The sequence below is a fragment of the uncultured Streptomyces sp. genome, assembly GCF_947488945.1.
Classification (GTDB): Bacteria; Actinomycetota; Actinomycetes; order Streptomycetales; family Streptomycetaceae; genus Streptomyces.
This window is the reverse complement of sequence record NZ_CANLBS010000004.1, coordinates 115,344-228,117: the sequence shown is the minus strand read 5'-3', so window position 1 is coordinate 228,117 and position 112,774 is coordinate 115,344. Positions and strand designations below refer to the sequence as shown.

The following is a 112,774-nucleotide window of genomic DNA, read 5'->3' as shown; positions in this document are numbered from 1 at the left end:
GACCCGCGCGGGCGCGGAGCCCGAGCGGATCGAGTCGGGCCCCGGCCCGCAGGGGCTGTCCGGGATGCAGTTCGAGGCGGCCGAGGTGATGCGCGCCCTGCGGGCGGGCGAGACGGAGTCGCCGCTGGTGCCGCTGGAGGGGTCGCTGGCGGTGATGCGGACGCTCGACGCGGTCCGTGACCGCGTCGGCGTCCGCTACCCGGCCGACGACCTCTTCCCGGCACAGGTGCGCTGACGGACCGTCAGGCACTCTGTTTTCAGGCCGGCTTGAGCCCCGGGTCGCCCGCCTCCGTCACGAAGGAACCCGCCGTCGTGACGGGGGCGCCGGGGGTGGTGACCGCGGACACCGTGCGGTAGTCGGCGCGCGCCGCGGTGTCCGTGAGGGTCACCAGGGCGTAGCCGCGCCGGCCGTTGTAGAACTTCATGTGCGGGTTGGCGGCGGTCTGGTTGGCCCAGTTGGCGGGCTTGTCCGCGCCGTCCTTGCCGCTGGTGATCGAGGTGGCGACGATCTCCGTGCCGACGGTGCGCGAGGACGGGTCGTCGAAGTCCTGCTTGAGGTCGAAGCCGTAGCCGACGTGGACGTCGCCGGTGAGCACCATCAGGTTGTCGACGCCGGCCGCCGCGGCGCCGTCGAGCAGGCGCTTGCGGGAGGCGGGGTAGCCGTCCCACGAGTCCATCGACAGCTTGTACGCGTCGGTCGGCACGTCCTTGCGCTGCGCGAAGGTGACCTGCTGGGGCACGACGTTCCACCGGGCCCGGGAGGACCGCCAGCCGTCGATCAGCCAGCGCTCCTGGGTGGCTCCGGTGAGGGTGCGGGCCGGGTCCTCGGACTCCGGTCCGGGGACCTGCCACCCGTCCCCGTACGCCTGGTCGCTGCGGTACTGGCGGGTGTCGAGCACGTCGAACTGGGCGAGCCGGCCGAAGCGGAGCCGCCGGTAGAGCCGCATGTCGGGGCCGGTGGGGCGCTGCGGGGTGCGCAGCGGCTGGTTCTCCCAGTACGCGCGGTAGGCGGCGGCGCGGCGGAGCAGGAACTCCTCCGGCGGGACGCTGTTCTCGGGGGTGTCGTCGGCGTAGTTGTTCTCGGTCTCGTGGTCGTCCCAGGTGACGACGAAGGGGTGCGCCTGGTGGGCGGCCCGCAGGTCGGGGTCCGACTTGTAGAGGGCGTACCGCAGCCGGTAGTCCTCCAGGGTCAGCGTCTCCTTGGCGAAGTGCGCCGGGAGGGTGCGGTCGGTGTAATTCCGAGCCCCGCCGACGGCCGAGACGGCGTACTCGTAGAGGTAGTCGCCGAGGTGGAAGACCACGTCGAGGTCCTCGTCGGCGAGGTGGCGGTAGGCGGTGAAGTAACCGTCGTGGTACGCCTGGCAGGAGACGGCGGCGAGCCGCAGCGCGGCGGTGCGGGCGTCGCGGGCGGGGGCGGTGCGGGTGCGGCCGGCCGGGCTGGTCCAGGCGCCGGTGCGGAAGCGGTAGTGGAAGACCCGGCCGGAGTCGAGGCCCTTCACGTCGACCCGCACGGCGTGCGCGTACTCCGGGTGCGCGGTCACCGTGCCGCGCCGGACGACGTGGCGGAACCGCTCGTCGTGGGCGAGCTCCCAGTGCACGGCCACCCGTGCGTCGGGCAGCCCGCCGCCGCTCTCGTACGGGGAGGGGGCCAGGCGCGTCCAGAGCAGCACGGAGTCCGGCAGCGGGTCGCCGGAGGCGACGCCGAGCGTGAACGGGTCCTCGGTGATCCGCCGCCCGTCCAGCTCGGCGGCGCTCGCCGCCCCGGCGGTCGGCAGGTTGACGGCGAAGGCCAGCGCGGCGGCGGCCCCGGTCGTGGTGAGGAACCGCCGGCGCCCGAGTGCGGCTCCGAAACTCCGGGCGGCGGACCGGAGTTCGGCGGAGTGCCCCGGGTTCCGGCCGGCCGGGTGGTGCGGTGCGGGTGTCATCCGTGTGTCTCCCCTGGCAGGTGGTGTCAGGGGCATTGGAACGGCGGCCGACGACGAGAGATTGTCGAGTGCACGACATCGGTGTGGCGGGGGGATGAGCGGCGGGGGCGGGCGGACGGCCGGTCCCGCCCCCGGAGCGCCGACGGGACCACACCGGCGGGAATGGAGCCGCGCCCCCGCCGGTTGGCTCCGGCATGAGCCACTCCACCGGGACCGAGATCCTGCGCTACACCGCCTTCTCCACCGACCCCTCGGGCGGGAACCCCGCCGGGGTCGTACTCGACGCCTCCGGGATGGACGACGCCGCGATGCTCGCCGTCGCCGCTGAGCTGGGGTACAGCGAGACGGCGTTCGTCACCCGGGCCGCCGGGGAAGTCCCGTACACGGTCCGCTACTTCAGCCCCAAGGCCGAGGTGCCGTTCTGCGGGCACGCGACGGTGGCCACGGCGCTCGCCCTGGCGGAGCGGGACGGTCCGGGCGAGCTGGAGTTCCGTACGCGGGCGGGCACCGTGCCGGTGTCGGTCGCCCGGCGGGACGGCGGGTTGCGGGCCACCCTGACCAGCGTCGAGCCGAGCGTGGCGGAGATCGGGGCGGACGACCTGGCCGAGGCGCTGGCCGCGCTGGACTGGCCGGCCGCCGACCTCGACCCGGCGCTGCCGCCGAGGATCGCCTACGCGGGCGCCCGCCACCTGGTGCTGGCGGCCGGGAGCCGGGAGCGGCTGGCCGCTCTGGACTACGACTTCGCCCGGCTGGAAGCCCTGATGCACCGGCTCGACCTGACCACGCTGCAACTGGTGTGGCGGGAGTCGGCCGACGTCTTCCACGCCCGCGACCCGTTCCCGGTGGGCGGGGTGGTCGAGGACCCGGCGACCGGCGCGGCGGCCGCCGCCTTCGGCGCGTACGCCAGGGAGTCGGGGCTGGTGCCCGAGGACGCCGTGCTGACCCTGCACCAGGGCGCGGACATGGGCCGTCCGGGGACGCTCACCGTCGAACTGCGGGCGGGCGACCCGAGGGTGCGGGTCAGCGGCACGGGCACGCGGATCGGGTGAACCGGACGGCCCGGCGGCGCGTCAGCCCGCGTCGGGCGTCCGGGGCGGGTCCACGTGCGCGAACCAGCGGTCGGCCTCCTCGGGTTCGAGGGGCCGCTCCAGGACGAGTTCGCCGCGCATGCCGGGCAGCAGCCGCCCGGCCGGCCAGGTGCGCTCGTAGGGGGGCGGGTCGAGGACCAGCAGGCGTACGCCGTCGACGACGGGGATGTCCTGCGGGGTCCCCTCGTTCCCCAGCCAACTGCCGTCGGGCGCGACCAGGTTGAATGCGCCCACGGTGGGGACCTCGCCCTGTTTGTCCCGGCAGACCGCGGCCTCCTGCGGGGACGGGACGCGCCCGTCGAGGTGGCCGCCGCCGACCAGCGCGTCCGCGAGCAGGGTGTGCAGTTGGAAGGTGTCGCCGAGTCCGGACATCCGCAGGGCGTAGCCGGTGCGGCTCGGCCGGTGGAGCACGACGAGCGGCTCGTCGTCGAGCACCCGGAGCGCGTGGGTGAGGAAGGGGAACGCGTGCCCCGACTCCGCTTCGAGCCGGCCGACGCGCTCCAGCAGCTCGCCCTTGTCCGGCAGGGCGGCCCGGACGCCGGGGTCGTTGAGCAGGGCCACGCAGGCGCGTTCCCAGTCCGGCAGGGTCCACCACCCGAGGGCCGCCTCCTCGCCGGCGACCGCGACGCTCTCCCCGTCCGGGCCGTCGCCGTCCGGGGCGGGGAACGCGGCGGCGAAGTCCCCGCCGCCGGCCGCCCGCTTCGCGGCGAACTCCTCGGCCGCCGCCAGCGCCTCCCGCAGCCCGGCGAAGACCCCGGGGGCGCACCGAGCGGCGTCCGCGCCGCGCTCGACACAGCCTCCGACGAGCACGGCGACCACGGCGCGCGGACCGGGCGGGACGTCGGGGAGCACCGCGGCCAGCCGCGGGGCGCCCTCGACCAGCTCGGTCTCGGCGGCCTGCCCGAAAGTCTCCTGGAGGCGGTCGAACGCCTTCCGGGACCGTCTGGCGTCCCGGCCGAGGACCGCGGCCTCGAAATCGGCCACCGCCGCGTCGAACCGGTTCTTACCGAACATCATTGCGCCAGCCTACCGAGGCACGGCGGGCGGGCCGGGCGGCGACGGCGACACCCGGCCGGGTCGCGGCCGATCCGGGGTGAACATGAGATGATCCCCGCCCGGCCGGGCGGAGTCCTCCGGGCGAACTGCCGGAGCGTACGATCCCGGACACCTCATCCGAGCACGGGAGTTCCGCCTTGACCCTCACAGCACCACGCATCGGTGTGTCCATCGTCACGATGGGAGACCGCCCGGAGGCCGTCGAGGCGCTGCTCGCCTCGGTGGCGATGCAGGACGTCCGGCCCAGCCGGCTGGTGATCATCGGCAACGGCACCGCCCTGCCCGATTACACCTCCTTCCCCGGCCTCGCCGACCTGGACGGCGGGGTGACCCTGATCGAGCTCGACGAGAACCTGGGCTGCCCCGGCGGACGCAACGTGGGGCTGGCCCGGCTCGCCGAGCTGGGCGACGTGGACGTGGTGGTGGAGCTGGACGACGACGGCCTGCTCGTGGACGCGGGCGCGCTGCGCACGGTGCGGGACCTGTTCGCCGACGACGACCGGCTCGGGATCGTCGGCTTCCGGATCGCGGACGAGCACGGCGAGACGCAGCGGCGCCACGTCCCCCGGCTGCGGGCCTCCGACCCGATGCGGCGCGGGCAGGTCACCGCGTTCCTCGGCGGCGCGCACGCCTTCTCGCTGCGGATGCTGGCCCAGACCGGCCCGTGGCCCGCCGAGTTCTTCTTCACGCACGAGGAGACGGACCTGTCCTGGCGGGCCCTGGACGCCGGTTGGAAGATCCTCTACGAGCCCGGACTGCTGCTCCAGCATCCGAAGACCTCGCCCGCCAGGCACTCCGTCTACTACCGCATGACCGCCCGCAACCGGGTATGGCTGGCCCGCCGGAACCTCCCGCTCCCCCTGGTGCCCGCCTACCTCGGCGTCTGGGCCCTGCTCACCGCCGTCCGCACCCGGTCGGCGCCCGGCCTGCGCGCCTGGGTGAGCGGCTTCGCCGAAGGTGTCCGCACCCCGTGCGGGCCGCGCTCGCCGATGCGCTGGTCCACCGTCTGGCGGATGACGCTGCTCGGCCGGCCGCCGCTCATCTGACCGGCCGGCCCACGGCCCTCCCGCAGCTCGGCGCCCCCGATCGCCCGGACCCCACGGTCCGGGCGATCGCGCGTTTCCGGGCTTCCGGGCGGTCCCTCACGCATGCCTGCGGCACGGGCCGCGGCGCGCCCATCGCGCCGGGGACCGCTTGACAGGCTTTCACCCTCGACTCCATCATTCCATTAATTGACTCATGGAATCGAGGCGAGGCGTGACGCACACGACCACACCGGACGGCCCCCCGGAGACATGGGCCCTGGAAGCACGCGGCCTGGGCAAGCGCTACCGGCGGGGCCGGGCCCTGGACGACTGCTCCTTCCGCCTCCCGGCCGGGCGCGTCTGCGGCCTGGTCGGGCCCAACGGCGCCGGGAAGAGCACCCTGCTGGGGCTGGTGTCGCGGCAAGTGGCGCCGACCGAGGGCACCCTGCACGTGTTCGGCGTACCGGTGGACGACCCCGCCGTCATGCCGCGGTACGCCTTCCTCGGCCAGGACAAGCCGCTGTTCAAGCGGTTCACGGTGGCGGAGACGCTGCGGATGGGCGCGGAGCTGAATCCGGGGTGGGACGCCCCGGCGGCGGAGCGGATCGTGCGCTCGGGGAACGTGCCGCCGTCCGCGCGGATCGGCACCCTGTCCGGCGGGCAGCGCACCCGGGTGGCGTTCGCGCTGGCCTTCGGGAAGCGGCCGGACCTGCTGCTGCTCGACGAGCCGATGTCCGACCTCGACCCGCTGGCGCGGGACGAGATGAGCACGCTGCTGATGGCGGAGGCGGCGGAGCGCGGCACCACGGTGGTGATGTCCTCGCACATGCTCACCGAGCTGGAGGACATGTGCGACTTCCTACTGGTGCTGGCCGACGGCCAGATCCGGCTCGCCGGTGAAGTCGACGCGCTGGTCCCGGCGCACGCCCTGGTGACGGGGGTGGCCGTGGACGGCGGGCCGCCGGCCTCCCTCGCCCGGCACACGGTGATCGAATGCCGCGTCCAGGGACGGCAGTTCCAGGCCCTGGTGCGGCCGTCCGGTCCGCTGGACGGAGCGTGGCAGTCGGTCGAGCCGGGGCTGGAGGAAGTGCTCCTCGCCCATCTCCGTTCACCCGACGCTCCCGCCCTCCACACCCCCGGGGCCCGGGTCGGCCCCGATCCCGCACCCCGCGCCGGGTCCGGGACGCTCCCCGAGGCCGAAGGGATCCGCACCTCATGACCACCACCCTCACCGACGCGCCCGCGCCCGCCGCCCGCACCGGCAAGCGCGGACTGCTGCACGGGCTGACCTGGCTCGTGGTCCGCCAGCACCGCGCCGCGCTGTACTGCGTCCTCGCGCTGACCGTCCTCGGCGCGGCCGCGGTGCTCCAGCTCCGGCACGAGATGATCGAACTGCTGGACGCGGCCGGCTGGCCCGGCAGGCAGCCGGTGGACCAGGTCAACGCCTCGCGGGTGTACGACTGGCTCACTCTCCTGTTGGGCTCGCTGCCGGTGATTCTCGCCGTCTTCCTCGGCGCCCCGCTGATCGCGGGCGACCAGGAGCAGGGCACCGCGCAGCTCGTCACCACCCAGTCGGTGCCCCGCCGCCGCTGGCTGATCGCCAAGCTGGGCCTCGCCCTCGCGGTGGCGCTGGTCTCCGGCACCGTCCTGTCCGCCCTGTTCACCTGGTGGTGGAAGCCGTACCGGACCGTCTTCGGCGGCGCCTGGCTGGACGGCGCGATCTTCGACAGCACCGGACCCGTGCTGCCCGCACTGTGTCTCTTCCTCACCGCCGCCGGGATCACCGTCGGCGTTCTCACCCGCAGGGTGCTCGCGGCGATGACCGGGACGTTCGTCTTCTCGGTGGTGGCCCTGGGCGCGTGGGACTACGTCCGGCCGATGCTCGCGCCGCACCGCACGTTCACCTACCCGCTCGACGGCCCGCTTCCCGACCGGTTCGCCCAGGCGCAGGAGATGGACCGCTGGATCGCGTCCGCGGACGGCACGCTCTACGGCTGGGGCCTGTGCGCCAAGCCGACCGAGGCCGCGGCCGAGGCGTGCGTCAAGGAGCACGGCATCGTGAACAGCGTCATGGAGTACCTGGACTACGACCAGATGCCGGCGATGCAGTGGACCGGCGCGGGCGTCCTGCTCGCCGGGACCGTGCTGCTGACGGTGTTCGTCGTGTGGCGCGCCTCGCGCCGCCCGCTGTGACGGCGGACGCTCGCGTATACGTAAAATTCGGTAGTCGAGCGGAAGGTGAACGCAGTGGTCATGTTCCGGATCGACCGGCGCAGCGGAGTCGCCACCTACGTCCAGATCGTCCGTCAGGTCGAGCAGGCGCTGCGGATGGGCGTGCTCCGGGAGGGCGACCGGCTGCCGACGGCCGCGCAGGTGGCGGCGGCGACCAAGGTCAACCCGAACACGACACTGAAGGCGTACCGGGAGCTGGAGCGGGCGGGGCTCGCCGAGGTGCGGCAGGGCGCGGGCACCTTCGTCACCCGGTCCCTGGCCCGGCCGGGGGCGGGCCCCGGCTCGCCGCTGCGCCGGTCGCTGGACGCGTGGCTGGAGCAGGCCCGCACCGAGGGGCTGAGCGGCCACGACGTGCAGGCGGTGTTCCGTACGGCCTACGAGGCGGCGTACCCGGAGGCCGGGACGGAGACCGGGGCCGGAACGGAAAACGGGTCCGGCGCGGGCCGGTGACCGGGCCGGGGCCGCTTCCGCGTCACCCTCGGGGCGCCTGCGGGGCGTGTCCCGGATAGTCGGGGTCGTCCTCGGCGGTGGGAAGCGCGCGGTGGCCCTCCGAGTGGTCGTTGACCCAGCCGCACCCGGGGCAGGCGTACCGCCCGTCGAGGCCGGCTATCAGCGTTCCGCACTGCCGGCACTCGGTGTAGGTGACCTCGGGGCCCGTCACCGCTTCGGTGGCGGCGCCCGCGCCGTTCCCGCCGGGCGCGCGCCGGGCGCTCTCACTGTCCATGGGGTCAGGCTACGCGGGGCGCGCACCACTCCACGGGCCGTCTACGGGCTCCCGCCGACGGCGGGAGCCCGTCCCCGTGCGCCCGGAGGGGTCGGTGCCGGACGGAGTCGGCACGTCCCGCCCACCGAGCCGGGTGCTCCCACCCGCGGAGCCGGTGCGTCCGCCACCGGTCCGGGGCGGGGTGAGTCGCCGGGATACGGGTGCGTACTACGCCGGACGCTGTAGTCGCACGTATGCGGACGGCAAATATTCCGCGAAAATGTCAACGTCCCACAGCCTGCGGCCGTTGGGCCGTTCACCTGTCCGTGCGTGGCCGCCCCGGCCCGGTGCACACCTCCCGGCCGCTCGCGGAATCACACGGCTTCCCCGCACGAAGTCCAGGCACCCGACCGGGCGCGCGCCGCACCCGGCCCCGACTACGTCACCAGGTGATCCGATGCCCATTCCGCAGGACCACATCCGAAGAACGCTCGTCGAGTACGCGCAGGCGTACCCCGAGGAGAGCCCCGCGCTCGCCGTCCTGCACGAACTGCTGGACGAGGGGGCCGAGGTGACCAGCCGGAGCGAACTCCGGGCGCACGCCACGGCGGGCGCCATCCTGGTCAACGACAGCGGGCAGGCCCTCTTCGTCCGCCGTCTCGACCTCGACCGGTGGCTCACCCCGGGCGGTCACGTGGAGCCGGGCGACATGACGCTGATGGGCGCGGCGCTGCGCGAGCTCATCGAGGAGACCGGCGTGCGGGTGAGCATGTCCCCGGTGGACCACCGGCCCGTCCACATCGACGTGCACCTCGTCCCGGCCGACGAGACGAGTGGCGAACCGGAGCACCGGCACATCGACTTCCGCTTCCTGTTCCGCACCGGCGGCACGGACCCCTACGGGCCGGCGGCGACCGGGGAGTCCGACGACCGGGCCTGGCGGGCGATCGACGCCCTCCCGGACGAGCGACTGCGGCAGCGGGTGCGCGCCGCCCTCGACTGAGCGCGCGGATGCCCGCCGTACGGGACCGGTGAGGGGTCCGGTACGGCGGGCGGTCGGTGTGCGGAGCGCCGTCGTCGGCCGCGAGGTGCGCGGCGGACGTCGGCGGCCGGGTCAGGGCTGGACCGGCATGGTCCAGCAGTTGGAGGCGACGGCCTTGCCGGACAGCCGGTCGGTCAGCCAGGAGATGGCGTCGCCCTGGTCGGTGAGGAGCGGCACCAGGTGGTTGGTGACGATCTTGTCGCCGAGGTTCGGCAGCACGACCGGCTTGTAGGTGACGTTGGCGCCCTTCTTGCACCAGTCCACGGCGAGTTGGCGCGCCTGCGCGTGCCCGACGATGTCGTCCTGGGTACCGGTCGCCAGCCGCACCGGGGTGGTCGGCTTCAGCCGTCCGATGCGCTGGCCGTCCAGGAAGGTCTGGAGCTTCGGCTCGCGGGCGATGATGTCGGCCAGCGAAGAGCCGTCGTTGGTCCACTTGGTGCTCTTGGTGAAGCCGTAGCCCAGCAGGGCGTCACCGATGCACATGGTGGAGAGGTCGGCCAGCGCCGCCTTCCCCCTGGCGTTGATGTTCGCGTCGAGGATCGGCTTCAGCGACGGGTCGGTCTGCACGAAGCCGTTGATGGACCAGCCGAGGGCGCCGGCCAGCGCGCTGCCGTCGATCCCCTTCATCACCGCGGTGAGGTCGGCGGGGGGCGCGCCCACGTAGCTGCCGACCAGGTTCACGTCGGGGGCGTAGCTCGGCTGGAGTTCGGCCGCGGCGCCGGTGGCCCCGCCGCCCTGGCTGTAGCCGTAGAACCCGACCCGTGAGGAGGCGTCGACGGACGCGCCGGTCACCGAGCGGGCGGCGCGGGCGGCGTCGAGCAGGGCGTGCGCCTCGTCGACCCGGTTGACGTAGGTGTGCAGCCGGTCGGTGGCGCCGAAGCCGACGTAGTCGGTGACCACGACGGCCGCGCCGGAGGCGAGCAGGCGGTAGACCGCGATGTCCTCGTAGCCGACGGACAGGGTTTCGAGGCTCACGGTCAGGGGGTGTTCCAGCGCCAGTGAGGGGGCGCACTGGTCGCCCTGTCCCATGGTGCCGGAGGCCACGGCGACCAGCGGCCGGGGGCCGCCGCCCCGCCAGGCCGCGGAGGGCTCGATGTACGCGCCGGTGACCGCCACCGGGGCCCCGGTGGTGTCGGTGGACTTGTACATCAGGCGGGTGGCGGTGCCGGGCAGCGGCCCGTGGGAGCCGGGCAGGCTCAGTGCGAGCGGGAGGTGCTCGGTGCGGATCAACGCACCGTTGCGCTCGGGGAGTTCGGTGGGCGGGTTGTAGAAGGACGGGATGGTCACGCCGCGCGATACCACCTCGGCGGACGTCCCGTCGGCGGCGACGGCCGGCGCGGCCGCGGCTGCGATCCACAGGGCGGCGACCACGGTGGCGGCCAGCGCGCGGACGCCGGGCGCCCCCGGCCGGCCGGGGGCGGCCCGCACCGCACCGTCCCGGCCCGCGGGGGTTCTGCTCTCGTGACGCCGACGGAGGGTCTTGCTCGGTCGTCCCACGGCTCTCTCCCTCAACTTGGTCCGACTCGACGCCGTCCGGCGCGCACCGGTCCCACCGGCGCGCGCCGGACTGGCTCGACGCGATGTGAGGGGAAGCTAACACCGGACCCTTACCGGGGGTAACTGACCGGTAAGTTACGCTCCGGTAACTCTTCGGCGCGCCATGCCGGAGACCGCTGCCGACCGCACGCCGGTGCGCCCCGGCCGGAAAAGAGTTTCCCGTGTGCTTTCGAAGCGAATAGGCGTGAAAATCCCGCGCCGCACGAGATGTCGGCGCATTCGGCGCATTCACGGTATTCGGTGTACGGCAGAATGCGGCGATGATGGAAAAGGCCGGTCGCGCACGTCACGGCGCCGCAGCCGGGCCCCCGGTGCGGGCCCCCTCCGCACGGCCACCCGCATTCTCGGGCCGCCCCCTGTTTCCCGGAATGCGCGATACCCCGTTCCGGCTGTCGGCCACCTGCCGAACCCGCCTCCGCGTCCGCCGCGACGCGTATCGGCGGGCGGCGCCGTCCCGGGACCCGGCAAGCACTCCGCATCGGGAAAGTGCCTCCGACAGCGACGGGAACAGCCGCCTCGGGGGGTTCCCGCTCTGCTGTGCGGAGGCACTTCCCCTCTCATGGGTCCTCGCATCGGGCACCCGTCTCGCGGAAACGCGCGGTCAGGCGGGGATGCAGAACCCGATCTCGGCCAGGACATCCCTGATGAGTTGCTTCAGGTACTCCGGGGCGGGCGGGTCACCGGGGTCGCCCTTGGGGCCCCGGGGGCCTGCGGGGCCCACGGCTCCCTCGGGGCCGGGGTCGCCCCGGAGGCCCTGCGGCCCCCTGGGGCCGGCCGGGCCTTCCCGGCCGTCGACCCCCGACGGCCCGTGGGCACCGGGTTTCCCGTCCCTGCCGTCCCTGCCCGGCTGACCGTCAAAGCCCTTGGCGCCGACGGGGCCTTCGGGACCGGGCGGGCCACTCGCGCCCTCCGGCCCCACCGGCCCCTCGACGCCTCGTGGCCCTTGCGGGCCGGGCGGGCCCTCCGGCCCCGGCTCCCCCACCGGACCCACGGGCCCGGTGGCACCGGCAGGTCCGGCAGGACCGGGGCAGCCCGTGCGGCCACTCGGACCCCGTGGTCCCGGTGGCCCCTGGGGGCCCGGTGAGCCCTGAGGACCTGCGGGCCCCTGCGGGCCGCACGTCGGATCGACCACTTCGGTGGCGGAAGGCTGTGGGCCCACGGGTACGTTCTGTGTGGGTAATGGCGATTCTGCGAGCGTGGGTGTGGGAGCAGACGCTGAGGTCATACCGCCTCCAGACGTTCATCGCACCCGTGAGGTGCGCCGGGTGGACACCGTCCCGCCGCAGGTGTGCGGCGGGACGGCTCGACGGGAACCGGGAGCGAGTGGCCGCATGTACCGCCGGAGCCCGAACTGCGGCTGAGCCATCGTCTTCCATTCCCGCACGGAATATGCCCTGCATTCCATTTGGGGTAACCGCACGCAAGGGTGATGGAAAAGTAGTATTTAGGGGCACATTTTATTGAACCGGGACAGAACTGAATTCCCGTAATGATTTCCGTCCGCGCCCCTGTCGCACACGTCGGGTCGCCCGAGGTGGCGGCGGGCGTCCGAGGACGGGCACACCGCACGCCGGCAGGAGTGGCCGGTCCCCCGGCGGGCCGGCCTCCGGCTCACACGTGCCGGAGCAGGGCGTGCAGCGCCGGGTTGTCGTTGTTGGCGCGCCAGACCAGGTTCAGCTCGACCGGCTTCGGTCCGGGGAGCGCGAGCGGCTTGTAGACGACCCCGTCGAACCGCATCTGCGCGGCGGCCTCCGGCACCAGGGCGGTGCCCCAGCCCGCGTTGACCATCGCCAGCAGGGAGTGCACCTGACTCAGGTACTGGGTGAAGACCGGAGTGACCTCCGCCGCCCGGAAGATGCTGATGAGCAGCTCGTGGAAGTACCGCGCCTCGACCGGCGAGTACATCAGCACCTCCAGCCCTTCGAAGTCCGACACCCGCAACTCGCCCTCGCGGGAGGCCAGCGGATGCCCGACCGGCAGCGCGGCCAGCAGCCCCTCCCTGGTCGCCGTGCGGGTGACCAGGTCCGGGCCGGTGCCCGCCGGGCGGATCACCCCCAGGTCCAGCGATCCTTCGGTGAGGGCCTCCACCTGGTCGCGGCTGACCATCTCGCGCAGCACCACCTCGGTGCGCGGCATCGTCCGCCGGGCGACCGACAGGAGCGCACCGAGGGCGGAGTAGGCGCCGGCGGCGGTGAACCCGATGGCGAGGGCGCCCGCCTCCCCGGTGGACACCTGCCGGACGGCCAGCGCGGCGTGCTCGGCCTGCCGCAGGATGCGGCGCGCCTCGTTCAGGAACGCGCGGCCGGCGGGGGTCAGCCGCACCGATCGGTTGGTCCGGTCGAGCAGTTGCACCCGCAGATCGCTCTCCAGGAGCTGGATTTGACGGCTCAGCGGTGGCTGGGTCATGCGCAGGCGCTCCGCGGCCCGTGTGAAGTGCAGTTCTTCCGCGACGGCCACAAAACTGGAAAGCTGGGCGAGGGTGAACAACGATGCTCTCCAGGTATCGACGCATGCAAAATTTATGTTGGACTTGGATCAATCGCCGACCCTAGCGTCAGTCGCAGCCACCAGCGAGCCCCACCGGAACAGAGCCCCGCCGCATGCGACAGCGGGGCAGGGGCCCGCCTCCGTACCGGGAGCCGCACCATGCCCCAGCGAACACCGGCCGCATCCGGGGCCCCGGCCCCGTCGGACACGAGCCCCGCGCCGTGACACGCTCCGGCCGCAGGCCCCGCCCCCGCCCGGACCAGAACGACAGCACCCCGCACGCGGCGGACGGGCGCGGCACCGCCCCGCACGGGCGGCCGGCGGCCCCGGCCCGGCCCGGCGCGCCCTCGACCGCATCCGCCTCACACCCCCAGGGACACGACGTGGCCACCTCGACGTACACGACCACCCACCCCGCCCAGCAGGCCGGCGAGGCGACGCTCGACAGGATCTCCTGGCTGCGCGTCTCCACGGTCGCGCTGCCGCTGGCCACCCCCGTCAGCGACGCCAAGGTCCTCACGGGCCGCCAGAAGCCGATGACCGAGGTAGCGTTCCTCTTCGTCGAGCTGGAGACCGAGCAGGGCCACGAGGGCGTCGGTTTCAGCTATTCCAAGCGGGCGGGCGGGCCGGGGCAGTTCGCCCACGCCAAGGAGATCGCCGACAGCCTGCTCGGCGAGGATCCCAGCGACATCGGCAGGATCTGGACGAAGCTGGTGTGGGCCGGGGCCTCCGTCGGGCGGAGCGGTCTGGCCACCCAGGCGATCGCCGCGTTCGACGTGGCGCTGTGGGACCTCAAGGCCAAGCGGGCCGGGCTGCCGCTGGCGAAACTGCTGGGCGCCCACCGCGACTCGGTGCGCTGCTACAACACCTCCGGCGGCTTCCTGCACACCCCCACCGACCAGGTGCTGGACAACGCGAGCGCCTCCCTGTCCAGCGGGATGGGCGGCATCAAGATCAAGGTCGGCCACCCCGACGGCAAGCAGGACCTGCGCCGGCTGGCCGCCGTGCGCGAACACATCGGCGACGACGTGCCGCTGATGGTCGACGCCAACCAGCAGTGGGACCGGCCCACCGCTCAGCGCATGGGCCGCGCGCTGGAGGAGTTCGGCCTGGCGTGGATCGAGGAGCCGCTCGACGCGTACGACGCCCAGGGCCACGCCGCACTCGCCGCCTCCCTGGACACCCCGATCGCCACCGGCGAGATGCTGGCCAGCGTCGCGGAGCACTACGAGCTGATCCGCCACCACGCGGCCGACATCATCCAGCCCGACGCCCCGCGGATCGGCGGCATCACCCAGTTCCTGAAGCTGGCCGCGCTCGCCGAGCACCATCACCTCCCGATCGCCCCGCACTTCGCCATGGAGATCCACCTGCACCTGGCCGCGGCGTACCCGATCGAGCCGTGGGTCGAGCACTTCGACTGGCTGGAGCCGCTGTTCAACGAGCGGACGCACATCGAGAACGGCCGCATGCACGTCCCCTCGCGCCCCGGCCTCGGCGTCACCCTCAGCGACCAGGCCCGCGCATGGACGGCCGGCGACTTCGAGGCAGGCCACCGCCGCTGACCCGGAGCGGCCCGTCCACGCGGCCACCGCCGCTCCCCCGTTCGTCCGCCGTGGCAGGGGGGCGGCGGCACGAACCCGGCGCGGAGACGAGGGGGGCGGGGGGCGGCGGGAAACGTGCGGGAGGCGGGGCGGCCGGGTGGGCGTGCGGGACGACCTCGCGTCATGCTCAGCTTGTATCAGTCCATGCGAAAACAGTGTTGGACCGGCATCACTGACGGGTCGTACGGTCCTGAGCAGTGGCCCGCCGCCGGTCGGCGCGGCACCGAGATCCGCCGGGGCTCCCGGACCCGCGTCCGTCTCCCCCGCATCCCACCAGCCCGCCCACCTCAGGAGCATGACGCAGATGACCTCCTTCTCCCCGGCAGAACTCGGCAGCCGCATCGGTTCGGGACTGCTGTCCTTCCCCGTCACGCACTTCACCGCCGACCTCGCCTTCGACGAGGACGCCTACCGCGCGCACATCGACCACCTGGCCCGTCACGACGTGGGAGGCCTCTTCGCCGCCGGCGGCACCGGCGAGTTCTTCTCCCTCACCCCCGACGAGGTGGAGCGGGTCGTCACCGCCGCCGTGCAGGCCGCCCCCGCGGGCACACCGATCCTCGCCCCGGCCGGGTACGGCACCCGTACCGCGATCGAGCTGGCGCGCGCGGCCGAGCGCGCCGGCGCCCACGGCATCCTGCTCTTCCCGCCCTACCTCACCGAGGCGGGCCAGGAGGGCCTGGCACAGCACGTCGAGGCGGTCTGCCGGGCCACCTCCCTCGGTGTCATCGTCTACAGCCGGGCCAACGCGGTGTACACCGCCGACACCCTCGCCCGGATCGCCGAGAACTGCCCGAACCTCATCGGGTACAAGGACGGCGTCGGCGACATCGACGCCATGACCCGGATCCACACCCGGCTCGGCGAGCGGCTCACCTACATCGGCGGGCTGCCCACGGCCGAGATGTTCGCCCTGCCGTACCTCGAACTCGGCGTCACCACCTACTCGTCCGCCATCTTCAACTTCCTGCCCGAGTTCGCCCTGGAGTTCTACGGGGCGGTGCGCGGGCGCCGGCACGACACCGTCGTCAAGCTGCTCAACGACTTCGTGCTGCCCTACACCTCCATCCGCAACCGGCAGGCCGGCTACGCGGTGAGCATCGTCAAGGCCGGCATGACGGCGGTCGGCCGCACCGCCGGTCCGGTCCGTTCGCCGCTGACGGACCTGACCCCGGCGGAACTGGCCGAGCTGACGGCCCTGATCGAGGGCCTCCCGCACCCGAAGGCGGGCTGAGGCGGGACCGACCGGGCCGCCGGAGGGTCAGGACCCGGCACCGGTGCCGTACGGGTCACCCGCCCGAGCGGCACCGGGCCCGCCGCCGCACGGTCCCCGTACCCCACGCGGCGCCCCACGCGTCACGCAGCGCGGCGCCACCGCATCCCCCGTGCCGCCCCCTCCGGCGTCCCCTGCGCCTGCCTCTTCGGCTCCCTCCGGCGTTCCCCCGCCGTCCCCAACGATCCCGCGACGGCCGGGACCCGGTTGCGTCACGGAATCCTCCCGGCGGCACCGCGCACCCGTCCGGCACGGGATGATGATCACCACACCGACCATCCCTGGGGGGACCATGCGCATCCGCACCACCGCCGCCGCTTTCGTCACGGCGGCCGCCCTGTTCACCACGCTCACCGCCTGCGGCGGCGACAGCGACGGCGGCGGCGCCAAGGAGACCAAGGCCGACCCGGCCGCCTGCAAGACCGCCATGGCCGCCGCCTTCGACAAGACCATGACGTCCGAGGCCACCGGCGAAGAGGAGCAGGGCCTCCCCGAGGCCTGCGACGGCATCGACGACAAGACCGCCGAGAAGCTCGCCCGCGAGGTCACCGCCGAGTGGATGAAGAGCGACAAGGCGGACCAGGACGTCGTGGTGGGCGACTCGGTCGACTGATCCCGCGCGAGGGCTGCCGGGCGGGACGTCTGCCCGGCCGCGCCGGCCGGGCCTCGCATCAGGCACGGCCGAGGCCGCGCGGCCACCCTCCTCCCCGCCCGCTCCCCGCACGGACTCCACCCCGCACTCCACCGGGTCACGTGCACCCACCACCGGCTCCGGGCAGGCTGGGGGCATGAACGCGCAGAGCGACGACGACGTCCCCGGCCGCACCCTCGGGAGAGGCGGGATCCCTGGTCCTGGTGACGGAGCCGGCGACCGCCCCGACTCGACCGGATGGTTCACCACCTCGCTCGGCGCTGCGTTCGTGCGTGGTGCCGTCGAACTGGAGGAGACCGAGCACGGGTTGCTGCCGCACCGGTTGCCCGCGTGGGCGCGAAGGCAGTTCCCGGACGGGCAGTTGGCGATGGTGGAGGCCCAGCCGTCGGGGGTGCGGGTGGTGTTCCGGACCCGGGCCACCGCCGTCGAGCTGGACGTGCTGCCGACCAAGGTGATCTACGAGGGGACTCCGCCGCGCCCGGACGCCCTGTACGACCTGCTGGTCGACGGACGTCTCGCCGGGCAGGCCGCGGCGACCGGCGGCCGGGTGCTGGCCGTCGACATGACGACGGGGTCCACGGTCACCCGTCCCGGACCGGTCGGTGCGGTGGGGTTCGACGGTCTGCCGGACCGCCTGAAGAACGTCGAGATCTGGTTGCCCTACCAGGAGGTCACCGAACTGGTCGCCCTGCGCACCGACGCCCCGGTCGAGCCCGCATCCGACCACGGCCGCAAGGTGTGGGCGCACCACGGGAGTTCGATCAGTCACGGGTCCGACGCCGAGAGCCCCACGACCACGTGGCCGGCGCGGGCCGCGTCCCTCGCGGGGGTGGAGCTGATGAACCTGGGCTTCGGGGGCAGCGCCCTGCTGGACCCGTTCACCGCCCGCACCCTGCGGGACACGCCCGCCGATCTGATCAGCCTCAAGCTCGGCATCAATCTGGTCAACACCGACCTGATGCGGCTCCGCGCGTTCGGCCCGGCGGTGCACGGTTTCCTCGACACCGTCCGCGAGGGGCACCCGACCACACCGCTGCTGGTCGTGTCGCCCGTGCTGTGCCCGATCCACGAGGAGACCCCCGGCCCGTCGGCCCCGGACCTCGACCGGTTCGGGGAGGGGAAGATCAGCTTCGTGGCCGCCGGCGACGCCTCCGACCCCACCCGGCTGACGCTCGGCGTCATCCGCGCGGAACTCGCCAGGATCGTCGGACTGCGGGCGGCCGACGACCCGCACCTGTCCTACCTCGACGGCCGCTCCCTGTACGGCGAGGAGGAGTACGCCGAGATGCCGCTGCCGGACGACATCCACCCGGACGCCGCCGCCCACCGCCGCATGGGAGAGAACTTCGCCGCGCTGGCCTTCGGCTCGGGGGGCCCGTTCGCGGCGGCCCGCTGAGACGGGGCACGGTCCCGGTGCCCCCTCCGCCGCACACGGCAGGCTGAAGAATCCGAGGCCAACTCCCCGTAGTCCGAAGCGTTCTGGCAGCCGGACTCCGTGGTGATCGGCACCGTCGTACGGATGGTGGGCGACCACAGCACTCCGGACGGCCTGCGCGTCGGCGACGGGTACACCATCCGGTCCACGACCGCCGGGGAGGTGGCGGCGCACAACCGGCCGCACGGCCGATCACGCCGCTGACGACCGGTCCGGGCGACCACGCGCGTGCGGGGCGCCGGGCTCGGCCCGGCGCCCCGCACTTCCTGCGGTCCATGCCTACGTCACCGCATGCGGACCGACCGCGTCACTTGCGGAAGTACCCGGTGATGTCGGCGATCAGGTCGAGGCTTCCGGCGTTGTTGTAGAAGCTGACCTTCCCGTTCACCACCGGCACCACCACCAGGTTCGGAACCGTCTGCCCCTTCACCACGTTCAGGTTCGACGCACTGGTCCGCGTCGTCCCGTCCGGATACACCGACACGTAGCTCGTGGCCGACACGTGCGTGGCGGTCACGTTCAGCACCACCGCGGTGACACCGCTGGCCGGAACCCCGTTGACGCCGGCGACCTGAAGGGTCACCACGCCCGCCGGTCCGACCTGCGCCGCCGGAACGCCCAGCCCCTCACGCGTGTCCATCACACGCTTCGGACCCAGGTTGATGTGGGACGCACCCTCGTCGCCGGAGGTGAAGTACCCGGTGATGTCGGCGATCAGGTCGAGGCTTCCGGCGTTGTTGTAGAAGCTGACCTTCCCGTTCACCACGGGTACCACCACCAGGTTCGGAACCGTCTGGCCCTCCACCACGTTCAGGTTCGACGCACTGGTCCGCGTCGTCCCGTCCGGATACACCGACACGTAGCTCGTGGCCGAGACACGGGTGGCGGTCACGTTCAGCACCACCGCGGTGACACCTTCGGCGGGGACGTCGTTGACGCCGGCGACCTGAAGGGTCACCACGCCCGCCGGACCGACCTGCGCCTTCGGCACACCCAGCCCTTGGCGCGTGTCCATCACACGCTTCGGACCGAGGTTGACGTGCGAGGAGCCCTGCCCGTCCGAGGTGAAGTACCCGGTGATGTCGGCGATCAGATCGAGGCTTCCGGCGTTGTTGTAGAAGCTGACCTTCCCGTTCACCACCGGCACCACCACCAGGTTCGGAACCGTCTGGCCCTCCACCACGTTCAGGTTCGACGCACTGGTCCGCGTCGTCCCGTCCGGATACACCGAGACGTAACTGGTCGCCGACACGTGCGTGGCGGTCACGTTCAGCACCACCGCGCCCACCCCGGTGGCGGGAACCCCGTTGGCGCCGGTGACCTGGAGGGTCACCACGCCCGCCGGACCGACCAGGGCCTTCGGCACTCCGAGGCCCGAGCGGGTGTCCATCAGCCGCTGCGGGGTGACGGGGACGAACTTCTTCGGTGCGGGAACGCTGACGTTCTCCGCCGCCGTCGTGGTCGTCTTACCGGACTGGTGGTACGCCTTCACGGTCAGCTTGTGCGCGCCCGGCACGGAGAGCGTGGTGGACGCGGTGCGGGCGTTGCCCGCCACGGTGGTCACCACCTGTCCGTCCGCGAGCAGTTCGAACTTGCTGATGAGCGAACTGGGTGTGGTGGTGGCCCACTTGACCGAGACCGGGCCCGGTGTCTCGTAGCCGGAGTCCACGGCGAAGGCGCCGCCGCCGACCGAGGAGACCGTGAAGCCCTGCACCGGCCCCGCCGCCAGCGTCCGGATGGCCGGGAGCTGGGGGTAGAGCTTGGTGCCCGGGCACTCGGTGTTGAAGCCGTCCCGGTGGCCGGAGATCTGGTTGAAGGTGTACGACTGGCCGGCGACGAACTCCTTGCCGGCGTAGTTCTTCTGGGTCGCGCCCGCGACCAGCGTGGTGGTGCCGGCCGGATTGCCGCCGTACTGCCCGAGCTTGTACGCGGCCATCCGCGCGGTCGACTCCAGCGCGGCACTCGACGCCGCGGTGCTGGTGTAGTCGCCGATGATCGCGACGCTGGTCGACTCGCTGTTGAAGCCGTAGGTGTGCGCGCCCATGACGGGCTGGTCGATGCCGCCCTGGCGGCCCTCGAAGATCTTCCCGCACTTGTCGACCAGGAAGTTGTACCCCAGGTCGCGCCAGCCGTTGGTCTTCACGTGGTAGACGTGCAACGCCCGGACGACCGCGGCCGAGTCGGCGCAGTCGTAGGCGGCGTTGGTGGTGTGGTGGACGAAGACCGCCTTGATGACGCCCTTCTCCAGGTAGATCGGGCCCTCGTCGTTCAACGACTCGTCGGCGCCCCATTCGGCGCGGCTGACGACCGGCGGCTGCGGCACGGTCGACGGCGGGCCCGGGTCCACGGCGGCGTCGGTCGCCGTGCTCGTCGTCGCCGCTCCGGACGCGGTGGTGGAGAAGGCGGCGGTCCGGACGTCCCCGGCCGTGGCCGCGGTGCTCTTCCCGCCGTCGGCGTCCGGGTCGACCATGTCGAGCCGGAGTCCCGCCGGCAGCACGCCGGAGGCGGCGCCGTCGCTCACCCGCACCTCGGCACCGTTCGAACGGCCCACCCAGACCGGCTCGGTGGAGCCGCGCTCCGCCGGGCGGTCCCCGTCGAGCCCCGGCACGTACGGCTCCAGGGTGACCCAGTCGGACCAGGCGCCCGTCTCCGCGCTGCGGGTACGGGCCTCGATGGTGCCCTTGATCTCGGCGTCCGCGTCGGGCCAGGACACGCCGAGCATGTCGAAGGGCTCGGTCGCACGACGCGAGAGCACGGCTTCCCCGTGTCCTTCGGCCGTGAGCGCGAGCTTGTGCACCTCGCTCCTGACCGGCCCGTCCGCCTCGCCCCGGGCGGCGTACGTCCCCGTCCCGTCGGCGGTCGCCCCCGCGCTGCGCGGCTCGGCGGCAGCGGCGCCTCCTGCGGCACTCTGCAGTCCCAGCACCGCCAGAACTCCGAGCGCGGCGGCCACAGCCGTCCCGCGTGCTCGTTTCAGTCTCAAGATCCCCCCTCGATGAACATGGCCTCACAGGCAACCGGAACACCAGTCGCCACATGTACTGACCACAGAAAACCCGGAATGGTTCGTTCCGTTCCCGAAAAGTTCAGACTGTTGTGGCTCGGCGGTGGGACGTTGCCGGCCGAAGAGGGCCGAGACATGCCGACTCCCAGCGGGCGCCCGGCTACGGAGCAGTCGCGGGGACGAACAGGGACGACACGCCGGCAACCCACGCACGAAGAGGGCCAGGAGGGCCGGGAGTCGCAGCCGGAGCACACCCGGTTCGTTCCGGTCCCGGTTCCGCGTCCGTACGTCACCCGGGTCCACGCGTACCTCGCCGCGCTGCCGGGACCGCGACTGCCGCGACTGCCGCCCCTCCCGTCGCCTCTCCTCGCGGCTACTCCTCGCGCGCCCGCCACCCCTTGAAAGCCATCGGCGACGTGGTGGCCCCGTAGGGCATCAGTCCGTCTCCGAAGCGGCGCAACTTCCCATAGGCGGACTTGAGTTCCCCCTCGGTACCGAACGTGCCGAAGCCGACGGCGAGTTCCATCACGTCCTCCACGGTGATGACCCTCAGATCGTGCCCGGCCGCCATGGCCTGACCGCCCTGGCCGTCGATGGCGACCAGCACCTCGTGCCCCTGGTCCCGGTGGTGCACACCGTGGGCGACCACGACCGCCTCACCGAGGTCCTTCGGCTCCCGCAGCGCCTCTTCGAGTGGGCGGCCCCGCACCTCCTCGAACAGCCCTGTAGGGCCCGTCCTCGTTCGGGACTGAGTAGTCGTCCCTCAGCTCCGAGTGGAAGGCGTCGTGCGCAAAGCTCTCAAAGAGCTGGTTGCGCTCGTCGCTGGAGATCAGCTCCACGCGGTTTTCTCCAGCAGCGTGATGATCGCGGCCTTCGAGAACGCCGGGGGTCTCCTCAGAGGGAAGGCACCCCTCTGACCCACAAACATGCAGGTCAGAGGGGGTACAGCCCTCTCAAGAGAGGGGTACGACAGACGAGTCCAGGCTGTACGCCGGGTTCTGTCGCCCGGTCGCCTCGCGGCGGCCGGGGAGACGGCCATCCATCTAGGACCGGCATTGCTGCCGGCCTCCTGCGGTCTACCCGCGAACTCGGGCGGGCCGCCCTCGAACGTTCGCGCAGGGCCGTCTCGCGACGGCCCCTCTTGACCTTGCTCCGGGTGGGGTTTACCTAGCCGCCTGAGTCACCTCAGGCGCTGGTGGTCTCTTACACCACCGTTTCACCCTTACCCGGGACCTGGGTCCCGGGCGGTCTGTTTTCTGTGGCACTGTCCCGCGAGTCACCTCGGGTGGCCGTTAGCCACCACCCTGCCCTGTGGAGCCCGGACGTTCCTCGGGGAGATCCGGAGATCCCCACGCGGCCGTCCGCCCGGCTCGTCTGCCGTGCAGCCATCGTACCCGGCGCCGGGGACCCGTCCGTTGCCGCGCCCCCGTCGGCCTCCGTCGCCCGCGTACCCCGCCCGCCCCCGTCGTCCACCAGCGCGTACGCCGTCGCGGCACGGCCTTGGCCTTGCCGCGCAGCGGCACCGAAGCGTCGGCGCCGGACACTGCGGGGGCCGCCCGCCGGCTGCGTGGACCGACGGCGGAGGAGGGCGCTGCCCGCATCAGCCGCGCCGACCTCGCCACCTTCACGCTCCGGGCCGCACGCGGCACCGGGCGGAGGCGGGCGCAACGCGGTGATCACGCCCCGAGCAGCATCGACCGGACGCCCGGACCGGGTGGCCGGTCGCCGGGGATACGCCCCCGGTGCGACCATGAATCGTCAGGTATGTGCTCCGGCTATGTGCTCCGGCTATGTGCTCCGGCGCAACCGCGGAGAGGAGCAGCCCTCATGGGTGACCCGACGCAGCAGCCCGCATCCGCCGCGGCGGAGCCGCCCGGACCGGCGGACGTGGCGTTCGCGCGCCGTATCCGCAAGGACTTCCAGCGCATCCAGATGGAGCACGAGTTCGCCATCGACGAGGTCCTCACCAAGGTGTCGATCCTGCGCAAGGAGTTCCTGCACCTGCACCGCTACAACCCGATCGAGCACGTCGGCTCCCGGCTCAAGTCCCCCGAGAGCACCCTGCAGAAGGTCGTACGCCTCGGCATCGACCCCACCCCGGAGGCGGTCCGGGCCCACATCCACGACATCGCCGGCGTCCGCATCACGTGCAGCTTCATCGCCGACACGTACCGGGTCCTCGATGCGCTCACCGCGCAGACCGACGTCAAGGTGCTCCGGCTCAAGGACTACATCGCCCACCCGAAACCCAATGGCTACAAGAGCCTGCACGCGTTGATCGAGATTCCGGTGTTCCTCAGCACGGGACCGGTTCCGGTACAGGTCGAAGTGCAGGTCAGGACCATCGCCATGGACTTCTGGGCCAGCCTGGAGCACAAGATCTATTACAAGTACGAGGGCCGTGTGCCCGACGACCTCGTCGCCAGCCTGACCGAGGCCGCGCACCTCGCGGAGCAGCTCGACCGGCGGATGGAGGAGCTGCACACCACGGTGCGCGGTACCGGGTGGGAGCGTACCGGGGGCGACGCTCCGGGGCTCGACGAGGAGACGCTCGTACGGCTGTGGGCGAGCAGCCGGGAGAACGCGGACGGCGGGAGCGGCACCACGAGGCCGGCAACGGACTGAGCCCGGGGCCGGTCCGGCGGTGGCCGCCACAGCCGCCGTCGGGTCGTGCGCGGCGGTGGGCGGCTCCGCCCGGGGGAATTCCGGCCCGCTACGGGCGGGCGTGGCGGCCGGGGACGCGGGGCGCGGGGCGGTGCCTGCCGGGCCCGTAACCTTGGTGTTTCCCGCTGTACGAAGGAGAACCGCTGTGCTCGTGCTGTTGCCGCCCTCCGAAGGCAAGGCCGCCCCGGGGCGCGGGACGCCGCTCAAGCTGGAGTCCCTGTCGCTGCCGGGTCTCGCGGAGGCGCGGGCGACGGTACTGGACGCATTGGTGGAGCTCTGCCTCGGGGACGCGGGGAAGGCGCGTGAGGTGCTGGGGCTCAGCGAGGGCCTGCGGGGCGAGGTCGCCAAGAACGCCGAGCTGAGGACCGCGCCGACCCGGCCGGCCGGTGAGATCTACACCGGCGTGCTCTACGACGCGCTGGACCTGGCGACGCTCGACGCGGCGGCGAAGAGGCGGGCGGCGAAGTCGCTGCTGATCTTCTCCGGTCTCTGGGGTGCGGTGGGGGTGAGTGACCGGATTCCGTCGTACCGGTGCTCGATGGGCGTGAAGCTGCCGGGGCCGGGTGCGCTCGGCGCGTACTGGCGTACGCCGATGGAGTCGGTGCTGCCGGAGGCGGCCGGCGACGGCCTGGTGCTGGACCTGCGTTCCTCGGCCTACGCGGCGGCTTGGAAGCCCACGGGCGAGGTGGCGGGGCGGACGGCGAGCGTGCGGGTGCTGCACGCGCAGACCGTGGACGGGGTGGAGAAGCGCTCGGTGGTCTCCCACTTCAACAAGGCGACCAAGGGCCGGATGGTCCGGGACCTGCTGGTGGCGGGCGCCCGGCCGAAGGGGCCGGCGGAGCTGGTGGAGGTGCTGCGGGACCTCGGCTACACGGTCGAAGCGCGGCAGCCGGCACGGGCGGGGCGGCCGTGGGCGCTCGACGTGGTGGTGACGGAGATCCACTGAACGGCCCGAGCGCCCGCGCCGGGGGTTCGGCGGAGATCGAGAGGGCCGAGCAGAGGCCGCAGAGAAGCGGCGCGTTGCACCCTGCGCAACGCGCGTTGCACAGGACGGCGGCGCCCCGGCAGGATGGGCGCATGACCTCCTCCGCGCCCCTCGCCGCCTCCCACGTCTCCGTCCTGGATCTCGCCCCGGTCGTGCCCGTCGTCGTCCTGGAGGACGCGGCCGACGCGGTACCGCTCGCCCGCGCCCTGGTGGCGGGCGGGCTCCCGGCGATCGAGGTGACTCTGCGGACCGGCGCCGCGCTGGACGCCATCAGGGCGATCGCGGGCAACGTGCCGGAGGCCGTGGTCGGCGCCGGCACCGTGATCTCCACCCGCAACGTGGCGGAGACCGTCGAGGCGGGGGCGCGGTTCCTGGTCAGCCCCGGCTGGACCGACACCCTGCTGGACGCGATGAAGGCGTCCGGCCTGCCGTTCCTGCCGGGCGTCTCCTCCACCTCCGAGGTGGTGGCCCTGCTGGAGCGCGGGGTCAACGAGATGAAGTTCTTCCCGGCCGAGGCGGCCGGGGGCACCGCCTATCTGAAGGCGCTCGCCTCCCCGCTGCCGCAGGCTCGCTTCTGTCCCACCGGCGGCATCTCCCTGGCCTCCGCCCCGTCCTACCTGGCCCTTCCGAACGTCGGCTGCGTGGGCGGCAGTTGGATGGTCCCGGCGGACGCCGTCGCGGCCAAGGACTGGGCGCGCGTGGAGCAGCTCGCGGCCGGAGCGGCCGCGCTGCGCGGCTGACCGCCCCGGGCCCGGAGTCCGCGAACACCCGGTCGGAGGGGCGCCGTTCGGCGATTGCCCGCTCCCCGCACGGGCAGGAGTGGGCGCGCGGACCGGAGCCGGCCGCGCGCACCAGGGATGCCGGCATGGGCAGAGTGGGCGGCGCAGGCCGGAGTACGGCCGCGGACCCGAAAGGACTCACGCGGACCGGAGTTGCCCGTCCGGGCGGAGTTGCCCTCCGGTCGGCCGCGCGCCCGGATCAACCCCGCAGGTGCGAGGTGCCGTTGAGGAGGCGGACGGAGGCGTTGCCGTCCGCGTAGTACGCCACCGTGGACAGCGAGGCCGCCGACAGCTCCATCCGGAACATCGAGTCGGCCGGGGCGCCCAGCGCCAGCCGGACCAGGGTCTTGATCGGGGTGACGTGGGTGACGACGAGGACCGTGCGACCGGCGTGCCGGGCGGCCAGCCGGTCGCGCGCCTCGGCGACCCGCAGGGCGACCTCCACGAAGCTCTCGCCGCCGCCGGTGGGCGCGGCCTCCGGGTCGGACAGCCAGGTCGTCAGATCGGAGGCGTACCGCTCGCGCACCTCGCCGAAGGTCAGCCCTTCCCACGCGCCGAAGTCCGTCTCGCGCAGGCCCTCGTCGATCTCGACGTCCAGTCCGAGGCGGGCCGAAACCGCCGCGGCGGTCTCGCGGCAGCGGCGCAGCGGCGAGCTGACGATGACGTCGACGGTGCGGTCGGCGCCGAAGTGGTCGGCGGCACGGGCGGCCTGCTCGCGTCCGGCCGGGGAGAGTTCGGGGTCGGTGCCGCCGCTGCCGGAGAACCGCTTCTCCGGCGTCAGCACGGTCTCGCCGTGCCGCAGCAGATGGAAGACGGCCGGCTCGCCCATGTCGGGCGCGGCACCCCAGCCCACCTGCGGGGTGACGGTACCTGCCTGCGGGTTGACGGCCCCCACCCGCGGGGCCACGGTCACGGCGGGGGCGGTCCCGGCCTCCGTGTCGGCGGTCGCCGGCTCGGCGGCGTCGGCGCCCGGGGTGCGGGCGGCCGCGAGTGCCGCGCGGACCTTCGCCGCGCCGGCCGCCGCGTCGCCGGGCGGGCCGGTGGGCGCGTCGTAGACCTCGCCCGTCAGGCGGTCCGGGTCGGGCGTGCCCGCGGTCGCGGGACCGGCGGCCCCGCCGGAGTCCGGGCGGAGGGTGTCGAGATCCGCGGTCGAGGACGACGGCTCCCAGGGCCGGCCGCGCTTGCCCGCGTCCATCGCCTCGTTGGCGAGCCGGTCGGCATGCTTGTTCTTCTCGCGCGGGATCCACTCGTAGCTGACGGACGAGGCCGGGAAGATCCGGGCCGCCTCCGCCGCGAGCGGCTTCATGTCGGGGTGCTTGATCTTCCAGCGCCCCGACATCTGCTCCACCACCAGTTTGGAGTCCATCCGTACGCGCACCTCGACGGACGCGTCGTCCACGTCCTCGGGCAGCAGGTCCCGGACGGCCCGGAGGCCGGCGACGAGTCCCTTGTACTCGGCGACGTTGTTCGTGGCGACGCCCAGGTACGCGGCGCGCTCGGCCAGGGTGGTGCCGGTGAGCGGGTCGAGGACGACGGCGCCGTAGCCGGCGGGCCCCGGGTTGCCCCGGGAGCCCCCGTCGGCCTCGACGACGAACCGGTGGGGAGCGGAGGACATCAGATGCCGGAGTCCGAGGTGCGGACGAGGATGCGGTGGCAGTTCTCGCACCGCAGGACCGTGTCGGGCGACGCGGCCTTCACGTCGTTGACCTCCGTGATGTTCAGCTCCAGCCGGCAGCCCTCGCAACGGCGCTGGTAGAGGCGGGCGGCGCCGACCCCGCCCTGCTGGGCGCGGAGCTTGTCGTACAGCTTCAGCAGGTCGGCGGGGATGACCTCGGCGACGACGGAGCGGTCCTTGGTGACCGTCTCCACCTCGGCGTCGATCTCCGTCAGCGCGGCGTCGCGGCGGGCGGTGGCGTCGTCGACCTTGGCCTGCACGGCGGCGACCCGCTCGGTCAGCTCGCCCACGCGCTCCTGGGCGGCCTCGCGGCGCTCCATGATCTCCAGGACGACGTCTTCGAGGTCTCCCTGACGCTTGGCGAGCGAGGTGATCTCGCGCTGGAGGTTCTCCAGGTCCTTGGGCGAGGACACCGCTCCGGAGTCGAGGCGCTGCTGGTCGCGGACGGCGCGCTGGCGCACCTGGTCGACGTCCTGCTCGGCCTTGGTCTGCTCGCGGGTGGTGTCGCCCTCCTCGGTCTGGGAGGCGACCAGCAGGTCGCGGAGCTGGGCGAGGTCGCTGTTGAGGGACTCGATCTCGGCGTGCTCGGGCAGCGAGGCGCGCTTGTGGGCGAGCTGCGAGAGGCGTACGTCGAGGGCCTGGACGTCGAGGAGTCGGATCTGGTCGGCGGGCGCGGCGTTCAGTTGGGGGCTCCAGAAGAATGGTGGGTGGTCCAGGGGTCGGTGACCTGCTTCGAGACGTGGACCCGCAGGTCCCATCCCTCGCGGTCGGAAATCGCGTCGAGCTGGGCCGCCGCCTGCTCGCACCAGGGCCACTCGGTGGCCCAGTGCGCGGCGTCGACGAGGCCGAGCGGCGAGTGCTGCACGGCCTCGGACGCCGGGTGGTGGCGGAGGTCGGCGGTGAGGAAGGCGTCGACGCCCGCGGCGCGCACGGCGTCTAAGAGGCTGTCGCCGGAGCCGCCGCTGACCGCGACCGTACGCACGAGTGCGTCCGGGTCGCCGGCGAGCCGGATGCCCTGCGCGGTGGCGGGCAGCCGGGCGGCGGCGCGGGCGGCGAAGTCCTGAAGGGTCTCGGGGTGGTCGAGCGCGCAGATCCGGCCGAGGCCCCGGCGGCCGGCGGGGTCGGTGGTGTCGGGCACCAGGGGGCCGGTGATCCGCAGGTCGAGCGCACCGGCGAGGGCGTCGGAGACACCCGGGTCGGCGGTGTCGGCGTTGGTGTGCGCGACATGCAGGGCGACGCCCCGCGAGATCAGGGTGTGCACCACCCGGCCCTTGAAGGTGTCGGCGGCGACCGTGGTGGTGCCCCGCAGATACAGCGGGTGGTGGGTGACGATCAGCTGGGCGCCGAGCCGGACCGCCTCGTCGACGATGTCCTGGACCGGGTCGACGGCGAACAGGACGCGGTCGACCTCCGCGCCCGGGTCGCCGCAGACCGTGCCGACCGCGTCCCATGCCTCGGCCCGGTCCGGGGGCCAGAGGGCGTCGAGGGCGGTGATGACTTCAGACAGACGGGGCACGGGGCAAAGGCTACCTGTACCGGGTGCCCCGCCGGTCATGCCGCCGGACGCGCGCACGGAGACCGACGGGCGGTCACCGTGGGTCATGTCCGGCTCGCCGGTCCGGCCCGCCGCGCGGACGCGCCGGACGGGCGGAACCGCAGGTCGGGACCCCGGACACCCCTCCGCACCACAAAAAGACCGCGGCCACCCGTGAATAGGGGCATCACCACCCTTATGTGTGAAGTCGTAGGTGTGGCGTTGTTCGGCAGGAAGTGCGAAAACTAGCTTCGGTTGCCGGAGGTGACGAGTCCATGACTGTCTGTGCCACAGGCGCGACCGACACGGCCGCGACACCGGCTGCCGAGCCGGTTGCCGCGCCCGAGGAACCCGGGGAACCGGACGGGAACCACATCACGCACCACAGCACCACGACCGGTCCACCGGAGCCGGGCCCGGCGGGGCCCGCCCCGAACGACGCCGGCGCGCCCGGCCCCCGTACGGACGGCCCTCGTACGGTGGGCTCCGCTACCGGCGGCTCCCGCACGGACGCCCCCGGCGCGCACGGTGGTCCCCCGACGCGCGGCCCCGATCCGCACGAGCACGGCGCGGCCGACGCGCTCTCCCTGGTGGCCGCGATCGGCGTGGTCGGCGTGACGGGCGGGGCGCACGGGCCGGGTGGTCCGGGCGGTACGTACGGGCCGGGAGCGGCCCAGGTACCGGGCGCGGTCTTCGGACCGGGGGCGGCGGGCGCCGTCTATCTCCCGGGCCCGGCCCGGCGCGCCCAGGCCGCCAGGGCCTCCGGCGCGGCCCGGGAGTCGGCCGCGGCACGCATGTCCCAGGGCCGCAGCGCGGTCGTCGGAACGCCCCCGACGCCGGAACCGGCCCCGCGACAGACCCCGGCCCGGGTTCAGGCCCCGGGCCGGACCACAGCCCAGACCACAGCCCCGGCCACAACGGGTCCCGGCGCCCCCTCGTCCTCCCACTCCCCCGCCGCCCCCTTCGCCGTGTCGGCGGACGGTGCCTACGCGGCCCGGCTGACCCTGCGCGGTACGGACCCGCACGGGCAGGACTGGTACCCGGAGCGCTGGACGCTCGACGGCCCGGAGCCCTACGCCGTGCCGCTCCCCCTGGACCAGCCCGAGGAGCCGGACGCCCAGGTGGTGCCGCTCGCGGACGGGCGGGTCCTGATCCGGCGCGCGGCGGCCGGCCTCCAGACTTTCTCCCTGCTCTACCCGACCGGTCCCGGCACCGGCGAACTCCCGCTCGGCGCGGTCGAGTGCCCCGGCATGACGCTGCTGCCGGCCGCGCCGGGCGGGACGCGCGTCTACGCCCTGGCTCCGGGGGAGCGTTCCACCGGCCTCTGGCTCGTGGCCGGCGGCGCCTTCGGCCCCGAGCACCTCGTGGACGTGCCGGGACGGTGTTCCGGCGGTGTCTGGCTGGACGACGCGGGCCGGATGCTGGCGCTCGACCGGCAGTTCCCGGACGGCGGCGCGGTCAAGACGGTGGCGCTGGACCTCGGCCGCGGCGGCGAGCTGAGCCCGCTGCTGCAGATCGCGCCGGGCAGCGACGACCGCCTGCTGATCGCGGACGCGGACAGCGGCCTGTTCCTCCTGCGGTCCGACGCGCCCGGTCACGACCGGCTGGGCTGGGGGGTGCTCGGCAGTTCGCTGCCGGTCCGCTTCCCGGAGTGCCTGTGTCCGGCGGACGTCCGGGTGACCCCGTTCGCGGTGCAGCCGGGGCAGATGCTGATGCCGGAGAGCTGCGCGGTGGCGCTGCGCCTCGACGGCGCGGCCGGAAGCTGGGTGGGGGTGTGGCGCCCGGCGGGGCGGCGCGTCCACCATGTCGCCGCACCCGAGGGCTGGCTCGCGGGTTCCGGTTTCTGGAACCGCGACGGACTGCTCGGTCTGCCGTACTCCCGGCCGGACGCACCCTGCGGAGTCGCGGTGCTGGAGGCCCCGGCGGACGGCCCCGACGAGGAACCGCCGTACGGGGACGGGGACGGCGGCGGCCCCGCGTACGGACAGAGCGGCGGACCGGGCGGCGTCGACGGTCCGTACGGGGAGGCCGGCCGGCCCGTGATGTGTAGGCCCGTGCCGTTGGGGCAGGCGCCGCTCAGCGGCTCGGCCGTGCCTGGCCAGACTCTCGGCCGGGGCTACGCAGCCGTACCGGACGGGATGCCCAGGGTGACCGTTCCGGTGCGGGTCACGGGCACCTGAACACCGGTAAGCGAACGCGACGGGGTGACTTCCCACATGTCTGAAGCCCGAACCGACACGACCTGGACGCGCCCGCCGGAGGCGCACGCGCCGCGGGCCGGAGCCGGCGGCTCCGGAAAACACCGAGGGGGCGCGTCGGCGGAGAGCGCCTCCGTCCAGCCGCGCGGCCGCCACCGGCGCCCGTCGGCGGAGTCCGTCCAGGCCGCCTGAGGTACGGGCCCCGCCCGGGGCCGCATGGGCCCCGGTCACAGCGAGGCGCGGGCCGCACCGGCGGCAGCCGCGACCGACCGCACGGGGGCCGCTCCGCCACCCGGCGGGGCGGCCCCCGTCGTCCGCGCCCCCGCGCACGACTCTCCCTCGGGCGCACACCCCCGGCCTCCCGTCACCTCCACACGTAACGCCCCGTTCACCCTCGATGGCCCCTACACCGGAATACTGGGTGTGACTGGACGTGTTCACCATGCACGCACCTTGGGGGGTCCCCGGGTGACCGAGGCTGCCCGGAGGGCGAACCCATGCGACGGACGACGCACGAACGGCACGCCGGGGGACTTCCCGGTCCGCAGCGCGGGAAGGGCGGCGGCCTCGTCCCCGTCCTCGCGTTCGCGGGGATCACCGTCGCGGTGATGCAGACCCTGCTCGTCCCCGTGATCAAGGACCTTCCCGGCCTCCTCGACACCGATCCGTCCAACGCCACCTGGGTGATGACCGCGACCCTGCTCGCCGGCGCGGTGGCCACCCCGATCATGGGGCGGCTCGGCGACCTCTACGGCAAGCGCCGGATGCTGCTGGCGAGCCTCGCCGTGATGGTGGTCGGCTCCCTCATATGCGCGGTCACCGACGACCTCACGGTGATGATCGCCGGCCGCGCCCTCCAGGGCTTCGCCATGGGCGCGATCCCGCTCGGCATCGGCATCATGCGCGACGAACTCCCCCCGGAGAAGCTGGGATCGGCGATGGCGCTGATGAGCTCGTCGATCGGCGTGGGCGGCGGACTCGCCCTGCCGGGTGCGGCGTTGATCGCCCAGCACGCCGACTGGCACGCGCTCTTCCTGAGTTCGGCCGCGCTCGGCGTGCTCGCCATGGCGCTCACCGCCCTCGTCGTCCCCGAGCCGCCGCTGCGCGCCCCCGGAGGCTTCGACCTCGTCGGCGCGCTCGGGCTGTCGCTGGGGCTGGTCTGCCTGCTGCTGCCGATCACCAAGGGCAGTGACTGGGGCTGGACTTCGCCGCTGACGCTCGCACTGATCGGCGCCTCGCTCGTCGTCCTGGTGGCCTGGGGGCTGTTCGAACTCCGCAGCCCCGCACCGCTGGTGGACCTGCGCACCAGCGCCCGCCGCGAGGTGCTGCTGACCAACCTGGCCTCCATCATGGTGGGCGTCGCGTTCTACGCCGTCTCGCTGGTGCTGCCGCAGCTCCTCCAGCTCCCCGTCTCCACCGGGTACGGGCTGGGCCAGTCCATGATCGTGGCCGGGCTGTGCGTGGCGCCGCTGGGCCTGACGATGATGTTCGTCGCGCCCGTCTACGCCCGGCTGTCGGCCCGTCGCGGCCCCAAGGTCTCCCTGATGCTCGGCCTGCTGATCATCGCCGTCGGCTACGGCGCCGGGCTCGGGCTGATGAGCGCGCCCTGGCAGACCGTGGTGATCGCGGTGGTGCTCGGCGCCGGCATCGGACTGGCGTACTCCTCGCTGCCGGCCCTCATCATCGGCGCGGTCGACCCGTCCGAGACGGGTGCGGCCAACGGCCTCAACACGCTGATGCGCTCGATCGGCACCTCCGTCTCCAGCGCGGTGATCGGCATGGTGCTGGCCAACACCTCGGTCCGGGCGGGCACGGCCGCCGTGCCGTCGATGGAGGGGTTCCGGATCTCCTTCGGCATCGCCACGGCGGCGGTGCTGGTGGGGCTGGCCCTCGCCGCGTTCCTGCCCTCGCGCAAGCCCGCGGCGCACCCGGTGCTGGTGGCGAGCAGCGAGGGGGACGCGGTGCTCGCCGAGGCCGAGGCGCTGGTGGCCGGGGGTGCGTTCGGCGGCCGGGTGCTGGACTCCGACGGCGTTCCGGTTCCCCGCGCCACCGTGACGGTGGTCGACCGCCGGGGCCGTCAGGCCGGACTCGCGGTGGCCGACCAGGAGGGCCGGTACGTCCTGCCCGAGCGGCCGGGCGCGGGGGACGTCCTGGTGGCGACCGCCGCCGGGTACGCGCCGCACGCCCGGTCCGCGGAGCCGCCCGCCGGGGGCGGGCGGCCCGGCGCGGGGGCCGATCTGGTGCTGCCGGTCAGCGGGCCGGCGCGTCGAACCGTGCCGGAGCCGTCAGCAGGTCCGACACGTCCGACCCCGCCGGAAGCTCCCGCGCGGGCGCGCCGCGGGTGAACAGCCGTGCCGGGCGGGCGCCCTGCACCTGTGCCCGGTCGCCCTCCACGCGGAGCCAGGACCCCTCGCGCAGTCCCAGCACCGGCACGTCGTTCTCCTCCAGGAACTCGTTGATCCGCTCCTCGCGGGTCTCGCCCTTGTGGGTGCTCTCCGGGTCCGGGTCGAGGTAGTGCGGGTTGATCTGGAACGGGACCAGCCCGAGCGCCTCGAAGGACGGCGGCTGCACGATGGGCATGTCGTTGGTGGTGCGCAGGGTGGCGGCGGCCATGTTGGTGCCCGCGCTGGCGCCCATGTAGGGCAGTCCGTCGCGGACCCGCTCGCGCAACGCGTCGCGCAGCCCGGTGCGGTACAGCGCGGCCAGCAGCCGGAAGGAGTTGCCACCGCCGACGAACACGGCGTCGGCCGAGGCGAGTTCGCCGACCGGGTCGGTCCCCTCGTGCACGCCGCGCACGGTGATCCCGGCGGGCTCCAACGCGTCGCGGACCCGTGCGGTGTACGTGTCGTGGTCGGCGAGGGCGTACGGGACGAAGGCGAGGCGGGCGTCCGGGGGCAGGAACGCCTTCACGGTGTCCAGGGCGTGTTCCAGGTAACCGCAGCCGTACTGGGTGGAGTTGGAGAGCAGCAGCAGATTCACGGGGGTCCTCTCGGGGGTTGTGCGGGCCGGCAGTGGGGGCGGGGGCGGTTCAGGCGCGGGGGCGGCGGGGGCGGGGCTTCGGGCGCTGCGGAGGGTGGACCAGGCGCTGTTCGAGGAGCCGGGCGGCGGCGCGCAGGGCGTCCAGCCGGTCCTCGGGGGCGTCCCGGAAGCGTTCGGCGCCGCCGCCGAGGCTGAGGCTTCCGTACGGTTCGCGGCCGAGGAAGACGGGCACCGCGACGGTCGCCACGCCCGCGTCGTATTCGCCGACGGTGTAGGCGTAGCCCTGGGCGCGGACGGCGCGGAACTCCTCCTCCAGCCGGTCCGGGTCGGTGACGGTGCGGTCGGTGAAGCGGGCCATGGGGCGGCCGCGGAAGAGCCGGTGGCGCTGCTCGTCCGGCAGATGGGCGTAGTAGGACTTCGAGGTGGCGCCGGCGTGCGCCGGGTAGAGCTCGCCGACCAGCGGGTAGTACCGCAGCGGTCCGCTCTCGCCCTCCTCGGCGGCGACGCACCGCATGTGGGCGTTGTCGGGCAGGCAGAACAGGACGGTGTCGCCGGTGGTGCGGCGCAGTTCCTCCAGTACCGGCCCGGCCAGCAGTTCCAGCGATCCCGAGCGCTCCCAGAGCCGGCCGAGCCGCAGCACGGCGGGGCCGATGCGGTAGCGGCGGGTGGCGGGGTCGGAGACGAGGAAGCCGCGCCCGGCGAGGGTGGCCAGCAGCCGCTGGGCCACCGAGGTGTCCCAGCCGAACTCCTCGGCCACCTCGGTGACGCCCCAGTCGGGCCGGGTCCGCTCGAACGCGAGCAGCACCAGCAGTGCCCGGTCGACGGTCTGCAGCGCGCCCGCGGGGGTGCGCCGGTCGAGATCGAATTCCGCCATGGTCATCTCACCATTCAGACCTGAATTGCAAATAACGGGAAACAGTTGCGATCAACGCTATCCGATCCCGAATGTTGCCTCAGCACCCCGCCCGGCCTCCACCCTGTCGGATGCCGGGCGGGTGTCTGGATCTGTGAGAAAGGCCCCCATGCTGAAGTACGTGCTGGACATCGTCGATCTTCTGGACGACCCCGGGGTCGGCGGCAAAGCGGTCGTCGAGTACCTCGATCTCGTGGCGGGGGCCGAAGGGTCGTCCGCCACGGTCACCACCGTCGCGGGCGAGCAGGGCTCCACGGACTTCCTGCTGGTGAGGATTGCCGGCAGCCGGGGCCGGTCCGCCGGCGGCGACGCCCGCACCCTCGGCGTCGTCGGGCGGCTCGGCGGCATCGGCGCCCGGCCGGAGGTGACCGGTCTGGTCTCCGACGCCGACGGCGCGGCCTCCGCGATCGCCACCGCCGCCAAGCTGCTCGACATGCGCCGCCGCGGCGACGTGCTGCCGGGCGACGTCCTCGTCGCCACCCACATCTGCCCGAACGCCCCGACCGAGCCGCACGACCCGGTCCCGTTCATGGGGTCGCCGGTGGACATCGCCACGATGAACCGGCACGAGGTGACCGACGAGATGGAGGCGGTGCTCTCCATCGACACCACCAAGGGCAACCGGATCATCAACCACAGGGGCCTCGCGCTCTCGCCCACCGTCAAGGAGGGCTGGGTGCTGCGGGTCAGCGAGCAGCTCGGCGAGCTGCTGGCCGTGGTGACCGGTGAGCCGTTGGTCACCTACCCCGTGACCACGCAGGACATCACGCCGTACGGTAATGGTGCACACCACATCAATTCGATCCTCCAGCCCGCCACCGCGACCTCCGCCCCGGTCGTCGGTCTCGCCGTGACCTCCGCGTCCGCGGTGCCGGGCTGCCAGACGGGCGCGAGTCACGAGACGGACATCGCCTCCGCCGCCCGCTTCGCCGTGGAGGTCGCCAAGGCCTTCGGCGGCGGCACCCTCGACTTCCACGACGCGGTGGAGTTCGACAACCTCGTCAACCGCTACGGGTCGCTGGCTCACCTGCAGACCTTCGGCCGCACCCCCCAGGAGTCCTGATGGCAGCCGCCTCCCCGGCCCACAGAACCGGCAACGGCACGACGGACGCCGACACGTCCAAGCAGATCGGCAGCGACGACTACTCGCTGTCCCGGGTGCCGCGCGACAAGCGGCTCGGATTCTGGACCATGCTGCTGCAGTGGCTGGCCCAGTCCGGCTCCATCTCGCAGTTCACCCTCGGCGCCACCATCGGCGTCGGCATGACCTTCGGCGACGCCTTCCTCGCCTTCACGCTCGGCGCGGTGATCCTGGAGATCGTGATCTTCGCGATCGGCCTGGCCGGCATGCGGGAGGGCCTGGCCACGCCGATGCTGACCCGCTGGGCGGGCTTCGGGCGCAACGGCTCGGCGCTGGTCAGCTTCGTCATCGCGGTCAGCCTGGTCGGCTGGTTCGGCGTGCAGAACACCATCTTCGGCAACAGCGTCTCGGAGCTGGTCGGCGGCCCGTCCTGGCTGTGGTGCGTGTGCGCCGGCGTCGCCATCACGGCCCTGGTCATCTTCGGCTTCCGGTACATGGCCGCCTTCGCCAAGGTCGTCGCGCCGCTGTTCTTCCTGATGGTCGCCTGGTCGGTCGTCACCACGCTGAACGACCACTCGCTGAGCGACCTGATCCACTCGCCGCCGCCGGGAGAAACGATTCCGCTGGCTGTCGCCGCCACCGCCATCGCCGGCGGGTACATGACCGGCGCGATCGTCTCCCCGGAGATGACCCGCTACAACCGCAAGGGCTCGCACGTCTTCCTCCAGAGCGCCTCCTCGATGATCCTCTCCGAGTACATCGTCGGGCTGACCGGCGTCCTGCTGGGCCACCTGGTCAAGTCGAGCGAGGTCTCCCACATCGTGCTCTCCACCTCGGGCGTCTTCGGGGTGATCGTCGTCCTGATGTCCACCGCGAAGATCAACGACTGGAACCTGTACGGCTCCTCGCTCGGCGTCGTCAACTTCTTCCAGGTCGTCTTCGGCAAGCGGCTGCACCGCGGCGTGGTCACCGTCGCGCTCGGCATCGCCGGCACCGTCCTGTCCGCGGTCGGCATCATGACCCACTTCACCGAGTTCCTCACGATCCTCGGCGTCGCCATCCCGCCCATCGGCGGCATCGTGGTGGCCGAGTACTGGATCGTGAAGCGGATGCGGGCCCCGCTGGACGCCACCCGCGAGGCGGAGACCCTGCCGGCCACCTCGCCGACCTGGGTCCCGATGGCCCTGGTGATCTGGGCCGCCGCGTTCTGCGTCGGCAAGTTCTACGACGGCGGCATCCCCGCGCTGAACTCGCTGCTCACCGCCTTCCTGCTGTACTGCGTGATCGGCAAGCTCGGCTGGATCAAGCCGTACGGCACCTCCGCCCTGGACGACGAGGACGGCGCCGCCGTACCCGCCGCCCGTACGACCACCCCCGTGGGAGCGGCATGACCACCACCGACCCCTCCGCGCTCGTACCGGCCTCCGCGCAGGCCCAGGACGAGGTCGTGGACCTCTGCGCCGAGCTGATCCGGTTCGACACCTCCAACCCGACCAGCGACGAACGCGCCGCCGCCGACTGGGTGGTGGGCCGCCTCGCCGAGGCGGGCATCGCCTCCGAGCTGGTCGAGTCCGCCCCGGGCCGGGCCAACGTGATCGCCCGGATCGCGGGCCGCGACCCCGGGCGCGGCGCCCTGCTGGTCCACGGCCACCTCGACGTGGTGCCCGCGGACCCCTCCGAGTGGCGGGTGCCGCCGTTCTCCGGCGAGATCCACGACGGCTACCTCTGGGGCCGCGGCGCGATCGACATGAAGGACACGGTGGCCGTGATGCTGGCCACCGCCCGGCACTTCGCCCGCACGGGCACCGCGCCCTCCCGCGACCTGGTGCTCGCCTTCCTCGCCGACGAGGAGGCGGGCGGGAAGTTCGGAGCCCACTGGCTGGTCGAGCACCGCCCGGAGCTGTTCGCCGGCGTCACCGAGGCGATCGGCGAGGGCGGCGGGTTCTCCTTCGCCCTCGACGACACGCGGCGGCTGTACCCGATCGAGAACGCCCAGCGCGGCATGGCCTGGATGGAGCTCACCGCCACCGGCCGGGCCGGGCACGGCTCCTCGCCCAACGACGACAACGCCGTCACCGACCTCGCCGAGTCGCTGACCCGGATCGGCCGGCAGACCTTCCCGATCCGGCTGATCGAACCGGTCCGCGCCCTGCTGGAGGAGGCTGCCCGGCTCTACGGCGTCGAGTTCGACGAGGACGACGTCGAGGGCAGCCTGAAGAAGCTCGGTCCGGTGTCCGACTTCATGCAGGTGGTGCTGCGCAACTCCGCCAACCCGACGATGTTCTCGGCCGGTTACCAGACCAACGTCATCCCGGGGAAGGCGACCGCGCGGGTCGACGGACGCTTCCTGCCGGGCCACGAGCAGGAGCTGATCGACACGATCGACGCCCTGCTGCTGCCGTCGGTGAGCCGCGAGTGGGTCAACCACGACATCGCGATGGAGACCACGTTCGACGGGCCGCTGGTCGACGCCATGTGCGACGCGGTCCGCGCGGAGGACCCGGACGGGCACCCGGTGCCGTACTGCAACCCCGGCGGCACCGACGCGAAGGCCTTCACCCACCTCGGCATCCGCTGCTTCGGCTTCAAGGGCCTGAAGCTGCCGCACGACCTGGACTACGGACGGCTCTTCCACGGCGTGGACGAACGCGTCCCGCTGGAGGGCCTGCGGTTCGGCGTCCGCGTCATGACCCGGCTCTGGCAGAGCTGCTGACACCGGACGCAGCCCCCTGACTCCGGCGGACGGCGGACCGACCCGAGCCGCCCCGCCGGGGGATGTGTCCTCCCCCCGGACCACATCCCGCCGTACGCCCCCGCCGACCCGCCCGGCGGGGGCGTACGTCACGATGGAGCGCCGTTCCGCACCCCGGCTCCACGGTTCCACCGCGCCGAGCCGTTGTTCCGCACCAGGAGGACCCCGTGCCCGCCGTCCCGCCCGTCCAGCCCGCGCCGTCCGTGCTGGCGTCCTTCGAGGCCGCGAAGGGCTTCATGCCGGTCCACGAAGGGCTCGCGCTGTACGCCGCCGCCGTCGGCGCGGCCTCGCTCGGGCTGCCGCTGCTGGAGGTCGGCACCTACTGCGGCCGGTCCACGATCCTGCTCGCCGACGCGGCCCGCTCGGCCGGGGTGACGGCGCTGACCGTCGACCACCACCGGGGCAGCGAGGAGCAGCAGCCGGGCTGGGAGTACCACGACCCGTCGGTGGTCGACCCGGAGGTCGGCCTGATGGACACCCTGCCGACGTTCCGCCGCACCCTGCGCGCGGCGGGGCTGGAGGAGCACGTGGTGGCGCTGGTCGGCCGGTCCCCGCAGGTCGCCGCGGTCTGGGGCGGCCCGCTCGGCCTGGTCTTCGTCGACGGCGGCCACACCGAGGAGCACGCCACCGGCGACTACGAGGGCTGGGCCCCGCACCTGGCGGACGGCGGGCTGCTGGTGATCCACGACGTGTTCCCGGACCCCGCCGACGGCGGTCGGGCCCCGTACCACGTGTACCTGCGGGCGCTGGAGTCCGGCGCGTTCACCGAGGTCTCGGTCACCGGTTCGCTGCGGGTGCTGCGCCGCACCGGCCGGGGCATCTGACCGTCCCCGCCCGGCGCCCCGCACCGTGCCGTGCCGCAGGCCCGGACCGGCCGCCGGATAGCATCGCCCGCGTGCCGTACGACGACGTTCCCCCCGCACCCGCACCGTCCTCCCCCGGCCGCGCCCCGCGCGTCCCTGCCCGCGTCCCTGCCCGTCTCCGTGTCCCCGGACGGTCCGTCGCCGCCCTCGCGGTCCCGGTCTCCCTCGCCGCCCTGTGCCTGGCCCTCTCCGGCTGCGGCGCCGGGCAGCCCGCCGAGGCCCGGCCGCATCCGGGCGGGACCGGCTCCCCGTCCGCGGGTCCGTCACCGGCCGGGTCGGCCGCCGGGCCGCTCGCCGGCCGGACGGTGGTGATCGATCCGGGCCACAACCCCGGCAACTCCCGGCACACCGGGGAGATCGCCGAACAGGTGAAGATCGGCACCGGCGCCAAGGAGTGCGACACCACCGGCACCGAGACCGACGACGGTTACCCGGAGGCCCGGTTCACCCTCGACGTCGCCCACCGGCTGCGCGCGCTCCTCGAAGAGCGGGGGGCGAAGGTCGTCCTCACCCAGGACGGCGACCGGCCGTTCGGCCCGTGCGTCGACGAACGCGCCCGCATCGGCAACACGGCGCAGGCCGACGCGGTCGTCTCCGTGCACGCGGACGGCTCCGCGGTCGGCAACCGCGGCTTCCACGTGATCCTGCCCGACCGGGTCCGGGGCGGCGGTGCGGACACGACGGAGATCGTGGCGCCCTCGCGCGACCTCGGCACCCGGATCGCCGGGACGTTCGCGCGGGCGACGGGTACCGCGCCCTCCAACTACATCGGCGACGGCACGGGGTTGGACGTCCGGAAGGACCTCGGCGGTCTGAATATGTCAACCGTGCCCAAAGTCTTCGTCGAATGCGGCAATATGCGTGATCCCGAGGACGCCGCCCTGATCACCGCCGCGAGTTGGCGCCAGAAGGCGGCCCGTGGCATCGGCGACGGCATCACGAGTTACCTGAAGGGGTAGTTCCGCGGGGAATCCGGGGAGGTGTCCCCCGGTGCGTCCGGCAGGGTCACCACCCGCCCGGTCGGACGATAGATTCATCCGTACGATGGTGAGCCGCCCGACGCTCTCGACGTGTCCGCCCCTCGGCGGCAGCGACGACCGCCCCGACGAGACGACCGACTAAGGACCTTCACGTGAATATCCGCTCCCTCACTAGAGGCGACGGCGTGGTGATCGGAGCAGCGGTCGTGCTGTTCGTCGCCTCCTTCCTCGACCTCTCCGGTTACGACTGCCCCTCGAACGTCGACTGTTCGGGATTCAACAGCGTCAACGCCTGGGACTCGCTCTCGATCCTGATGAGCGTCTACCTCGCCGGTGTCATCGGAGCGGCGCTGCTGATCGTGAGCCGTTCCCTGCCGGGCCGCAAGGTCGTCGGCCTGGACCTCGGCCAGTTCGGCGTGGCCCTCACGGTGTTCGCGCTGTGGACCGTCTTCTGGACCACCATCGACGCCGGAGACGCCGGCGCCGGTCTGATCCTCGGTCTGCTGGCCGCGCTGGTCCTCGCCGCCGCCGCCGTGGCGGGCCCGCTGGTGCCCGCGCTGAAGGCCCCGCTCTCCTCGCCGCGCCCGGTCCAGGGCGGCCAGACGCCGTTCGGCCCGCAGGCCACCCAGCAGCCGGGCTACGGCTACCCGGGCCAGCAGCAGTACGGCGCCCAGCAGGGCCAGCAGCAGCCGTACGGCGCCCAGCCGCAGGCGGGTCACCAGGACCCGGCGCAGCAGGCCCCGCACGCCCAGCAGTCCCCCCAGCAGGCCGCCCCCGCCGGCGACTTCACGCCGTTCTGGTTCGCCGTTCCGGTGGCCCGTCCGCTGTACGGCGAGGACGGGGCCCCGGCCCCGATCGCCGAACTCGCGCCGGGCACCTGGTACCTCGCGGTGGACCAGCGTGGCCAGCACCTGGTCGCGCAGACGCAGGACGGCCGCCGAGGCGTCCTCCAGGACACCTCCGGCATCCAGCGCGGCTGACACCCCCGCGACAGCACGACGGCCTCCCGCCCGGTTGGGCGGGAGGCCGTCGTGCCGTGCGGCGCTGCGGGGGCGCCGGAACCCGGCACGGGTCATCCGCCGCCGAGCTGGCCCGTCGAGGGGACCTTGTCCTTGACCTCGGCGCCGGCGCTCTTGCCCGCGTCCTTGATGCCGTTGATGACGCTCTCGACGGCGCCGACGTCGCCCGAGCCCGCCTCGCCCTTGCGGAGCTTGGTGCCCAGTTCCTTGAGGGACTCGATGCCCGCCGTCAGCGGGGCGACGGCCTTGGAGAGCATCGGGTCGCCCTTGGCGTTGTTCGCGGCGGCCTTGAGGCGGTTGTAGGCGAACCCACCGGCCAGACCGGCCTTCACCAGGGCGAAGGTGCGTCCGTCGGTGCCCTTCTTGAACGTGCCCGCGCGGTACGGCTTCACGATCCACTGGTACGCGGCGCCCGCCGCCAGTCCCGCGTTGGCCACGAACCGGGTCTTGGCGAGCTTCTGCTTCTGCGCCGACGCGGTCGGTGTCGCGGCCGACGAAGCGCTCGTGGCCACGCTGTTGCTGGTGCTGTCCCCGCAGGCGGTGGCGCTCACGAGCACGGCGCAAGAGAGCATCACGGCGACGAGGAGACGGCGGACTGGTGGGGAACCGGGCACGTGGACCTCCCTGAGAGGGCATCACGGTGCGTGACGTGTGTCGGCACTCGCGTCCCAGGCTCACCCGGCCCCCACGCTCACGCCACCCGGTACGGCCGTCCGGGTTTCACCCCGCGCATCGCGGCAATCCGGTGTGCATGTCCTACAGAAGAGGCACCGGAAGCAGTAGCGCGGGCCGCGTCATAGCGATCGTCGCGGACATCGTCGCCTTCATCATCATTCTGTGGATCCTGATGTACCTCCTCGACGCCAACCGCGGCAACGACTTGGTGCAGTTCGTCCAGGACTCCGCCCGATGGCTGGCAGGCTGGTCGTACGACCTGTTCACGTTCGACGAGGAGTGGGCACGGGTCGTCGCCGGTTACGGACTGGCGGCCGCGGTCTATCTCTTCGTCGGTCACGCCGTGGCCGGCCGGATCCGCCGTACCTGACCGCCCCGGGCACCGGTCGCCCGGAGGTCAGGAACAGCAGTCGGGTTCCAGGCCCCTCGGCAACCGGTCCCCGCCGAAGACCGCGGTGGTCGCCTCGTCCCCCCCGAGCGCGGCCACCGCGAGCAGCAGGGAACCCGCCGTCCAGGTGGTCAACTCCTCGGGCCAGAAGGCCCGTTCCCCCTCGAAGACGTAGCCGGTCCAGTAGAGGCCGCCGTCGGCCCGCAGATGCTGGACGGACTGCAGAATCTCCAGCGCCCGGTCCGACTCCCCCATCATCCAGAGGGCCAAGGCCAGTTCGCAGCTCTCGCCACCGGTCACCCACGGGTTCGGCACCACGCAGCGCACTCCGAGGCCGGGCACCACGAACCTGTCCCAGCCCTCGTCGATCCGCCGCTGCGCGTCCGGGCCCGACACCGCGCCGCCGAGCACCGGGTAGTACCAGTCCATCGAGTAGCGGCTCTTGTCGAGGAAGCGCTCCGGGTGGCGCGCGACCGCGTGGGCCAGCGCCCCGGTCGCCAACTCCCAGTCCGGCTGGGGTTCTTCACGCCGCTCGGCGAGCGCGAGGGCGCAGCGCAGCGCGTGGTGCACGGACGAGGAGCCGGTCAGCAGCGCGTCCGGCACCGGGGTGCCGTCGGCCTCCCGCTTCCAGCCGATCTGTCCGCCGGCCTGCTGGAGCCCGAGCACGAACTCCACGGCGGCGTAGACCGTCGGCCACATCCGGTCGACGAACGCGTCGTCGCCGGTGGCGAGGTAGTGGTGCCAGACGCCGACCGCCACGTAGGCGCAGAAGTTGGACTCGCGGGCGCGGTCGGTGGGGCGCCGGGGGTCGCCGTCGTGGTAGGCGGCGTACCAGGAGCCGTCGGGGTTCTGGTTCCTCGCCAGCCACTCGTAGGCGCGGGCCGCCGCCTCGTGCTCGCCGGCCGCGTCGAGGGCCATGGCGGTCTCGGTGTGGTCCCACGGGTCGAGGTGGTGCCCGCGGAACCACGGGAGCGCCCCGTCCTCGCGCTGGACGGCGAGCAGCGCGGACACCGTCTCGGCTGCCTGCGCGGCGGTGAACACCCCGGGGAGCACGAGGTGTTCGGTCTGCTCGGGAACGCTCACGCCTCTGCCTTCGCCAGGTGCGGCTTGGTCGCGTAGGCCACGAAGCTCTTGCCGACGACCGGGTTGAGGAGCTGCTCGGCGACCCGGGTCGCCAGCGGCTTCTTCATGATGTCCCAGACGAGCAGCTTGTGGTAGGCGCGGACGGGCAGCGCCTTGTCGTTGTCCACCCCGAAGGCGCACTTCAGCCACCAGTAGGGGGAGTGCAGGGCGTGCGCGTGGTGGGTGCCGTACGGCTTCAGTCCGGCCTCGCGGATCCGGCCGAGGAGCTCGTCGGCCCGGTAGATCCGGATGTGCCCGCCCTCGACCTCGTGGTAGGCGTCCGAGAGGGCCCAGCAGACCTTCTCGGGGCCGTAGCGCGGCACGGTGATCGCGATGCGGCCGCCCGGCTTGAGGACGCGGACCATCTCGGCGAGCACGCCCTTGTCGTCGGGGATGTGCTCCATCACCTCGGAGATGATGACGACATCGAACGACTCGTCGGGGAAGGGGAGGTTGAGGGCGTCGCCCTCCATGGCGGTGGCGGTCGCTCCGGCGGGGGCCTCGCCGGCCTCGTCCATCGCGGCGAACCACTTGGCGACCTCGCGGATCTCCTCGCCGTTCCGGTCCAGCGCCACGACCCGGGCGCCGCGCCGGTAGCACTCGAAGGCGTGCCGTCCGGCGCCGCAGCCCAGGTCGAGCACACGGTCGCCGGCGGCGAGCGGGAAGCGGGTGAAGTCGACGGTCAGCACGGGGGCCTGCCTTCGAGGTCGGAGGTACGGGCGTGGGGGGTGGCGGGAGGGGTCACCTGCGGGCTCCGCGGGCGGCGATCGCCCTGCGGTACAGCTCGGCGGTCCCCGCGGCGGCCTTCGCCCAGGTGAAGCGGACGAGGACGCGCTCCCGGCCGGCGGCGCCGAGCCGAGCGCGCAGCTCCGGGTCGTCCAGCAGCCGGACGAGGGCGGTGGCCAGGGCGTCGGAGTCGCCCGGCGGCACGGCCAGGCAGGTCTCGCCGTCCGGCCCCGCGACCTCGGGGATCGCGCCGCCGGTCGTGGCGACCAGCGGCGTGCCGGTGGCCATGGCCTCGGCGGCCGGCAGCGAGAACCCCTCGTAGAGGGAGGGGACGCAGGCGATCTGGGCGCCGCGGACCAGGTCGACGAGTTCGGCGTCGCTGACGCCCTTGACGAACTCGACGGCGTCCGTCAGCCCGAGGCGCTCGATGGCGCGGGCCACCGGCCCGTCCTCGGCGCGCTTGCCGACGACCAGGAGATGGGCGTCCGGGTTGCCCGCCCGGACCTTCGCCAGCGCCTCGACGAGATGGACCAGGCCCTTCAGCGGCACGTCGGCGCTGGAGGTGGTGACGATCCGGCCGGGGATCTCGGCGACGGACGGGTCGGGCGACCAGAGGCCGGTGTCCGCGCCGATGTGCACGACCTCGATGCGGTCCTCGCGCACCCCGAGGTCCTCCACGATCTCCGCGCGGGAGGAGCCGGAGACGGTGAGGACGGACGGCAGCCGGCGGGCCACCCGCTTCTGCATCCGGGTGAAGGCGTACCAGCGGCGCACCGAGGCCCGGCGCCGGCGGGTCGGCGCGGCGGCGAGGTCGAGCCGGCGGTCCACGGTGATCGGGTGGTGGACGGTGGTGACGAGCGGGGCGCCCAGGTCGCCGAGCAGGCCGTAGCCGAGCGTCTGGTTGTCGTGGATGACGTCGAACTCGCCCCGTCGGGCCCGCAGATGGCGGCGGGCGCGCAGGCTGAAGGTGAGCGGTTCGGGGAAGCCGCCGGTCCACATGGTGGCGACCTCGGCGACGTCGATCCAGTCGCGGTACTCGCCGGGCCGGGGGGTGCGGAAGGGGTCGGGCTGGCGGTAGAGGTCGAGGCTGGGCAGCTCGGTGAGCGGCACGCCCTCGTCGAGCACCGGGTAGGGCTGGGCGCCGATGACCTCGACGTGGTGGCCGAGCCGGGCCAGTTCACGGCCGAGGTGGCGGACGTAGACGCCCTGGCCGCCGCAGAACGGGTTGCCCTTGTACGTCAGGAGCGCGATGCGCAACGGCCGGTCACCGTCCGCTCCGGGAGTGCCGTCGCCCGCCCGGGGGCCGCTCTCTATGGCCTCAGCGGTCACACTCGGCCCCCTTCTCACTGCGTCTGCGCCGGAGCGTAACCGCTCGCGTTAATCTAGAACAAGTTTCAGACTCACTCGTTCAACGAGCCTCGAATCTACCGGCAGGTAGCGTCGGTGCGGCGGCCGGATCAGGTGATTCGCGCCACGGCCCGCGTCCTGACGGTCCGTTCAGCACCGGGCCGCCGCCCGGTCCGCGCCGGAACGCACCGGCCGGACCCCGAGGCGCGCCCGGCCGTGCCGGGAGGCGTAGGCCAGGAGGCCACATGACCGCGGGCGGCAGGCCGCCGGCTTCCCCCCTCACCGAGCGCCAGGCGGCCCGGCGGGGGGCGATCCTGCGGGCGGGGGCGCGGCTCGCGGCGCGCGGCGGGTTCGATGCGGTGCAGATGCGGGACGTGGCGGAGGCCGCCGGGGTCGCGCTCGGCACCCTGTACCGCTATTTCCCCTCCAAGTCGCACCTGCTGGCGGCCCTCGCCCGGGATCTGCTGGAGCGGTGGCGCACAGCCCTGCTCGCCCGGCCCTCGGGGCCGGGCCGTCCGCCCGGCGAGCGGGTGGCGGCGACGCTGGCCCGCACCTCCCGGCTGCTGCGCCGGGAGCCGCACCTGGCGGACGCCCTGGTCCGCGCCCTGACCTTCGCGGACCGCGGTGCCGGGAGCGACGGGGACGAGGCGGCCCGGCTGGTCACCGCGATCGTGCTGGACGCGGCCGGGGCGACCCGCCCGTCCGCGGCGCAGCTCTCCGCGGTGCGGGTGGTCACGCACACCTGGCACGCGGCGACGGTGGCCGAGCTGACCGGCCGCGCCACCCCCGCCCGCGCGGCGGCGGACGTCGCCACCGCCTGCGGACTGATCGACCGGGCCTTCCCGGACGGCTGACCCGACGCCGGCCCCAGTCGGGCCCGCCGGGCGTGCCACGGGGGCGGCGCACGGGGGCGGTGCATGGCGGCAGCATGCGGGCGCACGGGGACGGGGTGCGGGGACGGCGTGCGGCGGCGGGGTACGGGGGCGGGCCGGCCCGGTGCGGGCGGCGGGTGCGGGCTCCGGGCGGCGGGGGCCGGCCCCGGTAGAGTGACCGGGTCGCTCTCACGTCCGTACAGGGGAAGCCGGTGCGCAGCCGGTGACACTCCTTCCGCACCGGCCCGGACCGGCCGGAGAGGCGCCGCCCACGCGCGGCGGCGGCCCGGTGCCCCGTGCCGGGCGTGACCGGCCCGTGCCGCCGGAACCCCGGCGGTCCGCCGTCCGTCGAGGCAATACGGGGCGGAGCCCGGCACCCGAGTGCCCGCGCCCGCCCTCGCAGGAGAGGCCCCAGCCCGTCATGACCGTACGCCGCGGCGCCGCCGCGCTCGCGACCCTCGCCGTGGTCCTGGCTTCCGCCGCCCCCGCCGTCGCCGCCTCCCCGAGTCCTTCCCCCTCGCCGTCCGTCACCTATCCGCCCGATCCGGTCGCCGGGCTGTACGGCACCGCGGATCCGTCGGGGGACGGGGTCTGGCGCCAGTCGCTGGCGTTCCTGGCCCAGAAGATCGAGTACGTCACGCCCTCCGAGCTGTCGGTGGCCTGGCTGCGGCACCAGCAGTGCGAGAGCGGCGCCTTCGCCGCCTACCGCGATCCGCGGGTGCCCTGCGACGCCTCGACGGTGACGGACGTGCGGGCGAGCGCCGCCGCCGTCCAGGCTCTGGCCGAGATCGGTGGGCACACCCCGGCGACGGAGAACGGCATCAGCTGGTTGTCCTCCGTGCAGAACGACGACGGCGGCTGGGGCGCGCGCCCCGGCGAGGCGACCGACCCCGCCTCCACCGCCCTGGCGGTGGGCGCGTTCGCGCGCGCCGGGCGGAAGCTGGCCGACGTCACCGCCGACAGCGGGCGCACGCCGTACCAGGCGCTGCGCGCGTTCGCGCTGCCGTGCGGCGGTACGGACGGCGGTGCCTTCACCACGCGCGCCGCGTCCCCCGCCCCGGACCCCGCCGCACCCACCGCTTCCGCCACCTCGGACGCGCCCCCCACCGTCCGCACCCCGGACGCGAAGGCCCCGGACGCGAAGGCCCCGGACGCGAACGTCCAGGGACGGGACGGAAACGGGACGAGCGCCGCCGATCCCTCCGCCACCCCGGAGCCGACGGCCGCCTCCGGCGAGGACGACGCGGCGCGTACGGCGGACGGGGCCGCCACGGCGGCCGCGGTGCTGGGCGCGATGGGCAAGGGCCTGGCGGCGGGCAGCTCCAACTCCGGCTCGGGCACCAGTTGCCAGGACACCGACGAGCCCTCGCCCGAGCGGCTGGCGCAGAACGGCGCGCACTACCTGGCGGGCGTCGTCGGCCGCGCGCACCGCGTCGACGGCCCGGCGGCGGGCGGCACGTCGGACGGGCCCGACTTCGCGGCCACCGCGACCGCGGTGGTCGCCCTCGCGGCCTCCGGCCACAAGAACGAGGCCGCGCCCGCCGTCGACTGGCTGGAGAAGAACGCGCGGAGCTGGTCGGAACGCGGCGGCCCGGCGGCCGTCGCCCAGTTGGTGCTGGTCGCGCACGCCACCGGGGCCCAGGCCCGCGATTTCGGCGGGGTCGACCTGGTGGCACAGCTCAACGCGACCGGTCCCACGCCCGCCGCCACCTTCGCCCCCTCCCCCACACCGACCGGCCCGCAGCCGGCGGCCGGCTCGACGGGAAGCTCCGGCTTCAGCGTCTGGTGGCTCGTGGGGGCGGGGCTCGCCTGCGGCGCCGGCATCGGCTTCATGATCAGCACCCGCCGCAAGGACGGTGCCGGGCGGCACAGCGGGACGGACGGCCGCGCGGGCGGGGACGACGTCCGCAGCTGACCCGGCCGCCGCCAGGGTCACGGGCCCCCGGTCGGGGGCCCGTGCCCCGCAGGCGTACGCGCCCCCCCGCACGGCCCCGGCACGTCACGGCTCCGGCGCGCGCCGTCCCCGCACAGCCCCGGCGGCCCCGGCGGCCCCGGCGGCGCAGCGAAACCCGTAGCGGGGTAGTACGCCCGGCCGTCCGCCGCACAGCACAAATCACCCCTTTCCAGGCTTATTTGTGCGAGACCCAGGTCACAAACAGGGTCCCGGCGGAGTGAAGGGCCCCACAGGCCGTAGGTCCTCCACTAAGCGGCCTCGTAGCGGAAACCGGGCGCATTCGACCCTTCGCCCGCCCTCCTGACCAGCGTGAATTATCTTTTGCCCGTTTCGGGACTTTCGCCCCGTGTGCGAGAGAAGGTCGTACAGGGGGTCTTTGCGTCGGCGGGTTCGAGCCCCTAACCATGGATCTCGTCGCCGAGCACAGCAGGTTCCGAACGTGGGGCCGCAGTGAGAAGCACCGGGTCACGCAGGATCCGATCCGGTCGCGACGTTCCTCATCCCCGACGTTAGGTTTCTCCGTGTCGATCGCCCGCAGCATCTTCGCTCAGCCCCGCACCGCCGGCCGCAAGGCCGCTCTGGTCGGCGCAGCCGCCGTCCTCGGTGGCAGCGGCCTGGTCATGGGGGTCGCCTCCTCGGCGTCCGCCGCCCCGACGGCCGCCTCCGGCGCCCAGGCCACGGCACAGCAGATGATCGGCGACAGCGCGCAGTTCCAGTGCTTCAGCAACATCGTCTCGCACGAGAGTGGCTGGAACCCGCAGGCCACCAACTCCTCCTCCGGCGCCTACGGCCTGGTCCAGGCGCTGCCCGCCTCCAAGATGTCGTCGGCGGGCTCGGACTGGAAGACCAACCCGGCCACCCAGATCAAGTGGGGCCTGGACTACATGAACAGCCGCTACGGCAGCCCGTGTGGCGCGTGGGACTTCTGGCAGGCCAACAGCTGGTACTGAGCCGACGGCTCCGCACCCGCCTGACCACGACGGCCCCCGGCCGGACCCCTTGAGGGGTCCCGCCGGGGGCCGTCGTCATGCGCGCCGCGTCGTGCGCGCCCCGTCACGGGTGCGGCCTCAGCGCGCCGCCGTCCCTGGCGCCGCGTCCAGGGCGCCACCGTCCCCGGGCACCCCGTCCCGGTCGGCGTCCGCCTCCGGTGCGCGGCTCTGACCGGGGACCACCGGCACCACCACCGGCCAGAGCCGCCGGGGGCCCGCCAGCAGGTAGGTCAGACCGAAACCGAGCGACACCACGAGCGCCCCGCCGGCCGCGTCGAGCAGCCAGTGGTTGCCGGTGGCGACGATCGCCGAGAGGGTGAACAGCGGGTGCAGCAGGCCCAGCGCCTTCATCCACGCCTTCGGCGCCAGCATCAGGATGATCAGCCCGCACCACAGCGACCAGCCGAAGTGCAGCGACGGCATCGCCGCGTACTGGTTGGTCACCGTGGTCAGCGTGCCGTAGTCAGGCTGGGCGAAGTCCTGCACCCCATGGACCGTGTCGATGAAGCCGAGGCCGGGCATCAGCCGCGGCGGGGCCAGCGGGTAGAGCCAGAAGCCGACCAGCGCCAGCACGGTGGCGAAGCCGATGGTGGAGCGCGCCCAGCGGTAGTCCGCGGGCCGTCGCACGTAGAGCACGCCGAGGATGGTCAGCGGAATGATGAAGTGGAACGTCGAGTAGTAGTAGTCGAAGAACTCGCGCAGCCAGCCGATCCCGGCGACCGTGTGGTTCACCCAGTGCTCGACGTCGATGTGCAGCCACTGCTCCAGTGAGTGGATCTGCCTGCCGTGCTCCTCGGCGGTGGCGCGGCCGGCCGTCGCGGCCAGCCTGACCTGCGCGTACGCGGAGTACACGACCCGGATCAGCAGCAGTTCCAGCAGCAGGTTGGGGCGGCTGAGGACCCGCCGCCAGAAGGGCAGCAGCGGCACGCGTCTCCAGCGCGCCGCCACCGGCCGGGCGTACTCGGTGGGCACCGGCCGCAGCCAGTGTTCCGAGGAGCGGGAGAGGAACGGCACGACGCAGGCCGCGCAGACCGCCGTGATCAGCAGGGCGTTGTCGCGCACCGCGTGCAGGACCCCGATGTTCGGCAGCAGCATCTTGCCCGGCAGGGTGATCACCAGGACCACCACGGCCGGCCACACCATCCGGTCCGCGGCGCCCCGGCCGACCCGGCCGACCACCGCGAGCAGCACCCAGAGCAGTTGGTGCTGCCAGGTCGTCGGCGACACCGCGACGGCCACGCAGCCGGTCAGGGCAACCGCCAGCAGCAGTTGCCCGTCCTGCGCGTAGCGCACCGCGCGGCGCATCCCGAGGACGGTGACGGCCACCGCCAGGACCAGGAAGAGGGCGATCTCCAGCGGCCCTTCCAGGCCGAGGCGGAGCAGCGCCCCGTGCAGCGACTGGTTGGCCAGTCCGGCGGGCCGCTCGCCGAGCCCCGCCCCGGCGACGTGGTGCACCCAGTACGCCCACGAGTCGCGCGGCAGCGCCGCCCACGCGACGGCGGTGAGGACGGCGAACGCGGCACCGGCGTGGGCGCCGGCGCGACGTCTGCCGGTCAGCCACAGCAGGCCCGCGAAGAGCAGCACCGTCGGTTGCAGGGCCGCGGCGAGACCGACCAGGACGCCGGCCGCGCGTTCGTCCCGTACGGCGAAGCAGGCCACCAGCACCAGAAGCACCGGCAGGATGCTGGTCTGCCCCAGGTAGAGCGCGTTGCGCACCGGCAGCGACACCATGAGCAGCGCGATCGCGAACGGGACGGCCAGCAACGCGGTGCGCCGTCCCACCGGGGCGGGCAGCGCCCGCGCGGCGACGAAGCCGAGCACGGCGACCAGCACCAGCGAACCGAACGTCCAGGCGACCCCGAGCGCCTGCTCCGCCGAGGCGGACAGCGGTTTCAGGACGAGCCCGGCGAACGGCGTCCCGGTGAACCGGTCCGTGTCGTACAGCGAGCCCTTGACGTGCAGCACGCCGTACTCGCCGATCCAGGTGTCCAGGTCGGTGAGCCGCTCACCGGGTGGCTGCCGCAGCACCACCGTCATCTGCCGCACGGCGAGCGCGGCCACGATCATCCAGAGGAGGGCACGGGTGAGCCCGGTCCTCGTCTCCACGTCCGCCGCCGCGCTCCCGCGCACGCTGTGCTCCGCATTTGCCACGCTGCGCCGACCCTCCCACCGATTCGTGCACATCCCCGTCGACTCGGGTTCGTGCGGATGAAGCCTGTCATTGCCCTACGAGGTAGACATCATCAACCCCCGTTTCGCCTGAGCGTCACGCGCGATTGTCCGAAAGAACACATCGACGGCCCGCCGCGCGGGGAGGCGGCACGCGGCCCGTCCCGCGCAGCCGCGACGCGGTCCCGGCCGGACGCATACGGGCGTACGGGGGCGTACGGGAGGGAGCCGCCGGGCCCGGCGGAAGCTCCGTGCCCGCGTCGCGGGTCAGGCGTCCGGGGCTTCGGCCTGCCAGCAGGCGAACAGGGGCACGTCGGTGTCCCCCGCGAGCACGACCAGACCGAAGGGCCGGTCGAAGGCGAGGTGCAGCGGGCGCGTCGCGGTGGGCCGGGCCGATCCGGCACGCGTCGACACGGCGGTGACCGCGGCGGCCTCCACCCCCGCCTCCTCGATCCGCACCACGGTCTCCTGCACCACCTCGGAGACCGCCAGCGGCGTGCGGGAGAGCCCGGAGAAGTCGGCCGCGTCCGACAGCGCGGTACGCACTCCCAGCGCCGGAAGCCCTTCGTGGACCTGGAGCGTGGTCCGTAGCGCGAGCCGCGGCAGCGCCACCGTCAGCAGGTCCGCGTCGAGCGGCGTCCCCGCCCGCTTCGGCGCCCAGCCGGCCGGCAGCACCCGCGCCGCGCCCGCTCCCGGCTCCCCGAGCACGAACCGGACCCGGACCGGGGGGCGCCCGTCCGGCCCCCGGCGGCACCGCAGCTCGACGACCCGGGCGGCCCCGACGCTCCACGCGTCCCGCACGGACACCCGGGCGTGCATCGTGGCCACCGGCCGGCTCGCACCCGAGGCGCCGGCGAACGGCTGGTCACGGGTGTGCGCCGCGTCGAACGGCTTCTCCCAGTCCGCCTTGAGCGCGATCACGTTGACCAGCGCGAGCAGTGTGCCGGGGCCGATCCGCAGGGGCAGCCGCTCGATCAGGCCGCCGGTCCCGGCGTACACCCAGGCGTCGACGGCAGCCGGGTCCAGTGGACCGAAGCCGATGTCCGGCAGCGCCGCCCGGTACTCCTCCCGGACGGCCACCCGGCTCCACACCCCGGTGGCGACGGCCGACGCCCCCGTGCCGGCGAGTTCCCGGGCCGCCTCCGTCACGTCGGGCGCCGCGGCGGGGCCGGACGTACCGAGCAGCGCGCCCAGTTCGTCGGCGGTCCGTCCGCGCGCCCCGGCGGCGACCGCGGCCAGCGCCAGCCAGAGCCCGGCGGGCGAGCAGGCGAAGCCGCCGCTTCCGGGCGCGGTGCCGGGGGCGGTCAGCACCCGCGTCCACCGGTCGGCGAGCGCCCGCACCGCCGCCGCACGCCGCCCGGCCGGCTCCACCGCGTCCGCCACCAAGCCCTCGCCGCCCCGGTCCGTCCCGTCCCTCATCGCCGTCCCCCACGTTCCGTGTGCCGTGCGCTGTGTGCCGTGTGCCGTACAGCGCCGTCTTTCGCCGGACCGTTCCGGGCCCGGAACGGTCCGTGGCCCCTGCACGATATTGCCTTGCACGATCCGGTCGTCGGCACACCACAATGCCCCATGACCTGGACCCTGGCCCCCGAACGCTTCGACTCCCCCGAGGCTTCGCTGCTCCGGCACGACTACTACGCCGAGGTGGCCGGCCGGTACTGGAAGCGCCCCGCGACGGCCGCCGAGATAGCGGACGGACTGCGCGACGACGGTGCCGAGCGGCTCGTCCCGCCGACGGGTCAGTTCGTGGTGGGGCGGTCCGGGGGCCGGGCGGCCGGCTGCGCCGGCCTCCTCCTGGTGCCGGAGGAGCCCGGCACCGCCGAGCTGACCCGGGTCTACGTACGGCCGGAGTACCGCGGCACGGGCGGCGGCGGACTGCTGCTCGCCGCGATGGAGGAGGCGGCCCGCGCCCTCGGCGCGCGCCGGCTGCGGCTCGACACCCGCGACGACCTCGTCGAGGCGCGCGGCCTGTACGCCAAACACGGCTTCCGCGCCGTCCCCGCCTTCAACGCCGGCCCGTACGCCGAACACTGGCTGGCCAAGCACCTCTGACCGGGACGGGCCCCCCGACCGCCCTACGCCGCGTGGTCGCGGGGCGGGTCCGGGGTGTGGGGGTGTTCGCGGCGGGAGCCGCTGACCTCGTCGGTGAGTTCGGCGATCAGCGCGACGAGGTCGGTCGGACGGTCCGGCCCCCACCAGTCGCCGAGCAGGTCGGAGAGCGAGTCCTCGCGCGCCCGGGCCAGCCGGACGACGGCTTCCGCGCCCCGGTCGGTGAGGACCATCTGGAGTCCTTCCCGCCGGGCGAGGCCCCGCTCCTCCACCTGGCGGGCGGCGTCGGTGATCACCCTCAGCGGCAGCGGGACGGTGTCCGCGAGCAGTCCGGGCTCCACCGTGCCGTGGCGCTTCATCCGCAGCAGCAGCCAGCTCGCGGCGGGCAGCAGGTCGTAACCGGCCCGTGCGGTGATGTCCACGTAGACCTCGCGGCGTCCCTCTCGGGTGGCGAGGACGGACAGGGCCCGCGCGCACTCGTCGTAGGAGGACCGTTCGACGGGGTTGGTGGCGAGGGTCTGGCTGCTGTCCGGGGCCGTCACCGCGCCGCGCAGCTTGTCCTCCTTGAGGAACCAGGCGAAGACGAAGGCGATCAGCACGACCGGGACCGCGTAGAGGAACACGTCGGTGATCGACGACGAGTACGCGCCGAGGATCGCGGGTTGGACGTCGGGCGGCAGCCGGTCGATGGCCCGGGGGTCGGCGGCCAGCGCCCCGGCGTCCACGCCGGGCGGCAGGCTCCGTCCGGCCAGCGCGTCCTCCAGCCTGCCGGACAGCAGGTTGGTGAAGATCGTGCCGAAGATGGCGACGCCGAACGACGCGCCGATCGACCGGAAGAACGTGGCCCCCGAGGTGGCGACGCCCAGGTCCTCGTAGGACACGGCGTTCTGCACCACCAGCACCAGGACCTGCATCACGAGTCCGAGCCCGGCTCCGAAGACGAAGAAGTAGGCGCTCATCTCCGCGGTGGAGCTGGTCTCGTCCAGCCGGTGGAGCAGCAACAGACCGGCCGCGGTGAGGGCGGTGCCGACCAGGGGGAAGACCTTCCAGCGCCCGGTGCGGCTGACGATCTGGCCGGAGCCGGTCGAGGTGAGCAGCAGCCCGAGGACCATCGGCAGCATGTGGACGCCGGACATGGTCGGCGAGATGCCGTGCACCACCTGGAGGAAGGTCGGCAGGAAGGTCATCGCCCCGAACATGGCGAAGCCGATCACGAAGCTGATCACCGCGACCAGGGTGAACGTCCGGATGGAGAACAGCTTCAGCGGGAGTACGGGCTCCACCGCGCGCCGCTCGACCGCGACGAACGCGATCAGCAGCACCACGGCGAGCACCGCCAGCCCGATGATCTGCGCGGAGCCCCACGCCCAGGTGGTGCCGCCGAGGGACGCCACCAGCACCAGGCAGGTCGCCACGGAGGCGATGAGAAAGGTGCCGAGATAGTCGATGGTGTGCTTGGCGGAGCGGACCGGGATGTGCAGGACTGCGGCGATGACCGCCAGCGCGACGACGCCGATCGGCAGGTTGATGTAGAACACCCAGCGCCAGGAGAGGTGTTCGGTGAACAGGCCGCCCAACAGCGGCCCGAGGACGCTGGTCACACCGAAGACCGCGCCGAACAGCCCCTGGTACTTGCCGCGTTCGCGCGGCGGCACGAGGTCGCCGACGATCGCCATCGACAGCACCATCAGGCCGCCGCCGCCGAGCCCTTGGAGAGCGCGGAAGCCGATGAGCTGCGGCATGTTCTGCGCGATGCCGCAGAGCGCGGAGCCGATGAGGAAGATGACGATGGCGGTCTGGAAGAGCTTCTTGCGCCCGTACTGGTCGCCGAGCTTCCCCCACAGCGGAGTGGCCGCCGTGGCCGCCAGCATGTAGGCGGTGACCACCCAGGACAGGTGCTCCAGCCCGCCGAGTTCGCTGACGATCGTGGGCAGCGCGGTGGAGACGATGGTCTGGTCGAGGGCCGCCAGCAGCATCCCCAGGAGCAGTGCGCCGATGGCGACCAGGATCGTCCGCGTGGACCGCCCTTCGCCGGGGGTGAGCGGCGGACTGATCTGCTGGGCCATGGACGCCTCCTCGGTGCCTTTACACCCCATCCTGTCCTTTTTGCCGGATTACGGCTCGCTGGGCGGGGCCACCGCGTCGAACCCGCTTGCGAAGGCTGCATAATCACAGGCAATTCAAGGGGAGGGGACCCACGATGACCGACCGGACATGCCCGGAGTGCGACGGCCCGCAGGACGGCCCACCGACCACGGGAGCGAGACCCGGCAGGGCCCCGGCAGCGGGACCGGTGGGCCCGGCGGGACCGGTCGCCCCGGCGGGGACGGGGGCCGAAGGCTGCGCCGCGGGCACGCCGACGGGGACCCGGCGCGCCTGCGACCACGGGGGCGGCGACCCGGCGGGCGCCCCGGAGGCCGCGGAAGCGGCGGCCGTGGGGGCGGCTGCGGCGAACGCGGGGGCGCGAGGCGCGGGCGACACGGACGCGCGGGACCTGGACGACACGGAAGCGCGGGGGGCCAGCGGTACGGGCTTCGGGACCGACACCGACGCGGGGGCCGGGACGGGGGCCGGGGCGGAGACCGCCGTGACACCCGCCGGAGCGCCGGACGGCGAGAGTCTGCGCGCGGCCCGGGACGCCCGCGCGGCGGCCGAGATCGCCGCCGCCGAGGACTTCGACCCCCTGCGGATCAGGCCGTACGTGACCCTGTCCGGCGGGCCGGAGGACTCGGAGGCGGCCGCCGGTCACCCCGCCGCGTCCGGGACGCCCGCAGCGGACAGCCCGGTACCCCGGACGTGGATGGGGGCCCCGCTGCCGCCCGAGGCCCCGACCGCAGTCATCGCCGGAGCCCGCGTTCCACATCCCGTTCCGGTACCGCCCGCGACCGACGCGCCCGACCCGGTGCAGCCCCGGTCACGGAAGCCTTTCGCCGTGCTCGGCGTGGCGGCGGCACTGGTCGCGGTGGTCGGCACCGCCGCCTTCCTGGGTGGCCTGTTCGGCGGGGACGACAGCCAGGACCAGGCCGTGGCGGAGACCACGGCCACTCTCCCGGCGGTGACCGACGAGGAGACCGGCACCCCCACCGCCGATCCCTCCGCCACCCCTTCGGCGCCCGCTTCCGCTTCCCCTTCCGCTTCCGCTTCGGCCTCGGCCAGCAGCGCTTCCCCCTCCCCCTCGACGTCCGCGTCCGCGTCCCCCACGGCGAGCACAGCCCCCAGCGCCTCCCCTTCCACGGCGCCCTCCCCGACCCCGTCCACGGCCACCCCGGACACCTCCACCCCGCCGGCCCTGGCTCCCGCGACCGGCTCCACCCTCCAGCTCGGTGACCAGGGCGGGGAGGTGGCCGAACTGCAGAACCGGCTGCGGGCGGCGGGCTTCTACCGGGGAGCCTCGGACGCCACGTACACGGAGCGCGTGGCGGCCGGCGTCCTCATGTACCAGGCCCGCCGGAACATCCAGGGGGACGCACCCGGCACGTACGGGCCCCACACGCGGCGCGTCCTGGAGGCCGAGACGTCCGGCCGCCACCGGGACTGACCGGGGAGGACATCACGGACATGACCGGCACCGGTGCGGGCGAGAACCCCTCCGACGCCCGCCACGACCTGGGGATTGGCGTTCTGGCTCCGGTTTTTGTACCGTAGAGGAACAAAGTGGCTTCGCCCGCACTCCCTGACCGGCGGGCGAGGCTGCTCTGGTTTTCGCATTCTTCGAGCTGCGTCGTACGCAGCCCCCACCGCAGTCCGCGCTCTGGAGCATGCCGATGTCGGCCACCGTCCTCCCCGCCCGCGCCCTCCTCCTGGACATGGATGGCACCCTCGTGAATTCCGACGCGGTGGTGGAGCGCTGCTGGCGCCGCTGGGCGGTCGCGCAGGGGATCGACCCGGACGAAGCACTCAAGGTGGTGCACGGCCGTCAGGGTTACGCCACGATGGCCGTCCTGCTGCCGGACCGCCCGATGGAGCAGAACTACGCGGACAACCGCGTGATGCTCGCCGAGGAGACCGCCGACACCGACGGTGTCGTGCCGATCGGCGGCGCGGCGGAGTTCATGGCCGCCATCGACGGCCTTCCGCACGCCCTGGTGACGTCCGCCGACGCCGCCCTCGCGCAGGCCCGGATGGGAGCCGCCGAGTTGCGGATGCCCTCGGTGCGCGTCACCGCCGAGAGCGTCGGCGCGAGCAAGCCGGACCCGGAAGGCTTCCTCAAGGGAGCCGCCGAGCTGGGCTTCGACCCGGCCGACTGCATCGTCTTCGAGGACTCCGAGGCCGGCATCGCGGCGGGCCGTGCGGCCGGCATGCGGGTCGTGGGCGTCGGCCCCCGCGCCGAGGCGCTCGGCCCCGACGCCCACGTGGGGGACCTGACCCAGGTCCGCGTGGAGACCGTCGAGGACGGTTCGATCCGCCTGCACATCACCACACTCTGACCTCCTCCCTCCGCAGCGGGACCTTGCACGCGCCACGGCCGTCGTCAGTGGCGTGTGCGAATGTCAGTGGCATGTGCGACTGTCTGGCGCATGTTGAACATCACGGTGCGAACGGACGGCGGGGAGCAGCATGCCCAGCCGTCCGCCGAGGAGTTGACCGACCTGATCCGGCGCATCGGCGGCCGCGGCGGCCACTTCCTCGTGGTCCTGCGCGCGCCCGAGCTGCCCCACATATTCGTCCAGGTCTGGCACGAGGACGGCGGTGCGTACACGCTGGAGCACCGCGACGGCGACACCTACGCCACCACCGAACTCGGTGACGTCTCGGCCGTGATCGACGCGATGACCCGCTGGGCCCGCCAGGAGACGGACTGGGACGCCGGACTCCTCTGGACCCCGCTGGAGGTATGACCGGGCGGGCGTTCTCCGCCCCGGAGTAGCCGGGTGCCGCCTCCTCGCCTGCACGTCCTTCACACCGCGGGCCCGGGGGCATCCGGTGCGGGGTGGTCGGGCGTCACATGGTCCGGCTCGGGGTGGTCGGGCTTCAAGTGGTCGGGTTCCCGGTGGTCGGCGTCGTGGTGACGCTTGCGCCGGACGCGCCAGTCGGTGGCGAGGCTGTGGTCGCGGGCGTCGGTGGCCTCGCGTTCGGCGCGGTCGATGGCCGCGCACTCCGGGCATGCGGTGCGGGGCCCGGCGGTCGTTCCGCGCCCCTCTCTCGTGTCACTCACAGGAGGGAACCTCGGCTTCTCGCGTTGTCACGCGCCACTCCGGCGCGCATCCGTTCCTCGGGGGTGGCAATGCGCACGAGCGCCGGCTCGGCCTCCCGCTCCCGACCCCCGCCGACCGGCCGCAACGCCCAGTACGGGCCCGACCTGCCACGGAACTCACCGACCCGGACGACCGGGCCGACGGTGTCCACCACGACCGTTCCGACGGGCGGCGGGAGAGACGTGCAGTCCATGGAGCCGACTCCTCTCTGTAGCTGTTTCGCTACGGGGCGAGGCCACAGTGACCTACAGTCGGGAGGTCTTCAACTTGCACAATGTGACAGACAAGTTAGGTGCGAGATGGCCAATCGGAAGGTGCTGGATCCCGAGCAGTCACCCAACGCAGCCTTCGGGGCCCGTCTTCGCAGCTTGCGGGACGAGCGCGGCTGGACACAGGACGAGTTGGGCGTACGCCTCGGGTGTTCCGGCGCCCACATTTCGGCCGTCGAAACTGGTAGACGAACGCCAACTCGCACTTTCGCCGCAAGTGCTGACAGAGCGTTCGCGCTCGGTGATCAACTTCAGCGGCAGAGTCAGTCATTACGGTTCAGGGCCTTGCTGGAGGGCTTTCCGGAGTACGTCACGCACGAAGCCCGAGCAACCGAGATCAGGCTGTACGAGGTCGGTGTCATACCGGGCCTGCTGCAGACACCCGAGTACGCGACCGCGCTCGGGGACAGCACCGTCAAACGGGGCGTGGCCACGAAGGAGCAAGCCGACGAGCGGATCAGGATGATCGCGCAGCGCCAGGCATCGCTCGTGCGTGTCCCTTCACCTCTGATCTTCGTAGTCCTCGACGAGAGCTGCCTGCTCCGCCCCATCGGTGGCGACACTCTGATGGATGCGCAGTTCGACCGTCTGATCGAGTTCGCCGAGCTACCCAACACCGTCCTGCAAGTAGCGCCCTTCAGTATCGGAGTCCGTCGTCCCATGACGCTTCCGGTGACTCTGCTCACGATGCCTGACCGGTCACTCATGTCCTACGCAGAGTCGGCCAACCGGGGGCACCTTGAGCGGGACGCTGCATCTGTATTACCGCTGTTGACGGATTATCATCAGCTGCAGGCCGAAGCGCTGTCGAGAGCGTCCTCCATCGCCTTGATCAGCAAGTTACGAAAGGGCACCCCGTGACGACCGACTTCCCCCGTTGGTTCAAGTCTTCATTCAGCGAGAACGGGGGCCAGTGCGTCGAGGTCGCCACCAACCTCGCCCTCACCCACGGCATCATCCCCGTCCGCGACTCCAAGAACCCCGAGGGCCCCGCGCTCGGCCTCGCCACGACCGCGTTCGCGTCCTTCGTCGCGGGCGTCAAGACCGGAGAGTTCAACGTCTGACCGACGCTCTCGCCCCGCCACACCACGAAGCCCCGCCGCGCCCCGGAATCCGGAATCCGCCACCACGGAACGCGCGGTGGGGCTTCGTCGTACGCGCCGAGGCATCCACCCACGCCCGGGTAACGTCTTGGCCGGAAAACCCGCTCACGGGGCCGCCCACCGCTCCCTACTCTCGACGGACAAGCCGAACCGCGACATCGTCGCGGGGAGGCTTTCCGGCATCCGACCCGGCCCGGCCCGGCCCGGCCCGGCCCGAAGGGGTTCCCACGTGACCGCACCCCAGTACTCCACGTCCTCCTACAGCAGCAACGGCGGCGCATGTGTCGAGGTCGCGGTGAACCTTGCTTCGCCGTACGGCACCGTCCCCGTCCGCGACTCCAAGGACCCCGAGGGCCCCGCGCTCGGACTCGCCACGACCGCGTTCGCGTCCTTCGTCGCCGGGATCAAAGCCGGGAACGTCACCGTCCGCCCGTAGTGCTGCCGCGCCCGCCGCCACCGGCGCGCAGCAGTGCGTCGAGCTCGGGGTAGGCGATCCCGTCGCCGACCGCGTGGTAACTCCCCTGGGAGAACAGCTCCTCGGCCGCGCGCCGGGCTGCGGCGTACGCGGACTGGGCGATGCCCGAGCCGAGGCTGACCCGCGCCACGCCGAGCGTGCCGAGTTGGCCGAGGGGCGGGGTGCCGGGAGCCGCCATCACGTTGAGGGGAACGGCGATGCCCCGCGCCAGGGCCGTGATGGTCTCCGCGTCGGCGACGCCCGGCACGAACACGCCGTCGGCGCCCGCCTCCACGTAGCGGCGCGCCCGGTCCAAGGTCTCCCGCACCCCGCCCGATCCGGTGAGGAACGTGTCGACGCGGGCATTGACGAACAGTCGTACCCCCGCCCGGTCCGCCGCCCGCCTGGCCGCCGCGACACGGGCGGCGGCCTCTGCGGGTGGCCGGGGGCCGTCCTCGATGTTGACGCCCACCGCGCCGGCCGCGAGCACCCCGGCGACGGTGTCCGCGACCCCGTCCGCGTCGTCGCCGTAACCCCCCTCGATGTCGGCGGTGACGGGTAGGCCGACCGCCGCCACGACGCGGGCGACCAGGCCGAGGGCGCGGTCCCGCCCGAGCACGTCACCGTCCGGGCTCCCCAGCGACCAGGCGACCCCGGCGCTGGTGGTGGCGATCGCCCCGGCCCCTGCGGCCTCCACGAGCAGGGCGCTCGCCACGTCCCAGACGTTGGCCAGGGCGAGGGGGCGGTCGGCGGTGTGCAGGGCATGGAACGTCTCGGCCCGAGCGGCCTGTGTCGTGGTCATGGACGAGAGTCAACCCGGACATCCACCCCTTGGCTGGCGGAAATCGGACATCAACGTCGGCATCAGGGCACGGGGCACGGACAGTGGGCACGGGACACGGGCACGGCGCCACGGGCACCTACCGACCGAGCGTCGGCCCCGACCCCTCACTCCCAGTCCCTCCCAAACCCGAACTCCCCTACTCATAAGGGTTTCCGACCGCACGTCAGATCTACCCACCGACCTCTTGATGTGACGTGCGCATGTCGTCACCCTGTTACCTGGTGCCCACCCCACAGAAACCTGGCACCGCCACGATGGCCGGGCTCCACTGGTCGCCCGTCCAGCATCCCCCCACGTCAAGGGAGTTCCCATGCTCGGTGTCTACGCGCGTCGCGCGGCCGTCGCCTTCGCCTCGGCGATCCTCGCCGCCACCTCCGGACTTCTCACCGCCCCCGCCGCCCAGGCGGCGATGCCGACCCCGGTGAGCGCGGCCACCGCACGCACCTACCTCAGCCAGCTCACCGTCAGCGCCGAGAGCTCGGCCAGCGGCTACAGCCGCGACAAGTTCCCCCACTGGATCACGCAGTCGGGCGCCTGCAACACCCGCGAGGTGATCCTCAAGCGTGACGGCACCAACGTGGTGCAGGACTCCGCCTGCGCCGCCACCAGCGGCAGTTGGTACTCGCCCTACGACGGCGCCACCTGGACCGCCGCCTCCGACGTCGACATCGACCACATGGTCCCGCTGGCCGAGGCGTGGCGTTCCGGTGCCAGCGGCTGGACCACCGCCCAGCGCCAGGCCTTCGCCAACGACCTGACCCGCCCCCAGCTCATCGCGGTCACGGACAACGTCAACCAGTCCAAGAGCGACCAGGACCCGGGCGAGTGGCTGCCGTCCCGCGCCGCCTACCTGTGCACCTACGCCCGTGCCTGGGTACACGTGAAGCACTACTACGACCTGACGATCGACACGACCGAGAAGTCGGCTCTCCAGTCCGTGCTGAACGGCTGCTGATCCGCACCGGGCGCCCGGACCGGCCCCACCTCCGGCCCCGCTGTCCCGACGGGCTCCACCGTCGGGACAGCGGGGCCGGAACCGGCCGGGCGGACCCGGTCCCGCCCTCCCGTACCGTACGGTCGTCCGTCGTAGTCATCCGTACGTGAACGCGAGGAGGGCACACATGGCCGGGCTCCGGCTGGGACCGCTGCTGCGGTACGTGGACTGGGAGACGGGCACGTCGGCGACCGTATGGGTCGAGACGGACCGTCCCTGCACCGTCGAGGTCCGGTGCGCCGACGGGGCGGCGGGCTCCTCGCCCACCTTCTCCGTCGCCGGTCACCACTACGCGCTCGTCGTCGTGACGGGGCTGACGCCAGGGACCACGACGACGTACGAGGTGCTGCTCGGCGACCGCCCGGTGTGGCCGCTGAAGGACTCCAGCTTCCCGCCGAGCACCATCACCGCCCCGGACCCCGCCGCCGCCGGTGGGGCCGCGGCGCCGCTGCGCGTCACCTTCGGCTCGTGCCGCTGGGCGGCGCCGCCCGGCCGGGACCACCCCCTGGTGCACGGCTCGGGCAGCGACGACCCCACCGGCCCGGACGCCCTCGACGCCCTCGCCGCCAAGCTCGCCGCCGACCCCGACGCCGTACGCCCGGACGTCCTGCTTCTCATCGGCGACCAGGTGTACGCCGACGAGACCTCGGAGGCGACCCGCGACCGCATCTCCGGCCGCCGCAGCCTGGACGAGCCGCCGGAGACGCAGGTCGCCGACTACGAGGAGTACACCTACCTCTACGACGAGTCGTGGCGCGACCCCGAGGTGCGCTGGCTGCTCTCCACCGTGCCGAGCTGCATGATCTTCGACGACCACGACGTGATAGACGACTGGAACACCAGCGCGTCCTGGCAGGCGGACATGCGGGCGACCGCCTGGTGGCACGAGCGGATCGTCAGCGGGCTGGCGTCGTACTGGGTGTACCAGCACCTCGGCAACCTCTCCCCCGCCGAACTGGCCGACGACCCGCTGTACGCGAAGGTCCGGGCACTGCCGGACGGCACCGAGCCGTTGCGCGCGTACGCCGCCGAGGCGGACGCCGAGCCGACCTCGGCGCGCTGGAGCTACCGCCGCGACTTCGGGCGGGTCCGCCTCCTGATGGTCGACACCCGGGCCGCCCGGGTCCTGGACGAGCAGCACCGGACGATGCTGGACCCGGCGACCCAGGAGCGGCTGCGGGCGGACATGCTCGACGACCCCGGCGCCTACGACCACCTGCTGATCGGCACCTCGCTGCCGTGGTTGCTGCCGCCGCTGGTCCACGAGGCGGAGACGTGGAACGCGGCGCTGTGCCGGGGCGAGCGCGGCGGGCCGGACGGGCGCTGGGCCCGGTTCGGCGAGTGGCTGCGGCGCGGGGCGGACCTGGAGCACTGGGCGGCCTTCCCCGACTCGTTCCGCGCGCTGGCGGAGCTGCTGCGGCAGGCCGGTACAGGTCCGCAGGCGCCGGCCACCGTCTGCGTGCTCTCCGGAGACGTGCACCATGCCTACGTGGCCGAGCCCGCCTGGCCGGACTCGGTGCCCGGCGGCGCCCCGGACGCGCGGGTGCTGCAACTGACGTGCTCTCCGGTGCACAACTCGATCCCGGCGACGATAAGGGCCGGGTTCCGCTTCGGCTGGAGCGCCGCGGGCCGCCGCATCGGCAGGCTGCTGGCCCGGCACGGTCGCACCGGCACGCCGCCTGTCTCCTGGCGCAAGACGGACGGCCCGTGGTTCGGCAACCAGCTGATGACGCTGACGCTCACCGGCCGGGAGGCGTCCCTGACCCTGTCGCAGTCCCGCGGCGACGTCCGGAACGCGACGCTGGAGACGCTGATGGAACGGCCCCTGAGCTGACGGCGGGGCCGGGGCGGACCGGCGGCGGCGAGGCGCGTGAGGTGCGCGACATCGGTGGCCCCCGGGCGGAATCCGGGTGAACCGCGGGCGTACTCTGTAGAGCTGACCCAGCCGCCCCTGCCGCTCCCCTGCGACGTCGCGGCGTTGACGCCGAACCGGGGAGTAGGAACGTGCTTGAGAGTGTGGGCGCCCTGACCGGCAGCCCATGGATCTACGTGCTGGTCGCCCTCTCCGTGCTCCTGGACGTCTTCCTGCCCGTACTGCCCAGCGGGGTGTTGGTGATCACCGCGGCGACCGCCGCCGCAGGTACGACGACCGTGGCCGGTTCCGCCGCGAGCCACCCGGTGCCCTCGCTGCTGATCCTGATGCTGTGCGCGGTCACCGCCTCGGTGCTCGGCGACCTCGTCGCCTACCGCCTGGCCTGGCGCGGCGGCGAGCGGCTGGACCGGGCCATCGCCCGCTCCCGCCGCCTGACTACCGCGCAGGAACGTCTCGGCACCGCGCTCGGCAAGGGCGGCGGCGCGCTCGTGGTGATCGCCCGCTTCGCACCGGCCGGACGCTCGGTGGTGTCGCTGGGCGCGGGCGCCGCACACCGCAGGGCGAAGGAGTTCCTGCCCTGGTCCGCCGTCGCGGGCGTGGCCTGGGCGGGCTACAGCATCGGCCTCGGGTACTTCGGCGGCCAGTGGCTGGGCGCCTCGTGGTTCGGCACCGCCCTCTCGGTCTTCGCCCTGTTCGTCGCGGGCGGCCTCGCGGCCGTCGTCGTCCGCCGCCCGGCGGCCGCAGCCGCCGGACCGCCGGCCGCCGGCGTCACGGCAGCCGTCACCGCAGGGGCAGCCGTCACCGCAGGTGCGAGCGTCAGCGCGGCCCCCGGAACGGCCCCCTGACCACGACCAGCCCCCTGAAACACGACCGGCCCCCGCCCCGGCCCCTGGCTGGACGCCGTCTGCCGGTCAGCGCGTCCGCACGGGCGCGCACGGAGAGCCCCCGTCACTTCCTGGCGGGGGCTCCGCGCACTTCCAGGCTCTCCAGCAGGGTCCGGGTGGCGGCGGTGATCTCCTCCACGGCCCGGTCGAACGCCTCGCGGTTGTGCGCGGCGGGGGCACGGAAGCCGGAGACCTTGCGCACGTACTGGAGAGCGGCGGCCCGCATGTCCTCCTCGGCGGCCTCTTCGGGGATGGCGGGCGGACGGAGCGTCTTGATGCTGCGGCACATGCTTCCAGTGTGACGCCTGCCACTGACAACGGGCGGCCGCGCCCGGTCGGGGACCCCGGTGAGGGTCTCGGCCGGGCGCGGCCCGTGCCGGGCGCGGCGGTGGGTGCCGTGCGCGCGGAGGGCGTCAGATGACGGATCCGGAGCGGTCCGTGCACAGCGCCCAGATGACGAAGGCGTCGATGGCGATGGAGATGATCGCCATGACCGGCGCGTACGGGAGCCACAGGAAGTTGGCGATCATGTTGAGACCGGCGATGGCGACACCGGCACCGCGCGCCCACGCGGCGCCCTTCAGGATGCTCCAACCGACGAGGGCGAGGATCACGCCGAGCACGATGTGGATCCAGCCCCACGACGTCAGGTCGAACTTGAAGACATAGTTGTTGATCTGCGCGTACACGTCGTTGTCCGCGAGGCCCGCGATGCCCTTGATGATGTCGAGGACACCGTCGACGAGCAGCAGGACACCGGCGAACATGGTGCCCCCGGCGGCCCAGTGACCGCCCTTGCCCCCGTGTCCCGGGGTGCCGCTGCTCGTTCCGCCGGCCCCGCGCGGGGCCGATGTTGACTGTGACATGTCTAGCTCCTTCGTCGGAGGACCGCGGTTCTCCACCGCGGACCGGTGACCCGTGCATCGGGTGTCCCGTACATCCGTCCCCCGGCGCTTCGAAGGCGCCCGGGGACGGGCGGGGTCAGGGGGCGTTGACGGTGACGATGTGTCCCTGGACATCGACGGTGAGGGCGACCCGTTCGACCTTGCTGGTCAGGGCCAGACCGATCCAGACCGCTCCCCAGACGAAGCAGGAGAAGACCGTCAGGAAGGCGTGCAGGACATGGTTGACGCGGTAGCCGCGGACCAGGACGGCCTGGGTGCCCGAGCGGGACTCGACCCGCCATCCCTCCGCGATCCGCTGGTTGACCACCCAGTCCAGGATCAGACCCCGCTGCGTGTCGTCCGGCGGGATCACGTTCACGGTGTAGTACCCGGGGGGCGGTCCGATCGACGTCGATCGCCCCCGTGTGCGGCGGTGAGGCTTCACGGAGTCACCTCCAGGTGTCGAGGTCTCCGCCTCGCCACTCGATCAGGTCGGGCTGATCCAGTTCGGCTTCCTCTCCTTCCGGCACGAGGCCCGCGGCACGGAGGAAGGCAGCCACGTCGCCCCGACCGTGGGCCAGCCCCACGATCCGCCCGCGCACGGTCACGCGCCGCGCCCCTGCCGGGGACGGTGGGTGAACGATCACGGGCGGGTGTCCAGCCATGTCTCCAAGGTGCCCTGCCCCCGCCGCGACCGCATCCCGGAACGTTTCGCCCGCCCGGCAGCCGCTCACGGAGCCCGGCGGGACGGCGATCTTCACGCCGCCTTCACGCCGCTTTCACGGGGTGATCCGATAGACCGCATTCGGTCCGTCTCAGGGGCGGCGGTGGCGACGGGCGACCGGTGGCGACGGGGCGGCCGTGGCAACGGGGCGCCCGTGGCGACGGGCCGCCTGTCCGGAGCGACGGGGCGGGCTTCGGACCGCCGTCAGGCAGCCGCGCGCCTCGCGGATTCCGCCGTGCGCCCCGCCGTGTGCCTCGCGGATTCCGCCGCCGACCCCGCCGTGTGCCTGGGGGCGTCCGTCGCGGACCCCGCGGTGCGCCGCATCGGCTCCGCGGTCCGCGTCACCGGGCCCGCCGGGGCGTCGCCGCCGGACACCTTCCTCGCGGCGTCCACACCCTCCGCGCGGGAGACCTCGGCCCACTCCACCAACAGCCGCGCGTAGACGGTCTCGTCCTCCGCGGAGAGCCTGCCGCCGGCGGACTTCCACAGCGCGCGGATGTCCGCGTTGATCGCGGCGGACGTGCGCGCGGCTACGGGCGCGGGGGAGAAAGAGGGCATAGGTACAGACTACGGCGAGGGACTGACAACGGTCTCCACGGTTTTCAGCGCGGCGGCCCACGGAAAGCCGCCGGGCCGCGACTCCCCCGGCTGGTCGGGCACGAAGCCGCCGGGACCGTACAGCACGTGCACGCCCGCCTCCCGCAGAGTCTCCAACGACCGCTCGAACTGCGGATGCCGCACGTAGGCGGCGTTCGCGCACGGCATCGTCACGAGCGGGATCCCCTTGCCCAGCACCTCGGCCGCCACCCCCACGACGTAGGTCGAAGTGACGCCGAGGGCCCAGCTGTTGACCGTGTTGAAGGTCGCGGGCGCGACGAGAATCACATCCGCGGGCGGCCAGACATCCGGCTCGCCGGGCATCTTGTAGGTCGATCGGACCGGTCGGCCGGTGAGCGACTCCAGCGCCGGTAAACGGGGTTCGAGCCAGCGCGCGGCCGTCGGCGTCAACCCGACGCACACATCCCACCCCTGTGATTGCGCTTCCTCCACCACCCGCTCCACGTCGAGGACCGGAGGGGCCGCGGAGCCGAAAACGTAGAGAACCGCCATACCTCTCTTCCCACCTTCCCGTGGCCCGAATCGCGGAACAGCCGCCGGACCGGGTGCAATCCCGGCTGCGACGGCTCCGTGCGCGCCTTCGAGTGCGTACTTTTCTGGTGCAGACCAAGAACGGAGTACGCATGCCCGCACCGGACGGGGACCACACCGGTTCCCGTATCAAGGAACAGCGCAGACTGGCGCGGCTGACACAGCGTCAGCTCGCTTCCAGGATTCCTTACTCCTACAGCCTACTCAACCAGGTGGAATGCGGGGCCAAGCCCGCCAACCTCGATTTCGTCGCGGCCGTGGCGCAGGCCCTGCGGATCGACGTCGCCGTGCTCACCGGCCAGCCGTACGTGACCGAGCTGCGGCAAGACCGGCTGGCCGAACTCGTCCGGCCCATCCGCGAGGCGCTCGACCTCTACGACCTGCCCCCGGACGACACCGTCCCGGTCCGGCCGACCGAGAAACTGGTCCATGCCGCCGAGCAGTTGTGCGTCCTGGTCCGCGCGACCCACCTGCGCGAAGCCGCCCGGCTGCTGCCGTCGACCATCTCCGAACTGACCACGGCCGCCTGGCGGACCCCTTCCACCGAACGGTGGCGGGCGCTCGCCTCGACGTACCGCACGGCGCACGACATCAGCGTGAAGCTGGGCTACTACGACCTGTCCGCCATCGCCCTGGACCGCATGGACTGGGCGGCCCGGCGCGCCTCGGACCCGTGCCTGTCGGCCATCCGGCAGTACATGCGGGCGCTGGTCTACTTCCGGGAGGGTGAATACCGCATCGGTCAACGGCTCGTCGCGGCCGGGCAGGACCTCGCGGGCGGTGCCGGGGAGAGCCGGGAGGCGGTCGTGGTGCGGGGGCAGCTCCACCTCGGGGCCTCGGTCATCGCGGCGCGGGCCGAACAGCAGACGCTCGTCGACATACACATCGAGGAGGCCGAGCGCTGCGCGGAGCGGACGGGCGACGCCTCGGGGGTGCACTGGCTGTCCTTCGGTCCCGCCAACGTGGCGTTGCACCGGATGTCGGCGGCGATCGAGATGCGGCAGTACGACGACGCCCTCGCGCAGGCGCGCGCCATCCGACTGCCCGCCGGTTTCGCCACCTCCCGACGGGCACACTTCCTGATCGACCGGGCGCGATCGGAGATGGAAACCGGGCATACCGCGGCGGCGCTCGACTCGCTCGCGGACGCCCGGCGGGTGGCGCCGGAGCAGACCCGCTACCACCCGGGGGCCCGGGAGACGATCAAGGGCCTGGTGCACCAGACCCGCCGCACACCCGACACGCTCGGGCACATGGCGGCGTGGATCGGTCTGTGACCGGTCTGCGATCGGTCCGTGAGCGCGGCACGGACGACCGACGGCCGACACTCACGATTTCGTGAGCGTTGGGCCTTTCCCGACACGGCAGTCTGGTAACACCTGATCCACGAAGACCCGGGGACGCCATGGCCGCGAGAAATTTGCCACCGGTTACCGAACTCACGGAGCAACAGCAGCGCGGCTGGGCGTGCGTGTGGTGCACCTCCCCGCTCTCGACCGGAACAGCCGTCAACCTCGGCGAGCAACGCCACGCACCGGCCCACGGCGCCCCCTACTGGTGGTTTCCGCGGGCCTGCCCCGACCTCCGCGCCTGCCGCCTCCGGGAGGCGGCTCTCCAGGAGGCGGCTCCGGCGGGCGGCACCGGGCCGGGAGACGGGGTCACGCGAGTGGCCACCGAGCCGGGGCCGTCGCGGCCGGGGAGAACCGGCCGGTGCCCGACCGCCGCAGCCGGCACCTCCGCCGGGCACCCCACGGCCGGCAGCGCCCCCGTCTGACCGGCGGGACCCACCGCGGGTCCCCACCGGGCCGTTTCGGTTCGGTCCACGGGCGGGTTCACCTACGGTGTGTGGGCGGTCCGCAGGCCGCCGGTTCAACCAAGGCCCGAAGGGGGTCCGCAGGGCCGCCAATTCAGCCACGGCCCGAAGCAGGTCCGCGCGGCCGTGGGGCGGGCCGCGGGGCCGCGGGGCCGGGCCGGTTCAGTCCGCGGCTCCCCGCCGCGCCCCCTCGGGCCACACGACATCGACCGGCAGCCCGGCGGCCCGCGCCTCGGCCACGGTGTCTGCCGTGGAACCGCCCGAACCGGTGGGCGGGGTGCCGTCCCACACCGCCACGATCCGGTCCGCGCGCTTGATCAACTCGGCGTTGGCCGCAGCGTAAGCGGCATGGTCCGCGTTCTCGACCGGCAGCACATGGACCTCCACCGCCGCTTCCAGCAGGTGGTCGAAGACCGGGGCGTGGGTGGGGTCGACCTGCGCGTCGCGGTAGTCCTGCGAAGGCACGACCGCCACGAGCCGGCCGCCCATGGCGGTCAGCTCCTCGGCGAACAGGCTGTCGGCACCCGGCGCGAGGCAGGATATGCCGGTCAGATCGCCGCTGTACGGGCGCAGTGCCTCGCGCAGCGCCGCCCGCACCGTCGGCACGCTCCCGACGGTCAGGTCCGTGTGCCCGGTCACAGCGATGATGGTCACCTGAGACTCCTCAACTCGGCTCGTTACCGCTCGGCCCCGGCTCGTTCCGGCGCGACTCGTTCCGGCTCTGCTCGTCCGGCACGACTCGTTCCGGCGCGACTCCGGGGATGCTCCCGCATCGGCCGGACCCGTAGCGCCGGTGTGCGATGCGGTGCATACCCGTACGGATGCCCCGCCGTCCGCGGATCAAGCCGGGGCGCCGCCGACGATGCCCGGTGGCGCGCGCACCGTCCGGGAGGCGGGGCCACGGGCCACCCGTCCGATATCCCGGTGCGCTCCCCGCCCCTCCGGACTACTCTCCGCCGCATGCCGACTCCACGCACCCGCCCCGACTACTCCGCCGACGAGCGGACCCAACTCGTAGGCTGGCTCGACCTCCAGCGCTCGATCGTCCGGTGGAAGTGCGAGGGGATCTCCGAGGAGGACGCCCACCGCGCCGTCCTCCCCGGGTCCCCGCTGATGACGGTCGCCGGGATCGTCTCGCACCTGCGGTGGACCGAACACGGCTGGTTCCAGGTGATCTTCCGGGACCAGGAGGCCCACCTCAACCCGCAGTACGCCGAAGCGGTCGAGGAGGACGCCGACTTCATGGCGGACGGCATCCCGCTGGACCTGCTGCTGGAGGCGTACGACCGCGAGTGCACGGCCTCCAACTCGGTCTTCTCCGCCCACGCTCCGGACGCCCCCAGCCAGCACCCCCGCTTCACGTCCGGTGCGCCGTCGCTGCGTTGGATTGTGCTCCACATGATCGAGGAGACGGCCCGTCACGCCGGACACCTGGACGCCATCCGCGAGATCCTGGACGGTGAGCGGGGGTACTACTGACGCCCGGGCGTCCCCGTCGCGGGCCCGTCGCACGTGGGCTCGTCGCACGCGAACGTCGGCCGGCGGGTGGACCGCCGGCCGACGGAACCGCCGGGTCGGGAACATCGCCCCGGCCGGACGGATGAAGCAGATCAGGCCTTCAGGCGGGTCAGGCCGTCGTGCAGGCGCTGCCGTTGAGCGTGAAAGCCTTCGGCGCGGTGTTGCCGGAGCCCTTGGTGCCGATGAAGCCGAGCGTGGCGGTGCCGTTCACCGGGATCGACGCCGTGTACGCGGCCGGTGCGACGCTGACCGCCGAGCCGGTCTGGGTCGGGGTGCCGCCCCACATGGTGGAGACGGTCTGGCCGTCGGCGAAGGCGAAGCCGAGGTTCCAGCCGTTCAGCGCGGCCGTACCGGTGTTGCGCACGATGATCTCCGCCTGGAAGCCGCCGGGCCACTCCCCGGCCACCCGGTAGCCGACCGAGCAACGGACGCCCGGCGTCGGACCGCTCTTGTCGGTGGTGAAGGCCACCGCGGCCGACCGGGCCGAGCGGTTGCCCGCCGCGTCACGGGCGTAGACGGCGAAGCTGTACGCGGTGTCCGCCGTCAGGCCGTTCACCGTGACGCCGGTGGTGGTGGAGGACGCGACGGCGGTCTCGGTGGAGCCGGCGACCCGGACCACGTCGTAACCGGTCACGGCGACGTCGTCGGTGGCCGCCGGCCAGGACAGGACGGCCGAGGTGGCCGTCACCGCGGAGGTGGTCGGGGTGCCGGGGGCGGTGGGGGCCTGCGTGTCGCCCGGCGTGGAGTCGCCGAACACGGTGGCTTCCCGCGAGGTCTCGGCGATGCCGTCGGCGCCGTGGAAGATGCGCTCGCCCCAGGAACTCAGCCTGCTCGGGTCGAAGTTCACGGCGAGGTCGAGGATCGGGTCGGTGTTGCCGCTCCACGACCAGGCGAGGTAGCCGAGGCCGAGCTGCTCGGCGGCCGCCATCATGGTGTCCTCGTCCGGGTCGCCGTACTGGTCGGCGGGGCCGCCGAACTCACCGATGACCAGGGGCAGTCCGGCGTCCACGAACGCGTTCAGGTAGTCGGTGACCGCCTGGGCCGTGCTGTAGACGCTGTACATGTGGATCGAGAAGAGCAGGTTGCCCGTCGTGTCGGCGTCGTACACGGCTTGGGCGTTGGCCCGCATCACGCCCTGCCAGTCCTGGCCCCAGTTGGGCGCGTCCACCATGATCGTGTGGGCGAATCCGGCGGCCCGCAGCTTCTGGACGGCTGCGACGGTGGGCGCGGTCCAGCCGGCCGGGTTGGTGTTGCCCCAGGGCTCGTTGCCGATGTTGACGACGACGTAGTCCTCTTCGCCCGCCAGCACGTCCTTCAGGCTGATCCAGTAGTCCGCCGCGTGGTCCAGCGTGCCGGCGGCGGCGTCCTCGCCGTAACCGGTGGTGTCGTGCACCTCCAGCACACAGATGAGCCGGTTGGCCTTGCAGTCGTCGACGATGCCCGCGACCTCGGCGGGGCCGTTCCTCGTCCAGCGGTGGCCGTCGGAGAGAACCACCCGGACGGTGTTGGCGCCGAAGGACTTGATGTCGGCCAGCGACTGGGTCTGACCGGGGTACCAGGTGTGCGCGTGGTTGACGCCGCGCATGATGAAGTCGCTGCCGTCGCCCTCCACCAGCCGCCCGTCGGCGATGTGCAGCCCGGACGCCGCGGCCGGAGTTTGGGCGAGAAGGGCCTGAGCGGCAGGCAGCGGTTGGGCGGGGAGGGCTTGCGCGGCGGTGACCGGGACCAGCACGCCGAGCAGGACGGCCCCGAGTACGGCGACCAGGGTCTTCCACAGGGCGGGCAGGACGGACAGGGCGGACACGACGGCCGAGGGGCCCGTCGAGATGGTTCTCGCTGCGCTTCGTGCCGAACTCGTTGCTGATCTCACTGCGACTCCAGAGGGGTGGGGTGCCGGGTGACGCGAACAGACGTGAACAGTCGTGAACAGACGCGGTCGGTGTGCGGGCATGCGGAAGCAGACGGGAGACCGCCTGGCGTGGGAGCGCTCCCATGAAGCCAGCTCGCCGTGGACCCGTCAATACACCGCGCAGACTTCGACAACCCTTCGACAACTTCCCCGCCACGGGGTCCCGCCGGACGCGCCGAGGGGCCCCGCGCGGCGTACACGCGGGACCCCTCCGCGTCGGTCCGGCCACCCCGACGCCCTCTGCCCTCAGCCGCCGTCGCCGGATCGAGCCGGGCGGAGCGGGATCGGGCCCCGGCGCGGGCGTGGGGTTCAGGCCCCCCGGATCAGACCTCACCGATGAGGCGTGGGTGCACCAGGCTTTGGCGTATCAGGCCTTGGTGCGCCGGGACTTTGGCGCATAAGGCTTTGGTACACCGGGCTTCGGGAAGGGCCTCGGGCAGGTCAGGTCGCCCCGCATCAGGCCTTGGTGGTGCAGATGGCGTCGTACGGTCGGCCGAATCCCGGGAAGAGCTCGATGGGGTTGTTAGCCTCCGCCGGGCACTCCTCCGCGGTCTTGGTCAGGGCGAGCACCTTGTTTCCGCCGCTCGCGCAGGCCACTTCCTTAGCTTGGTCGTCCACGCAGTCGCCCACCACGAGCTGGCCGCCACCGGCGCCCGCGTCCCCGGGGTGGTCGCCGGAGAGGTTGCGGCCGCAGATCGTCTTGCTGGGCAGTCCGGCGGCGGCGTCCCCGCCGCCGATCGACACCTTCACCGAGATGATCTCGTCGGTTCCGGCCGGACACTGGATCGCCGCGGAGAGTATCTCCCCGCCCTTGACCTCCAGCGCCTTGATCGTCGCCTTCGGGTCGTCGCAGTCGAGGGCCTGGAAACCGTCCTTCCCCTCGCTCGTGTCCGGCCCCGCGCAGTCGCCGGCCTTCCACTCCTTGGCCGGCCGACTCCCACCCTTCGACGACCCGCCGTCGGTCGGACCGCAGGCCGCGACGGACCCGAGCACGAGGGCCGCCGCCAGCACGCCTCCCACCCGCCCCCGCAAGGCCGCGCGACCGTCGATGCGCCCGAAAGCGCGGGCGGTCGGTGCGGGACGGTGGTCCACGGGACGCGAAGGGACGCGGCGATTCATGTTGCTCCTCAGGTCTACGGCGTGACCGCGTAGCGCAACAGCGCTCCGGTGCACGGGAGTTCGCGCCTGTAGACGGAGGCGATGCGGAGAGCGGTTCCGTCCCGTCCGGTGCGGTTCCGTCCGGTGCGGTTCCGGGACCGTGGGCCGAATCCTGCGTCGGGCCGGGACGGAGAAGGCCGTGGTGCGCCTTCCCGCCCCGGCCCGACGTCCTGCCTAGCGCACGTCGACGTAGTCGCCGGTGGCGGTGGCGGTGCCGGTGGTGGCCGTGCCGCCGAAGGTCCAGCGCCAATAACCGTCCACCGAGGCGGTCACGGTCGTCTTCAGCGCGCCGGTGGAACCGGCGGTGACCTTCTTCACCGTGGTGTAGGTCGAGCTGTTCGCCTTGCGGAACTGCAGCGAGGCGGTCTGGCTGCCGTACCCGGCGTACTTGTGCGTCGCCCAGTCGGCGCGGGTGAGCGCGCCGGTCACGGTGAGGGTCTTGCCCTTGGTGACCGGCTCCGGGCCCGCGTTCACGGTGACGTTCGCCCACCGGCGCACGGGGGCGGTGACCGACGTGGTCTTGTACTCCTTCGGGCCGAGCGACCCGTCGGCGCGATACAGCTCAGCCACGACGCCCACCTTCCACGTACCCGCGTCGGCGCTGGAGTTGAGCTGCGAGGGCTTGATCCAGAGGGCGCCCTTGCAGTCGGCGACGCGTGTGCTCACCCGGTAGCAGGTGTAGCCGCCCGCGTAGAGAGCGTCGCGGGCTGCGATGCCCTTCGCCGGGGTGGAGCCGTGGTAGAGAAACGGTTCCGCGTTGTACCGGGACGCGTCGTCGACCGAGTACCCGGCCGGGACGGTGATCCGGAAGTTGAGCGACGGCTCCTTGGCGTCACTCGTGCCCACCACGATGGGCTTTCCGCCGTTGACCACGATGTTGGACACCGTGATCCCGGTGGACGCCGCCTGCGCCGCCGGAGCGACGGTGAGCGCGGCCAGCGCCACACCCCCCGCGAGCGCCAGTGCGGTGACGGACCTGCGACTTGCCTTCAATGAACACCTCTTCGCCTCGTACGAAACGTACGCATCCGGGCCCGCCCGCAAGAACATGATCACGTACGGGCGAGGAGGCCGGAGAATACCAACGGTGTGAACACCTTCGGGAGGCGGGGTGAACGGGGTGTGCCGAGACCGTGTGGGGCCCGGTCGTCCCTCACCACCAGTACAAGCTCCAATAGCCGGGACGGCCCGTTCATGCCGCACTCCCGTGAGCGGAAGCTGCTGCGCGCGCTGGTTCCGTCGCAGCGCAAACCCAAGACCGCCAGGCCCGTCCGCTCACCGAAGGGCCCCGGACATGACGTCTGAGATCTCCGACGACCCCTTTTTCATGGTCCCAGTCCAGGTCCGAAGACCGGGACCACCGGTGGGCGCGGACGGTTGCAAACCGCAGACATCTGTTCTGTGCGACGAGATGACTTTCGCCAGCCGGCGAACAGGAGAAGGTCTTGCCGCGCTATGGCCCCGTGGCCTCGAAGGCGAGGCGGTCGGCATGGACACGTGCCGCGAGAGCAACCAGCGAGCACTCGACCCGGGCCCCGGTGATCGGCGCGAAGTCCGTTACAGCACGTGCCGTGGAGAGGTAGTCGGAGGGATAGAACCGCCAGGCCTCGATCGAGCTCCAACCGGCCTGAACCTCGGCCGTCTCCGCATCGGCGGACGCCACACGAAGCCAAGCCGTGCACTGGTCGGAAAAGTCGTACGGCAGGTAGACGGTGCCACCCCCGCCATCGAGGCCGGCAATCTGCGAACTCCACTGCTTCAACAGACGCGAGAGTCTGAGGCCGAGGCCGCCGGGAGCCGTAGGTGAGTCGTCCAACTCCACGTAGTACGAATCGCATCGGTGCTCGTAGCAGCCGATACGCAGTCGTAGATCGGCGTGGGATCCCTTCGTACGGACACGTTCAAAGTGCAGCGGGACGTCCACCGGTATGAGAGGTTCCTTCCGATGGGAGATCTTCATGAGGCGCTTGCCGTCGATGCTGTGCCTCGTTCCCCTTAACGATCTGGGGGCCGCGGCTGCTCCGCTCTGCCAGGATCGAAGGAAGTCCGGGGACGCTGCCGTCACCTACTACCGTCAACGCCCCCGCAGCGGCTCGCTGCGGGGGCGTTCTGGCTGGTGGGCGCGGACGGTTTCGAACCGCCGACATCTGCTTTGTAAGAGCAGCGCTCTACCCCTGAGCTACGCACCCGTGGATGAGGGAACAGCGTACATGGCGCGGGCGACCTGCTCCTACTCCCTTCCTGCGGCCCCCGGTGGGGGGATAGCCCTACCCCGAAGACGGTGGGCGGCCGTATCCCACGCGGCGGGGCGGGTGCATACGGTGAGTGGTACCGGGCCACCTCCGGGTGACCAGCCGTCGCCCGGCGCGGCTCTCGAACCGCACCACCACCGCACTCGGCACATCGCACTCCGCACCACTTCTCTGGGGGACCCGTCGTGGACATCCGTACCGGCACACATCGCAGCGCGCACACCGGATCCGTCGCGCCCTCCCCCCGCCTCCGGCCGCGCGGGCGGGTGCTCGTCGGGGTCGGTGGGGCCGTCGTCGTGATGCTGGGGCTCAGCGGTTGCGGCAGCACGGACGCGGACGCGGCGCCCGTCGAGCGGAAGTCGTTCGCGCTGGAGGGCCGGGAGCTGACGATCGAGGCGGGGAACTCGTCGCTCCGGATCGAGCCGGCCGACGTGGAGCGGGTCGAGGTCGAGCGGCAGGTCGACGGGTGGGTGATGTTCGGCAGCGGCCCCGACCCGGTGTGGAGGATGGACGGCGGCACGCTCACGCTCAAGGTGGACTGCGACGCCATGATCAGCGACTGCGAGGCCCGTTACACGGTCAAGGTGCCGGACGGCGTCGCCGTGAACGTCGACGGCGACAACGGGAAGATCACCGCGACCGGCTTCGACACTCCGCTGGAACTCTCCTCGGACAACGGGGGCGTGGTGGTACGTGACGTCAGCGGGCCGCTGAAGCTCCGGAGCCAGAACGGTTCGGTGGACGCGAAGAACATCTCGGGCGCCTCGGTGGAGGCCAGGTCGGACAACGGCGAGGTCCGGCTGGAGTTCGCGGCCGTCCCCGACCTGGTGGACGTCGTCAGCCAGAACGGGCGCATCGACATCGACCTGCCGTCCGGCCGGGACGCGTACGCCGTGGACGCGGACGCCGACAACGGGGACGTCGACGTGGACGTGCCGCGCGACAGCACCAGCCACCACGTGGTGAAGGTACGCAGCGACAACGGCGGCATCACGGTCCGCAACGCGGGCTGATCCCGCCCGGCCTCCGCCGCCGGCTGCCCGCGGGCCGCCCTCCGCCTCGCACGTCTGACCCGCCAAGTCGCCTCCCGAACCGCGAACCTTTCGCCCCCGGTGTTCGTCCTTACTGGTGGGAGAATGGACCGGGCACAGGCAGTGGCGGACCAGCACGGGAGAGGCATGTGACGGCGACAGACGCGCGGTCGGCGAGGGCCGGTGGGGGGTCGGCGGTCGGAGGCGTCCGGGACGTCCTGACGCTGCTGCTGCTCCCCGTTCCGCTGCTCGTCGCCACGCTCCCCGCGGCCTTCGCCGGAGGCGGCACCCGCCGCTGGTTCGGCGGGCGCGACGAGAGCAGGCGGGCCGACGCACAGGCCGCCAAGGACGCCGCCGCGGCCGCGTTCTACGAGCTGGACACCGCCCAGCGCGATCTGCGGATCTCCATCGAGACGATCACGGCCGTCGACAGTTCTCCCCGCGCGCGCCAGGCGGTGGAGGAGTTCGCCGCTCTCGGCCGGCGCATCGACGAGGTGAGCCACGCCTACATCGAGGCCGTGGACGCCCACGACCTGGACCGCGACGACCTGGAGCCGTCCGTCGCCACCCAGGCCAGGACGGCGCTGACCCGGGCCAAGGACGACCTCGTGCGGGTCAGGGGCGAGCTCGACCGCTACGAGCGCGGGCTCGGGCCACTACTGAGCGGCGCGGAGACCCAGCTCGCCCGGCTCGCGCCCGCCGTGGAGCGGGCCCGGCAGGCCCTGCTTGGCGCGAGCAACGCCCTCGACGCGGTCCGCGCCACCGGCCTCAAGGCCGACGACCTCGCCGCCCGGCTCGCGGCGCTCGCCCCGGAGCTGACCAAGCTGAACGAGGGCGCCGGCCGGCACGGCGTGCCCGAGACACTCCGTCGCGCCGACCAGGTGCTGCGGGACGCCGAGGCCATCAGGACGGAGGCGGCGCGGCTGCCGGAGCGGGCCGCCGAGATAGACCGGCGGCTGGTGTCGCTGCGTACCCGGGCCGAGGCCCTCACCACCCGCTCGGGCACGGTCGAGCCGGTCCTCAGCGAGCTGCGGCGGCGCTTCTCCGCAGCATGCTGGCAGGACCTCCAGCCGGTTCCGGAGCAGGCCGCGGTCAATGTGCGCCGGGCCGAGGAGAAGCTGGCCGAGGCCGCCGAGGCGCGGGCGGAACAGCGTTGGGCGGACGCCACCTCCCGGCTGAGCACGGTCCGCGCACTGCTCAACGCCACGGACGAGGCGGTCTCCGCCGCCGGTGACCGGCTGCGGCAGCTCGACGCGGTCGCGGCCGACCCGCAGCAGGAGATCAGCCGGACCCGGTTCGCGGTGCGGGACGCCCAGCGCCTCGCGATGGACGGGCGCAACACCCCCGATCCCCGGCACGCCCGCCCCCTGGACGACGCGGTCGCCCGGCTGGAACGGGCCGTCGAGGGTCTGGAGGGCCGCCACCCCGACTACTGGCACTTCCTGACCGAGACGGACGCGGTGCGGCGCACCGCGGCCCGGGTCGTCTCCGACATCCGCGAGGAGCGCGGCGTCGGCGCGTAACCCCCCGGGCCCGCACTCCTGCCCGCGCGCCCCATGCCCGCACTCCGGCCGCGCACCCTCCCCTCCCCCAGGGCCCTCCCCCGGGGTCCTGCTTCCACCCGCGCCCCGCACCCACCACACCCACCGCACGCCCGTGCCGCCCCCACCTCGCCGCCCGACATCCCCTCCCCGCCCCGGTTGTCCGCCGTCCCGTGCGGGCCGATCCTGGAGGGGAACCCGGAGGAGGTCGGTATGCGGATCACGCGTGCACGCCTGAACACGCGCCTCGACGAGCAGATGCCCGTGGACCACCGGCTCAGCCGGTTCTACCGGGTGGGCGCGGGGTTGATGGGCCTGGTGCTGATCGTCTTCGGCATCCTGGGGCTGATCGACCGCATCGGGTTCTTCGACACCGGCGGCGACACCGTGGCCGGGCTCAGCACCAACGGTGCGCTGAGCGTGCTGTCGATCGTCGTCGGCCTGCTGCTGCTCGGCGGCATGGTCATCGGCGGGAACGTCGCCTCGACGCTCAACATGACGGTGGGCATCGCCTTCATCGCCAGCGGATTCGTCAACCTCGCGCTGCTCGACACCGGGCTGAACGTGCTCGCTTTCCGGATGCAGAACGTGATCTTCAGTTTCCTGGTCGGCCTGCTGCTGATGTTCTTCGGCATGTACGGACGGGTCAGCGGCGGGCTCCCGCACGACAACCCGTACTGGCGTGCGCGCCACCCCGACCTGGTCGCCCGCGAGGAACGGCGCCGGTACGAGCCGCCCCAGCCGGTGCCCGCGCCGCCCCGGCCCGCACCGCAACCCGCCGCCAAGCGCCACCGGCGCCCGTGGATCCGCCCGCGCCAGCACGCGTGAGGCGGCCCGACGCGCCCCGGCGGAAGGCCACGCCCCGTCGCGCCGCATCGCACGGCACCGCACCGCATCGCACGGCACCACCGCACCTCACCGCCCCGCACCGCACGACACGCCGCACAAGCCGCACCCCGTCGAAACCCGACGCGCCCGCCCCGGAGACCACGCCCCGTGGTCGGCGGGACCCGGACGGCTCTACTCTGTGCCCATGCCCCGTTACGAGTACCGCTGCCGCACCTGCGGCGACACGTTCGAGCTCAGCCGTCCGATGGCCGAGTCCTCCACCCCCGCCGCCTGCCCGGCCGGCCACGACGACACCGTGAAGCTGCTCTCCGCCGTGGCGGTGGGCGGTTCCTCGGCGGCGTCCCCCGCCCCGTCCGCCGGAGGCGGTGGCGGAGGCTGCTGCGGTGGCGGCTGCTGCGGCTGACCCGGCGGCACCCTGGGCACACCCCCGTACCGGGCGCACCCGCGTGCCGTGATCACCCGCGCACCGTGCGCACCAGGCCCGCCTGACCGTGCCCTCCCGCCCCGCTCCCTTCCGGCACCCGGCCGGAAGGGAGCGGGGCGGTCACGTCACCTGCCCGAGAGGGAGCGTCGCGGTCACTTCCGACGCGACAGCGTCAGTCCGTCCGCGACCGTGAGCAGCACGCTGTCCATCCGGGGGTCGGCCACCACGTGGTCGTTGAACTCCCGGATCGCCGCCGCTCCCCCGGTCGCCTGCGGGTCGACCACCCCGCCGTGGAACAGCGTGTTGTCCGTGGCGATGACGCCCCCGGGCCGCAGCCGGGGGACCAACTCCTCCCAGTACGCGATGTAGTTGCCCTTGTCCGCGTCGAGGTAGGCGAAGTCGATGTGCGGCTCGGCCGGCATCGCGCGCAGGGTGTCGAGGGCGGGGGCGATGCGCAGGTCGATGCGGTCCGCGACGCCCGCCTTCGTCCAGGCCTCACGGCCGTACGCGGTCCACGCCTCCGAGACGTCGCAGGCGATCAGGGTGCCGTCCGCCGGGAGGGCCCGTGCCATCGACAGTGCGCTGAAGCCGGTGAAGGTGCCGACCTCCACGATGTGCCGGGCCCCGGTCAGCCGGACGAGGAAGGCGAGCAGCGGCCCCTGTTCCTCGGCGGACTGCATGCCCGCCCGGTCGGGGAACCGGGCCCAGGTGGTGTCGACCAGTTCGCGCTGGACGGGGTCGAGCGGTGGGTTGTGCGCCAGCACGTAGGCGTACAGCTCGTCGGTGATCTTGGTGTCGTTGCCCTTGGTCACGGTGTCGCTCCCGATCGTCGTCCGTTGCGCCGGGGAGCAAGCCTGCCCAACTCCCCGGCGGCGCGCCCGCAGGTCAGCCGCGTGCCGCGCGTTGGAATCCGCGCAGGATCTCCTCACCGGCGAGGACGCCGCGTCGGTCGAGCGCCTCGACGTGCGGGGCGTGCCAGTCGGTGTCGGCGAGTTCGCCGTGTCCGGGGCGCCAGCCGCGGTCGGCGGCCATCAGCAGGTCGGCGTCGAGCAGCGAGTCGCCGGCGGCCAGGGTGAGGGTGGCGCCGGTGCGGCGGGCGACCTCGTGCATGGCGGCGCTCTTGGTGAGCGGTGCGGGCACGACGTAGATCTTCCGGCCCTGGAGGGAGACGGTCCAGCCGAGCGGGTCGGCCCAGTCGGCGAGTTCCTTGACCCATCCTTCGGGCAGCAAGGTCCGCTCGACGACGAGGTAGGCGAAGAGGTCCTCGGCGATGCGTTCCTTGAGCAGCCACGCGGGGTCGGTGACGGTGGCGAGGTGGGCGCGGATCTCGTCCAGCGGGGCGCAGCCGTCGGCGATCCGGGTGGTCACGCCGGCGTGCCAGCCGAGGTCGGTGACTCCGTCGACGAGCAGGTGCCCGCCGTTGGCGACGATGGCGTACCGGGGGGCGGGGCCGGGGAGCCGGATGCGGTGGTACTGCTCGCGGGTGCGGGTGGTGGTCGGTACGAAGAGGGTGGTGCGGCCCAGTTCCTCCAGGAGCGCGGCGGAGGTCTCGGTGATGTAGGAGAGGGGTTTGTGGCCGTAGACCTCGACGCAGAGGAGCCGGGGCGCCTCGTGGTCGGCCATGGTGAGCTGGAGGGCGCCGGTGGAGTAGATCAGGGTGCGGTCGAGGTCGCTGGCGACCAGCACGGCGGGGTCCGTCGCGGGCGCGGCCTCGGTTTCGGGGTCCACGATGACGGCGGCGGTGACGGTGACCGGCACCTCCGCGGGCGGGGCGGGGAGGGAGGGCTCGACCGGCGGCGGGGGGACCGCGGGGTCGGCGGGCGAGACCGTCTCCAGGGAGGGAAGCGCGTCAGCGGGTACGGCGTCGGGTGTGGTCACTTCTCGGTCACCGCCTTGCCGTCGGCGCCGGTCGCGCCCCGCGTGTACTGGGGGTGGATCAGGCCGACACAGCTGTAGGGAAGCCCGTCGACCTCCTCGACGGGCACGCCCCGCTGGGCCGCGAGCAGGCGTACGTGGTCGAGGTCGGCGCCCGCGCCCCGCTGGGCGAGGATCTTCCAGGGTACGCGGCGCAGCAGGACCCGGGTGGTCTCTCCGACGCCGGGCTTCACGAGGTTGACGTCGTGGATGCCGTACTCCTCGCTGATGCGTTCGACGGCCGCCCAGCCCTCCCAGGTGGGGGCGCGGTCGGCCGCCAGCAGTGCCTTGGCCTCGGTGTCCGCGGCCTCGGCGACCTCGTCGAAGCGGGCGGTGATGGTGTCGAGGAAGTGGAGGGAGACGTCGGCGTCCGCCAGTTCGCGGTAGAACTTGCCGCCGTGGAAGTCGTGGGGCCCGACCAGATCGGCGCGCAGGACGGTGCGTGAGATGAGCCCGGACACGGTGGAGTTGAGGCAGGCCGACGGGATGAGGAAGTCCTCGCGGGTGCCGTAGGTGCGCACGCAGCCGCCGGGGTCGGCGAGCACCGCGATCTCCGGGTCGAACCCCTCGAAGCCGGCGAGGGCGTCGGCGAGTTCGCGGGTGATGGCGCCCTTGCCGGTCCAGCCGTCGACGAAGACCACGTCGGCGGGGTCGTGGTGGGCGGCCAGCCAGCGCAGGGCGTTGGCGTCGATGCCCCGGCCGCGCACGATGGAGACGGCGTAGTGCGGCAGGTCGATGCCGTGCCGGTGCTGGGCCCAGCGGCGCATGAGAACGCCGACGGGCGTTCCGGCGCGGGCCAGCGACACGAGTACGGGCCGGGGGCCGCGTTCGGCGAGGACCGTCTCGGTGACGGTGCCGACGGCTCGGGCGACGCGCGCGGCGGAGGTCTCCAGCGCGGCGGTGAAGAGCGCTTGGTATTCCGGGCTGGGCTGGTACTCGACGGGCAGCGACTCGGCGTAGTGGGCGCCGCCGCTCTGTATCGCCTCCTCGCGCTCCTCGGTGGGGGCCTCCAGCTCGGTTCCCGAGAGGTCCTGGAGCAGCCAGCCGACGTCCTCGGCGGGGTACGAGGAGAAGTCGGGGCCTCTGAGGGGTTCGGGCAGCATGGCGGCCTCCTGCCGTTCGGGGGTGTACGAGGGGACGACCACGAGCAGGACCCGGCCGGTGTGGGCGGCGAGGCGGGCCAGCAGCCCGTCGGGGGCGTGGAGTTCGGGCGTGTCGGCGTGGGAGTCGACGACGGCGACGATGGCGTCGAAACCGGCTCCGGCGACGTTGTAGGCGTACCGGTCGCCGGGGCCGTCGGCCGGGTCGTCGTGGGCCGGGAAGACGAGGCGGCTGCGGATGGCGTAGCCGGGGTCGTCCACGGCGAGGACGGGCGAGCGGGTGGTGGTGGAGTAGCGGACCTCGGCGGCGGTGCGTTCCTCCAGGGCGGTGCCGAGGCGCAGCGGGGCGTACATGAGCTCTTCGAAGCCGAGGACGAGGACCTTGCGGGCGTCGCCCAGGGCGCCGGTTATTCGGTCGGCCATCTCGGGCAGGGCCGCTTCGAGCGCGGTGCGGTGGGCGGGGGTGAAGCCGTGCCGTCCGCCGTCGGGGACGCCCGCCGGCCAGTCCAGGGCGACCCGGACGCAGGGGGCCGCCGGGGTGCCGGGGAGCGGCGGGGTGGCGGCCAGTTCCTCCTGTGCGGCGACGAGCTCCTGGCCGCGTTCGAGGACGCCGTCGGGCAGGCTGACCGTGCCGGAGCTGCGGGTCACCAGGTCGACGCGTGCGCCCACCTCGGCGGCGAAGCCGGTGAGCCGGCCGCGGTCCTCGGCGGACCGCATGTCCACCAGGGCGACGATGACGTACCGCTCGCGCGGGTGCAGCGCGTGCAGGGCGCGGATGGTGTTGAGGACGGTGTTGCCGGTGGAGAACTCGTCGTCGACGAGGACCAGCGGGGCGGGGGCGGTGCCCGGCGTGCCGAGCAGCAGGGTGCGGTCCTCGGGGAGCAGCAGGTGCGAGGTGGCGTGCGAGTGCGACTCCTCGAAGCCGCCGGCGGGCGCGACGCCGGGCACCGGGCGGCGGGTGGAGTGGAGGTAGGTCGCGGTGCCGAGGCCGTCGGCGACGGCGTGGCCGAGTCCGGTGGCGGTCTCCGCGTAGCCGAGGACGACGGCCCGGTCGGCCTCGTCGCCGAGCAGCTCACGGACCCGGCGGCCCAGTGCGACGCCGGAGCCGTGGACCACGGACGGCAGCTGCGGCACGTGTTTGCCGAGGATGTTCGACACCAGCAGGTGGGCCCGCTTGGGGTTGCGCCTCAGGGCGAGGCCCAGCAGGTCCTGGAGATCTCCGTCGCCGTCCAGCCCGACTCCGAGCCGCTCGGCCACCCAACTGCCCGACCACACCACGTCAACCGTCTCTTCTCTCGTGGCACGGCCGCTCATCGGCGCGCGCCAGGTCCGTCTTGGCCGGCCGGCCGCGGGTTCCGGGCCGCGGCCCGGCGCGGGGCCGGGCGCACTCAGTCCCCGACCGCGGCGGCCAGCAGCTCCACGAAGCCGATGTCCTCCCGCGCCACGCCGAACACCTCCGCGCGTTGCAGGGTCCGCCGGGCCCAGGCCCGGTGCGGCTTCACTTCGTTCATTTTGTTCGTGTAAGCGGAGCGCAGCACCCCGCCGCCGCCGCGCTCGGGCCGCAGGATGTCCTGGGCGTCGCTGAACTCCTCGTGACTGACGACGGACAGCGCGTGCACAGGCTCCACGTGGGTGGGATGGATGCAGGTCTTGCCGAGCAGGCCGTTGGCCCGGTCCAGCTCGATCTCGCGGAGCAGTCCGTCGAGGTCGTGCTCGATGAGTTCGGTGCGCAGCTTCTCGGCGCTGCCCTCCTGGAAGGGGCTGCGGCGGAGCTGCGGCTTGAACATGCGTTCCTGGTGGCGGAAGTACTCCCAGACCGGCCCGGTGATGGTGAAACCGGTGCCGTCGGCCCGCCCGAGCATGTTGACCACGTCGCCGATGACGGCGGAGACGATCTGGACGTCGTACGCGGTCATGGCGGGGGCGCGTCTGAGTCCGTAGGCGGAGCAGAAGTCGGTGACGCCGAGGCGGAGCGCGAGGACCCGGTCGCGGTGGCGGCCCACCAGGCGGGCTATTCCGCGCAGCGTCTCGGTCCGCGTCTCCAGGTGCATGAGCTCGGGGGATTCGAGGACGGGCATCGCGAACAGCCTTTGTCCGCAAGCCTTTTCGGCGTTACCGAGGGCGGTGAGGAACTTCTCGCCGCGCCCTTCGGTGAATTTCGGCAGGACGAATCCGGAGAGCAGCCGGACGGTGTCGCCGAGCCGTTCCACCAGGTCGGTGATCTGTTCCGGCTCGCGGACCCGGATGAAGAGCAGCGGGACGTCCGCCTCGCGGCGCGCGAGGTCCGCGAACTGGACGACGAGGTTCTCCTCGGCGCCCTCGACGTCGGCGTCGTCGATCGAATCCTCCAGGCAGAGCACCATGGAGACGACTCCGCGGCCCGCCTGCTTGATCACGTCGTCCGCGAGCCGCGGGCGGGTGGCGGGGCTGTAGAGCGTGGCGCCGAGCGCTGCCGAAAGCACCGGGGCCGGAGAGCTCGCGTCGAATGTGCACGGTTCCCGGAAGAAGAGGTTCTCCCGGACAGCAGGCGAGATCTGACTGAAATGACGCATGTTTTCCCCCGAACTGCCTGATCGATCGTGCAACGCATGGCCGGTAATAGTACGTACGAACACGTGTCCGCAGTTCCCCGCATATGTGAACTTCGGGTTACCCGCCCGTGGCAGGAGCCTCCGCACGGTAGGCTCTGCCCCTTTCTCACGGTTCCACGCCGGGAAGGCACCCTTCGGGCACACCCCGGAGCCGCGCCACGCCGAGCTGTTACGGCCCCCGCGTTGTTCGGACGTACCGCCAACGGGCAGGATGACCGGCATGACGCACGCGATGGTGAAGGGTTCGAACGTCCCCCTCGGCACCACGGCCGTACGAGCCGTGCTGCGCTGGACCCCGGGGCCGGGCGTGCCGGACGTGGACGCCTCCGCCCTGCTGCTGGGCGCCTCCGGCCGCGTGCGCTCGGACGAGGACTTCGTCTTCTACAACCAGCCCCGCCATCCGTCCGGCCTGGTGCGACGTCTGCCCAAGCGCAGCTCGGGCGAGTTCCTGACCGACGGCGTGGAGGCCGACCTGACCGGTCTGGACGCCTCCGTGGACCAGGTGGTCGTCGCGGCGTCGTCGGACGGCGCCTCCTTCGAACACGTCCGCGATCTGCGGATATCGCTGTTCGACGCGGCCTCGCCGGACGCCGAGCCGCTCGCCGTGTTCGACGTCCGGCCGGAGACGGGCGAGGAGACCGCCATCATCTGCGGCGAGTTCTACCGGCGCGGGGACGGCTGGAAGTTCCGCGCGGTCGCGCAGGGGTATCCGACCGGGCTGATCGGTCTCGCCACGGCCTTCGGGATCTCCGTCGACGACTCCGATCAGGAGCGGCCGGCCGACGAGGGCCCTCAGGCGTCCGTCCCTGCCTCCGGGGGCCAGCACGCCCGCCGCCCGGCCCAGGACCCCGACGCGATGGCCACCGTGCTGCATCAGCAGCCCGCCTACGGCTACCCGCAGCCGGACGCCCCGGCGCCGCCCGCCACCTCTCCCGCCCACGCGCGGCCCGCCGCCGCGCAGCCCGCCTACGGCTATCCCCAGCCGGGTGGCTACGGCTACCCGCAGACCGGCGCGGCCCCCGCCGCGTCCGGGTACGGCTACCCGCAGCCGCACGCCGTCCCGCAGGCGCCGCCGGTCCCGCCCGCGGCCCCCGCCCACGGCCGTCCGCGGCCCGCGGCGCGGGACGGTGCCGAGGCACCGTTCCGGCTGCCGCCCCAGGGGCCGCAGTTCCTGCGCGCGTGAACCCTCACGCACGCGTCTTGTAGCCGCGGCCCCACTGCATGCCGAAGCCGAAGAGCCGGTCCAGTTCGGACTGGAATCCGTAGACGAACTTCACCTCGCGGCGCACGATCAGCTCCCCCTTGACGTTGTCCACGGTGAACACGGCGCAGGACCGGGCCTGCGGGGCGCGTTCGTCCAGCTCGATCTCGATCCGCGGGCCGTTGCCCGGATAGAGGGTGACCTTGGCGTGCGTCCGGTCGAACGCCGGCGTCTGGTCGTAGATGTAGACGAAGAACAGCAGCCGCTTGAACGACTCCCGGTGGTCGAGGTTGACGTAGAGCGTCTCCCCGGAGGGCGCGCCGAAGCGGTCGTCGCCGCTGAGCCGGATGTACGGCGGTGTGTTCAGGTCGCCGATGAGGTTGCCCAGCGGCTGCACGACGCCCTTGGTGCCGTCGGCGAGCTCGTACATGCAGCCGAGGTCGAGGTCGACGTTGACCATGCCCTGGGTGTGCGCCTGCACGACGTCGGGCTTGAAGAGCTGGAGCGGGCGCAGCAGCCGCCCGCCCTGCCGCGACCTGCCCTCGATGTCGGAGGTCCGCATCCGCCAGGAGAGGTTGACCCGGAGGTTCCCGGACACGGCGCCCTGTTTGTCGAGCGACACGGTGGCGTGCCGCTTGGAGAGCGTGATCGCGCTCGTCGCCGAGGTGCCCGCGTCGAACTGGGCGTTGCGCCCCGGCCACAGGCCGTCCCAGAAAGCCATCCCGCCCCCTTGTGTTCTCCGCGGTGCCGGTGTCCCCGGCCGTCGCGGCCCTCGCGTACCCGTACAAGCCTGCGGGGCGGCCACCGGCACCGGTTCCGGGTGTCCCGGAGAGCCGTCGCCGTGTGGGCCGCCCCGCAGAGAGCGTTCCCTCAATCCCTACCGGGTCACACCCCGGAGGTGACTTCCGCCTTGGAATCGCTGCCGCCGTCGCCGCCGCCGGCCGCCGCGATGGCCTTGTTGCGGCGCACCGAGGACCAGAACGACCAGGCGATCAGGACGACACCGACGAGACCGGTGATGATCTCATTGATCTCGTACTGGATGGTGACGAGCAGGATGACCGAAAGGGCGCCGATCGCGTAGTGGGCGCCGTGCTCCAGGTAGACGTAGTCGTCCAGCGTGCCCTGGCGGACCAGGTAGACGGTGAGCGAACGGACGTACATGGCGCCGATGCCGAGGCCGAGGGCCATCAGCACGATCTCGTTGGTGATGGCGAACGCGCCGATCACGCCGTCGAACGAGAAGGACGCGTCCAGGACCTCCAGGTAGAGGAACATGAAGAACGCGGCCTTGCCCGCGAGGACCACGGCGGAGGCGGGCTTGCCCGACTTCCTGGCCTCTTCCTCGGCCTCGTGCTCGCGCTCCTCCTCCTCTTCGAGCTTGTTCTCGAAGAAGCCCGAGAGACCGCCGACGACGAGGTAGGTGATCAGACCGGCGATACCGGACAGCAGCACGGTCGACGCCTTGTCGACGTGGCCGCCGCCGTGCTGGTGGGCGTGGGTGGCGACGGTCATCGAGGCGATCAGCAGAACGATCAGGGCCACGCAGACCGACAGCATGTCGACCTTGCCGAGCTTGGCGAGCGGGCGCTCGATCCAGCGCAGCCACTGGACGTCCCGGTCCTCGAAGATGAAGTCGAGGAAGATCATGAGCAGGAACATGCCACCGAAGGCCGCGATCGACGGGTGCGCGTCCGTGACGAGTTGCTTGTACTGGTCAGGGTCGTTGAACGACAGGTCGATGGCCTCGATGGGGCCGAGCTGGGCGCTGATCGCGACGATCACGACCGGGAAGACCAGCCGCATGCCGAAGACGGCGATGAGCACGCCGACCGTGAGGAAGATCTTCTGCCAGAAGGCGCTCATCTTCTTCAGGATTCCGGCGTTGATCACCGCGTTGTCGAAGGACAGCGAGATCTCCAGGATCGACAGGATCGCGACGACGCCGAAAGCCTGCCACCCCCCGTAGAAAATCGCCGCGACCAGGCCGAGCGCGGTCACCGCGAACGACCAGCCGAAGGTTTTCAGAAGCACTGGCTACCCCATCGTGTTGTAACGGGTCTCTCCCCCGCCGAGAACGGGGCTCCCCCGCGCCGTGCGCGGCTTTACGAAACGTTGACCCCGAAGTCTAGAGCGATGCCCCGCAGTCCCGACGCGTACCCCTGCCCGACGGCGCGGAACTTCCATTCCCCGCCGTACCGGTAGAGCTCACCGAAGATCATCGCCGTCTCGGTCGAAGCGTCCTCGCTGAGGTCGTAGCGCGCGAGTTCCTGCCCGTCCGCCTGGTTGACCACGCGGATGAAGGCGTTGCTCACCTGACCGAAAGTCTGCCCGCGATTGTCGGCTTCATGGATCGAGACGGGGAAGACGATCTTGTCGCAGTGCGCGGGCACCTGGTCGAGGCGGACGATCACGGACTCGTCGTCGCCGTCGCCCTCACCGGTGAGGTTGTCACCGGTGTGCTCCACGGACCCGTCGGGGCTGGTCAGGTTGTTGTAGAAGACGAACCACTCGTCGCCCAGCACCCTGCCGGACTGGCACAGCAGCGCGCTGGCGTCGAGGTCGAAATCGGCCCCGGTGGTCGAACGCGCGTCCCAACCCAGCCCGATCAGTACCTGGGTGAGGTTGGGTGCGGCCTTGGAGAGGGAGACGTTGCCTCCCTTGGCGAGCGTGACGCCCATGATGTGTCCTCCCCGATTCGTTGGACGGTCGCCGGGCGCTCGCGGCGCCCGGACCGGGCGTCCTGGACGCCCGTGCGCGTCCGGCGCCGCACGGAAGGTGCGGCGCCGGACGCGGTGGTGCGGGTGGGGGCGGGCCCACCGGGCCGGCCAGTCGGGGCCGGCGCCGGTCGCCCGGACCCGGGCCGGACGGTCAGACGTTGACGCCGAAGTCCTGCGCGATGCCGCGCAGCCCCGAGGCGTACCCCTGGCCGATGGCGCGGAACTTCCACTCGGCGCCGTTGCGGTAGAGCTCGCCGAAGACCATGGCGGTCTCCGTCGAGGCGTCCTCGCTCAGGTCGTAGCGGGCGAGCTCCGAGTTGTCGGCCTGGTTGACCACGCGGATGTACGCGTTGCGGACCTGGCCGAAGCTCTGCTGGCGGGACTCGGCCTCGTAGATCGAGACCGGGAAGACGATCTTGTCGACGTCCGCCGGGACGGAGGCCAGGTTGACCTTGATGACCTCGTCGTCGCCCTCGCCCTCACCGGTGAGGTTGTCACCGGTGTGCTCGACGGAGCCGTCGGGGCTCTTGAGGTTGTTGAAGAAGACGAAGTTCCCGTCGATGGCGACCTTGCCCGCGGTGTTCGCCAGCAGCGCGCTGGCGTCGAGGTCGAAGTCACCACCGGTGGTCGTACGGGCGTCCCAGCCCAGACCGACGGTGACCGCGGTCAGGTTGGGTGCGGCCTTGGTCAGCGAGACGTTGCCGCCCTTGCTGAGGCTGACTCCCACGAGTCCTCCCATGAGTGAGTAGGGGCCGGCGGAACCAGCGTCCCCGTTGTGCGTGCAGTACTCGGATCAACGCTTCGATCCTAGTGACCGGTTCCCGGCGGACACAGGCTTTCGACAGGGTGCCGCCGGTGGACGTGCCCGGTCCGGGGCGGTCAGAGCGCGTCGAGCGCCGCGATGTAGTCCTTCAGGTCCCGCGCGTCGGGCAGCCCGTTGACGACGGTCCAGCGCACCACGCCCTCCTTGTCGATGACGAAGGTGCCGCGCACCGCGCAGCCCTTCTCCTCGTCGAAGACGCCGTACGCCCGCGACACGGCGCCGTGCGGCCAGAAGTCGGACAGCAGCGGGTACTGAAGGCCCTCCTGCTCGGCGAAGACGCGCAGGGTGTGGATGGAGTCGTTGGAGACCGCGAGGAGCTGCGTGTCGGCGTTCTCGAACCGCGGCAGCTCGTCGCGGAGCGCGCAGAGCTCGCCGGTGCAGACGCCGGTGAAGGCGAACGGGTAGAAGAGCAGGACCACGTTCTTCTCGCCGCGGAAGTCGGAGAGCCGCACGGTCCGGCCGTGGTTGTCCTTGAGCTCGAAGTCCGGAGCCGGGGCGCCCGTCTCGATCGCCATGGGGGTGTGTCCCTTCGCTGGGTCATCCGCTGTCACCGGGCGGTCACCGCCCGGCGCGCCCCAGCCTACGCAGCCGCCCGAGGACGCACGAAGGCCCCCGGCGGCGGGAAGCCGTCCGGGGGCCCGATGCGGTGCGGGAGCGGGGTCAGCGCTTGGCCTTGGCCCCCTTGGGGGTGACCAGACGGCTGCCCGTCCAGTCCTTGCCGGCGTTGATGCTCCGGGTCTGGGCGAGACCTGCGGTCTGGGCCGCCTCGTTGATGTCGCTCGGTTCGACGTAACCGTCGCGGCCGGTCTTCGGCGTCATCAGCCAGACCGCTCCGCCGTCCTCGATCAGACCAATGGCATCCACCAGCGCGTCCGTGAGGTCGCCGTCCTCGTCCCGGAACCAGAGCAGGACGACGTCTGCGACGTCGTCGTAGTCCTCGTCGACGAGTTCGGTGCCGATCGTGGCTTCAATACCCTCACGGAGCTCCAGCTCGACGTCGTCGTCGTAGCCGATCTCCTGGACCACCTGACCGGGTTCGAACCCCAGCCGTGCAGCCAGGTTGGTCTCCTCCGCGTGGTCCGCGGTCGCGCTCACGGGTTGCCTCCTGATCATGTTTCGGAAAATGCTTCAGCCACGCGCGTGCGCGGGGCGTTGGCCGTAGTCCACACGGGCTCGGCGGATCGCGCAAGTACCCGGCGTCCGAGACCGCCTGAACGGTGACATTCCCTGCCACGTCACCGCACTCCCAGCATGTCTCTCGTCGGCCGCGACCGGAACCCAGTCCGTATACGTCCTTCCTCAGCTTATGCCGTTTCACTCCGTCATTCGGCACCGAACAGGCTTTGGGAACACTTGGGCGGCTTGGGCGTATGGTTGCGATTCGTGCCGTGCCGTGCTGCCGCCGCACTGTGCTCGTGCCCCGGACCGGCGTCCGGGAACCTGCGGGTTACCCCACGGTAGAGGTGACGTACGGGCCTCGGCGGTCCACGATGGAGGCGGTGCAACCGCAGACGTACGTCCCGGGGAAGGGTCCCCGGCGACGGGCCCCGTAGAGCAGTACCGAACAGCGAAGGAACAGCGTGGCTTCCGGATCCGATCGCAACCCGATCATCATTGGCGGCCTTCCGAGCCAGGTCCCGGATTTTGATCCGGAGGAGACCCAGGAATGGCTCGACTCCCTCGACGCCGCCGTCGACGAGCGGGGCCGTGAGCGCGCCCGCTACCTCATGCTCCGCCTCATCGAACGCGCCCGTGAGCGGCGCGTCGCGGTGCCGGAGATGCGCAGCACGGACTACGTGAACACGATCGCCACGAAGGACGAGCCGTTCTTCCCCGGCGACGAGGAGATCGAGCGCAAGGTCCTCAACGCGACCCGCTGGAACGCCGCCGTGATGGTGTCGCGCGCCCAGCGCCCCGGCATCGGGGTCGGCGGCCACATCGCCACCTTCGCCTCGTCGGCGTCGCTGTACGACGTCGGCTTCAACCACTTCTTCCGCGGCAAGGACGAGGGCGACGGCGGCGACCAGATCTTCTTCCAGGGGCACGCCTCCCCCGGCATCTACGCCCGCGCCTACCTGCTCGACCGGCTCTCCGAGGCGCAGCTCGACGCGTTCCGCCAGGAGAAGTCGAAGGCCCCGAACGGCCTGTCCAGCTACCCGCACCCGCGGCTGATGCCGGACTTCTGGGAGTTCCCGACCGTCTCGATGGGCCTCGGCCCGCTCGGCGCGATCTACCAGGCCCGGATGAACCGGTACATGGAGGCGCGCGGCATCGCCGACACCTCCAAGTCGCACGTCTGGGCGTACCTCGGCGACGGTGAGATGGACGAGCCGGAGTCGCTCGGCCAGCTCTCGATCGCCGCCCGTGAGGGCCTCGACAACCTGACCTTCGTCGTCAACTGCAACCTGCAGCGGCTCGACGGACCGGTGCGGGGCAACGGCAAGATCGTGCAGGAGCTGGAGTCGCAGTTCCGCGGCGCCGGCTGGAACGTCATCAAACTGGTCTGGGACCGGTCCTGGGACCCGCTGCTGGCGCAGGACCGCACCGGCATCCTGGTCAACAAGCTCAACACCACGCCGGACGGCCAGTTCCAGACGTACGCGACCGAGTCCGGCGCCTACATCCGCGACCACTTCTTCGGTGACGACCCGCGGCTGCGCGAGATGGTCAAGGACATGTCCGACGACCAGATCCTGCACCTCGGACGCGGCGGCCACGACCACCGCAAGGTGTACGCGGCGTACGCGGCGGCCAAGGCCCACAAGGGCCAGCCGACGGTGATCCTGGCGCAGACGGTCAAGGGCTGGACGCTCGGCCCGAACTTCGAGGGCCGCAACGCGACGCACCAGATGAAGAAGCTGACCGCGGACGACCTCAAGCGCTTCCGCGACCGGCTGCACATCCCGATCGCGGACAAGGAGCTGGAGGACGGCAACCCGCCGTACTACCACCCGGGCCGTGACTCGGAGGAGATCCAGTACATGCACGACCGCCGGCAGAGCCTGGGCGGTTACGTGCCGACGCGCGTGGTGCGGGCCAAGCCGCTGCCGCTGCCCGCCGACAAGACGTACGCGACCGCGAAGAAGGGCTCGGGCCAGCAGTCGATCGCCACGACCATGGCGTTCGTCCGCATCCTGAAGGACCTCATGCGGGACAAGGAGATCGGCAAGCGTTTCGTGCTGATCGCCCCCGACGAGTACCGCACCTTCGGCATGGACGCGTTCTTCCCGAGCGCGAAGATCTACAACCCGCTCGGTCAGCAGTACGAGTCGGTGGACCGCGAGCTGCTGCTGGCGTACAAGGAGTCGCCGACCGGTCAGATGCTGCACGACGGCATCTCCGAGGCCGGCTGCACCGCCTCGCTGATCGCCGCGGGCTCGGCCTACGCCACCCACGGCGAGCCGCTGATCCCGGTCTACGTCTTCTACTCGATGTTCGGGTTCCAGCGGACCGGCGACCAGTTCTGGCAGATGGCCGACCAGCTCTCGCGCGGTTTCGTGCTGGGCGCGACCGCCGGACGCACGACCCTGACCGGTGAGGGGCTCCAGCACGCGGACGGCCACTCGCAGCTCCTCGCGTCGACCAACCCGGCGTGCGTCTCCTACGACCCGGCGTTCGGGTACGAGATCGCGCACATCGTCCAGGACGGTCTGCGCCGGATGTACGGCGGGACGCCCGAGGAGAACGAGGACGTCTTCTACTACCTCACCGTCTACAACGAGCCGATCCAGCACCCGGCCGAGCCGGAGAACGTGGACGCCGAGGGCATCCTCAAGGGCGTCTACAAGTACAGCGCCGGGCAGCAGGGGCAGATCCCGGCCCAGATCCTGGCCTCTGGCGTGGCGGTCCCGTGGGCGGTCGAGGCGCAGCGCGTCCTCGCCGAGGAGTGGAACGTCAAGGCGGACGTCTGGTCCACGACCTCCTGGAACGAGCTGCGCCGCGACGCGGTCGACACCGAGCGCTACAACCTCCTGCACCCGGAGGAGGAGCAGCGCGTCCCGTACGTCACCAGGAAGCTCTCGGGCTCCGAGGGTCCGTTCGTGGCGGTCTCGGACTGGATGCGCGCGGTGCCGGACCAGATCGCGCGCTGGGTGCCCGGCACCTACCAGTCGCTCGGCGCGGACGGTTTCGGCTTCGCCGACACCCGCGGCGCCGCGCGCCGGTTCTTCCACATCGACGCGCAGTCGATCGTGCTCGCGGTGCTCACCGAGCTCGCCCGCGAGGGCACGATCGACCGTTCGGTGCTGAAGACGGCCCTGGACCGTTACGACCTGCTGGACGTCACCGCGGCCGACCCGGGCGCGGCCGGCGGCGACGCGTAGGCGTAGCGGAGACGGGACACGGCCGGCGCGCGGGCGCCGGACCAGGGAGGCGGCGGAGCCACATCGGCTCCGCCGCCTCCGTGCGTGCCGGGCCCGGTCAGCTCTCCCAGATCTTGAACGCCCTCACCTGGTAGGGCGAGCGCGGTGTCCAGGTGCCGCCGCCGGGATACGTCTCGAACTCGCCGGTCTCCCCGCATTCGGCGGACTGGTAGGTGGTGACGGGCCGCCCGGTGCGGTTGGCGAGCGACTGGGCGGTGGTCCCGGCCGGCAGCGGCACGCAGCTCTCGATGTCGACGGCGGAGATTTCGTGGAGGGTGCGGGCGCCGGTGAAGTCGGGCTTCGCCCAGAGGCAGAGCTGCCCGGCCCCGCACTCCCCCAGCTTCCCGCCGGAAGCCCGGACGGGGCCGGCGGCGGTGGCGGCCGGGCCCGCGGGCGCCAGGGCGGCGGCGGGCGGGACGAGTGCGGTGAGCGCCAGGGCGGCGGTGACGACGATGGTGCGCATGGTGGTTCCCCCGTGCTGGTCGTGAAGATGCGTTTCGACGACCGGAGCCTGACCCGCGGCGGTGGCCGGGCGGAAGGGCCGGGGGTGCGGACCACCCTGATACACGACAACCCCGCCGGTTCCTCCGGCGGGGTTGTCGTGCGTACGGGGTTGACGCGCAAGGGCGTGGGGCCGTGCGGGGACGCACGTCCGGGGCGGGTCAGATGTGGCCGACCCCCGCGCCGGCCTCGGCGTTGGCCCCCCGCTTCGTCAACAGGGCGACCAGCGCCGCGAAGACGGCGACGACGCCCGCCACGGTGAAGGCGGTGCCCATGCCGGACACGAAGGTGTCCTGCGCGACCTGGGTGATCTTCGCGGCGATCTCCGGCGGGGTGCCGGGGGCGATCGGCGGCATGCCGACCTCGATGGCCGAGGAGGACTGTTCCAGCTGGGCGTCGGAGACTTCGGGCAGTCCGGCGGCCGACCAGTTCCCGGCGAGCTGGTTGTCGACGCTGGAGGCCATGACGGCGCCGAGCACCGCGGTGCCGAGGCTGCCGCCGATCTGCATGCCGGCCTGCTGGAGGCCGCCGGCCACACCGGACAGCTCCATCGGGGCGTTGCCGACGATGACCTCGGTGGCGCCGACCATGACGGGGGCGAGGCCGAGGCCGAGCAGGCCGAACCAGACCGACATCGTCAGCGTGCCGGTGGTGACGCTGAGCTGGGACATCCCGAACATGGCGACCGCGGTGCAGACCATGCCGCCGACGAGCGGGACGCGCGGGCCGAACCGGGTGATGAGGACGCCGGCCAGCGGCGAGGCGACGATCATCATCGCGGTCAGCGGCAGCAGGTGCAGGCCGCTGTCGACGGGGCTCATCCCGTGCACGTTCTGGAGGTAGAAGGTGACGAAGAAGAGTCCGCCGAGGAAGGCGAAGGCCATCAGCACCATGAGCACGACGCCGGCGGAGAGCGGGACGGACTTGAACATCGCCAGCGGGATCAGCGGTTCGCGCACGTTCTTCTGGGAGAGCGCGAAGACGATGAAGAGGACGAGGGCGGCACCGAGGAAGCCGAGGGTCTTGTAGTCGCCCCAGCCCCACTCGGCTCCCTTGATGAGGGCCCAGATGAGGCAGAACATCGCCTGCGACAGCAGCACGATGCCGCCGATGTCGAAGGACCGGGGCGCGTTCTCGGCCCGGTGGTCGCGCAGGATGACCAGTCCGAGCAGCAGCGCGACCACGCCGACGGGCACGTTGATGAAGAAGACGGACTGCCAGCTCACGTGCTCGACCAGCACGCCGCCGAGGATCGGGCCGCCCGCGGTGGAGGCGCCGATGACCATGCCCCAGATGCCGATCGCCATGTTCAGCTTCTCGGCCGGGAAGGTGGCGCGCAGCAGGCCGAGGGCGGCCGGCATCAGCAGGGCGCCGAAGAGCCCCTGGAGCACACGGAAGACGATGACCAGCGTGACGCTGTCCGAGAGGCCGATGGCCCCGGACGCGGCGGCGAAGCCGACCACGCCTATGAGGAAGGTCTGACGGTGGCCGAACCGGTCACCGAGCTTGCCCGCGGTGATCAGCGACACCGCGAGGGCGAGCATGTAGCCGTTGGTGATCCACTGCACGTCGGCGAGCGAGGCGCCGAGGTCCTGCTGGATGGCGGGGTTGGCGATCGCGACGATCGTGCCGTCGAGCGCGACCATCATCACGCCGATGGCCACGGCGAACAGCGTCAGCCAGGGGTGGCCGCGCAGTCCTTTCGCGGGGGCGGGGGCAAGGCTGTCTTCGGGCTCCCGCGAAGCCTTCTCGACGGTCGTCTGACTATTCATGACCGGGAGACTAGTGACAGTGACTGACAGTTGACAAACACGTTCACACGTCAGTAACTGACGCGTAGCGCGCCAGTAAGCTGGCCACCCCGATCGCGGTGGAAAGAGGGCAGGTCAGCGATGAAACGGCAGGTGGCCGAGTGCCGGCTCGGGCTGCGGGAGCGCAAGAAGCGGCGCACCCGCGAGGCCCTGCTGCTGGCCGCTCTCGACCTGTTCCAGGCCCAGGGGTACGACCGGACGACCGTCGACGAGATCGTCGAGGTGGTGGACGTGTCCCAGCGGACGTTCTTCCGCTACTTCGCCAGCAAGGAGGAGGTCGCCTTCGCCGTCCAGGAGACGGTGGAGGCCGCCTTCCTGGAGGAGCTGCGCGCCCGCCCGCTGGGCGAACCGCCGTTCGACGCGATGCGCCGGGCCGCCCGGTGCATGTGGAGCAGGATCGGGGAGACCCTGGAGGCCCTGATCAGTGTCGACCTCCACATGCGCACCTACCGGATGATCGAGTCGACCCCCGCCCTGGTGGCCGCCCACATGCGGCGCGGCATGGCGCTGGAACGCCGGATCGCCGCGCTCGTCGCGGAGCGGGAGGGCGTGGACGTGGAGCAGGACCCGAGGCCGCGGGTGGCGGTCGCCGCGTTCTTCGGCGCGATGCGGGTGACCGGGCAGGTGTGGGGACGTGGCAGCGACACCAGCGTCGAGTCGCTGCGGGAGCTGACCGAGCTGCATCTCGGCCAGCTGGGTCCCGCGCTCGCCGGTGACTGGCGTGCGGCGGACCACCGTCAGGCCCGCCTGCCCGCCGGGAAGGCCGGTCCGCCCGCCGGGGTCGCCCGCCCGTCCGCCGGGGTCGCGCCGGAGCGGCCGGGCGTCGTCGCCGCCCCGTAGGGCCACGCCGCACCCACCCCTGCACGGTTACCCAGCGTGACGCTTGCTCGGGCCCTCGTACCCCCATGGAGTGGCGTGTGTCACCTCGGTAACGATTGTGCCCGCATTTCTCCTAGGGTGTGGCGCAGTGACTTCCTTCGACACCTCCCCCACCCTCCTCGCCTGGCGCGCGCTGCTCGCCGTCGCGGTCGTGTTCGTGATGCTGGCGACCACCGGATGGACCGCACTGCGCGATCACCGCCCTGACGAGCCGCGCGAGATCGCTCTCGCCTCCTGGACGGCGGCGCGGATGGCGGGGCACGCGGTGCCGGACGCCGACGCCGGACCGGGCCGGCTCTCGCGGTACTTCGCCGCGCTGACCCAGGCGCAGCGCGACCGGCTCGCCGACCGTTATCCGCTCGTCGTCGGAAACCTCGACGGCGCACCCGTCACTCTGCGTTACCGGGCGAACCGGGTGGCGCTGCGTCAGGCGCTGGCGGTGGAGCGGGCCCGGACGCGGAACGCGGACCTCTCCCCGGCCGGCCGCGGCGAAGCGCGGATGCGGCTGGAACGCTTCACCTCGCTGCTGGCGGCGGACCGTCAGATCCTGGCCTTCGACCCGTCCGGCAAGGGGCGCGCGGCGGAGGTGTTCGGCGATCTCGACCGGGCGGACCGGGTCTCGGTGCTGGTGCCGGGGGTGGACACCGGTCTGCTGACGCTGGAACGCACCACCCGTGAGTACAGCGCCCCGGTCGGCATGGCCCGGTCGCTGTACGGCGCGGAGCGCGCGGCCGATCCCGGTGCCCGCACCGCCGTGGTGGCGTGGGCCGACTACACCGCCCCGGCCGGTCTCGGCATGGACGCCGCGCTCGGCGGACTCGCCGCGCAGGGGGCGGTGCGGCTGGACGCCTTCGTCTCGTCGCTGCCCGGCGCGTCCGAGGTCTCGCTGTTCTGCCACAGCTACGGCTCCGTGGTGTGCGGGGTCGCGGCGCACGAACTGCCCTCCCGGGTCAGCGACATCGCGGTGGCCGGCAGTCCGGGGATGCGGGCCGCGAGTGCGGCGCGGCTGGGCACGGACGCCCGGGTGTGGGCGACCCGCGACCGGGGCGACTGGATCGCGGACGTGCCCCACCTGGAGTTCGGCGGTCTGGGGCACGGGGCCGATCCGGTCGATCCCGCGTTCGGCGCCCGGATCGTGTCGGCGGGCGACGCGCTGGGCCACAGCGGCTACTTCGTACCGGGCACGGAGAGCCTGCGGAACTTCGCCGCCATCGGCGTCGGAGCGTACGACGCGGTGAACTGCGCGGGCGCCGGGAGCGCCTGCAACGGGGGAATCTCCGGCGGGGAAGAAGTCCGACGCGCGTAGAGCCCGGTGAACGGCGGGCCAACCGGGAACGGCACCGAGGGGGGACGTGGCGGCCCGTGCCGCATACGATGAGGCACATGGGTGAAGCGCTGGCCGGAAATCATGCCACCTGGGAGTTCGACACCGACTCCGTGCTCATCCGCTTCGAACGGGGCATTCGCACGCCGAAGCTCTTCCAGAGCTTGCGGGAACGGCGCATTCCGTATGCGGCGCTGGCGGCGGTGACACTGACTCCGGGCAAGCGGGGCACGGTGGTGGTGCACGCCGTGCCGAGAGCCGGCGCCGACCCTCTGACGGAGGCCGCGGCGGGGCAGTTGGCGGAGGGGAACGACCCGTTCCGCCTGGTCGTACCGCCGGAGCACGAGGCGGCGGCCGTCTCGCTCGCCGCCGGGCTGCGCGGGGCGCTCGGACCGGACGCGGCGGAGCCCGCCGACCGGTTCCTGGTCGCCGCGCCCGAGGGCCCGCTGCACTTCAAGGCGTACGACGGCCGGGCCGGATTCGACGGTTCGGCCGTCTCCTTCCGCTGGTCCTGGACCGGAGCGTCGAGCGCCAAGTGGAAGGCGGGCGACCAGACCTTCCCGGTGGGCGAACTGGCCGGTATCGAGTGGCGGTCGCCCGAGTCCGCCGAGGGGTACCTGCGCCTGCTGCCGCGTACGCCGGCGGGGGCCGCCCCGGCCGGGCCGGGCACCGCGATACCCGTGACCTCCCCCGCGGCGGCGGTCCTCGCGCCGGGGTCCGTCGGGCAGGTGGCGGGCGGTGCGCCCGGTGCCGCCCCGCCGGTGGACCAGGACCCGACGGCGGTCCTGTTCGGCCGGGGGTACGGCCCGGTCCACGAGTCGCTGCCGTTCGCCGCGGCCGTGCTGGAGTCGCTGCGACGCGCCCGGCCCACCCCGGTCCCCGCCGTCCCGGTCGGGGCGGGCCGCAGCGATCCGGCGGACGTCGCCGAGCGCATCCGTCACCTCGGCGAGCTGCACGGCGCGGGCCTGGTGACGGACGGGGAGTACAGCGCAAAGAAGGCGCAGTTGCTGGCGGAGCTGTAGGGCCGGGACCTGGTGGTCGCGCCGCCCCGACCCCGTACCCGGGGGTGACACCGGGGCGTCGACTCGGCACTCCGGTATGACGCCGGGGCGCGGGGCCGCTGCTTACGCTGGCCGGGCCATGCCCACCACACCCGCCCCCGCCCCCGCCGACGGCCTCCTGACCGCCGCCCGCCGCAATCTGCGCGAGCTGGCCCACGGGCTGTCCCACATGTCCCATCCCGCCACCCCGCTGCTCTCCGGGGCTCCCCGGCTCTGGCAGCGGCTGATCCCGTACGCGGCCGTCGTCGCGCTGACCGCAGCCCTGCTGCCGGTCACCCTCACCGTCCTGGCGCACGACCACCACGTGCCCGGAGCGGTCGCGGCGGCGGTCGCCGTCGCCCAGGCCGCGCCCCTGCTGATGCTGGCGCACCGGCCGTTGCAGGCGTGGTGGATCGTCTTCCCCGCCGATCTCCTCGGCGCCCTGGTGCTGCTGGCCCGGGAGGGCGGGCCGCACCTCGCGTGGCCGTGGCCGCCTCCGACCCTCATCGGCTACCTGTTCGTCCTGCTCGCGCTCGGCCTGCGCGAGACCCGCACCACCGTGGTCGCCGCCTGGCTCGCCAACGGCGCCGCCGGGCTGCTGCTGTTCCTGGTCGCGCCGGGCCGCGCGGACGGGAGCGCGCTGCTGCTGTTCCTGCTCGGCGGGGTCGTCGTCGTCATCGGCGCCGCGGTCCGCGAGCGCGGGGTCGCCCAGCGGCGGCTGGCTGAGCAGGAGACGATCAGCGAGGACGAGCGGGCCCGCCGCACCCTGCTGGAGGAACGCACCCGTATCGCACGGGAGTTGCACGACGTGGTCGCCCACCACATGTCGGTGATCACGGTGCAGGCGGATTCCGCCCCGTACCGGATCGCCGGACTGTCGGACGAGGCGCGCGGCGAGTTCACCGCGATCGCGGCGAGCGCCCGCGAGTCGCTGACCGAGATGCGGCGGCTGCTGTCGGTGCTGCGGAGCGAGGACGTGCGGGGCGAACGCGCCCCGCAGCCGGGGCTCGACCGGCTCGCGCCGCTGGTGGAGGCGACCGTGCGGGCGGGCACGCCGGTGGACCTGTCGGTGGCCGTGGCACAGGCCGAGGTACCGACGGCGGTGGATCTGCACGCGTACCGCATCGTGCAGGAGGCGCTGGCCAACGTCGTGCGCCACGCGCCGGGGGCGGCCACCCGGGTGTCGGTGCGGGCGGAGGACGGCGCGCTGACGGTGCTGGTCGTCAACGGTCCCACCGACGGGCCGGTCGCCCCGCTGGAGACGACGGGCACCGGGCACGGGCTGGTCGGCATGCGGGAACGCGTACGGTTGACCGGCGGCACGCTGGACACCGGGCCGCTGGCCGAGGGCGGCTTCCGGGTCGCCGCCCGCCTCCCGCTGGACCCGGCCGCCGCTCCCCTGCCCCCGGAGGAACAGGACCAGTGACCATCCGTGTGATCGTCGTCGACGACCAGGCCATGGTGCGGGCGGGGTTCGCCGCGCTGCTGTCGGCGCAGAGCGACATCGACGTGGTCGGCGAGGCCGCCGACGGCCGCCGGGGCGTGGAGGTGGGCCGCTCCACCCGGCCGGACGTGGTGCTGATGGACGTGCGGATGCCGGAGATGGACGGCCTGGCCGCCACCCGCGAGCTGCTGAACCCGCCGGTCGGCGTGGAGCACCGCCCGAAGGTGCTGATGCTGACCACCTTCGACGTGGACGACTACGTGTACGAGGCGCTGCGCGCCGGTGCCTCGGGTTTCCTGCTGAAGGACGCGCCGCCGGCCGACCTGATCGCGGCGGTGCGCGTGGTGGCGGCGGGCGACGCGCTGCTGGCGCCGTCCGTCACCCGCCGCCTGATCGCGGACTTCGCCGCCCAACGGCCCGCCGGCCGTTCCCGGACCGGTCCCGCGCTCCGGCTGAACGGTCTCACCCCGCGCGAGACCGAGGTCCTGGAGCTGATCGCCCGCGGCCTGTCCAACCAGGAGATCGCGGGCCGTCTGGTCCTCGCCGAGCAGACCGTGAAGACCCACGTGGGCCGTCTGCTGGCCAAGCTCGCCCTGCGCGACCGGGCCCAACTGGTCATCTTCGCCTACGAGTCGGGCGTGGTGGCACCGGGCGACGACGGGGCGTAGGCGCGGCCGCGCGCCCGCCCGCGCGGGTGCCCAGCTGGCAGCTCGCCAAGGCCGCCACCTGGCAGCGCCGCGCGCCCGCCCGCGCGGGTGCCCACCGGCCGTCGCGCCCGCCCCGCGCGGGCTTGCCCGCGCCGGCTCCCGTTCCCGCACGCGGGCGTCGGGCGTCGGGCGCTTCCGACTGCCGCCCCGCTCCGGCCGGCCCCGCGCGGGCGCGTCCGACCGGTACACCCCCTACCCCGGTACCCCCCGGCGGTTGGCTCTCCGGGGTGACGTCCGGGGAGGCGTCCGCTTCGTACCTTCCTCCCGGTCGCGCCGCCCGGCGCGGCGCCGACGAGGAGGGAGAGCCGGATGCGCCGGTTCGCAAGGACGCTGGTCACGGTCGCGCTGGCGACCACCGTGGTGACGGGTACGGCCGGCTGGGCGTCGGGGGACGCGCAGCGCCCTCTGACCGGGCCGCCACCGGGCACCGCAGGGTGGCGCGCCGACGCGGTGGACGGCCACCGGCTGCCCGACCCCCAGCGGGCCGCACCCGCTGAAGTGGCGTCCTTCTTCGCCACGTTGGCGTCGGCTCAGCGCGACGCCCTGGTCGCCCGCCACCCTTCGGTGGTGGGCAACCTGGACGGGGTGCCGCTCGAACTCCGGTACCGGGCGAACCGCATGACCGCCCTGCGGAGCGACGACCCGCGTTACCGCAGGCTCGCCGAGGACGGCCGGCAAATCCTCGCGCTCGACCCGCGCGGGCGCGGCCTGGTGGCCGAGGTGTTCGGCGAACTCCGTTCCGCCCGGCGGGTGTCCGTCGTCGTGCCGGGGTCGGACATCGACGCCGGTACGTTCGACCGGAGCAGCGATCCGTACGGCACCCCGGCCGGCATGGCCACGTCGCTGTACGCGGCGACGGGCGGCGCGGCCGGCTCCACGGCGGTGATCGCCTGGGCCGGCTACACCACTCCGCTCGGCGTCGGCGTGGACGCGGCGACCGGCAGGCTGGCGGAGGCCGGGGCCGACCGGCTGGCCCGGCTCACGGCCGGGCTCGCCGCGGACGGACTGCCCCGGCCGGCGGTGTTCTGCCACAGCTACGGCTCCGTCGTCTGCGGCCTGGCCGCCCACCGGATGGGGGCCGCCGACGTGGTGGTGCTGGGCTCCCCCGGCATGCGCGCGGACGACGTGGCCGCTCTGCGGACCGACGCCCGCGTGTGGGCCGCGAAGGACCCCACCGACTGGATCGACGACGTGCCGCACGTCGAGTTCGCCGGGCTCGGGCACGGCACCGATCCCACGGCGCCGGAGTTCGGCGCCCGCCGGGTTCCCGCGCGGGACGCGCACGGCCACACCGGCTACTTCGCCCCCGGCACCGACTCGCTGCGCGCGTTCGCCGCCATCGCCGAGGGGAGCGCCCGATGAGCGCCCCCGCCGCCCTGACCAAGCTGGCCGCCCGCGTCGAGGCGGGCACCCCCGCCCACCGCGACCGCGCCGTGGACGGCCTGCGCGCCCTCGCCCTGCTGGCGGTGCCGACCGGTCACTGGCTGCTCGGCGGCTTCACCCGCGACGGCTCCGGCGCCCTGCACAACGCGAGTCCGCTCTCCGCCTTCGGGTTCCTCGCCCCGGCGAGCTGGATCCTCCAGATGCTGGGCATCTTCTTTCTGGTCGGCGGCTACGCCTCGGTGCTCTCCTACCGCCGCCGTCCCGCCACCACCGCCGCGTGGCTGCGGGGCCGGATCGCCCGCCTGGGGCGGCCGGTGCTCGGGGTGACGGCGGTCTGGGCGCTGCTGATACCGGTGCTGAGGACGCTGGGGGTGCCGGGCGACACCCTGCGGACCGGGGCGACGCTGGTGATCCAGCCGCTGTGGTTCGTCGGCGTGTATCTCGTGGTCACCGCCCTCACCCCGTACTGCGTCGCCGCCGCCCGGCGGATGGGCGGCTGGGCGGCGGCCCCGCTGCTCGGCGCGGTCGCCGTGACGGACTTCCTGCGGTACGGACCGTACGCGGAAGCCGTGCCGTCCTGGCTCAGCGTGCTGAACATCCTCCCCGGCTGGCTGTTCGCCTACCAACTGGGTGTCTCCTGGGGCGAAGGCCGCATCGGGCGGCGCGGGGCGCGGCTGCTGCTGGCCGGGGGCGCGGTGCTGTTCGCGGTGCTGCTGGTGGTCTTCCACTACCCGGCGTCCATGGTCGGTGTACCGGGCGAGACGCGCACCAACTCCCACCCGCCGTCGCTGCTGGTGCTGGCGCTGGCCGCCGCGCAGAGCGGCGCGGCGATCCTGCTGCACGGACGGATCGGCCGACTGCTGCGCCGCCCCGCGCTGTGGGCGCCGGTCGTCGTGATCAACCTGTCGGCGATGACGATCCTCTGCTGGCACCAGACGGCCCTGCTGGCCGCCGCCGTCCCGGCCTCGTTCCTCGGCGGCGTGCCGGGTCTCACCACCGGCCCGGTGACGGCGGGCTGGATACTGGCCCGCGTCGCCTGGATGCCCGTCTTCGCCGGCCTGCTGGTCCTGATCGCCCGCCGCACCCGCCACTTCGAGTCCCCTTGGCGCACCGGCACCCGCACGTCGCACGCCCGCCGCGTGGCGGCGGGGGTACTGGCGGCGGGGTTCGCGGTGTTCGCGCTGGGATGGGCGTGAGGGCGAGGGCCGGGGGCCGCGCCTATGCGGTCCGGTCCCGCAGGTGCGGCCATCCGTCGAGGTTGGAGAAGGTCTCGAAGCAGTACCGGGTGGTGCGTTCCCACGCACGGCCCGTGGCCTTCTCGTACGCCTCGTCCACCACGTACAGAAGCCACTCGCCGTCGTATCGCGTCGAGGTGTACGGAGCGAAAGCGCCGACGTCGAAGAAGACGCGCTCCCAGACCTCCCGGCCGGCGGCGACCACGGCGCAGCGCGCGTACAGGAAGTGGTCGGCGGACTGGGGGAAGGGGCCGCCGTCGCGATCCGTCAGGTCCGCGACGGGCAGCATGCCGAACTTCTCCTGGTCCAGCCGGTGAAGGGCCTCGGCATGGCGCTCGGCGAAGCCGATGATGTCTGGGACGGAGCGGCGGCTCAGCTTGTCGGCGAGCCGCCCGCAGCCCTCCCGGTCGGCCTTGCCCTCCAAGGTGCCGATCAGCGACCAGAAGTCGCCCCAGGTCATTCTCATGGGCGGCAGAATGGCACACCGGTCGGACACCTTCCCTCGAACGCCGTGCGGGGCGGCGGGGTCGCCCCGTTCATGTCCACGCCCACGTCCGCGTCCCGGCAGTAGAGTGAAACGGTGACCGCCACGCCGGACGACCGGACGCCGTTGATCGGCGAAGACGACCGTGACGCCGCCGTGCGGCGGTTGCAGGAGGCTTACGCCGAAGGGCACGTCACGCACGAGGAGTTGGACGAACGGCTCCACCGGGTGCTCACCGTCGGTACGCGGGAGGAGCTGGTGTCGGCGCTGGGCGCCCTTCCGGCGGAGAAGCCGGAGTCCACCGCCACGATCGGGGCCGCCGCCGGCCGGATCAAGCGGCGCGGAGCATGGCGGGTACCCCGGCGCCTGAAGGTCGAGTCCGCGATGGGCAGGGTCCGCCTCGATCTGTCACGGGCGGTCTTCGAACACGGCCTGGTCGACATCGAATTGCAGCTCGGCACCGGCAGGGCCTCGATCACGGTACCGCGCGACGCGGTGGTCGACGTCGAGGAACTGGTCACCGGCTGGAAGGACACGCGCTACCGCCCTCCACGCCATCCCCGCCCCGGCGGCCCCACGATCCGGATCTCCGGGACCATGGGGTTCGGACGGCTGCGGATCCGTCACGCCCGGCGCTGAGTTCCTGACGCCCCTCGGGGCCGCCCTTCGTCCGTTCGGCATCGACCCTCGCGGTTCCGAACTGCTCCGGCTCGGAATCAGACCTGGGGTTGTGTTCTCGGGCGGGCAACCGGCACCACGGTGAGGAAGTCGTCCAGTCCCTCGAAGTCGTCGGGATTCGTGGTGAAAAGAGGAAGCCCTCGGTGCGCCGCCGGGAGCACGCCACGCACGCCCTCAGCTCGAGACCACTCCGTCCCCGCCCGGGACCGGGACCGGGACCGGGGAGCGGCGGTGGGCCATGGCTTCCGCCCCGAAGCCCGCGAGCACGAGCGCGCCCCCCAGCCACAGGCACAGCGTGATCCCCCGGTCCACCCCGCCGTACAGCCCCACCACCAGAGCGAGGGTGTGCAGCAGAGTGCCCGCGACCACCCACCACGCCCCCTTGCGGGCCTGGACGACGGCGGAGATCGCCCCCGCCGCACAGACCAGCACCAGTGTGATCACTTCTATGCGCATGGGAGCAGTGTGCCGTGCGCCCGACGGGCCGTCACCCTCGATTTTGAGGGACGGGCCACGCGACCGGGCCGGGCGGACCGGCCAACCGCCAAGGCGCACCCGACGACCACTCCTTGACAGCCCGTCACGGCAGGACGCCACGAGCCCCGCGAGGGTCACCAGCAGGGGCTGCCGTCGTCCACGCGCCAGCTGATGTCGGTGACGGTCACGGGGGTGGTGAAGTAGCTGCCCGTCTCCCTGTTGACGCACGCCGTGTACGCGGGCCCCTGTCCCTCGTCCCGGTCGAGGTAGTAGGTCATCGTGACCTGCTGCGAGGTGCGGTTGTAGAAGATGTGGCCGGGAGCGTCACCGGACCATTCGGTCGTGGTCGCCAGCGACGGGGGCTGGTCGGTGTCGCCGTACCAGAAGTCCGGCCAGACGCAGAAGGACCCCTGCGGGCAGTTGCCGGGCGACCAGGCCGACGCGCTGGGCGCAGCGGCCATCACGCCGAGGAACGCTACGGGTACCGCTGCAAGGGCGAGGGCCTTCAACCGCATGGGATCTCCATTCCCTGGACGTCGAACTCACGCTAACAGGGCGGATGTTGAAAGCTCAAGTGTCAGGTACCTGCCCCAATTCTGGCGAAACCCCCGGGCGACGGACCATGATCCGTCGCCCGGAGGGCAGCCCGCCGGAGCCCTTCGCAGGGTTTGCGTCGCACCTACTCCCGCGCCGCCGACGTGCTGCTCATGTCGGGGTAGCGGTCGCCGGCGACCTTGCCCGCGATGGGCTCCAACTCGGCGAGTTCGGCGTCGGTGAGGGTCAGAGCGACCGCGCCGACGTTCTCCATCAGGCGGCTGCGCTTGCGGGTGCCGGGAATCGGGACGACGGCGATGTCGTAGGTACGGGCCCGGTGGTGGACCCAGGACAGCGCCACCTGGGCGGGGGTCGCTCCGTGCGCCTGCGCGATGCGGCGGACCGGCTCCAGGAGGGCGGCGTTGGTCTTGGCGTTCTCACCGGTGAACCGGGGCTGGTACGCCCGGAAGTCGTCGGGTCCGAGGTCCTTGCCCGCGTCCGCGAAGGCGCCCGTGAGGAACCCCCGGCCCAGCGGGGAGTAGGGCACGAGGGAGACGTTGCGCTCGACGGCCGCCGGCACCGCGCTGATCTCCACGTCCCGGCTGAAGATCGACCACTCGGACTGGAGAGCCGCGATCGGGTGCACCGCGTACGCCTCGTGCAGTTCGGCACCGGTCACCTCGCTGAGCCCGAGGTGCTTGACCTTGCCCTCGCGCACCAACTCGGCCATCGCGCCCACGGATTCGGCGAACGGGACCTGCGGGTCGCGTCGGTGCATGTAGTAGAGGTCGATCACGTCGGTGCCGAGCCGGCGCAGGCTCGCCTCGACCGCCTGCTTGATGTAGGCGGGGTCGTTGCGCAGCCCTCGGTAGTGCGGGTCGTCGGTCCGCTCGACGGCGAACTTGGTGGCGAGGGTGATCTCGTCCCGGTGCGCGGCGACGAACGGGGCGAGGAACTCCTCGTTGGCGCCGCGCCCGTATATGTCGGCGGTGTCGAACAGGGTGACGCCCGCCTCCAGCGCCGCCTCCAGGGTGTCGCGGGCGGCCGCCTCGTCGGTCTTTCCGTAGAACTCGCTCATGCCCATGCAGCCGAGGCCCTGGATGCCCACCAGGGGACCGTCGGAGCCGAGCCGTACGAGAGGAAGTTTGCTGTCCGTCATCAGTCACACGGCCTTTCGGGCGCCTTGCGGGCGCTCGCATAGAAGTCGATCTTGTGGTCCAGGACGGCGAGGGTGTCGCGGAGTTCCGCGATCCGCGCCGTGACGTCGCGACGGGTCGCCTCCAGCAGTTCCTGCCGCTGTTCGAAGGTGTGCTCGCCCTCGCGGAGCAGTTCCGCGTACCGCACCATGTCCGCGACCGGCATCCCTGTCAGTCTGAGCTTGCCGACGAAACCGAGCCAGTCGAGGTCACGCTCGGTGAACCGCCGTTGCCCGGTGTGCGACCGGTCAACGTGCGGCATCAGCCCGATCCGCTCGTACCAGCGCAGGGTGTGCGCGGAGAGCCCGGTGGCGGCGGCGACCTCGCTGATGGTGTAGCCGCCCCGCCGCCCGGGTTCGAGCGACGGTGGAGCGGCCCGCCGCCGGCAGTCGGCCGTGGTCGCCCCGGACATGCTCTGCGTCACCGTCATGCCCTCCACGCTAGAACCTTCGAGTGCACTCCAAGCAAGTGCCTCCATGGCACCGTCCCGCCCGCGCCCACGTCCGGCGCCCCGTACGCCTCCCCGACCCGGCCGTCTAGGCTCGTACGCATGCAGAGTCTGGCGATGATCGAGAACTGGCCCGTCCCCACCGCCGCGGCGGCCGTCGTACGCGCGGACGGCACGGTCCTCGGCACACACGGCCCGACCGGCCACCGCTTCCCCCTGGCCTCGGTCACCAAGCCGATCGCGGCGTACGCGGTACTGGTGGCGTACGAGGAAGGGGCCGTCGAACTGGACGAGCCGGCCGGCCCCGAAGGCTCCACCGTCCGCCACCTGCTCGCCCACACCAGCGGGCTGGCCTTCGACGAGCACCGGGCGACCGCCGCCCCCGGCACCCGCCGCCTCTACTCCAACGCCGGTTTCGAGGTGCTCGGCGAGCACCTCGCCAAGGCGTCCGGCATCCCGTTCCCGCAGTACGTGCGCGAGGCGGTGCTCGAACCGCTCGGTATGACGGCGACGGCACTGGAGGGCTCGCCCGCCAAGGACGGCGTCTCCACCGTGGACGACCTCGTCCGGTTCGTCGCCGAGGTGCAGGCCCCCCGGCTGCTCGACCCGCGCACCGTGCTGGAGGCACAGACCGTGGTGCATCCGGGGCTCAAGGGCGTGCTGCCGGGCTACGGCCACCAGAACCCCAACGACTGGGGCCTCGGCTTCGAGATCCGCGACTCCAAGTCCCCGCACTGGACCGGGAACACGTCCTCGCCCGCGACCTTCGGCCACTTCGGTCAGTCCGGCACGTTCTTCTGGATCGACCCGGTGGCGGGCGCAGCCTGCGTCGCCCTGACCGACCGCGCCTTCGGACCGTGGGCGGCGGAGGCGTGGACGCCGTTCACGGACGCGGTGCTGGCCGAGCTCTCGGCCAGGTAACCGCCGGTATCGGCGGTCCGTCCGGCGGCCAGGCACTCGAACCACACTGTCTTCCCGCCGCCGACCGGACGCTCCTCCACGCCCCACGCGTCGGTCACGGCGTCGAGCAGCACCAGCCCCCTGCCGCCCTCGGCCAGCAGGTCACCGTCGGTGACCGGCCGGGGCAGCTCGGGGCCGCCGTCCGTCACCTCCACCCGCACACCGCCCTCCGGCAGCAGGATGATCAGGGTCTGGCAGCGGCGGTCGGGGACGTGCCGCACGACGTTCGCGATGAGTTCGGTGAGCGCCAGTTCGGCCGCCTCCGCGACGGCGAGCAGCTCCCATCCCTTGAGGTAGAGGCGCAGGATGCGGCGCAGATGCCGGGCCGAGTGTTCGGCGATGGCGAACTCGCCACGGTAGACCGGGTCCCCGTGCCTTCGCGACTGCGAGGGGGATACATCACCGGAGCGCCGGTCGAAGAACACCGAAGCGGCAGTTACGTGATTCATGTCACCAGCGTGCAGCAGAACGACTACGCTCGGCTACCTACTGAACCTAACGCCGCGAGGCGTTGGACGTCGGAGGTCCCCCCGGTGGTCAACATCCAGTCGCTCGACCCCGCCGCGTCCCCGCTGGACTTCTACGGCTGGGAACTGCGCCGCCAACGCGAGGCCGCCGGTCTCACCCAGGACCGCCTGGGCGAGATCATCTTCTGCACGGGCTCGTTGATCGGCCAGATCGAGACGACGAAGAAGCTGCCCACCCGCGACTTCTCCGAACGCGCCGACGCCGCACTCGGCACCGGCGGGGTCTTCTCCCGCCTCGTCGGACTCGTCCTGCGCAGCCAACTCCCCACCTGGTTCCAGGCGTACGCGGAGATGGAGGCCCGCGCCACGTACATCTCCACCTACCAGGCGCAGTTGGTCTACGGGCTGCTACAGACGGAGGAGTACGCGCGGGCACTGATCAGCGTGGACCACCCGGTCAAAGCGGATGAGATGGTGGCCGCCAGGATGGACCGCCAGCGCATCCTGCAACGAGAGCAGCCTCCGGCCCTATGGGTCCTGCTGAGTGAAGCCGCACTATTCCAGGAGGTCGGTGGGCATGGTGTTATGCGAAGACAACTGAGCCGGTTGTTGGACTTTCGTGATGCCCCATGGGTTCAGATTCAGGTTCTACCGTTTTCGATCGGCCAGCACACAGGGATGATGGGCACGTTCAATCTCCTCAGGTTTGAAGATGACCCTGATCTGTTCTACGTGGACAGCTATGACCAGGGTCATATGACCGCCAACCCGCAAGTGATCAGGGAGCGTTCAGTGGGCTACGCTCGCCTGCAAGCGGCAGCTCTCTCCCCCGAGAGCTCTGCGGCCCTGATCGCACGCGTGATGGAGGAACGGTATGGGGCACAGTCCTGATCTGACGGACGCGCAGTGGTGCACATCGTCGTACAGCGGGACCAACGGCGGCGACTGCGTCGAGGTGGCTGCCAACCTCACCGGCATCGTCCCCGTCCGCGACAGCAAAAACCCCACCGGGCCCGTCGTCGCCGTGGGCGCTGACGCCTGGACCGCTTTCGTGGACGGGCTCCGGTAGGTACGACCCGCCGCGCCCGATTACTCCTCAGCCGGGCGGGGCAGCATCGCCTCCTCACCTCACTGAGGAGCGACGTGATGAACGCACCGGACCCGAGCAAGGCGCAGTGGCGCACGTCGAGTTACAGCGGCAACACCGGCGGCGAGTGCGTCGAGTGCACCGTCTCCGGCGGGGCCACGTGGCGGAAGTCCACCCACAGCGGTAGCACCGGCGGTGAATGCGTCGAGGTGGCTGCCAACCTCACCGGCATCGTCCCCGTCCGCGACAGCAAGAACCCCACCGGGCCCGTCGTCGCCGTGGGCGCTGACGCCTGGACCGCTTTCGTGGACGGGCTCCGATAGGTACGACCCGCCACTCGGACGTGCCCACCCGGACCTGCCGACCCGGGCGCGCCGCTCCGGGTGCCCTCACACCCCGCCCAGCTCCCACACCAGCACCTCGGCACCCTCCACCGCCTCGGCCCTGTCCGCCCCTTCCGCCGCCTCCAGCTCCAGCCCCGACGCGTCGGTGATCCGCGCCGAGTCGCCCGGTCCCAGCTCCTGGCCCGCCAGCAGCACCCGGCCGCGTACGACATGGACGTAGAGACCCGCAGCGTCCGGCACCCAGGCGCGTTCGCCCGCCGCGAGCCGGCGGACGTGCAGCATCGCGCCCGCGTCGGGCAGGGCGTAGGGGGTGGAGTCGGCGATACCGGGGACGTGGGCGTAGGACGGTTCGCCGCCCGCCTCCAGCGGGGCGAGCCACATCTGGACGAACGTCAACGGGACGT

At 72.7% G+C, this 112,774-nt stretch carries 109 protein-coding genes, 1 tRNA gene, 1 other RNA gene and 2 pseudogenes (2 of these 113 only partly in view); 58 read left to right on the top strand and 55 right to left on the bottom strand.

Annotated elements, in window-relative coordinates; all coding sequences use genetic code 11:
- Positions 1-235: the final stretch of a Gfo/Idh/MocA family protein gene (locus Q0994_RS07725; protein WP_299530699.1), read on the top strand. 782 nt of this gene lie to the left of the window's left edge; only the last 235 of its 1,017 coding nucleotides appear in the window; its start codon lies off the left edge, out of view; it ends in the stop codon at positions 233-235.
- A 22-nt stretch (positions 236-257) separates the two neighbouring features.
- Here the strand turns inward: Q0994_RS07725 and Q0994_RS07720 are convergent, their stop codons facing one another.
- Complete coding sequence (locus Q0994_RS07720) at positions 258-1,925, bottom strand: alkaline phosphatase (RefSeq protein WP_299530697.1); 1,668 nt, start codon at positions 1,923-1,925, stop codon at positions 258-260.
- Between the two features lie 194 nt (positions 1,926-2,119).
- On the opposite strand from Q0994_RS07720, the gene Q0994_RS07715 reads away from it, so the two are divergent.
- On the top strand, positions 2,120-2,974 hold the full coding sequence (locus Q0994_RS07715) for a PhzF family phenazine biosynthesis isomerase (RefSeq protein ID WP_299530695.1): 855 nt from the start codon (positions 2,120-2,122) through the stop codon (positions 2,972-2,974).
- Between the two features lie 21 nt (positions 2,975-2,995).
- Here Q0994_RS07715 and Q0994_RS07710 read toward each other — a convergent pair whose 3' ends face one another.
- Positions 2,996-4,030, bottom strand: a complete 1,035-nt coding sequence (locus tag Q0994_RS07710) for a hypothetical protein (RefSeq protein ID WP_299530693.1) — start codon at positions 4,028-4,030, stop codon at positions 2,996-2,998.
- A 176-nt stretch (positions 4,031-4,206) separates the two neighbouring features.
- On the opposite strand from Q0994_RS07710, the gene Q0994_RS07705 reads away from it, so the two are divergent.
- From Q0994_RS07705 to Q0994_RS07690, 4 genes are all read left to right on the top strand, one after another.
- Positions 4,207-5,115, top strand: coding sequence for a glycosyltransferase (locus Q0994_RS07705; protein ID WP_363325535.1), 909 nt, complete (start codon positions 4,207-4,209; stop codon positions 5,113-5,115).
- A 211-nt stretch (positions 5,116-5,326) separates the two neighbouring features.
- Complete coding sequence (locus Q0994_RS07700; protein ID WP_299530691.1) at positions 5,327-6,313, top strand: ABC transporter ATP-binding protein; 987 nt, start codon at positions 5,327-5,329, stop codon at positions 6,311-6,313.
- On the top strand, positions 6,310-7,287 hold the full coding sequence (locus tag Q0994_RS07695; RefSeq protein ID WP_299530689.1) for an ABC transporter permease: 978 nt from the start codon (positions 6,310-6,312) through the stop codon (positions 7,285-7,287). The genes Q0994_RS07700 and Q0994_RS07695 overlap by 4 nt, the downstream gene beginning before the upstream one ends.
- Before the next feature lie 45 nt (positions 7,288-7,332).
- Entirely contained in the window at positions 7,333-7,776 is a 444-nt protein-coding gene (locus Q0994_RS07690) for a GntR family transcriptional regulator (protein ID WP_299530687.1), read from the top strand.
- Positions 7,777-7,798: 22 nt separating this feature from the next.
- On the opposite strand, the gene Q0994_RS07685 is transcribed toward Q0994_RS07690, so the two are convergent.
- Positions 7,799-8,050, bottom strand: coding sequence for a hypothetical protein (locus tag Q0994_RS07685; protein ID WP_299530685.1), 252 nt, complete (start codon positions 8,048-8,050; stop codon positions 7,799-7,801).
- 436 nt (positions 8,051-8,486) lie between these two features.
- Here Q0994_RS07685 and Q0994_RS07680 point away from each other — a divergent pair, with 436 nt between their 5' ends.
- Entirely contained in the window at positions 8,487-9,032 is a 546-nt protein-coding gene (locus Q0994_RS07680; protein WP_299530683.1) for an NUDIX hydrolase, read from the top strand.
- 111 nt (positions 9,033-9,143) lie between these two features.
- Here Q0994_RS07680 and Q0994_RS07675 read toward each other — a convergent pair whose 3' ends face one another.
- Together Q0994_RS07675 and Q0994_RS07670 are read right to left on the bottom strand one after the other, a co-directional pair.
- Positions 9,144-10,454, bottom strand: a complete 1,311-nt coding sequence (locus Q0994_RS07675; RefSeq protein WP_299531317.1) for a lipase family protein — start codon at positions 10,452-10,454, stop codon at positions 9,144-9,146.
- Positions 10,455-12,239: 1,785 nt separating this feature from the next.
- Positions 12,240-13,115: a LysR substrate-binding domain-containing protein gene (locus tag Q0994_RS07670; RefSeq protein WP_299530681.1), complete on the bottom strand. Its 876-nt coding sequence runs from the start codon at positions 13,113-13,115 to the stop codon at positions 12,240-12,242.
- Between the two features lie 383 nt (positions 13,116-13,498).
- On the opposite strand from Q0994_RS07670, the gene Q0994_RS07665 reads away from it, so the two are divergent.
- The 5 genes from Q0994_RS07665 to Q0994_RS07645 all read left to right on the top strand — a co-directional run bounded on the left by Q0994_RS07665 (position 13,499) and on the right by Q0994_RS07645 (position 18,283).
- Positions 13,499-14,680 (top strand): L-talarate/galactarate dehydratase, encoded by a 1,182-nt coding sequence (locus Q0994_RS07665; RefSeq protein ID WP_299530679.1) that lies wholly within the window; start codon positions 13,499-13,501, stop codon positions 14,678-14,680.
- Positions 14,681-15,023: 343 nt separating this feature from the next.
- Entirely contained in the window at positions 15,024-15,953 is a 930-nt protein-coding gene (kdgD, locus tag Q0994_RS07660; RefSeq protein WP_299531314.1) for a 5-dehydro-4-deoxyglucarate dehydratase, read from the top strand.
- Positions 15,954-16,284: 331 nt separating this feature from the next.
- Positions 16,285-16,605, top strand: a complete 321-nt coding sequence (locus tag Q0994_RS07655; protein ID WP_299530677.1) for a hypothetical protein — start codon at positions 16,285-16,287, stop codon at positions 16,603-16,605.
- Between the two features lie 175 nt (positions 16,606-16,780).
- Entirely contained in the window at positions 16,781-18,040 is a 1,260-nt protein-coding gene (locus Q0994_RS07650; RefSeq protein ID WP_299530675.1) for a GDSL-type esterase/lipase family protein, read from the top strand.
- Positions 18,041-18,139: 99 nt separating this feature from the next.
- The gene (locus tag Q0994_RS07645) at positions 18,140-18,283 is read left to right on the top strand and encodes a hypothetical protein (RefSeq protein WP_299530673.1); all 144 of its coding nucleotides are present in this window, start codon (positions 18,140-18,142) and stop codon (positions 18,281-18,283) included.
- 103 nt (positions 18,284-18,386) lie between these two features.
- On the opposite strand, the gene Q0994_RS07640 is transcribed toward Q0994_RS07645, so the two are convergent.
- From Q0994_RS07640 to Q0994_RS34135, 3 genes are all read right to left on the bottom strand, one after another.
- Entirely contained in the window at positions 18,387-21,059 is a 2,673-nt protein-coding gene (locus tag Q0994_RS07640) for a peptidoglycan recognition protein (protein ID WP_299530671.1), read from the bottom strand.
- 394 nt (positions 21,060-21,453) lie between these two features.
- A complete protein-coding gene (locus Q0994_RS07635; protein ID WP_299530669.1) occupies positions 21,454-21,789 on the bottom strand; it encodes a hypothetical protein in 336 nt (111 codons plus the stop codon).
- Positions 21,737-21,919: a DUF6879 family protein gene (locus tag Q0994_RS34135; RefSeq protein WP_363325534.1), complete on the bottom strand. Its 183-nt coding sequence runs from the start codon at positions 21,917-21,919 to the stop codon at positions 21,737-21,739. The genes Q0994_RS07635 and Q0994_RS34135 overlap by 53 nt, the downstream gene beginning before the upstream one ends.
- Between Q0994_RS34135 and Q0994_RS07630 the strand changes: the two genes are divergently transcribed.
- Complete coding sequence (locus Q0994_RS07630) at positions 21,866-21,997, top strand: hypothetical protein (protein ID WP_299530667.1); 132 nt, start codon at positions 21,866-21,868, stop codon at positions 21,995-21,997. The two genes, Q0994_RS34135 and Q0994_RS07630, sit on opposite strands and share 54 nt — an antisense overlap.
- A 53-nt stretch (positions 21,998-22,050) precedes the next feature.
- Here Q0994_RS07630 and rnpB read toward each other — a convergent pair.
- Positions 22,051-22,453: RNase P RNA component class A (rnpB, locus tag Q0994_RS07625), an RNA gene on the bottom strand.
- A gap of 454 nt (positions 22,454-22,907) precedes the next feature.
- Between rnpB and Q0994_RS07620 the strand changes: the two genes are divergently transcribed.
- The 3 genes from Q0994_RS07620 to eda all read left to right on the top strand — a co-directional run bounded on the left by Q0994_RS07620 (position 22,908) and on the right by eda (position 25,469).
- On the top strand, positions 22,908-23,705 hold the full coding sequence (locus tag Q0994_RS07620; protein WP_299530665.1) for a GTP pyrophosphokinase family protein: 798 nt from the start codon (positions 22,908-22,910) through the stop codon (positions 23,703-23,705).
- A 184-nt stretch (positions 23,706-23,889) separates the two neighbouring features.
- A complete protein-coding gene (gene yaaA, locus Q0994_RS07615; protein ID WP_299530662.1) occupies positions 23,890-24,690 on the top strand; it encodes a peroxide stress protein YaaA in 801 nt (266 codons plus the stop codon).
- 131 nt (positions 24,691-24,821) lie between these two features.
- Positions 24,822-25,469, top strand: a complete 648-nt coding sequence (gene eda / locus Q0994_RS07610) for a bifunctional 4-hydroxy-2-oxoglutarate aldolase/2-dehydro-3-deoxy-phosphogluconate aldolase (protein WP_299530659.1) — start codon at positions 24,822-24,824, stop codon at positions 25,467-25,469.
- A 238-nt stretch (positions 25,470-25,707) separates the two neighbouring features.
- Here eda and Q0994_RS07605 read toward each other — a convergent pair whose 3' ends face one another.
- Genes Q0994_RS07605 through Q0994_RS07595 form a run of 3 tightly spaced genes read right to left on the bottom strand, consistent with a single transcriptional unit; the run spans position 25,708 to position 28,699 of the window.
- Positions 25,708-27,123, bottom strand: coding sequence for a bifunctional RNase H/acid phosphatase (locus tag Q0994_RS07605; RefSeq protein WP_299530656.1), 1,416 nt, complete (start codon positions 27,121-27,123; stop codon positions 25,708-25,710).
- The gene (locus Q0994_RS07600; protein WP_299531311.1) at positions 27,123-27,866 is read right to left on the bottom strand and encodes a zinc ribbon domain-containing protein; all 744 of its coding nucleotides are present in this window, start codon (positions 27,864-27,866) and stop codon (positions 27,123-27,125) included. The genes Q0994_RS07605 and Q0994_RS07600 overlap by 1 nt, the downstream gene beginning before the upstream one ends.
- Complete coding sequence (locus Q0994_RS07595) at positions 27,863-28,699, bottom strand: Nif3-like dinuclear metal center hexameric protein (protein ID WP_299530654.1); 837 nt, start codon at positions 28,697-28,699, stop codon at positions 27,863-27,865. Before Q0994_RS07595 ends, Q0994_RS07600 begins: the two co-directional genes overlap by 4 nt.
- A gap of 812 nt (positions 28,700-29,511) precedes the next feature.
- Here Q0994_RS07595 and Q0994_RS07590 point away from each other — a divergent pair.
- Positions 29,512-30,897, top strand: coding sequence for a hypothetical protein (locus tag Q0994_RS07590; RefSeq protein WP_299531310.1), 1,386 nt, complete (start codon positions 29,512-29,514; stop codon positions 30,895-30,897).
- Between the two features lie 515 nt (positions 30,898-31,412).
- Complete coding sequence (locus Q0994_RS07585; protein ID WP_299530652.1) at positions 31,413-33,260, top strand: MFS transporter; 1,848 nt, start codon at positions 31,413-31,415, stop codon at positions 33,258-33,260.
- Here Q0994_RS07585 and pepE read toward each other — a convergent pair.
- A complete protein-coding gene (gene pepE / locus Q0994_RS07580) occupies positions 33,166-33,894 on the bottom strand; it encodes a dipeptidase PepE (RefSeq protein ID WP_299530649.1) in 729 nt (242 codons plus the stop codon). The two genes, Q0994_RS07585 and pepE, sit on opposite strands and share 95 nt — an antisense overlap.
- Before the next feature lie 49 nt (positions 33,895-33,943).
- A complete protein-coding gene (locus Q0994_RS07575) occupies positions 33,944-34,774 on the bottom strand; it encodes an IclR family transcriptional regulator (RefSeq protein WP_299530647.1) in 831 nt (276 codons plus the stop codon).
- Positions 34,775-34,916: 142 nt separating this feature from the next.
- Between Q0994_RS07575 and Q0994_RS07570 the strand changes: the two genes are divergently transcribed.
- From Q0994_RS07570 to Q0994_RS07545, 6 genes are all read left to right on the top strand, one after another.
- Positions 34,917-35,870 carry a DUF1177 domain-containing protein gene (locus tag Q0994_RS07570; protein WP_299530645.1) on the top strand — a complete coding sequence of 318 codons (954 nt, stop codon included), beginning with the start codon at positions 34,917-34,919 and terminating at the stop codon, positions 35,868-35,870.
- Positions 35,870-37,279 carry a cytosine permease gene (locus Q0994_RS07565; RefSeq protein WP_299530643.1) on the top strand — a complete coding sequence of 470 codons (1,410 nt, stop codon included), beginning with the start codon at positions 35,870-35,872 and terminating at the stop codon, positions 37,277-37,279. Before Q0994_RS07570 ends, Q0994_RS07565 begins: the two co-directional genes overlap by 1 nt.
- Complete coding sequence (locus tag Q0994_RS07560) at positions 37,276-38,601, top strand: M20/M25/M40 family metallo-hydrolase (RefSeq protein ID WP_299530641.1); 1,326 nt, start codon at positions 37,276-37,278, stop codon at positions 38,599-38,601. Before Q0994_RS07565 ends, Q0994_RS07560 begins: the two co-directional genes overlap by 4 nt.
- Positions 38,602-38,876: 275 nt before the next feature.
- On the top strand, positions 38,877-39,464 hold the full coding sequence (locus Q0994_RS07555; protein WP_299531307.1) for a class I SAM-dependent methyltransferase: 588 nt from the start codon (positions 38,877-38,879) through the stop codon (positions 39,462-39,464).
- Positions 39,465-39,535: 71 nt separating this feature from the next.
- Positions 39,536-40,462 (top strand): N-acetylmuramoyl-L-alanine amidase, encoded by a 927-nt coding sequence (locus tag Q0994_RS07550; RefSeq protein WP_299530640.1) that lies wholly within the window; start codon positions 39,536-39,538, stop codon positions 40,460-40,462.
- Between the two features lie 173 nt (positions 40,463-40,635).
- Complete coding sequence (locus Q0994_RS07545) at positions 40,636-41,463, top strand: DUF5336 domain-containing protein (RefSeq protein WP_299530638.1); 828 nt, start codon at positions 40,636-40,638, stop codon at positions 41,461-41,463.
- Positions 41,464-41,555: 92 nt separating this feature from the next.
- Here Q0994_RS07545 and Q0994_RS07540 read toward each other — a convergent pair whose 3' ends face one another.
- Positions 41,556-42,116, bottom strand: a complete 561-nt coding sequence (locus Q0994_RS07540; protein WP_299530636.1) for a hypothetical protein — start codon at positions 42,114-42,116, stop codon at positions 41,556-41,558.
- A gap of 137 nt (positions 42,117-42,253) precedes the next feature.
- On the opposite strand from Q0994_RS07540, the gene Q0994_RS07535 reads away from it, so the two are divergent.
- Positions 42,254-42,547, top strand: coding sequence for a hypothetical protein (locus Q0994_RS07535; protein ID WP_299530634.1), 294 nt, complete (start codon positions 42,254-42,256; stop codon positions 42,545-42,547).
- A gap of 27 nt (positions 42,548-42,574) precedes the next feature.
- Here Q0994_RS07535 and Q0994_RS07530 read toward each other — a convergent pair whose 3' ends face one another.
- The 3 genes from Q0994_RS07530 to Q0994_RS07520 are packed head-to-tail and all read right to left on the bottom strand — an operon-like array spanning position 42,575 to position 45,742.
- Positions 42,575-43,648 (bottom strand): prenyltransferase, encoded by a 1,074-nt coding sequence (locus tag Q0994_RS07530; RefSeq protein ID WP_299530632.1) that lies wholly within the window; start codon positions 43,646-43,648, stop codon positions 42,575-42,577.
- Positions 43,645-44,376, bottom strand: a complete 732-nt coding sequence (locus Q0994_RS07525) for a class I SAM-dependent methyltransferase (RefSeq protein ID WP_299530629.1) — start codon at positions 44,374-44,376, stop codon at positions 43,645-43,647. The genes Q0994_RS07530 and Q0994_RS07525 overlap by 4 nt, the downstream gene beginning before the upstream one ends.
- 52 nt (positions 44,377-44,428) lie before the next feature.
- A complete protein-coding gene (locus tag Q0994_RS07520; protein WP_299530626.1) occupies positions 44,429-45,742 on the bottom strand; it encodes a glycosyltransferase family 4 protein in 1,314 nt (437 codons plus the stop codon).
- A 263-nt stretch (positions 45,743-46,005) separates the two neighbouring features.
- On the opposite strand from Q0994_RS07520, the gene Q0994_RS07515 reads away from it, so the two are divergent.
- The 3 genes from Q0994_RS07515 (at position 46,006) to Q0994_RS07505 (ending at position 49,536) form a co-directional block, all read left to right on the top strand.
- A complete protein-coding gene (locus Q0994_RS07515; protein ID WP_299530623.1) occupies positions 46,006-46,614 on the top strand; it encodes a TetR family transcriptional regulator in 609 nt (202 codons plus the stop codon).
- 439 nt (positions 46,615-47,053) lie between these two features.
- Positions 47,054-48,547, top strand: a complete 1,494-nt coding sequence (locus Q0994_RS07510) for a prenyltransferase/squalene oxidase repeat-containing protein (protein WP_299530621.1) — start codon at positions 47,054-47,056, stop codon at positions 48,545-48,547.
- A 560-nt stretch (positions 48,548-49,107) separates the two neighbouring features.
- A complete protein-coding gene (locus tag Q0994_RS07505) occupies positions 49,108-49,536 on the top strand; it encodes a transglycosylase SLT domain-containing protein (protein ID WP_299530619.1) in 429 nt (142 codons plus the stop codon).
- Positions 49,537-49,653: 117 nt separating this feature from the next.
- Here the strand turns inward: Q0994_RS07505 and Q0994_RS07500 are convergent, their stop codons facing one another.
- Positions 49,654-51,759: a bifunctional glycosyltransferase 87/phosphatase PAP2 family protein gene (locus Q0994_RS07500; RefSeq protein ID WP_299530617.1), complete on the bottom strand. Its 2,106-nt coding sequence runs from the start codon at positions 51,757-51,759 to the stop codon at positions 49,654-49,656.
- A gap of 252 nt (positions 51,760-52,011) precedes the next feature.
- Positions 52,012-53,163, bottom strand: coding sequence for a serpin family protein (locus tag Q0994_RS07495; protein WP_299530615.1), 1,152 nt, complete (start codon positions 53,161-53,163; stop codon positions 52,012-52,014).
- 150 nt (positions 53,164-53,313) lie between these two features.
- Between Q0994_RS07495 and Q0994_RS07490 the strand changes: the two genes are divergently transcribed.
- Positions 53,314-53,796 carry a GNAT family N-acetyltransferase gene (locus tag Q0994_RS07490; protein WP_299530613.1) on the top strand — a complete coding sequence of 161 codons (483 nt, stop codon included), beginning with the start codon at positions 53,314-53,316 and terminating at the stop codon, positions 53,794-53,796.
- A gap of 23 nt (positions 53,797-53,819) precedes the next feature.
- On the opposite strand, the gene Q0994_RS07485 is transcribed toward Q0994_RS07490, so the two are convergent.
- Positions 53,820-55,859, bottom strand: a complete 2,040-nt coding sequence (locus Q0994_RS07485; RefSeq protein ID WP_299530611.1) for an MDR family MFS transporter — start codon at positions 55,857-55,859, stop codon at positions 53,820-53,822.
- Positions 55,860-56,380: 521 nt separating this feature from the next.
- On the opposite strand from Q0994_RS07485, the gene Q0994_RS07480 reads away from it, so the two are divergent.
- The 3 genes from Q0994_RS07480 (at position 56,381) to Q0994_RS07470 (ending at position 58,631) form a co-directional block, all read left to right on the top strand.
- Positions 56,381-57,331, top strand: coding sequence for a peptidoglycan-binding protein (locus tag Q0994_RS07480; protein WP_299530609.1), 951 nt, complete (start codon positions 56,381-56,383; stop codon positions 57,329-57,331).
- A 226-nt stretch (positions 57,332-57,557) separates the two neighbouring features.
- Positions 57,558-58,220 (top strand): HAD-IA family hydrolase, encoded by a 663-nt coding sequence (locus Q0994_RS07475; protein WP_299530607.1) that lies wholly within the window; start codon positions 57,558-57,560, stop codon positions 58,218-58,220.
- Between the two features lie 90 nt (positions 58,221-58,310).
- On the top strand, positions 58,311-58,631 hold the full coding sequence (locus Q0994_RS07470) for a hypothetical protein (RefSeq protein WP_299530605.1): 321 nt from the start codon (positions 58,311-58,313) through the stop codon (positions 58,629-58,631).
- Between the two features lie 59 nt (positions 58,632-58,690).
- Here Q0994_RS07470 and Q0994_RS07465 read toward each other — a convergent pair whose 3' ends face one another.
- Positions 58,691-58,948, bottom strand: coding sequence for a hypothetical protein (locus Q0994_RS07465; protein ID WP_299530603.1), 258 nt, complete (start codon positions 58,946-58,948; stop codon positions 58,691-58,693).
- Entirely contained in the window at positions 58,945-59,181 is a 237-nt protein-coding gene (locus Q0994_RS07460) for a hypothetical protein (protein ID WP_299530601.1), read from the bottom strand. The genes Q0994_RS07465 and Q0994_RS07460 overlap by 4 nt, the downstream gene beginning before the upstream one ends.
- Positions 59,182-59,287: 106 nt before the next feature.
- Here Q0994_RS07460 and Q0994_RS07455 point away from each other — a divergent pair, with 106 nt between their 5' ends.
- The 3 genes from Q0994_RS07455 to Q0994_RS07445 all read left to right on the top strand — a co-directional run bounded on the left by Q0994_RS07455 (position 59,288) and on the right by Q0994_RS07445 (position 60,796).
- Positions 59,288-60,118 carry a helix-turn-helix transcriptional regulator gene (locus Q0994_RS07455; RefSeq protein ID WP_299530598.1) on the top strand — a complete coding sequence of 277 codons (831 nt, stop codon included), beginning with the start codon at positions 59,288-59,290 and terminating at the stop codon, positions 60,116-60,118.
- A complete protein-coding gene (locus Q0994_RS07450) occupies positions 60,115-60,321 on the top strand; it encodes a DUF397 domain-containing protein (RefSeq protein ID WP_299530595.1) in 207 nt (68 codons plus the stop codon). The genes Q0994_RS07455 and Q0994_RS07450 overlap by 4 nt, the downstream gene beginning before the upstream one ends.
- A gap of 268 nt (positions 60,322-60,589) precedes the next feature.
- Complete coding sequence (locus Q0994_RS07445) at positions 60,590-60,796, top strand: DUF397 domain-containing protein (protein WP_299530592.1); 207 nt, start codon at positions 60,590-60,592, stop codon at positions 60,794-60,796.
- Here the strand turns inward: Q0994_RS07445 and Q0994_RS07440 are convergent.
- Complete coding sequence (locus Q0994_RS07440; RefSeq protein WP_299530589.1) at positions 60,780-61,616, bottom strand: isocitrate lyase/phosphoenolpyruvate mutase family protein; 837 nt, start codon at positions 61,614-61,616, stop codon at positions 60,780-60,782. The two genes, Q0994_RS07445 and Q0994_RS07440, sit on opposite strands and share 17 nt — an antisense overlap.
- A 352-nt stretch (positions 61,617-61,968) precedes the next feature.
- Here Q0994_RS07440 and Q0994_RS07435 point away from each other — a divergent pair, with 352 nt between their 5' ends.
- The 3 genes from Q0994_RS07435 (at position 61,969) to Q0994_RS07425 (ending at position 65,370) form a co-directional block, all read left to right on the top strand.
- Positions 61,969-62,613 carry an HNH endonuclease family protein gene (locus Q0994_RS07435; RefSeq protein ID WP_299530586.1) on the top strand — a complete coding sequence of 215 codons (645 nt, stop codon included), beginning with the start codon at positions 61,969-61,971 and terminating at the stop codon, positions 62,611-62,613.
- A 166-nt stretch (positions 62,614-62,779) separates the two neighbouring features.
- A complete protein-coding gene (locus tag Q0994_RS07430; protein WP_299530584.1) occupies positions 62,780-64,486 on the top strand; it encodes an alkaline phosphatase D family protein in 1,707 nt (568 codons plus the stop codon).
- Between the two features lie 170 nt (positions 64,487-64,656).
- On the top strand, positions 64,657-65,370 hold the full coding sequence (locus Q0994_RS07425) for a DedA family protein (RefSeq protein WP_299530581.1): 714 nt from the start codon (positions 64,657-64,659) through the stop codon (positions 65,368-65,370).
- Positions 65,371-65,473: 103 nt separating this feature from the next.
- Here the strand turns inward: Q0994_RS07425 and Q0994_RS07420 are convergent, their stop codons facing one another.
- From Q0994_RS07420 to Q0994_RS07395, 6 genes are all read right to left on the bottom strand, one after another.
- Positions 65,474-65,698: a DUF2277 domain-containing protein gene (locus tag Q0994_RS07420; protein WP_299530579.1), complete on the bottom strand. Its 225-nt coding sequence runs from the start codon at positions 65,696-65,698 to the stop codon at positions 65,474-65,476.
- A gap of 124 nt (positions 65,699-65,822) precedes the next feature.
- A complete protein-coding gene (locus Q0994_RS07415; protein WP_299530577.1) occupies positions 65,823-66,275 on the bottom strand; it encodes a hypothetical protein in 453 nt (150 codons plus the stop codon).
- A gap of 115 nt (positions 66,276-66,390) precedes the next feature.
- Positions 66,391-66,666, bottom strand: a complete 276-nt coding sequence (locus Q0994_RS07410; RefSeq protein ID WP_299530575.1) for a hypothetical protein — start codon at positions 66,664-66,666, stop codon at positions 66,391-66,393.
- A 76-nt stretch (positions 66,667-66,742) separates the two neighbouring features.
- Positions 66,743-66,958, bottom strand: coding sequence for a hypothetical protein (locus tag Q0994_RS07405; RefSeq protein WP_299531304.1), 216 nt, complete (start codon positions 66,956-66,958; stop codon positions 66,743-66,745).
- 263 nt (positions 66,959-67,221) lie between these two features.
- Entirely contained in the window at positions 67,222-67,575 is a 354-nt protein-coding gene (locus tag Q0994_RS07400) for a hypothetical protein (RefSeq protein ID WP_299531353.1), read from the bottom strand.
- Between the two features lie 9 nt (positions 67,576-67,584).
- Entirely contained in the window at positions 67,585-68,127 is a 543-nt protein-coding gene (locus Q0994_RS07395) for a flavoprotein (RefSeq protein ID WP_299530572.1), read from the bottom strand.
- Between the two features lie 131 nt (positions 68,128-68,258).
- Between Q0994_RS07395 and Q0994_RS07390 the strand changes: the two genes are divergently transcribed.
- Positions 68,259-69,443 (top strand): helix-turn-helix domain-containing protein, encoded by a 1,185-nt coding sequence (locus tag Q0994_RS07390; protein WP_299530569.1) that lies wholly within the window; start codon positions 68,259-68,261, stop codon positions 69,441-69,443.
- Positions 69,444-70,141: 698 nt separating this feature from the next.
- Here the strand turns inward: Q0994_RS07390 and Q0994_RS07385 are convergent.
- Positions 70,142-70,633 (bottom strand): hypothetical protein, encoded by a 492-nt coding sequence (locus tag Q0994_RS07385; protein WP_299530567.1) that lies wholly within the window; start codon positions 70,631-70,633, stop codon positions 70,142-70,144.
- 306 nt (positions 70,634-70,939) lie between these two features.
- Here Q0994_RS07385 and Q0994_RS07380 point away from each other — a divergent pair, with 306 nt between their 5' ends.
- Positions 70,940-71,458, top strand: coding sequence for a DinB family protein (locus Q0994_RS07380; RefSeq protein WP_299530565.1), 519 nt, complete (start codon positions 70,940-70,942; stop codon positions 71,456-71,458).
- A gap of 148 nt (positions 71,459-71,606) precedes the next feature.
- On the opposite strand, the gene Q0994_RS07375 is transcribed toward Q0994_RS07380, so the two are convergent.
- The 5 genes from Q0994_RS07375 to Q0994_RS07355 form a co-directional block, all read right to left on the bottom strand.
- Positions 71,607-73,301, bottom strand: coding sequence for a cellulase family glycosylhydrolase (locus tag Q0994_RS07375; RefSeq protein ID WP_299530563.1), 1,695 nt, complete (start codon positions 73,299-73,301; stop codon positions 71,607-71,609).
- A 561-nt stretch (positions 73,302-73,862) separates the two neighbouring features.
- Positions 73,863-74,525: a hypothetical protein gene (locus tag Q0994_RS07370; protein WP_299530561.1), complete on the bottom strand. Its 663-nt coding sequence runs from the start codon at positions 74,523-74,525 to the stop codon at positions 73,863-73,865.
- Between the two features lie 213 nt (positions 74,526-74,738).
- Positions 74,739-75,557: a hypothetical protein gene (locus Q0994_RS07365; protein WP_299530559.1), complete on the bottom strand. Its 819-nt coding sequence runs from the start codon at positions 75,555-75,557 to the stop codon at positions 74,739-74,741.
- 460 nt (positions 75,558-76,017) lie between these two features.
- Positions 76,018-76,488 carry a hypothetical protein gene (locus Q0994_RS07360; RefSeq protein ID WP_299530557.1) on the bottom strand — a complete coding sequence of 157 codons (471 nt, stop codon included), beginning with the start codon at positions 76,486-76,488 and terminating at the stop codon, positions 76,018-76,020.
- A gap of 190 nt (positions 76,489-76,678) precedes the next feature.
- A tRNA-Val gene (locus Q0994_RS07355) sits at positions 76,679-76,753 on the bottom strand.
- Between the two features lie 362 nt (positions 76,754-77,115).
- On the opposite strand from Q0994_RS07355, the gene Q0994_RS07350 reads away from it, so the two are divergent.
- The 4 genes from Q0994_RS07350 (at position 77,116) to Q0994_RS07335 (ending at position 80,640) form a co-directional block, all read left to right on the top strand.
- Positions 77,116-77,829 carry a DUF4097 family beta strand repeat-containing protein gene (locus Q0994_RS07350; protein ID WP_299531302.1) on the top strand — a complete coding sequence of 238 codons (714 nt, stop codon included), beginning with the start codon at positions 77,116-77,118 and terminating at the stop codon, positions 77,827-77,829.
- Positions 77,830-77,996: 167 nt separating this feature from the next.
- Positions 77,997-79,370 (top strand): hypothetical protein, encoded by a 1,374-nt coding sequence (locus Q0994_RS07345; RefSeq protein WP_299530555.1) that lies wholly within the window; start codon positions 77,997-77,999, stop codon positions 79,368-79,370.
- A 231-nt stretch (positions 79,371-79,601) separates the two neighbouring features.
- Entirely contained in the window at positions 79,602-80,216 is a 615-nt protein-coding gene (locus tag Q0994_RS07340) for a DUF4383 domain-containing protein (protein ID WP_299530553.1), read from the top strand.
- A 205-nt stretch (positions 80,217-80,421) separates the two neighbouring features.
- Complete coding sequence (locus tag Q0994_RS07335) at positions 80,422-80,640, top strand: zinc ribbon domain-containing protein (protein ID WP_299530551.1); 219 nt, start codon at positions 80,422-80,424, stop codon at positions 80,638-80,640.
- 173 nt (positions 80,641-80,813) lie between these two features.
- Here Q0994_RS07335 and Q0994_RS07330 read toward each other — a convergent pair whose 3' ends face one another.
- The 4 genes from Q0994_RS07330 to Q0994_RS07315 all read right to left on the bottom strand — a co-directional run bounded on the left by Q0994_RS07330 (position 80,814) and on the right by Q0994_RS07315 (position 86,227).
- Positions 80,814-81,473, bottom strand: a complete 660-nt coding sequence (locus Q0994_RS07330) for an O-methyltransferase (RefSeq protein ID WP_299530549.1) — start codon at positions 81,471-81,473, stop codon at positions 80,814-80,816.
- Between the two features lie 73 nt (positions 81,474-81,546).
- Positions 81,547-82,284: an HAD family hydrolase gene (locus tag Q0994_RS07325; protein ID WP_363325537.1), complete on the bottom strand. Its 738-nt coding sequence runs from the start codon at positions 82,282-82,284 to the stop codon at positions 81,547-81,549.
- Positions 82,285-82,535: 251 nt separating this feature from the next.
- Entirely contained in the window at positions 82,536-84,989 is a 2,454-nt protein-coding gene (locus tag Q0994_RS07320) for a phosphoribosyltransferase (protein ID WP_299530546.1), read from the bottom strand.
- Positions 84,990-85,063: 74 nt separating this feature from the next.
- Positions 85,064-86,227, bottom strand: a complete 1,164-nt coding sequence (locus tag Q0994_RS07315; protein ID WP_299530544.1) for an HpcH/HpaI aldolase/citrate lyase family protein — start codon at positions 86,225-86,227, stop codon at positions 85,064-85,066.
- A gap of 259 nt (positions 86,228-86,486) precedes the next feature.
- On the opposite strand from Q0994_RS07315, the gene Q0994_RS07310 reads away from it, so the two are divergent.
- Positions 86,487-87,449, top strand: a complete 963-nt coding sequence (locus Q0994_RS07310; RefSeq protein ID WP_299530542.1) for a TerD family protein — start codon at positions 86,487-86,489, stop codon at positions 87,447-87,449.
- Positions 87,450-87,453: 4 nt separating this feature from the next.
- On the opposite strand, the gene Q0994_RS07305 is transcribed toward Q0994_RS07310, so the two are convergent.
- From Q0994_RS07305 to Q0994_RS07280, 6 genes are all read right to left on the bottom strand, one after another.
- Complete coding sequence (locus Q0994_RS07305; RefSeq protein WP_299530540.1) at positions 87,454-88,188, bottom strand: Tellurium resistance; 735 nt, start codon at positions 88,186-88,188, stop codon at positions 87,454-87,456.
- Positions 88,189-88,352: 164 nt separating this feature from the next.
- On the bottom strand, positions 88,353-89,501 hold the full coding sequence (locus tag Q0994_RS07300; RefSeq protein WP_299530538.1) for a DUF475 domain-containing protein: 1,149 nt from the start codon (positions 89,499-89,501) through the stop codon (positions 88,353-88,355).
- A 71-nt stretch (positions 89,502-89,572) separates the two neighbouring features.
- Complete coding sequence (locus Q0994_RS07295; protein ID WP_299530536.1) at positions 89,573-90,148, bottom strand: TerD family protein; 576 nt, start codon at positions 90,146-90,148, stop codon at positions 89,573-89,575.
- A gap of 190 nt (positions 90,149-90,338) precedes the next feature.
- Positions 90,339-90,914 (bottom strand): TerD family protein, encoded by a 576-nt coding sequence (locus tag Q0994_RS07290; RefSeq protein WP_299530534.1) that lies wholly within the window; start codon positions 90,912-90,914, stop codon positions 90,339-90,341.
- 152 nt (positions 90,915-91,066) lie between these two features.
- Complete coding sequence (locus tag Q0994_RS07285; protein WP_299530532.1) at positions 91,067-91,525, bottom strand: peroxiredoxin; 459 nt, start codon at positions 91,523-91,525, stop codon at positions 91,067-91,069.
- Between the two features lie 145 nt (positions 91,526-91,670).
- On the bottom strand, positions 91,671-92,105 hold the full coding sequence (locus Q0994_RS07280; protein WP_299530530.1) for a DUF3052 domain-containing protein: 435 nt from the start codon (positions 92,103-92,105) through the stop codon (positions 91,671-91,673).
- Positions 92,106-92,590: 485 nt separating this feature from the next.
- On the opposite strand from Q0994_RS07280, the gene aceE reads away from it, so the two are divergent.
- Entirely contained in the window at positions 92,591-95,332 is a 2,742-nt protein-coding gene (gene aceE / locus Q0994_RS07275; protein ID WP_299530528.1) for a pyruvate dehydrogenase (acetyl-transferring), homodimeric type, read from the top strand.
- A 97-nt stretch (positions 95,333-95,429) separates the two neighbouring features.
- Here the strand turns inward: aceE and Q0994_RS07270 are convergent, their stop codons facing one another.
- Together Q0994_RS07270 and Q0994_RS07265 are read right to left on the bottom strand one after the other, a co-directional pair.
- Entirely contained in the window at positions 95,430-95,834 is a 405-nt protein-coding gene (locus Q0994_RS07270; RefSeq protein WP_299530526.1) for a peptidase inhibitor family I36 protein, read from the bottom strand.
- Positions 95,835-96,033: 199 nt separating this feature from the next.
- A complete protein-coding gene (locus Q0994_RS07265; RefSeq protein WP_299530524.1) occupies positions 96,034-97,644 on the bottom strand; it encodes an MFS transporter in 1,611 nt (536 codons plus the stop codon).
- Positions 97,645-97,764: 120 nt separating this feature from the next.
- On the opposite strand from Q0994_RS07265, the pseudogene Q0994_RS07260 reads away from it, so the two are divergent.
- The 7 genes and pseudogenes from Q0994_RS07260 to Q0994_RS07230 form a co-directional block, all read left to right on the top strand.
- A pseudogene (locus Q0994_RS07260) lies at positions 97,765-98,406 on the top strand (TetR family transcriptional regulator); the annotation flags it as partial.
- Positions 98,407-98,650: 244 nt separating this feature from the next.
- Complete coding sequence (locus tag Q0994_RS07255; RefSeq protein WP_299530522.1) at positions 98,651-99,868, top strand: alpha/beta hydrolase; 1,218 nt, start codon at positions 98,651-98,653, stop codon at positions 99,866-99,868.
- Positions 99,869-99,945: 77 nt separating this feature from the next.
- The gene (locus tag Q0994_RS07250; RefSeq protein WP_299530519.1) at positions 99,946-100,908 is read left to right on the top strand and encodes a DUF4429 domain-containing protein; all 963 of its coding nucleotides are present in this window, start codon (positions 99,946-99,948) and stop codon (positions 100,906-100,908) included.
- 118 nt (positions 100,909-101,026) lie between these two features.
- Positions 101,027-102,352 (top strand): sensor histidine kinase, encoded by a 1,326-nt coding sequence (locus tag Q0994_RS07245; RefSeq protein WP_299530517.1) that lies wholly within the window; start codon positions 101,027-101,029, stop codon positions 102,350-102,352.
- Positions 102,349-103,038: a response regulator transcription factor gene (locus Q0994_RS07240; protein ID WP_299530515.1), complete on the top strand. Its 690-nt coding sequence runs from the start codon at positions 102,349-102,351 to the stop codon at positions 103,036-103,038. Before Q0994_RS07245 ends, Q0994_RS07240 begins: the two co-directional genes overlap by 4 nt.
- Positions 103,039-103,386: 348 nt before the next feature.
- The gene (locus Q0994_RS07235) at positions 103,387-104,439 is read left to right on the top strand and encodes an alpha/beta hydrolase (RefSeq protein ID WP_299530513.1); all 1,053 of its coding nucleotides are present in this window, start codon (positions 103,387-103,389) and stop codon (positions 104,437-104,439) included.
- Positions 104,436-105,656, top strand: coding sequence for an acyltransferase (locus Q0994_RS07230; RefSeq protein ID WP_299530511.1), 1,221 nt, complete (start codon positions 104,436-104,438; stop codon positions 105,654-105,656). Before Q0994_RS07235 ends, Q0994_RS07230 begins: the two co-directional genes overlap by 4 nt.
- 22 nt (positions 105,657-105,678) lie before the next feature.
- Here the strand turns inward: Q0994_RS07230 and Q0994_RS07225 are convergent, their stop codons facing one another.
- On the bottom strand, positions 105,679-106,161 hold the full coding sequence (locus Q0994_RS07225) for a DUF4240 domain-containing protein (protein WP_299530508.1): 483 nt from the start codon (positions 106,159-106,161) through the stop codon (positions 105,679-105,681).
- 114 nt (positions 106,162-106,275) lie between these two features.
- Between Q0994_RS07225 and Q0994_RS07220 the strand changes: the two genes are divergently transcribed.
- The gene (locus tag Q0994_RS07220; protein WP_299530506.1) at positions 106,276-106,818 is read left to right on the top strand and encodes a DUF1707 domain-containing protein; all 543 of its coding nucleotides are present in this window, start codon (positions 106,276-106,278) and stop codon (positions 106,816-106,818) included.
- Between the two features lie 213 nt (positions 106,819-107,031).
- Here Q0994_RS07220 and Q0994_RS07215 read toward each other — a convergent pair whose 3' ends face one another.
- The 4 genes from Q0994_RS07215 to Q0994_RS07200 all read right to left on the bottom strand — a co-directional run bounded on the left by Q0994_RS07215 (position 107,032) and on the right by Q0994_RS07200 (position 109,503).
- Positions 107,032-107,313, bottom strand: a complete 282-nt coding sequence (locus tag Q0994_RS07215; protein ID WP_299530504.1) for a hypothetical protein — start codon at positions 107,311-107,313, stop codon at positions 107,032-107,034.
- A 155-nt stretch (positions 107,314-107,468) separates the two neighbouring features.
- Complete coding sequence (locus tag Q0994_RS07210) at positions 107,469-107,849, bottom strand: hypothetical protein (RefSeq protein ID WP_299530502.1); 381 nt, start codon at positions 107,847-107,849, stop codon at positions 107,469-107,471.
- Positions 107,850-108,013: 164 nt separating this feature from the next.
- On the bottom strand, positions 108,014-109,027 hold the full coding sequence (locus Q0994_RS07205; RefSeq protein WP_299530500.1) for an aldo/keto reductase: 1,014 nt from the start codon (positions 109,025-109,027) through the stop codon (positions 108,014-108,016).
- A complete protein-coding gene (locus tag Q0994_RS07200; protein WP_299530498.1) occupies positions 109,027-109,503 on the bottom strand; it encodes a MerR family transcriptional regulator in 477 nt (158 codons plus the stop codon). The genes Q0994_RS07205 and Q0994_RS07200 overlap by 1 nt, the downstream gene beginning before the upstream one ends.
- A gap of 111 nt (positions 109,504-109,614) precedes the next feature.
- Here Q0994_RS07200 and Q0994_RS07195 point away from each other — a divergent pair, with 111 nt between their 5' ends.
- Positions 109,615-110,433 carry a serine hydrolase gene (locus Q0994_RS07195; RefSeq protein ID WP_299530496.1) on the top strand — a complete coding sequence of 273 codons (819 nt, stop codon included), beginning with the start codon at positions 109,615-109,617 and terminating at the stop codon, positions 110,431-110,433.
- 29 nt (positions 110,434-110,462) lie between these two features.
- Here the strand turns inward: Q0994_RS07195 and Q0994_RS07190 are convergent.
- Positions 110,463-110,813, bottom strand: a pseudogene (locus Q0994_RS07190) (ATP-binding protein); the annotation flags it as partial.
- A 192-nt stretch (positions 110,814-111,005) separates the two neighbouring features.
- On the opposite strand from Q0994_RS07190, the gene Q0994_RS07185 reads away from it, so the two are divergent.
- From Q0994_RS07185 to Q0994_RS07175, 3 genes are all read left to right on the top strand, one after another.
- On the top strand, positions 111,006-111,830 hold the full coding sequence (locus tag Q0994_RS07185; protein ID WP_299530493.1) for a helix-turn-helix transcriptional regulator: 825 nt from the start codon (positions 111,006-111,008) through the stop codon (positions 111,828-111,830).
- The gene (locus tag Q0994_RS07180) at positions 111,814-112,008 is read left to right on the top strand and encodes a DUF397 domain-containing protein (RefSeq protein WP_299530491.1); all 195 of its coding nucleotides are present in this window, start codon (positions 111,814-111,816) and stop codon (positions 112,006-112,008) included. Before Q0994_RS07185 ends, Q0994_RS07180 begins: the two co-directional genes overlap by 17 nt.
- A gap of 77 nt (positions 112,009-112,085) precedes the next feature.
- A complete protein-coding gene (locus Q0994_RS07175; protein WP_299530489.1) occupies positions 112,086-112,349 on the top strand; it encodes a DUF397 domain-containing protein in 264 nt (87 codons plus the stop codon).
- Between the two features lie 66 nt (positions 112,350-112,415).
- Here the strand turns inward: Q0994_RS07175 and Q0994_RS07170 are convergent, their stop codons facing one another.
- Positions 112,416-112,774: the 3' portion of a pirin family protein gene (locus tag Q0994_RS07170; RefSeq protein ID WP_299530486.1), read on the bottom strand. Its footprint extends 328 nt past the window's final position; the window shows 359 of its 687 coding nt (coding positions 329-687); its start codon lies off the right edge, out of view; its stop codon occupies positions 112,416-112,418.

Excerpts from the sequence above, each read along its gene's own strand:
- Q0994_RS07570 (WP_299530645.1), top strand. The coding sequence starts at position 34,917 with ATGCTGAAGTACGTGCTGGACATCGTCGATCTTCTGGACGACCCCGGG.
- Q0994_RS07335 (WP_299530551.1), top strand. The coding sequence starts at position 80,422 with ATGCCCCGTTACGAGTACCGCTGCCGCACCTGCGGCGACACGTTCGAG.
- Q0994_RS07285 (WP_299530532.1), bottom strand. The coding sequence starts at position 91,525 with ATGGCGATCGAGACGGGCGCCCCGGCTCCGGACTTCGAGCTCAAGGAC.
- Q0994_RS07680 (WP_299530683.1), top strand. The coding sequence starts at position 8,487 with ATGCCCATTCCGCAGGACCACATCCGAAGAACGCTCGTCGAGTACGCG.
- Q0994_RS07225 (WP_299530508.1), bottom strand. The coding sequence starts at position 106,161 with ATGAGAATGACCTGGGGCGACTTCTGGTCGCTGATCGGCACCTTGGAG.
- Q0994_RS07350 (WP_299531302.1), top strand. The coding sequence starts at position 77,116 with ATGCTGGGGCTCAGCGGTTGCGGCAGCACGGACGCGGACGCGGCGCCC.
- Q0994_RS07510 (WP_299530621.1), top strand. The coding sequence starts at position 47,054 with ATGACCGTACGCCGCGGCGCCGCCGCGCTCGCGACCCTCGCCGTGGTC.
- Q0994_RS07310 (WP_299530542.1), top strand. The coding sequence starts at position 86,487 with ATGACGCACGCGATGGTGAAGGGTTCGAACGTCCCCCTCGGCACCACG.
- Q0994_RS07205 (WP_299530500.1), bottom strand. The coding sequence starts at position 109,027 with ATGACGGACAGCAAACTTCCTCTCGTACGGCTCGGCTCCGACGGTCCC.
- Q0994_RS07495 (WP_299530615.1), bottom strand. The coding sequence starts at position 53,163 with ATGAGGGACGGGACGGACCGGGGCGGCGAGGGCTTGGTGGCGGACGCG.
- Q0994_RS07175 (WP_299530489.1), top strand. The coding sequence starts at position 112,086 with ATGAACGCACCGGACCCGAGCAAGGCGCAGTGGCGCACGTCGAGTTAC.
- Q0994_RS07320 (WP_299530546.1), bottom strand. The coding sequence starts at position 84,989 with ATGAGCGGCCGTGCCACGAGAGAAGAGACGGTTGACGTGGTGTGGTCG.
- Q0994_RS07490 (WP_299530613.1), top strand. The coding sequence starts at position 53,314 with ATGACCTGGACCCTGGCCCCCGAACGCTTCGACTCCCCCGAGGCTTCG.
- Q0994_RS07230 (WP_299530511.1), top strand. The coding sequence starts at position 104,436 with ATGAGCGCCCCCGCCGCCCTGACCAAGCTGGCCGCCCGCGTCGAGGCG.
- Q0994_RS07590 (WP_299531310.1), top strand. The coding sequence starts at position 29,512 with ATGTCCCAGGGCCGCAGCGCGGTCGTCGGAACGCCCCCGACGCCGGAA.
- Q0994_RS07245 (WP_299530517.1), top strand. The coding sequence starts at position 101,027 with ATGCCCACCACACCCGCCCCCGCCCCCGCCGACGGCCTCCTGACCGCC.
- Q0994_RS07565 (WP_299530643.1), top strand. The coding sequence starts at position 35,870 with ATGGCAGCCGCCTCCCCGGCCCACAGAACCGGCAACGGCACGACGGAC.
- Q0994_RS07305 (WP_299530540.1), bottom strand. The coding sequence starts at position 88,188 with ATGGCTTTCTGGGACGGCCTGTGGCCGGGGCGCAACGCCCAGTTCGAC.
- Q0994_RS07180 (WP_299530491.1), top strand. The coding sequence starts at position 111,814 with ATGGGGCACAGTCCTGATCTGACGGACGCGCAGTGGTGCACATCGTCG.
- Q0994_RS07500 (WP_299530617.1), bottom strand. The coding sequence starts at position 51,759 with ATGTGCACGAATCGGTGGGAGGGTCGGCGCAGCGTGGCAAATGCGGAG.
- Q0994_RS07370 (WP_299530561.1), bottom strand. The coding sequence starts at position 74,525 with ATGAATCGCCGCGTCCCTTCGCGTCCCGTGGACCACCGTCCCGCACCG.
- eda (WP_299530659.1), top strand. The coding sequence starts at position 24,822 with ATGACCTCCTCCGCGCCCCTCGCCGCCTCCCACGTCTCCGTCCTGGAT.
- Q0994_RS07605 (WP_299530656.1), bottom strand. The coding sequence starts at position 27,123 with ATGTCCTCCGCTCCCCACCGGTTCGTCGTCGAGGCCGACGGGGGCTCC.
- Q0994_RS07325 (WP_363325537.1), bottom strand. The coding sequence starts at position 82,284 with ATGGCCGACCACGAGGCGCCCCGGCTCCTCTGCGTCGAGGTCTACGGC.
- Q0994_RS07620 (WP_299530665.1), top strand. The coding sequence starts at position 22,908 with ATGGGTGACCCGACGCAGCAGCCCGCATCCGCCGCGGCGGAGCCGCCC.
- Q0994_RS07295 (WP_299530536.1), bottom strand. The coding sequence starts at position 90,148 with ATGGGCGTCACGCTCGCCAAGGGAGGCAACGTCTCCCTCTCCAAGGCC.
- Q0994_RS07315 (WP_299530544.1), bottom strand. The coding sequence starts at position 86,227 with ATGCGTCATTTCAGTCAGATCTCGCCTGCTGTCCGGGAGAACCTCTTC.
- Q0994_RS07685 (WP_299530685.1), bottom strand. The coding sequence starts at position 8,050 with ATGGACAGTGAGAGCGCCCGGCGCGCGCCCGGCGGGAACGGCGCGGGC.
- Q0994_RS07340 (WP_299530553.1), top strand. The coding sequence starts at position 79,602 with ATGCGGATCACGCGTGCACGCCTGAACACGCGCCTCGACGAGCAGATG.
- Q0994_RS07485 (WP_299530611.1), bottom strand. The coding sequence starts at position 55,859 with ATGGCCCAGCAGATCAGTCCGCCGCTCACCCCCGGCGAAGGGCGGTCC.
- Q0994_RS07270 (WP_299530526.1), bottom strand. The coding sequence starts at position 95,834 with ATGCGCACCATCGTCGTCACCGCCGCCCTGGCGCTCACCGCACTCGTC.
- Q0994_RS07415 (WP_299530577.1), bottom strand. The coding sequence starts at position 66,275 with ATGTCACAGTCAACATCGGCCCCGCGCGGGGCCGGCGGAACGAGCAGC.
- Q0994_RS07695 (WP_299530689.1), top strand. The coding sequence starts at position 6,310 with ATGACCACCACCCTCACCGACGCGCCCGCGCCCGCCGCCCGCACCGGC.
- Q0994_RS07710 (WP_299530693.1), bottom strand. The coding sequence starts at position 4,030 with ATGATGTTCGGTAAGAACCGGTTCGACGCGGCGGTGGCCGATTTCGAG.
- Q0994_RS07215 (WP_299530504.1), bottom strand. The coding sequence starts at position 107,313 with ATGCGCATAGAAGTGATCACACTGGTGCTGGTCTGTGCGGCGGGGGCG.
- Q0994_RS07555 (WP_299531307.1), top strand. The coding sequence starts at position 38,877 with ATGCCGGTCCACGAAGGGCTCGCGCTGTACGCCGCCGCCGTCGGCGCG.
- Q0994_RS07650 (WP_299530675.1), top strand. The coding sequence starts at position 16,781 with ATGAACGCGCAGAGCGACGACGACGTCCCCGGCCGCACCCTCGGGAGA.
- Q0994_RS07405 (WP_299531304.1), bottom strand. The coding sequence starts at position 66,958 with ATGGCTGGACACCCGCCCGTGATCGTTCACCCACCGTCCCCGGCAGGG.
- Q0994_RS07560 (WP_299530641.1), top strand. The coding sequence starts at position 37,276 with ATGACCACCACCGACCCCTCCGCGCTCGTACCGGCCTCCGCGCAGGCC.
- Q0994_RS07585 (WP_299530652.1), top strand. The coding sequence starts at position 31,413 with ATGCGACGGACGACGCACGAACGGCACGCCGGGGGACTTCCCGGTCCG.
- Q0994_RS07210 (WP_299530502.1), bottom strand. The coding sequence starts at position 107,849 with ATGCGGTTGAAGGCCCTCGCCCTTGCAGCGGTACCCGTAGCGTTCCTC.
- Q0994_RS07715 (WP_299530695.1), top strand. The coding sequence starts at position 2,120 with ATGAGCCACTCCACCGGGACCGAGATCCTGCGCTACACCGCCTTCTCC.
- Q0994_RS07535 (WP_299530634.1), top strand. The coding sequence starts at position 42,254 with ATGTCCTACAGAAGAGGCACCGGAAGCAGTAGCGCGGGCCGCGTCATA.
- Q0994_RS07460 (WP_299530601.1), bottom strand. The coding sequence starts at position 59,181 with ATGGACTGCACGTCTCTCCCGCCGCCCGTCGGAACGGTCGTGGTGGAC.
- Q0994_RS07390 (WP_299530569.1), top strand. The coding sequence starts at position 68,259 with ATGCCCGCACCGGACGGGGACCACACCGGTTCCCGTATCAAGGAACAG.
- Q0994_RS07435 (WP_299530586.1), top strand. The coding sequence starts at position 61,969 with ATGCTCGGTGTCTACGCGCGTCGCGCGGCCGTCGCCTTCGCCTCGGCG.
- Q0994_RS07380 (WP_299530565.1), top strand. The coding sequence starts at position 70,940 with ATGCCGACTCCACGCACCCGCCCCGACTACTCCGCCGACGAGCGGACC.
- Q0994_RS07575 (WP_299530647.1), bottom strand. The coding sequence starts at position 34,774 with ATGACCATGGCGGAATTCGATCTCGACCGGCGCACCCCCGCGGGCGCG.
- Q0994_RS07235 (WP_299530513.1), top strand. The coding sequence starts at position 103,387 with ATGCGCCGGTTCGCAAGGACGCTGGTCACGGTCGCGCTGGCGACCACC.
- Q0994_RS07655 (WP_299530677.1), top strand. The coding sequence starts at position 16,285 with ATGCGCATCCGCACCACCGCCGCCGCTTTCGTCACGGCGGCCGCCCTG.
- Q0994_RS07515 (WP_299530623.1), top strand. The coding sequence starts at position 46,006 with ATGACCGCGGGCGGCAGGCCGCCGGCTTCCCCCCTCACCGAGCGCCAG.
- Q0994_RS07195 (WP_299530496.1), top strand. The coding sequence starts at position 109,615 with ATGCAGAGTCTGGCGATGATCGAGAACTGGCCCGTCCCCACCGCCGCG.
- kdgD (WP_299531314.1), top strand. The coding sequence starts at position 15,024 with ATGACCTCCTTCTCCCCGGCAGAACTCGGCAGCCGCATCGGTTCGGGA.
- Q0994_RS07455 (WP_299530598.1), top strand. The coding sequence starts at position 59,288 with ATGGCCAATCGGAAGGTGCTGGATCCCGAGCAGTCACCCAACGCAGCC.
- Q0994_RS07430 (WP_299530584.1), top strand. The coding sequence starts at position 62,780 with ATGGCCGGGCTCCGGCTGGGACCGCTGCTGCGGTACGTGGACTGGGAG.
- Q0994_RS07420 (WP_299530579.1), bottom strand. The coding sequence starts at position 65,698 with ATGTGCCGCAGCATCAAGACGCTCCGTCCGCCCGCCATCCCCGAAGAG.
- Q0994_RS07395 (WP_299530572.1), bottom strand. The coding sequence starts at position 68,127 with ATGGCGGTTCTCTACGTTTTCGGCTCCGCGGCCCCTCCGGTCCTCGAC.
- Q0994_RS07250 (WP_299530519.1), top strand. The coding sequence starts at position 99,946 with ATGGGTGAAGCGCTGGCCGGAAATCATGCCACCTGGGAGTTCGACACC.
- Q0994_RS07470 (WP_299530605.1), top strand. The coding sequence starts at position 58,311 with ATGTTGAACATCACGGTGCGAACGGACGGCGGGGAGCAGCATGCCCAG.
- Q0994_RS07400 (WP_299531353.1), bottom strand. The coding sequence starts at position 67,575 with ATGCCCTCTTTCTCCCCCGCGCCCGTAGCCGCGCGCACGTCCGCCGCG.
- Q0994_RS07720 (WP_299530697.1), bottom strand. The coding sequence starts at position 1,925 with ATGACACCCGCACCGCACCACCCGGCCGGCCGGAACCCGGGGCACTCC.
- Q0994_RS07265 (WP_299530524.1), bottom strand. The coding sequence starts at position 97,644 with ATGAATAGTCAGACGACCGTCGAGAAGGCTTCGCGGGAGCCCGAAGAC.
- Q0994_RS07475 (WP_299530607.1), top strand. The coding sequence starts at position 57,558 with ATGTCGGCCACCGTCCTCCCCGCCCGCGCCCTCCTCCTGGACATGGAT.
- Q0994_RS07440 (WP_299530589.1), bottom strand. The coding sequence starts at position 61,616 with ATGACCACGACACAGGCCGCTCGGGCCGAGACGTTCCATGCCCTGCAC.